The sequence below is a fragment of the Methylobacterium sp. E-016 genome (assembly GCF_022829745.1).
Taxonomy (GTDB): domain Bacteria; phylum Pseudomonadota; class Alphaproteobacteria; order Rhizobiales; family Beijerinckiaceae; genus Methylobacterium.
In genome coordinates this window covers 1-110,796 of sequence record NZ_JAKSYF010000058.1, presented here as the reverse complement: position 1 = coordinate 110,796, position 110,796 = coordinate 1, and the positions used below count along the sequence as shown (strand labels likewise).

104 protein-coding genes, 1 tRNA gene and 1 pseudogene (1 of these 106 only partly in view) are annotated in these 110,796 nt (G+C 71.0%); 48 read left to right on the top strand and 58 right to left on the bottom strand.

What is annotated here, in order from left to right; all coding sequences use genetic code 11:
* On the bottom strand, window positions 1-3,290 hold the 5' portion of the coding sequence (locus MKK68_RS05065; RefSeq protein ID WP_244029116.1) for an acyl-[ACP]--phospholipid O-acyltransferase. Its footprint begins 130 nt before the window's first position; only the first 3,290 of its 3,420 coding nucleotides appear in the window; it begins with the start codon at window positions 3,288-3,290; the stop codon falls past the left edge of the window.
* Between the two features lie 205 nt (window positions 3,291-3,495).
* Here MKK68_RS05065 and MKK68_RS05060 point away from each other — a divergent pair, with 205 nt between their 5' ends.
* The 3 genes from MKK68_RS05060 (at window position 3,496) to MKK68_RS05050 (ending at window position 7,672) form a co-directional block, all read left to right on the top strand.
* Entirely contained in the window at window positions 3,496-4,116 is a 621-nt protein-coding gene (locus tag MKK68_RS05060) for a WHG domain-containing protein (RefSeq protein WP_243935944.1), read from the top strand.
* A 60-nt stretch (window positions 4,117-4,176) separates the two neighbouring features.
* On the top strand, window positions 4,177-5,808 hold the full coding sequence (locus MKK68_RS05055) for an alpha-D-glucose phosphate-specific phosphoglucomutase (protein WP_244029114.1): 1,632 nt from the start codon (window positions 4,177-4,179) through the stop codon (window positions 5,806-5,808).
* Window positions 5,809-6,019: 211 nt separating this feature from the next.
* The gene (locus tag MKK68_RS05050) at window positions 6,020-7,672 is read left to right on the top strand and encodes an ABC transporter substrate-binding protein (protein WP_244029112.1); all 1,653 of its coding nucleotides are present in this window, start codon (window positions 6,020-6,022) and stop codon (window positions 7,670-7,672) included.
* Between the two features lie 135 nt (window positions 7,673-7,807).
* On the opposite strand, the gene MKK68_RS05045 is transcribed toward MKK68_RS05050, so the two are convergent.
* Window positions 7,808-8,746, bottom strand: coding sequence for a LysR family transcriptional regulator (locus MKK68_RS05045; protein ID WP_244029111.1), 939 nt, complete (start codon window positions 8,744-8,746; stop codon window positions 7,808-7,810).
* Window positions 8,747-8,843: 97 nt separating this feature from the next.
* Here MKK68_RS05045 and MKK68_RS05040 point away from each other — a divergent pair, with 97 nt between their 5' ends.
* Window positions 8,844-9,221, top strand: a complete 378-nt coding sequence (locus tag MKK68_RS05040; RefSeq protein ID WP_244029109.1) for a hypothetical protein — start codon at window positions 8,844-8,846, stop codon at window positions 9,219-9,221.
* Between the two features lie 70 nt (window positions 9,222-9,291).
* Here the strand turns inward: MKK68_RS05040 and MKK68_RS05035 are convergent, their stop codons facing one another.
* The gene (locus tag MKK68_RS05035; RefSeq protein ID WP_244029107.1) at window positions 9,292-10,239 is read right to left on the bottom strand and encodes a LysR family transcriptional regulator; all 948 of its coding nucleotides are present in this window, start codon (window positions 10,237-10,239) and stop codon (window positions 9,292-9,294) included.
* A gap of 137 nt (window positions 10,240-10,376) precedes the next feature.
* Here MKK68_RS05035 and MKK68_RS05030 point away from each other — a divergent pair, with 137 nt between their 5' ends.
* The 4 genes from MKK68_RS05030 to MKK68_RS05015 are packed head-to-tail and all read left to right on the top strand — an operon-like array spanning window position 10,377 to window position 12,363.
* On the top strand, window positions 10,377-10,952 hold the full coding sequence (locus MKK68_RS05030; protein WP_243935061.1) for a YceI family protein: 576 nt from the start codon (window positions 10,377-10,379) through the stop codon (window positions 10,950-10,952).
* 52 nt (window positions 10,953-11,004) lie between these two features.
* A complete protein-coding gene (locus MKK68_RS05025) occupies window positions 11,005-11,610 on the top strand; it encodes a cytochrome b (RefSeq protein ID WP_244029105.1) in 606 nt (201 codons plus the stop codon).
* Complete coding sequence (locus MKK68_RS05020) at window positions 11,607-12,173, top strand: YceI family protein (RefSeq protein WP_244029103.1); 567 nt, start codon at window positions 11,607-11,609, stop codon at window positions 12,171-12,173. Before MKK68_RS05025 ends, MKK68_RS05020 begins: the two co-directional genes overlap by 4 nt.
* 7 nt (window positions 12,174-12,180) lie before the next feature.
* Window positions 12,181-12,363 (top strand): hypothetical protein, encoded by a 183-nt coding sequence (locus MKK68_RS05015; RefSeq protein ID WP_244029101.1) that lies wholly within the window; start codon window positions 12,181-12,183, stop codon window positions 12,361-12,363.
* 6 nt (window positions 12,364-12,369) lie between these two features.
* Here the strand turns inward: MKK68_RS05015 and MKK68_RS05010 are convergent, their stop codons facing one another.
* The 15 genes from MKK68_RS05010 to MKK68_RS04940 form a co-directional block, all read right to left on the bottom strand.
* The gene (locus MKK68_RS05010; RefSeq protein ID WP_147727083.1) at window positions 12,370-12,573 is read right to left on the bottom strand and encodes a hypothetical protein; all 204 of its coding nucleotides are present in this window, start codon (window positions 12,571-12,573) and stop codon (window positions 12,370-12,372) included.
* Window positions 12,574-12,703: 130 nt separating this feature from the next.
* Window positions 12,704-12,955, bottom strand: a complete 252-nt coding sequence (locus MKK68_RS05005; protein ID WP_147727082.1) for a hypothetical protein — start codon at window positions 12,953-12,955, stop codon at window positions 12,704-12,706.
* A 25-nt stretch (window positions 12,956-12,980) separates the two neighbouring features.
* Window positions 12,981-13,142, bottom strand: a complete 162-nt coding sequence (locus tag MKK68_RS05000) for a YqaE/Pmp3 family membrane protein (protein WP_187274833.1) — start codon at window positions 13,140-13,142, stop codon at window positions 12,981-12,983.
* Between the two features lie 234 nt (window positions 13,143-13,376).
* On the bottom strand, window positions 13,377-14,405 hold the full coding sequence (locus tag MKK68_RS04995; protein WP_244029099.1) for a DUF2891 domain-containing protein: 1,029 nt from the start codon (window positions 14,403-14,405) through the stop codon (window positions 13,377-13,379).
* Between the two features lie 89 nt (window positions 14,406-14,494).
* Entirely contained in the window at window positions 14,495-14,917 is a 423-nt protein-coding gene (locus tag MKK68_RS04990) for a hypothetical protein (RefSeq protein ID WP_244029096.1), read from the bottom strand.
* A gap of 78 nt (window positions 14,918-14,995) precedes the next feature.
* Complete coding sequence (locus MKK68_RS04985) at window positions 14,996-16,099, bottom strand: M16 family metallopeptidase (RefSeq protein WP_244029094.1); 1,104 nt, start codon at window positions 16,097-16,099, stop codon at window positions 14,996-14,998.
* A 173-nt stretch (window positions 16,100-16,272) separates the two neighbouring features.
* Window positions 16,273-17,634 (bottom strand): M16 family metallopeptidase, encoded by a 1,362-nt coding sequence (locus MKK68_RS04980; RefSeq protein ID WP_244029092.1) that lies wholly within the window; start codon window positions 17,632-17,634, stop codon window positions 16,273-16,275.
* A 102-nt stretch (window positions 17,635-17,736) separates the two neighbouring features.
* Window positions 17,737-18,435 carry an energy transducer TonB gene (locus MKK68_RS04975; RefSeq protein ID WP_244029090.1) on the bottom strand — a complete coding sequence of 233 codons (699 nt, stop codon included), beginning with the start codon at window positions 18,433-18,435 and terminating at the stop codon, window positions 17,737-17,739.
* 21 nt (window positions 18,436-18,456) lie between these two features.
* Window positions 18,457-18,645, bottom strand: coding sequence for a hypothetical protein (locus MKK68_RS04970; protein ID WP_244029088.1), 189 nt, complete (start codon window positions 18,643-18,645; stop codon window positions 18,457-18,459).
* Entirely contained in the window at window positions 18,642-19,076 is a 435-nt protein-coding gene (gene exbD, locus MKK68_RS04965) for a TonB system transport protein ExbD (protein WP_244029086.1), read from the bottom strand. Before exbD ends, MKK68_RS04970 begins: the two co-directional genes overlap by 4 nt.
* 4 nt (window positions 19,077-19,080) lie before the next feature.
* Window positions 19,081-19,863 (bottom strand): tonB-system energizer ExbB, encoded by a 783-nt coding sequence (gene exbB / locus MKK68_RS04960; RefSeq protein ID WP_244029084.1) that lies wholly within the window; start codon window positions 19,861-19,863, stop codon window positions 19,081-19,083.
* A gap of 188 nt (window positions 19,864-20,051) precedes the next feature.
* Entirely contained in the window at window positions 20,052-20,795 is a 744-nt protein-coding gene (locus tag MKK68_RS04955) for a YitT family protein (RefSeq protein WP_244029082.1), read from the bottom strand.
* The gene (locus MKK68_RS04950) at window positions 20,788-21,927 is read right to left on the bottom strand and encodes a PLP-dependent cysteine synthase family protein (RefSeq protein ID WP_244029080.1); all 1,140 of its coding nucleotides are present in this window, start codon (window positions 21,925-21,927) and stop codon (window positions 20,788-20,790) included. Before MKK68_RS04950 ends, MKK68_RS04955 begins: the two co-directional genes overlap by 8 nt.
* Window positions 21,928-21,940: 13 nt before the next feature.
* Window positions 21,941-24,031 carry an ABC transporter ATP-binding protein/permease gene (locus MKK68_RS04945; RefSeq protein WP_244029078.1) on the bottom strand — a complete coding sequence of 697 codons (2,091 nt, stop codon included), beginning with the start codon at window positions 24,029-24,031 and terminating at the stop codon, window positions 21,941-21,943.
* 210 nt (window positions 24,032-24,241) lie between these two features.
* Window positions 24,242-26,677, bottom strand: a complete 2,436-nt coding sequence (locus tag MKK68_RS04940; protein ID WP_244029077.1) for a TonB-dependent siderophore receptor — start codon at window positions 26,675-26,677, stop codon at window positions 24,242-24,244.
* 221 nt (window positions 26,678-26,898) lie between these two features.
* Between MKK68_RS04940 and MKK68_RS04935 the strand changes: the two genes are divergently transcribed.
* The 3 genes from MKK68_RS04935 to MKK68_RS04925 all read left to right on the top strand — a co-directional run bounded on the left by MKK68_RS04935 (window position 26,899) and on the right by MKK68_RS04925 (window position 30,718).
* Window positions 26,899-28,002: a TlpA family protein disulfide reductase gene (locus tag MKK68_RS04935; RefSeq protein WP_244029075.1), complete on the top strand. Its 1,104-nt coding sequence runs from the start codon at window positions 26,899-26,901 to the stop codon at window positions 28,000-28,002.
* Window positions 28,003-28,391: 389 nt separating this feature from the next.
* Entirely contained in the window at window positions 28,392-29,513 is a 1,122-nt protein-coding gene (locus MKK68_RS04930; RefSeq protein WP_244029073.1) for a TlpA family protein disulfide reductase, read from the top strand.
* Between the two features lie 71 nt (window positions 29,514-29,584).
* Window positions 29,585-30,718 (top strand): TlpA family protein disulfide reductase, encoded by a 1,134-nt coding sequence (locus MKK68_RS04925; protein ID WP_244029071.1) that lies wholly within the window; start codon window positions 29,585-29,587, stop codon window positions 30,716-30,718.
* Window positions 30,719-31,023: 305 nt separating this feature from the next.
* Here MKK68_RS04925 and MKK68_RS04920 read toward each other — a convergent pair whose 3' ends face one another.
* A complete protein-coding gene (locus MKK68_RS04920) occupies window positions 31,024-31,986 on the bottom strand; it encodes a DUF4880 domain-containing protein (RefSeq protein ID WP_244029069.1) in 963 nt (320 codons plus the stop codon).
* The gene (locus MKK68_RS04915; protein WP_244029067.1) at window positions 31,983-32,495 is read right to left on the bottom strand and encodes a sigma-70 family RNA polymerase sigma factor; all 513 of its coding nucleotides are present in this window, start codon (window positions 32,493-32,495) and stop codon (window positions 31,983-31,985) included. Before MKK68_RS04915 ends, MKK68_RS04920 begins: the two co-directional genes overlap by 4 nt.
* A 1,235-nt stretch (window positions 32,496-33,730) precedes the next feature.
* On the opposite strand from MKK68_RS04915, the gene MKK68_RS04910 reads away from it, so the two are divergent.
* The 3 genes from MKK68_RS04910 (at window position 33,731) to MKK68_RS04900 (ending at window position 36,519) form a co-directional block, all read left to right on the top strand.
* The gene (locus MKK68_RS04910; RefSeq protein WP_244029065.1) at window positions 33,731-34,318 is read left to right on the top strand and encodes a TadE/TadG family type IV pilus assembly protein; all 588 of its coding nucleotides are present in this window, start codon (window positions 33,731-33,733) and stop codon (window positions 34,316-34,318) included.
* 106 nt (window positions 34,319-34,424) lie between these two features.
* On the top strand, window positions 34,425-35,096 hold the full coding sequence (locus MKK68_RS04905; RefSeq protein WP_244029063.1) for a TadE/TadG family type IV pilus assembly protein: 672 nt from the start codon (window positions 34,425-34,427) through the stop codon (window positions 35,094-35,096).
* 19 nt (window positions 35,097-35,115) lie between these two features.
* A complete protein-coding gene (locus tag MKK68_RS04900; protein WP_244029061.1) occupies window positions 35,116-36,519 on the top strand; it encodes a pilus assembly protein TadG-related protein in 1,404 nt (467 codons plus the stop codon).
* A gap of 438 nt (window positions 36,520-36,957) precedes the next feature.
* On the opposite strand, the gene MKK68_RS04895 is transcribed toward MKK68_RS04900, so the two are convergent.
* Window positions 36,958-37,034, bottom strand: a tRNA-Arg gene (locus MKK68_RS04895).
* A 473-nt stretch (window positions 37,035-37,507) separates the two neighbouring features.
* Between MKK68_RS04895 and MKK68_RS04890 the strand changes: the two genes are divergently transcribed.
* Both MKK68_RS04890 and MKK68_RS04885 read left to right on the top strand, forming a co-directional pair.
* Entirely contained in the window at window positions 37,508-39,037 is a 1,530-nt protein-coding gene (locus tag MKK68_RS04890; protein ID WP_244029059.1) for an acyltransferase family protein, read from the top strand.
* Window positions 39,038-39,180: 143 nt separating this feature from the next.
* A complete protein-coding gene (locus tag MKK68_RS04885; protein WP_244029057.1) occupies window positions 39,181-40,119 on the top strand; it encodes an acetamidase/formamidase family protein in 939 nt (312 codons plus the stop codon).
* A 40-nt stretch (window positions 40,120-40,159) separates the two neighbouring features.
* Here MKK68_RS04885 and MKK68_RS04880 read toward each other — a convergent pair whose 3' ends face one another.
* From MKK68_RS04880 to MKK68_RS04865, 4 genes are all read right to left on the bottom strand, one after another.
* The gene (locus tag MKK68_RS04880; RefSeq protein ID WP_244029055.1) at window positions 40,160-42,460 is read right to left on the bottom strand and encodes a spermidine synthase; all 2,301 of its coding nucleotides are present in this window, start codon (window positions 42,458-42,460) and stop codon (window positions 40,160-40,162) included.
* 161 nt (window positions 42,461-42,621) lie between these two features.
* On the bottom strand, window positions 42,622-44,178 hold the full coding sequence (gene guaA / locus MKK68_RS04875; protein WP_147728849.1) for a glutamine-hydrolyzing GMP synthase: 1,557 nt from the start codon (window positions 44,176-44,178) through the stop codon (window positions 42,622-42,624).
* A 137-nt stretch (window positions 44,179-44,315) separates the two neighbouring features.
* Window positions 44,316-45,314 (bottom strand): alpha/beta hydrolase, encoded by a 999-nt coding sequence (locus MKK68_RS04870; protein ID WP_147728848.1) that lies wholly within the window; start codon window positions 45,312-45,314, stop codon window positions 44,316-44,318.
* Window positions 45,315-45,378: 64 nt separating this feature from the next.
* Entirely contained in the window at window positions 45,379-46,680 is a 1,302-nt protein-coding gene (locus tag MKK68_RS04865; RefSeq protein WP_244029204.1) for an RsmB/NOP family class I SAM-dependent RNA methyltransferase, read from the bottom strand.
* Between the two features lie 202 nt (window positions 46,681-46,882).
* On the opposite strand from MKK68_RS04865, the gene MKK68_RS04860 reads away from it, so the two are divergent.
* Window positions 46,883-47,053: a hypothetical protein gene (locus tag MKK68_RS04860; protein ID WP_243933395.1), complete on the top strand. Its 171-nt coding sequence runs from the start codon at window positions 46,883-46,885 to the stop codon at window positions 47,051-47,053.
* 36 nt (window positions 47,054-47,089) lie between these two features.
* Here MKK68_RS04860 and panE read toward each other — a convergent pair whose 3' ends face one another.
* The 3 genes from panE to MKK68_RS04845 form a co-directional block, all read right to left on the bottom strand.
* Complete coding sequence (gene panE, locus MKK68_RS04855; protein WP_244029053.1) at window positions 47,090-48,037, bottom strand: 2-dehydropantoate 2-reductase; 948 nt, start codon at window positions 48,035-48,037, stop codon at window positions 47,090-47,092.
* A gap of 55 nt (window positions 48,038-48,092) precedes the next feature.
* The gene (gene guaB / locus MKK68_RS04850; protein WP_244029051.1) at window positions 48,093-49,586 is read right to left on the bottom strand and encodes an IMP dehydrogenase; all 1,494 of its coding nucleotides are present in this window, start codon (window positions 49,584-49,586) and stop codon (window positions 48,093-48,095) included.
* Window positions 49,587-49,769: 183 nt separating this feature from the next.
* Window positions 49,770-50,651 carry a DUF3313 domain-containing protein gene (locus MKK68_RS04845; RefSeq protein ID WP_244029049.1) on the bottom strand — a complete coding sequence of 294 codons (882 nt, stop codon included), beginning with the start codon at window positions 50,649-50,651 and terminating at the stop codon, window positions 49,770-49,772.
* 265 nt (window positions 50,652-50,916) lie between these two features.
* On the opposite strand from MKK68_RS04845, the gene MKK68_RS04840 reads away from it, so the two are divergent.
* Both MKK68_RS04840 and MKK68_RS04835 read left to right on the top strand, forming a co-directional pair.
* Window positions 50,917-52,338 carry an MFS transporter gene (locus MKK68_RS04840; RefSeq protein ID WP_244029047.1) on the top strand — a complete coding sequence of 474 codons (1,422 nt, stop codon included), beginning with the start codon at window positions 50,917-50,919 and terminating at the stop codon, window positions 52,336-52,338.
* A gap of 41 nt (window positions 52,339-52,379) precedes the next feature.
* A complete protein-coding gene (locus MKK68_RS04835; protein ID WP_244029045.1) occupies window positions 52,380-52,796 on the top strand; it encodes an MAPEG family protein in 417 nt (138 codons plus the stop codon).
* Window positions 52,797-52,829: 33 nt separating this feature from the next.
* On the opposite strand, the gene MKK68_RS04830 is transcribed toward MKK68_RS04835, so the two are convergent.
* Together MKK68_RS04830 and MKK68_RS04825 are read right to left on the bottom strand one after the other, a co-directional pair.
* The gene (locus MKK68_RS04830) at window positions 52,830-53,342 is read right to left on the bottom strand and encodes a DoxX family protein (RefSeq protein WP_244029043.1); all 513 of its coding nucleotides are present in this window, start codon (window positions 53,340-53,342) and stop codon (window positions 52,830-52,832) included.
* Window positions 53,343-53,420: 78 nt separating this feature from the next.
* The gene (locus tag MKK68_RS04825; RefSeq protein ID WP_243933387.1) at window positions 53,421-54,695 is read right to left on the bottom strand and encodes a multidrug effflux MFS transporter; all 1,275 of its coding nucleotides are present in this window, start codon (window positions 54,693-54,695) and stop codon (window positions 53,421-53,423) included.
* Between the two features lie 191 nt (window positions 54,696-54,886).
* Between MKK68_RS04825 and MKK68_RS04820 the strand changes: the two genes are divergently transcribed.
* Window positions 54,887-55,060, top strand: a complete 174-nt coding sequence (locus MKK68_RS04820) for a YqaE/Pmp3 family membrane protein (protein ID WP_147728777.1) — start codon at window positions 54,887-54,889, stop codon at window positions 55,058-55,060.
* A 79-nt stretch (window positions 55,061-55,139) separates the two neighbouring features.
* Here the strand turns inward: MKK68_RS04820 and MKK68_RS04815 are convergent, their stop codons facing one another.
* From MKK68_RS04815 to MKK68_RS04795, 5 genes are all read right to left on the bottom strand, one after another.
* Window positions 55,140-56,633, bottom strand: a complete 1,494-nt coding sequence (locus tag MKK68_RS04815) for a L,D-transpeptidase family protein (RefSeq protein WP_409567165.1) — start codon at window positions 56,631-56,633, stop codon at window positions 55,140-55,142.
* Between the two features lie 152 nt (window positions 56,634-56,785).
* Window positions 56,786-57,535 (bottom strand): DUF1796 family putative cysteine peptidase, encoded by a 750-nt coding sequence (locus tag MKK68_RS04810; protein ID WP_244029041.1) that lies wholly within the window; start codon window positions 57,533-57,535, stop codon window positions 56,786-56,788.
* On the bottom strand, window positions 57,532-58,485 hold the full coding sequence (locus MKK68_RS04805) for an acetyl-CoA carboxylase carboxyltransferase subunit alpha (protein WP_244029200.1): 954 nt from the start codon (window positions 58,483-58,485) through the stop codon (window positions 57,532-57,534). Before MKK68_RS04805 ends, MKK68_RS04810 begins: the two co-directional genes overlap by 4 nt.
* A gap of 189 nt (window positions 58,486-58,674) precedes the next feature.
* Window positions 58,675-60,048, bottom strand: a complete 1,374-nt coding sequence (locus MKK68_RS04800; protein WP_244029039.1) for a PleD family two-component system response regulator — start codon at window positions 60,046-60,048, stop codon at window positions 58,675-58,677.
* A gap of 61 nt (window positions 60,049-60,109) precedes the next feature.
* Entirely contained in the window at window positions 60,110-60,481 is a 372-nt protein-coding gene (locus tag MKK68_RS04795; protein WP_147728258.1) for a response regulator, read from the bottom strand.
* A gap of 78 nt (window positions 60,482-60,559) precedes the next feature.
* Here MKK68_RS04795 and MKK68_RS04790 point away from each other — a divergent pair, with 78 nt between their 5' ends.
* Window positions 60,560-60,871 (top strand): DUF3572 domain-containing protein, encoded by a 312-nt coding sequence (locus MKK68_RS04790; protein ID WP_244029037.1) that lies wholly within the window; start codon window positions 60,560-60,562, stop codon window positions 60,869-60,871.
* Between the two features lie 15 nt (window positions 60,872-60,886).
* Here MKK68_RS04790 and MKK68_RS04785 read toward each other — a convergent pair whose 3' ends face one another.
* Window positions 60,887-61,750 (bottom strand): cell envelope integrity EipB family protein, encoded by an 864-nt coding sequence (locus tag MKK68_RS04785; RefSeq protein ID WP_409567170.1) that lies wholly within the window; start codon window positions 61,748-61,750, stop codon window positions 60,887-60,889.
* Window positions 61,751-61,902: 152 nt separating this feature from the next.
* The gene (locus tag MKK68_RS04780; protein ID WP_244029033.1) at window positions 61,903-63,789 is read right to left on the bottom strand and encodes an ABC transporter ATP-binding protein; all 1,887 of its coding nucleotides are present in this window, start codon (window positions 63,787-63,789) and stop codon (window positions 61,903-61,905) included.
* 202 nt (window positions 63,790-63,991) lie between these two features.
* Between MKK68_RS04780 and MKK68_RS04775 the strand changes: the two genes are divergently transcribed.
* The 3 genes from MKK68_RS04775 to MKK68_RS04765 all read left to right on the top strand — a co-directional run bounded on the left by MKK68_RS04775 (window position 63,992) and on the right by MKK68_RS04765 (window position 65,397).
* Window positions 63,992-64,540, top strand: a complete 549-nt coding sequence (locus tag MKK68_RS04775) for a ComEA family DNA-binding protein (RefSeq protein ID WP_244029031.1) — start codon at window positions 63,992-63,994, stop codon at window positions 64,538-64,540.
* A 147-nt stretch (window positions 64,541-64,687) separates the two neighbouring features.
* Window positions 64,688-64,903 carry a hypothetical protein gene (locus MKK68_RS04770; protein WP_147728766.1) on the top strand — a complete coding sequence of 72 codons (216 nt, stop codon included), beginning with the start codon at window positions 64,688-64,690 and terminating at the stop codon, window positions 64,901-64,903.
* Window positions 64,900-65,397, top strand: a complete 498-nt coding sequence (locus MKK68_RS04765) for a DUF3016 domain-containing protein (protein ID WP_147728765.1) — start codon at window positions 64,900-64,902, stop codon at window positions 65,395-65,397. Before MKK68_RS04770 ends, MKK68_RS04765 begins: the two co-directional genes overlap by 4 nt.
* A gap of 40 nt (window positions 65,398-65,437) precedes the next feature.
* Here the strand turns inward: MKK68_RS04765 and MKK68_RS04760 are convergent, their stop codons facing one another.
* Both MKK68_RS04760 and MKK68_RS04755 read right to left on the bottom strand, forming a co-directional pair.
* Complete coding sequence (locus MKK68_RS04760; protein ID WP_244029029.1) at window positions 65,438-66,232, bottom strand: enoyl-CoA hydratase; 795 nt, start codon at window positions 66,230-66,232, stop codon at window positions 65,438-65,440.
* 64 nt (window positions 66,233-66,296) lie between these two features.
* Window positions 66,297-66,767 carry an AMP-binding protein gene (locus tag MKK68_RS04755; RefSeq protein WP_243936359.1) on the bottom strand — a complete coding sequence of 157 codons (471 nt, stop codon included), beginning with the start codon at window positions 66,765-66,767 and terminating at the stop codon, window positions 66,297-66,299.
* A gap of 350 nt (window positions 66,768-67,117) precedes the next feature.
* On the opposite strand from MKK68_RS04755, the gene MKK68_RS04750 reads away from it, so the two are divergent.
* Window positions 67,118-67,549, top strand: coding sequence for a hypothetical protein (locus MKK68_RS04750; protein WP_243936403.1), 432 nt, complete (start codon window positions 67,118-67,120; stop codon window positions 67,547-67,549).
* Between the two features lie 18 nt (window positions 67,550-67,567).
* Here the strand turns inward: MKK68_RS04750 and MKK68_RS04745 are convergent, their stop codons facing one another.
* The 3 genes from MKK68_RS04745 to MKK68_RS04735 form a co-directional block, all read right to left on the bottom strand.
* On the bottom strand, window positions 67,568-68,257 hold the full coding sequence (locus MKK68_RS04745) for a uracil-DNA glycosylase (RefSeq protein ID WP_244029027.1): 690 nt from the start codon (window positions 68,255-68,257) through the stop codon (window positions 67,568-67,570).
* A complete protein-coding gene (locus tag MKK68_RS04740) occupies window positions 68,254-69,786 on the bottom strand; it encodes a bifunctional metallophosphatase/5'-nucleotidase (RefSeq protein WP_244029025.1) in 1,533 nt (510 codons plus the stop codon). The genes MKK68_RS04745 and MKK68_RS04740 overlap by 4 nt, the downstream gene beginning before the upstream one ends.
* Window positions 69,787-69,900: 114 nt before the next feature.
* On the bottom strand, window positions 69,901-70,854 hold the full coding sequence (locus tag MKK68_RS04735) for a class I SAM-dependent methyltransferase (protein ID WP_244029023.1): 954 nt from the start codon (window positions 70,852-70,854) through the stop codon (window positions 69,901-69,903).
* A gap of 163 nt (window positions 70,855-71,017) precedes the next feature.
* Between MKK68_RS04735 and hemH the strand changes: the two genes are divergently transcribed.
* Both hemH and MKK68_RS04725 read left to right on the top strand, forming a co-directional pair.
* Window positions 71,018-72,103, top strand: coding sequence for a ferrochelatase (hemH, locus tag MKK68_RS04730; protein WP_244029198.1), 1,086 nt, complete (start codon window positions 71,018-71,020; stop codon window positions 72,101-72,103).
* Between the two features lie 98 nt (window positions 72,104-72,201).
* Complete coding sequence (locus MKK68_RS04725; RefSeq protein WP_243933375.1) at window positions 72,202-72,357, top strand: hypothetical protein; 156 nt, start codon at window positions 72,202-72,204, stop codon at window positions 72,355-72,357.
* 48 nt (window positions 72,358-72,405) lie between these two features.
* On the opposite strand, the gene MKK68_RS04720 is transcribed toward MKK68_RS04725, so the two are convergent.
* Together MKK68_RS04720 and MKK68_RS04715 are read right to left on the bottom strand one after the other, a co-directional pair.
* Entirely contained in the window at window positions 72,406-73,656 is a 1,251-nt protein-coding gene (locus MKK68_RS04720; protein WP_244029021.1) for a GGDEF domain-containing protein, read from the bottom strand.
* A 185-nt stretch (window positions 73,657-73,841) separates the two neighbouring features.
* Complete coding sequence (locus MKK68_RS04715) at window positions 73,842-74,756, bottom strand: peptidylprolyl isomerase (RefSeq protein WP_244029019.1); 915 nt, start codon at window positions 74,754-74,756, stop codon at window positions 73,842-73,844.
* Between the two features lie 280 nt (window positions 74,757-75,036).
* On the opposite strand from MKK68_RS04715, the gene MKK68_RS04710 reads away from it, so the two are divergent.
* From MKK68_RS04710 to MKK68_RS04680, 7 genes are all read left to right on the top strand, one after another.
* Window positions 75,037-75,495 (top strand): hypothetical protein, encoded by a 459-nt coding sequence (locus tag MKK68_RS04710; protein ID WP_244029017.1) that lies wholly within the window; start codon window positions 75,037-75,039, stop codon window positions 75,493-75,495.
* A gap of 205 nt (window positions 75,496-75,700) precedes the next feature.
* On the top strand, window positions 75,701-78,598 hold the full coding sequence (gene secA, locus MKK68_RS04705; protein ID WP_243983600.1) for a preprotein translocase subunit SecA: 2,898 nt from the start codon (window positions 75,701-75,703) through the stop codon (window positions 78,596-78,598).
* A gap of 201 nt (window positions 78,599-78,799) precedes the next feature.
* Window positions 78,800-79,465: a dethiobiotin synthase gene (bioD, locus tag MKK68_RS04700; RefSeq protein ID WP_244029014.1), complete on the top strand. Its 666-nt coding sequence runs from the start codon at window positions 78,800-78,802 to the stop codon at window positions 79,463-79,465.
* 181 nt (window positions 79,466-79,646) lie between these two features.
* Window positions 79,647-81,500, top strand: a complete 1,854-nt coding sequence (locus tag MKK68_RS04695) for a potassium transporter Kup (RefSeq protein WP_244029197.1) — start codon at window positions 79,647-79,649, stop codon at window positions 81,498-81,500.
* 245 nt (window positions 81,501-81,745) lie between these two features.
* Complete coding sequence (locus MKK68_RS04690) at window positions 81,746-81,958, top strand: CsbD family protein (protein WP_147727207.1); 213 nt, start codon at window positions 81,746-81,748, stop codon at window positions 81,956-81,958.
* A gap of 103 nt (window positions 81,959-82,061) precedes the next feature.
* Complete coding sequence (locus MKK68_RS04685; RefSeq protein ID WP_147727208.1) at window positions 82,062-82,445, top strand: CsbD family protein; 384 nt, start codon at window positions 82,062-82,064, stop codon at window positions 82,443-82,445.
* A gap of 162 nt (window positions 82,446-82,607) precedes the next feature.
* Window positions 82,608-83,792: a complex I NDUFA9 subunit family protein gene (locus MKK68_RS04680; RefSeq protein WP_244029012.1), complete on the top strand. Its 1,185-nt coding sequence runs from the start codon at window positions 82,608-82,610 to the stop codon at window positions 83,790-83,792.
* 4 nt (window positions 83,793-83,796) lie between these two features.
* On the opposite strand, the gene MKK68_RS04675 is transcribed toward MKK68_RS04680, so the two are convergent.
* Complete coding sequence (locus tag MKK68_RS04675; protein WP_244029010.1) at window positions 83,797-84,507, bottom strand: sulfate transporter family protein; 711 nt, start codon at window positions 84,505-84,507, stop codon at window positions 83,797-83,799.
* Window positions 84,508-84,673: 166 nt separating this feature from the next.
* On the opposite strand from MKK68_RS04675, the gene MKK68_RS04670 reads away from it, so the two are divergent.
* On the top strand, window positions 84,674-86,002 hold the full coding sequence (locus MKK68_RS04670) for a flavin monoamine oxidase family protein (RefSeq protein ID WP_244029008.1): 1,329 nt from the start codon (window positions 84,674-84,676) through the stop codon (window positions 86,000-86,002).
* 95 nt (window positions 86,003-86,097) lie between these two features.
* Window positions 86,098-86,715, top strand: coding sequence for a Crp/Fnr family transcriptional regulator (locus tag MKK68_RS04665; RefSeq protein ID WP_147727710.1), 618 nt, complete (start codon window positions 86,098-86,100; stop codon window positions 86,713-86,715).
* Window positions 86,716-86,761: 46 nt separating this feature from the next.
* Here the strand turns inward: MKK68_RS04665 and MKK68_RS04660 are convergent, their stop codons facing one another.
* Window positions 86,762-87,901, bottom strand: coding sequence for a hypothetical protein (locus MKK68_RS04660; protein WP_244029006.1), 1,140 nt, complete (start codon window positions 87,899-87,901; stop codon window positions 86,762-86,764).
* 19 nt (window positions 87,902-87,920) lie between these two features.
* Window positions 87,921-88,922 (bottom strand): 2-hydroxyacid dehydrogenase, encoded by a 1,002-nt coding sequence (locus MKK68_RS04655; RefSeq protein WP_243936346.1) that lies wholly within the window; start codon window positions 88,920-88,922, stop codon window positions 87,921-87,923.
* 240 nt (window positions 88,923-89,162) lie between these two features.
* Between MKK68_RS04655 and MKK68_RS04650 the strand changes: the two genes are divergently transcribed.
* Window positions 89,163-89,738 carry an SH3 domain-containing protein gene (locus MKK68_RS04650; RefSeq protein WP_147727712.1) on the top strand — a complete coding sequence of 192 codons (576 nt, stop codon included), beginning with the start codon at window positions 89,163-89,165 and terminating at the stop codon, window positions 89,736-89,738.
* A 60-nt stretch (window positions 89,739-89,798) separates the two neighbouring features.
* Here the strand turns inward: MKK68_RS04650 and irr are convergent, their stop codons facing one another.
* Entirely contained in the window at window positions 89,799-90,311 is a 513-nt protein-coding gene (gene irr / locus MKK68_RS04645; protein WP_147727713.1) for a Fur family transcriptional regulator Irr, read from the bottom strand.
* A gap of 264 nt (window positions 90,312-90,575) precedes the next feature.
* On the opposite strand from irr, the gene fabA reads away from it, so the two are divergent.
* The 3 genes from fabA to fabI all read left to right on the top strand — a co-directional run bounded on the left by fabA (window position 90,576) and on the right by fabI (window position 93,721).
* Window positions 90,576-91,103 carry a 3-hydroxyacyl-[acyl-carrier-protein] dehydratase FabA gene (fabA, locus tag MKK68_RS04640; RefSeq protein ID WP_147727714.1) on the top strand — a complete coding sequence of 176 codons (528 nt, stop codon included), beginning with the start codon at window positions 90,576-90,578 and terminating at the stop codon, window positions 91,101-91,103.
* A 140-nt stretch (window positions 91,104-91,243) separates the two neighbouring features.
* A complete protein-coding gene (fabB, locus tag MKK68_RS04635; RefSeq protein ID WP_147727715.1) occupies window positions 91,244-92,470 on the top strand; it encodes a beta-ketoacyl-ACP synthase I in 1,227 nt (408 codons plus the stop codon).
* 420 nt (window positions 92,471-92,890) lie between these two features.
* On the top strand, window positions 92,891-93,721 hold the full coding sequence (gene fabI, locus MKK68_RS04630; RefSeq protein ID WP_244029004.1) for an enoyl-ACP reductase FabI: 831 nt from the start codon (window positions 92,891-92,893) through the stop codon (window positions 93,719-93,721).
* A gap of 96 nt (window positions 93,722-93,817) precedes the next feature.
* Here the strand turns inward: fabI and MKK68_RS04625 are convergent, their stop codons facing one another.
* Window positions 93,818-94,066 (bottom strand): hypothetical protein, encoded by a 249-nt coding sequence (locus tag MKK68_RS04625; protein ID WP_244029002.1) that lies wholly within the window; start codon window positions 94,064-94,066, stop codon window positions 93,818-93,820.
* Window positions 94,067-94,133: 67 nt separating this feature from the next.
* On the opposite strand from MKK68_RS04625, the gene MKK68_RS04620 reads away from it, so the two are divergent.
* From MKK68_RS04620 to MKK68_RS04610, 3 genes are all read left to right on the top strand, one after another.
* Window positions 94,134-94,361, top strand: coding sequence for a hypothetical protein (locus MKK68_RS04620; RefSeq protein WP_243936341.1), 228 nt, complete (start codon window positions 94,134-94,136; stop codon window positions 94,359-94,361).
* A 77-nt stretch (window positions 94,362-94,438) separates the two neighbouring features.
* Entirely contained in the window at window positions 94,439-94,678 is a 240-nt protein-coding gene (locus MKK68_RS04615; protein WP_147726267.1) for a DUF2188 domain-containing protein, read from the top strand.
* Between the two features lie 24 nt (window positions 94,679-94,702).
* A complete protein-coding gene (locus tag MKK68_RS04610; protein WP_244029001.1) occupies window positions 94,703-96,238 on the top strand; it encodes a DUF6880 family protein in 1,536 nt (511 codons plus the stop codon).
* A 7-nt stretch (window positions 96,239-96,245) separates the two neighbouring features.
* Here MKK68_RS04610 and MKK68_RS04605 read toward each other — a convergent pair whose 3' ends face one another.
* Together MKK68_RS04605 and MKK68_RS04600 are read right to left on the bottom strand one after the other, a co-directional pair.
* Window positions 96,246-96,605, bottom strand: coding sequence for a DUF427 domain-containing protein (locus MKK68_RS04605; protein WP_147726268.1), 360 nt, complete (start codon window positions 96,603-96,605; stop codon window positions 96,246-96,248).
* The gene (locus tag MKK68_RS04600) at window positions 96,602-97,501 is read right to left on the bottom strand and encodes a methyltransferase domain-containing protein (RefSeq protein ID WP_244028998.1); all 900 of its coding nucleotides are present in this window, start codon (window positions 97,499-97,501) and stop codon (window positions 96,602-96,604) included. Before MKK68_RS04600 ends, MKK68_RS04605 begins: the two co-directional genes overlap by 4 nt.
* Before the next feature lie 166 nt (window positions 97,502-97,667).
* Here MKK68_RS04600 and MKK68_RS04595 point away from each other — a divergent pair, with 166 nt between their 5' ends.
* Together MKK68_RS04595 and MKK68_RS04590 are read left to right on the top strand one after the other, a co-directional pair.
* Window positions 97,668-97,892 (top strand): hypothetical protein, encoded by a 225-nt coding sequence (locus tag MKK68_RS04595; RefSeq protein WP_147726270.1) that lies wholly within the window; start codon window positions 97,668-97,670, stop codon window positions 97,890-97,892.
* A 111-nt stretch (window positions 97,893-98,003) separates the two neighbouring features.
* Window positions 98,004-98,735 (top strand): ComF family protein, encoded by a 732-nt coding sequence (locus MKK68_RS04590; RefSeq protein WP_244029195.1) that lies wholly within the window; start codon window positions 98,004-98,006, stop codon window positions 98,733-98,735.
* Window positions 98,736-98,753: 18 nt separating this feature from the next.
* Here MKK68_RS04590 and MKK68_RS04585 read toward each other — a convergent pair whose 3' ends face one another.
* A complete protein-coding gene (locus MKK68_RS04585) occupies window positions 98,754-99,344 on the bottom strand; it encodes a GNAT family N-acetyltransferase (protein ID WP_244028995.1) in 591 nt (196 codons plus the stop codon).
* Window positions 99,345-99,630: 286 nt separating this feature from the next.
* Here MKK68_RS04585 and zapE point away from each other — a divergent pair, with 286 nt between their 5' ends.
* Window positions 99,631-100,860 (top strand): cell division protein ZapE, encoded by a 1,230-nt coding sequence (zapE, locus tag MKK68_RS04580; RefSeq protein WP_244028993.1) that lies wholly within the window; start codon window positions 99,631-99,633, stop codon window positions 100,858-100,860.
* 189 nt (window positions 100,861-101,049) lie between these two features.
* On the top strand, window positions 101,050-103,986 hold the full coding sequence (locus MKK68_RS04575) for a response regulator (RefSeq protein ID WP_244028991.1): 2,937 nt from the start codon (window positions 101,050-101,052) through the stop codon (window positions 103,984-103,986).
* 201 nt (window positions 103,987-104,187) lie between these two features.
* Here MKK68_RS04575 and MKK68_RS04570 read toward each other — a convergent pair whose 3' ends face one another.
* From MKK68_RS04570 to lspA, 6 genes are all read right to left on the bottom strand, one after another.
* Complete coding sequence (locus MKK68_RS04570) at window positions 104,188-104,961, bottom strand: ferredoxin--NADP reductase (RefSeq protein ID WP_147726273.1); 774 nt, start codon at window positions 104,959-104,961, stop codon at window positions 104,188-104,190.
* A gap of 137 nt (window positions 104,962-105,098) precedes the next feature.
* A complete protein-coding gene (locus MKK68_RS04565; RefSeq protein WP_244028989.1) occupies window positions 105,099-106,031 on the bottom strand; it encodes a ring-cleaving dioxygenase in 933 nt (310 codons plus the stop codon).
* 104 nt (window positions 106,032-106,135) lie between these two features.
* Window positions 106,136-107,434 (bottom strand): M16 family metallopeptidase, encoded by a 1,299-nt coding sequence (locus MKK68_RS04560; protein ID WP_147726274.1) that lies wholly within the window; start codon window positions 107,432-107,434, stop codon window positions 106,136-106,138.
* Between the two features lie 60 nt (window positions 107,435-107,494).
* Entirely contained in the window at window positions 107,495-108,895 is a 1,401-nt protein-coding gene (locus MKK68_RS04555) for a M16 family metallopeptidase (protein WP_147841090.1), read from the bottom strand.
* Between the two features lie 178 nt (window positions 108,896-109,073).
* Complete coding sequence (locus MKK68_RS04550) at window positions 109,074-109,745, bottom strand: hypothetical protein (protein ID WP_313898923.1); 672 nt, start codon at window positions 109,743-109,745, stop codon at window positions 109,074-109,076.
* A gap of 158 nt (window positions 109,746-109,903) precedes the next feature.
* A complete protein-coding gene (gene lspA, locus MKK68_RS04545; protein WP_244028987.1) occupies window positions 109,904-110,404 on the bottom strand; it encodes a signal peptidase II in 501 nt (166 codons plus the stop codon).
* 190 nt (window positions 110,405-110,594) lie between these two features.
* Between lspA and MKK68_RS29865 the strand changes: the two are divergent.
* Window positions 110,595-110,796: pseudogene (locus tag MKK68_RS29865) on the top strand (MBL fold metallo-hydrolase); the annotation flags it as partial.

The following is a 110,796-nucleotide window of genomic DNA, read 5'->3' as shown; positions in this document are numbered from 1 at the left end:
TCGGGCGCGCCCCGGCCCTTGGCGAAGGTCTGGTAGGCGGCGCGCGTCGCGTCCTTGCGCTGGGTGAACAGCACCAGCCGCTCGCCCTTGCGCGCGTCCGGCACCGCGGCCACCGCGCTCGGGCTGTCCGGCCACAGGTCGGCGGCGGTCGCCTCGATGCCGGCGAGCGAGATCATCTCGCCGGCGATCTTGGCGAAGCGCTTGGCGCGGCCCTTGATCGCGACGAAGCCCTGCGCGTCGATGGCGACGATGTCGCCGGTGTCGTGCCACCCATCCACGGGAGCCTCCAGCACGCCGGGGTTCTCGGCGCGCAGGTAGCCGAGCATGATGTTGGGGCCGCGCACCACGAGGCGGCCGCCCTCCTCGATGCCGGGGACCGGGTCGAGGCGGTGCTCCATGCCCGGCACCAGGCGCCCGACGGTGCCGAAGCGGTTGAACATCGGCGTGTTGACCGCGACCACCGGTCCGCACTCGGTGACGCCGTAGCCCTCGAGGATGCGCAGGCCGAACTTCTCCGCGTAGGTCCGGCGGGTGGAATCCTTCACCGGCTCGGCGCCGGCCACGACGTAGCGCAAGCTGCGCAGGTCGTAGGCGTGCGCCACCTTGGCGTAGCCGGTCAGGAAAGTGTCGGTGCCGAACAGGACCGTGGCGTTCGAGCCGTAGACCAGCTCCGGCACGATCCGGTAGTGCAGCGGTGACGGGTAGAGGTAGACCGGCACGCCCGAGACCAGCGGCAGCACCAGCGCCGAGGTCAGCCCGAAGGCGTGGAAGATCGGCAGCACGTTGAACACCTTGTCGGATGGCCCGAAATCGATCCGGGCCGCGACCTGGGCGACGTTCGAGAGCATGCCGCGGTTGGCGACCATCACGCCCTTCGGCGTCCCCTCCGAGCCGGAGGTGAACAGGATCGCGGCCGCATCCTCTCCGGTCCGCGCCACGAGGGGCCTGCGCGCCGCCAGCAGCCCGCGGATCTTGTCGCCCGTCGTGATCGTGGCGCGCACGTCCTCCAGGTAGATCAGCTCGACCTTGTCCTTGATCGCCTCGACGAGGGGCCCGAGGCGGCCCTTCTCGATGAAGGCGCGCGAGGTGAGGATCTTCGTCACCTGCGCCGCCGTGCACGCGGAGAGGATGTTGGCCGCGCCGGCCGAGAAGTTGATCATCGCCGGCACCCGGCCGGCGGAGGCCAGCGCGAAGAACGTCACCGCGGCGCCGTTGGCGTTGGGCAGCATCAGCCCGATCGCCCGCCCCTCCCCCGCCAACGGCATCAGCTTGCGGCCGAGGATGTTGGCGCCCATCACGAGGCGCGAATAAGTGAGCTTGCCCGAGACCGGATCCTCCAGCGCCGTGCGGCGCCAGCCGAAGCGCTCGGCGGCCGCGATCAGCGCCGTCATCACGCTCCGGTCGATGTCGGTGGTGTCGAACACTAGCTCGGACATGATGCCGTAGAGCGCCGCGCCCGCCGCCTGCCGGCGCGCCTTGCCCTTCAGCTCCGGGTCGACCCCGAGCTTGACCGGCGGCATCACCGTGACGACCACCTTCGGCCACCAGCGCCGCTTCACCTGATCGCGGGACAGCCGCGAGAACACGGTCTTCTCGAGCCCCTCGATCCGCACCGGCAGGACCATCGCGCCGGACTTGTCGGCGATCAGGCCGGCGCCGTCGTAGACCTTCATCAGGCTGCCGGTGACGGTGAGGCGGCCTTCGGGGAAGATGATCAGGGTCTCGCCGCCCTTCACCGCGTTGATCAGCGAGCGGGTGGCGAGCGGCCGGGTCGGATCGAGCGGCATCGCCTTGGTGACCCGCAGGAACGGCTTCACCCACCAGCGCTGCGCGATGCCGTGGTCGACGGCGAAGACCGGCTCCTGGTCGAGCAGCGACAGGGCGAGCGGCGCGTCGAGGAACGAGACGTGGTTCAGGGCGACGATGCAGTTCGCGCCGGCCTTCTCGACGTTGTCGAGCCCGCGCACCTCGAGCCGGTAGAACGCCCGGAACAGGATCGACAGGAAGTCGCGGAACGGGCTCGTCTCCAGGGTGATGAGGACCACGACCGCGACGACGATGTTGAGCACCGCCACGAGCGCCAGCAGCGTCGCGCTCGAGAAGCCGGCGCCCTGGAGCGCGGCGAGCGCCAAGGTGCCGCCGACCATGAAGGCCGCGGTCATCACGTTGACGGCGCCGATGATGCGGGCGCGCTTGTCCTTGTCGGTCCAGGCCTGCACCGCGGCAAACGACGGCACGATGTAGAGGCCGCCGGCCATGGCCAGCCCGAGGAAGTCGATCGCCACCCGCAGGCCGGAGCCCGTGCGCAGGAAGTCGGCGGCGCCGATCATCGCGCCGGGCTCGGGCGCGTGGTGGGCGACCGTCCAGGCGAGGTCGAGGCCGAACAGGGCCATCAGCAGCGCGCCGACGGGGGTGGGCAGCAGCACGATCCGCCCGCTGCACAGCCACGAGGCCAGGCCCGAGCCCAGCGCGATGCCGACCGAGAACACCGCGAGCAGCAACGTGACCACCGTCTCCGAGCCGTTGAAGTCGTGGCGCACCAGCAGCGGCAGCAAGGACAGCACCACCACGCCGACGAGCCAGAACCAGCTGACGATGATCGAGCCGCGCCACAGGCGGCGGTCGCTCCACAGGTCGCGCAGCAGGGCCACGGTGGAGCGTGCGACGTTGCGGTCGACCTGCAGCTCGGGCGCGCCCTCGCCGGTGCGCGGGATCGCCCGCGCCGCGAGCCAGCACAGCACGGCGAAGGCCATGATCAGGCCGCCGAAGACGAGGTGCGAGCCGCCCATGGCGCTGGCGAAGCCGGCGGCGATCGTGCCGAGCAGGATCGCGAGAAAGGTCGCGGCCTCGACCAGCGCGTTGCCGGCCGGCAGCTCCTCGCGGCGCAGGTGGTCGGGGAGGATGCCGTACTTGATCGGCCCGAACAGGGCCGCGATCGTCCCGAACAGCCCGAGCGCGACGAACAGGATCGGCACCGAGGCGAGGAAGAACCCGAGCACCGCGGTGCCGGCGGCGAAGATCTCGGCGAACTTCAGCCGCTTGGCGATCACCGCCTTGTCGTAGCGGTCGGCGAGCTCGCCCCCGAGGCCCGACAGGATGAAGAACGGCCCGATGAACACGGCGCTCGCCAGCGTCACCAGGATGCCGGAATCGGAATCGCCGCCTTGCGAGACCTTGAACAGGATCAGGAAGGCGAGCGCGTTCTTCAGGAAGTTGTCGTTGAAGGCCGAGAAGAACTGGCACCAGAACAGCGGCGCGAAACGCCGGGCGGTCATCAGCGAACGGAACATGGCGGTCTCCCCGGCTGGGCCATGACTGGCTCAACCCGTGCGGTCGCGTCAAATCCCGGGCCCGGTGCGATCCAAGCTGGACGACGGCATTTGAACAACGTGCAAACTAAGCGATCGCGGGCGGTGCGCAAGCTTGTTCTTGCACGCCGTGCAATCTATCGCTGCATCCCGTGCGCGACCGCACGGGACACCGCGGATGCATAGCGTGAAGACCGTTAAGAAGCGCGCCGCCGGCCCGCGCGGCGACGTCGACCGGGCCGGCTTCCTCGCGCTGGTCTGCGAGGCCGCCGAGGGCATCGTCCGGAACCAGGGCGTGCGCGCCCTCGGGATGCGGCCGCTCGCCGCCGCGATCGGCTACGCGCCGAACTCGATCTACAATGCGGTCGGCGATCTCGACGCGGTGCTGCTGCGGGTGAACGCCCGCACCTTCGCCCGGCTGCGGGACGCGCTCGCGGCGGCCCTCGACCCGGCGGGGTCGCCGCGGGCGAACGCGGCGGCCCTGGCCTCCGCTTACCTCGCCTTCGTCGCCGCGGATCCGGCGATCTGGAGCCTCGTCTCCGACCAGGCGCCCGCGCGCGGCGCCGCGGTGCCGGACTGGTACTGGGAGGCGTTGGCCTCCGCGACCGGCCTCGTCGACGGAACGCTGCAGCCGCTGCTGCCCGACGCCGCCGAGCGCGCCCAGGCGGTGGCCGCCCTGTGGGCGTCGCTGCACGGGCTCGCCTCGCTCTCGACCTCGGGCAAGCTCGGGGCGCTGACCGACGCCGCCCCCGCGGACCTCGCGCGGATGCTCGTCGCCCGCTTCCTGGCGGCGGATCCGGCGGGCTGATTGACCGCTCCCGCGAAACCGGGTTGTTGGGCGGAAAGTCCCTGAGAGATCGAGCGAACCATGGTCCTGAAACGCGTGCCGACGACGCCGTTCTCCGATCAGAAGCCCGGCACGTCCGGCTTGCGCAAGAAGGTCGCCCACTTCCGCCGGCCGCACTACGTCGAGACCTTCGTCCAGGCGATCGTCCAGTCCGTCGCCGGCCGCGAGGGCGCGACCCTGGTGCTCGGCGGCGACGGGCGCTTCTTCAACCGCGCGGTGGTCCAGACCACGCTGAAGATCGCCGCCGCCAACGGCTTCGGCCGCGTCCTCGTCGGCCGGGGCGGCCTGCTCTCGACGCCGGCCGCGTCCTGCGTGATCCGCAAAGCCGGCGCGATCGGCGGCATCATCCTCTCGGCGAGCCATAATCCCGGCGGGCCGGACGGCGATTTCGGCATCAAGTTCAACACCGCCAACGGCGGCCCGGCGCCCGAGAGCGTCACCGAGGCGATCTATTCCGCGACGAAGACGCTGACGGACTATCGCATCGCCGACGTGCCCGACCTCGACCTCGACCAGGTCGGGGCGACGCGGATCGGCGACATGGTCGTGGAGGTGATCGATCCGGTTGCAGACTACGCCGCGCTGATGGCCGAGCTGATCGATTTCGACGCGATCCGCCGCCTGTTCGCATCCGGCTTCCGCATGCGCTTCGATGCGATGAGCGCGGTGACCGGCCCCTACGCCCACGCGATCCTCGAAGGCATGCTCGGCGCCGAGCCCGGCACGGTGGTGAACGGCGAGCCGAAGGAGGATTTCGGCGGCCACCACCCCGATCCGAACCCGGTCCACGCCCACGACCTCTACCAGCTGATGCTCGGCCCCGACGCGCCGGATTTCGGCGCGGCCTCGGACGGCGACGGCGACCGCAACATGATCGTCGCGCCGGGCCTGTTCGTGACCCCGAGCGACAGCCTCGCGATCCTGGCGGCGCACGCAAGCGTCGCGCCCGGCTACGCATCCGGGCTCGCCGGCATCGCCCGCTCGATGCCGACGAGCCGCGCGGCCGACCGCGTCGCGGCCCGCCTCGGGATCGGCGCCTACGAGACGCCGACCGGGTGGAAGTTCTTCGGCACGCTGCTCGATGCCGGCTTGATCACGCTCTGCGGCGAGGAGAGCGCCGGCACCGGCTCGAACCACGTCCGCGAGAAGGACGGGCTGTGGGCGGTGCTGCTCTGGCTCAACATCCTGGCCGCGACGGGCAAGCGCGCCGACGCGATCGTGCGCGAGCACTGGGCGGAGTACGGGCGCGACTACTACGCCCGGCACGATTACGAGGAGATCGCCTCGGACGCCGCCAACCGGCTGATGGACGGGTTGCGGGACAAGCTCGCGGAGCTGCCCGGCCGGCGGATCGGCGACGTCACGGTCTCGGCGGCGGACGATTTCCGCTACGTCGACCCGGTCGACGGCTCGGTGAGCGAGCGCCAGGGCATTCGCGTCACCTTCGCGGAGGATGCCCGCATCGTCTACCGCCTGTCCGGCACCGGCACGGCGGGCGCGACGCTGCGCGTCTACATCGAGCGCTACGAGGGGGCGCCGGACCGGCTCGAGCGGCCGGTCGCCGCGGTGCTGGCTCCGCTGGTCGCCGTCGCCCGCGAGCTGGCGGAGATCGAGGCGCTGACCGGACGGGCCGAGCCGAGCGTGGTGACGTGAGCCGGAACCGATCCCGGTAGACTACCGGTTGCGGAGGTGCCGGGCGGCGCTTGGCATATTGTGTGCCTCCCATGTCGGCACGAGCCCGCGCGGCGGAACGCAAGGAGGTCCTCCTTGCCCGTGGATCGGTGATGCCGTCCGATCGACGGAGGGCGTCGCCGTTTTCTTTCGTCGCGCGGATCGTTCCCGTTCCGCGATCGAAAAGTGCCCGATGGACAAGACTTCGCTCACGCGCCGCAACCTCATGCTCGGCAGCGTCGCCCTCGGCGCGCTCGGGGTGGGCTGGCCGCTCGCCGCGCCCGGCGCCCTCGCTCAGGGGGGCTCGGCGCCCGGCGGCAAACCCGCGGGCACCCTGACCTACGGCATCTCGATGTCGGACCTGCCGCTCACCACCGGGCAGCCGGACAAGGGCGCGGGCGGCTACCAGTTCACCGGGCTGACCCTCTACGATCCGCTGATCGCCTGGGAGCTCGACGTTGCGGACCGCCCCGGCAGGATGGTGCCCGGCCTCGCGACGTCCTGGGAGAGCGACCCGGCCGACCGCAAGAACTGGACGTTCCACCTGCGCGACGGGGTGAAGTTCCACGACGGCTCGGCCTTCGATGCGGACGCGGTGATCTGGAACTTCGACAAGGTGCTCAACAAGGAGGCGCCGCACTTCGACCAGCGCCAGGCCGCCCAGGTGAGGCCGCGCCTGCCCGGCGTGGCGTCGTATCGGAAGCTCGATGCGATGACCGTGCAGGTGACGACGAAGACCGCCGACAGCCTGTTCCCCTACCAGATGCTGTGGTTCCTGATCTCGTCGCCGGCCGGGTTCGAGGCGGCCGGGCGCGACTGGTCGAAGTTCGCGTTCCAGCCCTCCGGGACCGGGCCTTACAAGATCGGCCAGCTCCAGCCCCGCGTCCGCCTCGAGCTCGTGGCGAACGAGGCCTACTGGAACCCCAAGCGCGCCCCGAAGCTCGCCAAGCTGACGCTGGCCTGCGTGCCCGAAGACCTCGCCCGCGTGAACGCGCTCCTGTCGGGCAACGTCGACCTGATCGAATTGCCCGCGCCCGACGCCGTGCCGCGTCTGAAGGCCGCCGGCATGCGGATCGTCGGCAACGACACGCCGCATGTCTGGAACTATCACCTCTCGATGGTCGAGGGCTCGCCCTGGCGCGACATCCGCCTGCGCAAGGCCGCCAACCTCGCGATCGACCGCGACGGCGTGGTGCAGCTGATGGGCGGCCTGGCCGCCCCGGCCGTCGGGCAGGTGCAGGCGTCGAGCCCGTGGTTCGGCAAGCCGACCTTCCAGATCAAGACCGACGTCGCGGCGGCCAAGACGCTCGTGGAGGAGGCCGGCTTCTCGGTGAAGAACCCGGTCAAGGCGACGATCCTGATCCCCACCGGCGGCACCGGGCAGATGCTGTCCCTGCCGATCAACGAGTTCATCCAGCAGAGCTGGGCCGAGATCGGCATCCAGGTCGAGTTCAAGACCGTCGAGCTGGAGGTCGCCTATACCGGCTGGCGCCAGGGCGCGGCCGACCCGAGCCAGAAGGGCGTCTCGGCCGGCAACATCGCCTACGTCACCTCCGATCCGTTCTACGCGATCCTGCGCTTCTACGATTCGCGCCAGATCGCCCCGAACGGCGTGAACTGGAGCCACTGGAAGAACGCCGAGGTCGATGCGCTCTGCGACAAGGTCAAGGCCAGCCTCGACCCGGCGGAGCAGGACAAGCTGCTGGCCCGCATCCACGAGATCGTAGTCGACGAGGCGGTGCAGGTCTGGGTCGTGCACGACACCAACCCGCACGCGCTCTCGCCGAAGGTGAAGGGCTACACCCAGGCCCAGCACTGGTTCCAGGACCTGACGACGCTGGCGTGATGGGGCGGCGCGGGTTTCCTTCGCTACCGGATCGCGCAGATGCGTGACGGGTACTCCCTCCCCCGCAGAGGGGGGAGGGAAGAGCGTGGTCAGGGATGCGGGGTCGGCGATGCGCCGGCCCCCTGCCCCACCCCGTCAAAGCCGCTCGACCTCGGCCGTCGCGCCCGCCAGCCGCACCAGCACCTGCCGCAGCCAGCGGTGGGCCGGGTCGTCGTCGTAGGAGGCGTGCCACAGCATCGAGACCGAGACCGCGTCCAGCTCCACCGGCGCCGGGCTCACCGTCAGCCCGAGCGCGTCGGCGAAGTAGGTCGCGAGCCGCGCGTGCATCGTCGTGATCACCGGGGCGGCGCGCACCAGGAACGGCACCACCAGGAACCGCGGCGTCGTCAGCGCCAGCGTCCGCGCCCGCCCGAGCTTGGCCAGCGCGTCGTCCACGACACCGTGGGCGGTCTCGCGCAGGCTGGTGAGGATGTGCGGGAAGCGCAGGTAGTCGTCCAGGGAGATCGGCGGCGCGAGCCCGACCTGGCCGGCGTCGAACAGGCAGACGTAGGTGTCGCGGTAGAGCAGGCGCTGCTTGTGATGGGTCTGTCCCTCGAACCCGAAGCCGATGGCGAGGTCGACCCGGTCGGCGTCGAGCTCCTCCAGGATGTGCGTGCGGTCGACCGAGCGCAGCAGCAGGCGGATGCCCGGCGCCTCGGCGCGCAGGTAGCCGAGCAGCCGGGGCCCGAGCAGGACCTCGGTGCTGTCCGGCAGGCTGACCGTGAAGGTCCGCTCGGTCGTGGCCGGATCGAACGCCGCCTCGCGCCGGACGATCGCCTGGATCTGCCGCAGGGCCGCGCGGACGGGCTCGGCCAGCGCCAGGGCACGTGGCGTCGGCCGCATGCCGTCGGGGGCGCGGGTCAGCAGCTCGTCGTCGAACAGCCGGCGCAGGCGGGCGAGGCTCGAGCTCATCGCCGACTGGCCGATGCCGATGCGAGCCGCGGCGCGGGTCACGCTGCGCTCGGCCAGCATCGCGTCGAGGGCGACGAGCAGATTCAGGTCGATGCGGCTAAGATCGATGTGATCGATAGTCATCAGCGATACGATCGGTTTGATCCATGCTGCACTGCAGAACATATTCGTGACCAAGGCAAGGGCATCGGGCCCTTGGCAGCACGAAGGTCACACGATCATGTCCATCAAGACTCGCCGCCGCACCGTCGCCCTAGCGGCCATCGTCGCCCTCACCGCCGGCCTCGGCGGTGCAGGCGCAGCCGAGATCAAGCCGGCCGCGGCCGGCAGCGTCGACCTCGGGACCCTGTCCGGCGTCGCCTACTACACCGCCGAGCCGAAAGGGTATCGCGTCGTCGTCACCCTGGCGCCGCGCGCCGCAGCCCCCGCCGTCCGCTTCGAGACGGTCCTGGCCGACGACCAGAGCGTGACGCTCTCGACCCCGCGCCCGGCCGACTCGCCCGCCGAGACGATCGAGATCAGCCGCGTCGGCGACCGCATCCTGGTCCAGCCCTCCCGGACCAAGGCCGTCACGCTGGAAGCCGCGGCCGTCGACTGAGCGCTCCGGGCATGCCCGGCCGTGCCGACCCTCCCGGCCTCGCGACGAGGCCGGGAGCCGGCAGACGCCGTCAGGCCGGATCATGGAGCCGCCGACCGGACGACGCGCGCGCCACCTCCGCGCGGACATGCTCGCGGAACAGCCGGACCCGCGCCGGCAATTCGCGCCCCGCGAGGCTGACCGCCCGGAGCGTCCCGCCGCGGCTCGCCCAATCGGGCATCACCGGAACCAGCGTGCCGGCGCCCAGCGCCTTCGCGGCGACGAGGCTCGGGATGTGGCCGATGCCGACGCTGGCCAGCGTCAACCGCAGCACGGTGGCGAAATCCGTCGCCCGCACCACCGGGCGCACGTCGATCAGCGCCTCGCGCCCGAGCCGGTCCGACACCGCGATCTGCGAGGCGCCGACGCGCTCGCGCGAGAACACCACGTCGTGGTCGCAGAGCCCGGCGAGGTCGGCCGGAGCCGGCTTCCGAGCGAGATAGGCCGGGGCGGCGTAGAGGCCGATCGTCAGCTCGGCGAGGATCGGCGCCATGTAGCCGCTGTCCGGATGCGCGCCGCCGAGCCGCAGGGCGAGGTCGACGCGGTTGGCGGCGAGGTCCAGCCGGTTGTCGGTGATCAGCAGTTCGATGGTGATCTGCGGGTAGCGCGCGCGGAAGCTCGCCACGAGATCGGGCAGCACCTCGACGCCGAAATCGATGGAGGCGGTGACGCGCAGGTGCCCGCGCGGTTCGGTTCGGGCGCCGCGCGCCGTCTCCAAAGCCTCGTCGAGGAGCGCAAGGCTCTCCTGGGCGCGGGCGTGGAAGGCCAGCCCGTCGGCCGTCGGCGAGACCGCGCGCGAGGTTCGCGCCAGCAGCGTCACGCCGAGCACCGCCTCCAGTCGCGAGACACGGCGGCTGACGCTGCCCTTGGTCTCGCGCACGAAGGCCGCCGCCTGGGTCACGCTGCCGAGGTCGACCACCGCGCAGAAGGCACGCACGTCGTCGAGATGCCCGGTGAAGGTTTCCGGAATCGCAACCATGCGTCTCCGGTTACCGCGCTTCCGCACCGCTGGGAAGCGGCCTATCTCGGCGCTTCCGAACGGCGCATCCCGCCGTGCCAGCGAGCCCGGAGCTCTTCGTGAAGCCCTTCAGCCCCTCCGCCCTGTCGATCGCACTCATGCTCGCCGCCGCCCCGGCGCTGGCGCAGACACCGCCGACCCGCGACCCGGCCCAGATCCAGGCCGGCGCCTACGCGGTCGATGCCGGCCACACCCAGGTCGGGTTCACCGTGTCGCACATGGGCTTCTCGAACTATTCCGGCGGGTTCTCCGAGGTTTCGGGCACTCTCGACCTTCAGCCGAAGAGCCCGGCCCAGAGCAGCCTCAAGATTACGATTCCCGTCGCGTCGGTCACCACCACCAGCTCCAAGCTCACCGACGAGCTGAAGGGCGACCAGTGGCTCGACGCGACCAAGTACCCGGAGATGACCTTCGTCTCGACCAAGGTCACGCCCGAGGGCAAGGACAAGGCCAAGGTCGCCGGCAACCTGACGCTCCACGGCGTGACCAAGCCGGTGACCCTCGACGTGACCCTGGTCGGCGCCGGCGTGAACCCGCTGAGCAAGAAGTACACGGTCGGCTTCGACGCCAAGGGCACGATCAAGCGCTCGGAATTCGGCGTGAAGACCTACGTGCCGCTGATCGGCGACGAGCTGCACCTCACCATCGCCGGCGCGTTCGAGCGCACCGAATAGGCCCAAGCCGCGCACGACCGCGGGCCCCGAGATCGCGATGCCAGGAACGACCATGCTAGAGGCCGTGGCCCCTGCCCCGCTCCGGTACACCCGCGTCGCGATCGCCTTCCACTGGGCGATCGCGGCCCTGGTGCTCGCGCTCCTCGGCATCGGCCTCGCGATGACGCATGCGGACCTGGCGCCGATGCGCCGGTTCCAGCTCTACCAGTGGCACAAGTCGGTCGGCATCACCGTGCTCGTGCTGTCGCTGCTCCGGCTCGGCTGGCGCGCCTTCCACAGGCCCCCGCCCCTGCCGGCGGCGATGCCGGCCCTGGAGCGCGGCGCGGCGCATCTCGCCCACGTCGTGCTCTACGCCCTGATCATCGCGATGCCCCTGGTCGGCTGGGCGCTGGTCTCGGCCTCGCCGTTCAACATCCCGACGGTCCTGTACGGCGTCGTGCCCTGGCCGCATCTGCCGATCGTCACGGACCTCCCGAACAAGGCGGCGGTGGAGGCCGGATTGAAGCTGGTCCATGCGTCCGGCGCCTGGTTCCTGATCGCCCTTCTCGTGCTGCATGCCGGCGCCGCCCTGCGGCACCATTTCGTCCTGCGGGACGACACCCTGCGGCGGATGCTGCCGTCGCTCGGCCCAACCCGCCGCGAGGTTTCGCCCCGATGACGTATCGCCTGCTGCTCGCCGCCGCGATCCTTGCCGCACCCGCCTGCACCGAGGCCGCGGATTGGGCCGTCGATCCGGCCAAGAGCCGCCTCGGCTTCTCGGGGGTTCAGGTCGGCGTCCCGTTCAAGGGCCGCTTCAAGCGCTTCGAGGCCGAGATCGCCTTCGACCCGGCCGTCCCGGAGACCGGGCATGCGCTGGTGACCGTCGACCTCGCCAGCGCCGAGACCGGCGACGTCCAGCGCGACGAGGCCCTGCCGCAGGCCGACTGGTTCGCCACCAAGGCGACGCCTCAGGCCCGCTTCGAGGCGACGCGCTTCGTGCCCAGGGGCGGCGACGCCTACGAGGCCGTCGGCAGCCTCACGATCCGCGGCATCCGCCGCGACGCGACCCTGCCCTTCCGCCTCACCCTTGCCGGCGATGCCGCTCACGCCACCGGGCATCTCGATCTCGTGCGCACCGATTTCGGCGTCGGGCAGGGGCCGTGGGCGTCGGGCCAGTGGGTCGCCCTCGAGGTCGGCGTCGACCTCGATCTCGTGGCGCGCCGGAAGGACGCTGCGCGCTAGGATCGCGATGCTCGAAGTGCCGGCTGCCTGCGACCTCGGCCGGCCCGCGGCCGGTCGTCCTTCGCCGAGCCGGACCCACTTCCGAGCCGACGCGGCCGAGGCCGCGCCGAACGAAGCCGAAGGCGCGGATGACCGGCGGCGCAAGGGCGCAGCCGGTCGGGATCTCGGCGCGACCGCGCCCGTCGACTAACGGCGATCACCGGTCGCGAAACGTCGTCGCCCGGTCGCCCTCGAGCGGGCCCTTGGAGCCCGGGACCAGGCCGCTGTCGATCAGCCAGAGGGCCAGCGCCGCGGCTGCGATCAGCGTCGCCAGCGATCCGAGCCGCCCGATATGCCGGCGCGTTACCAGCATCACCACGAGGATGCCGAGGAAGGCCAGCAGAAGCACGGTCATCAGCATGGGCCTATCCTTCGGATGGAGGTGCACTCCGGGAGCCTGCCGGGTCCGGAGACGCCCTCATGCGGAGCGGCCCTTCGACCTCATCGCGGCGGATCCGACATCTCGCGCCTCGGTGCCGGCTGCGACCTCCTCATGGCCGCGGCGCCGCGGGTGGGGTTGCCGGCGTCGTGCCGGGCTGCGTCGGCGCCTGTGGGTTCGGAGGCGCCGGCGCCGGCTGCCCGGGCCCGGCCGGCGGAACACCAGGGCCGGTCTGCAATGTCTGGTCGGCCTTCGTCTGGATCTGATCGGCGGTCTGCTGGGTGATCAAGCCGTAGGACACGGCGACGGCCAAGGCGACGGCGAGGATCGCCCCGATGATCGTCTTCGCGAGCCTGCTCTGCATGAAAGCCTCCCCAGGTCCGACGCCCCTACGCAGCTTCCTTGCGCGTGACCACCAGGGCCCAGATCGTTGCCGGAATCCAGCCGATGACGGTGATGTGGAGGAGGATGCACAGGATGCCCTGGATCACCTTCCCGCGCAGGAACATCGCCAGCCACGGCGCCAGGAAGCAGATGATGATCATGACCATGGCGCGTCGCATCCCCAGACGATGTCGGCGGCCGCACGGCGTCGGCGATGCTGCCCCGCACACTCAGGCTGTTTCAGCCCGATTTGTTCCGACTCAGGCTCGCCCAAGCGGCGTGGGCGCGGTGAGGGAGCCTGTCGCCACGGTTGGCATGCTTTGTCGTTTGACCGACCGTTGCGGATCGGCGGTCGGCGTTCCTGGCTGCCGCTCCGGGCCGCCCCTCGTCTGGCTCGAAGGTCATCCCTCCCGGCCGCTCGCAGGTTCCGTATCCATTGCCAGCACCGCAAAGCTGGCGAGCCAGTGGGCGCCCATGTAGTGCGTCGTCAGGTGCGGGAGGCTGGCGTCGAGATGCGCCTCGGCTGCTTCCAGCATCATCGGCCGGCGGGGATCGCCCGACGGCAGCGCTCCGGCCAGCGCGCGGAAGCACCAGGCCCGGCTCAGGTTGAGACCGTCGAGATGGGCGATCTTGCCGTCGCTGCGATCCGTCGGGACGACCGGCGCGAACAGAGTTGCGGGCTGGCCGTGGGCGAGGCGCGGCAGGAAGCGATCGAGCCACGGGAGGAAGCGCGCCGACGGGAGCAGGCGTCGCATGCATTCCGCTTCGATCAGGCTGGGCGACTGGAACTCGTCGCCCCCCGGCTCGCCCCAGGCCGGGCAGTCGACATCCTCACCGTACCAGGCCTCGGCGGTGTCGGCGAGGAGCTTGGCCAGGGCCGCGTCGCCGGTTCCCTCGGCATGGTCGAAGGCCATCCGCAGGCCGAAGGCGGTGTTGGAATGGATGCCGACGCGCACCGGGTAGCCGGCGATCGGCAGGAAGTCCCGGAAGCGTTGCGCGAACAATCCGGCGAGGGGGGCGAGCGCGCGGGACCATCGCGTCTCCGGTAGGTGCCGCAGCTCGTCGGCGAGCTTCAGGAGCCAGGCCCATCCGTAGGGGCGCTCGAACCCCCGCGCGGTCGGGGCGGCGAGATAGGCGCACTCGCCGGCGATCTTCTCGTCCGTCAGCTGGCAATCGAACAGGGCGCGGATCGCGGGCGCCTCGGCGCCGTCCGGGAAGCGGCGGAGCAGGCGCGCCAGGAGCCAGTGGCCGTGGACGCACGAGTGCCAATCGTAGCTGCCGTAAAAGACCGGGTGCAGCGTCTCCGGCGTGGCCGCATCCTCCGGTCCCCGCAGCACATGGGCCAGGTGGTTCGGATATTCCCGGGTGACATGCCCGAGCGTCACGACGGCGAAGCGGGCGGCGACCTCTGGGGTCAAGCTGTGGCGCAATGCGGATCTCCCGGCGAGGCGGCGCGAAGCCGGGCCTGGGGCCGCCCGCGGCGTCCCGAGGTCCTGCTTCGCGCCCCTGGATGGGCCGCCTACCTGCCGGGTCCCACCGGCACCGGGGCGGGGGGCGGCGCCAGCACCAGCGGACCGGTGATCGGCCGCAGGGCGTCGTTCAGGGGCGCCATCGCGGTGTCGAAGGCGCGCAGGCCCGCGTTGATCGGCGTCACGATCGCGCCGACCGGGGCGGCCACGAAGGCGGCCAGGTCGGGGCCGAACGTCTTCTCGGGCCGGGCCGCCTTGCGGACCGGCGCGGGGGCCGCCGCGGCGCCGAGCTCCTTCGCCCCGCCGAGCTCCTTCGCCCCGCCCTGCAGCTGGTTGCGCATCGCCTTGGTGTCGCTGTTGTACTGCGAGTCCTGGCCGCCGAGCTCCAGGCCGGGATCGGGGCGCCTCGCCTGCGCCGCCGCCAGGCCGGGCTCGGCCAGGATCGCCGCCGCCATCACGGCCGCATGAACCATCGTCCTCATCCGCTTGCTCCCCTCGTCTCGATGCGCGCCTCGCGGGCGCCGGGCCGGCGGGATGCCGTCCCGATCCAGTCAGGCGTCGGCTGCGGCCGGCGGATCGCCGGCGATCGTCGTGAGCATCGCCCCGTCCCCGAAGAGGCGGCCGATCGCACGGGCCGCATCCTCCGTCGTGATCGCGGCGATGCGCCGGTTGCGCGCGTCGAGCCAATCGCGCCCCCGCCCCTGGACCTGCAGGGTGAGGAGCAGCTCGGCGATCGACACCGAGGTGTCGAAGTTCAGCCCGTAGGCGCCGATCATGGCGCTCTTGGCCGCCTCCAGCTCGTCCGGGCCGATCCCGTCCGAGGCGAGCCGCGCGACCTCGTCGGCGACGACGGCCAGCGTCTCGCCGACCCGCGCGTTGGCGACCGAGGTCGAGACCCTGAGCGTGCAGGCCGCCGCGGCGGCGTCCAACCCCGACCCGATCGCGTAGCACAGGCCACGCTTCTCCCGGACCTCCCGCATCAGGCGCGCGGTGAACGTGCCGCCGCCGAAGCAGTGGTTCACGACCTGCGAGGCCGTGAAGTCCGGATCGTCGAGGCGGATGCCGGGCCGTCCGAGGACGATCGCGGCGTTCGGGACGTCGAGGCGGACGACCTCGCGCTCGCCCAGGCCGGCGAGCGCGACGGGCGGCGTGGCCGCCGCCTCGCCCTCGGGCAGGTCCGCGAAGGCCTTGTCGAGCAACCCTGCCAGCGCCTCCGGGCCGATCGCCCCGACCACGGCGACGAGGAGGCCCGTTCGGGTGAGCATGCGGCGATGCAGGGCGACGACGTCGGCGCCGTCGATCGCCTCGAGGCTCGCGAGGTCGCCTGCGGCCGGGCTCGCGTAGGCGTGGCCGGCAAAGCCCCGCGCGAAGAACGCCAGATGCGCGGTCTGGCCGGCATCGGCGAGGCTCTGCCGCACGCCGGCGGTCGCCGCGGCGCGCACCCGCGCCAGGGGCGCAGGGGCGAAGTGCGGCTCGTTCACCGCGAGCCGCAGGAGCGCGAAGGCCCTGTCCACCGTGCTGGACTGGGTCCGCAAGCGCGCCCGCAGGCCGTCCCGCTCCAGGCCGAACGACAGGCGGATCGCGTCGTCGGCGAGCGCCCGGCCGAAGCCCTCGCTGTCGAGGAGGCCGGCGCCCTCCGTGAGCAGCCGGGCCATCAGCAGCGCGGTGCCCGCCTTGCCCGGCGGGTCGAGCGCGGCACCGCCCCGGAAGCCGATGCTCGCCGACAGGATCGGCAGGGCGTGGTCCTCGAAGAGCTAGGCCTCGATCCCGCCGGGGCTGCGGACCGATCGGACCCGCTCGGCGAGGGAGACGGGGGGGACGTGGATCGTCATGGGATCGCCTCTCGGGGGAGTCGGGCCGCTGCGGCGTCGTCGCGGAGGTAGCCGGACACGCCGGTGCGCCGGTCGAGCGTGAGCAGGGCGGCCCGCAGCGCCTCGGGCGTCACCGCCTCGACGCGGGACACCCAGGCGCCGATGGCCTCGAGGTCGAGCCCGCAGGCGAGGAGGGTGCCGTACCATTGGGCCAGCGACGACTGGCTGTCGCGCTCGTAGAGCGCCGCGGCCACGAGGTGACGCTTGGCCCGGACGACGTCCTCGGCCGCGAAGCCGGACTCGGCGAGCGCGCTCAGGATCTCCTCGACGGCCTCGTCGAGCGCTTCGGGCGTGGTGCCGGATGCGGGCACGCCCGAGATCGACAGCTGCGCCTGCTCCAGCATGTGCGCGCCCGAGTACCCGGCGCCGATCGCCGTCGCGCAGCGGCGCCCGACGACGAGCCGGCTGTGCAGGACGGAGGTCGGGCCGTGGCCGAGGAGGACGGCCAGCACCTCGAAGGCCTCCGCCTCGCCGGGCCGGCCCGTGCCGTAGGACGGCACGGCGAACACCCGCACCATGTGCGGCTGGCGCACCTTGGCGTCGGCGAGCGTGATCCGCCGTTGCGCGCGGACGGGCGGATCCTGCACCCGGCGGCGCTCCGGCGCGGCCCCGGCCGCCGGGATCGCCCCGTAGGCGGCCTCGGCCATGGCATGCACCCGCTCCGGCTCGGCGTTGCCGGCCACGACCAGGATGGCGTTCGACGGCGTGTAGAAGCGCTCGTAGTACGCGAGGGCGTCCGCGCGCCCGAGGCCCTCGATCTCGTGGCGCCAGCCGATCACCGGGCGGCCGTAGGGATGGGCGGGGAAGGCCGCGCTCGCGACGGCCTCGCGCAGGAGCGCGCCCGGGTCCGAGTCACAGATCATGCCGCGCTCGGCCAGGACCACGTCGCGCTCGCTCGCCACCGCCTCGTCCGTCAGGACGAGGTTGCGCATGCGGTCGGCCTCGTAGGTCATGCAGAGGGCGAGGTGCTCGGCCGGGACGCGCTGGAAGTAGCAGGTGAAGTCGTAGGCGGTGAAGGCGTTCTCCTGGCCGCCCAGCGCCGCCAGCACCTCGGTGAAGTGCCCCGCCGGATGGGTCCGGGTTCCCTTGAACATCAGGTGCTCGAGGAAGTGCGCGATGCCCGACTTGCCCGGCGGGTCGTCGGCCGCGCCGTTGCGATACCAGAGCATGTGCGTGACGATCGGGCTGCGGCGATCGGGGATCGCGACGACCTGCAGGCCGTTGGCGAGCCGGGTGCCGGTCACCGAAAGGCCCGGGGACGCGGCGCCGCCCGGATCGAGGACGGGATCGACGCGATGCGGGCCGGTCGAAGGGATCATGGGAGGGGCCTCTGCGGGAAGCCGCGGTTCGTCCGCGGCGGTCGGAGAGCGGGCGGGCGCGACCGCTCGCCCTCGAGCGGGCACGTGTCGGGCGACGGGGGCCTAGCGGCGGAACACGAGCGGCACCGTCAGGCTGGTGGTGCGGCCGCCGGGCGGCGGCGGGTAGGGGGCGGCCCGGTACATCACCGCCATGGCCTCGGCGTCGAAGGCGGCGTTGCCCGAGGAGGTGACCAGCCTGACGCCGGACGCGCTGCCGCCCGCCCCGAAGGTGACGGCGACCACCGCGACGCCCGTCTGGCCGCGCGCCTCGGACGGGAAGCGCTTGGCCCGCACCATCCTGGCCCGGACCTCGTTCTGCCAGCTCGCCCGCGAGGCCTCGCTCACCGCCGACCCGGCGGCGGCGGCCGCGGTGACGTCGGCCGTCCGCCGATCCGACCGCGGCCCGCCGCCGGCGCGCGCGGCCACGCTCGGCTTCTCCTTGCGCTCGACCGGCTTGCGCGTCTCGACCGGCTTCGGCTTGCGATCGACGGGCTTGGGCTTCTCGACCGGCTTCTTCGGCTTCTCCTTATCGACCGGCTTCTCGGCCGTCCTCGCCTCGGGCGGCTTCGGAGGCAGCACGGCCTGCGGCTTCACGTCCGGCGGGGGCGGCGGGACGTCGACGACCGGCTCGGGCGCCGGGGGCGGCGGGGCCTCCTCCACCGGCTCGGGCTCGGCCTGCGTGCGGGCGTCCGCGGGCGGCCCGGTGGTGGTGTTGTCGACCTCCGAGCGCGCGGTCACGGCGATCGGGGACAGGGTGATCATCACCGCCGCCGGCATCTCCGGCTAGGCGGGAGGCGGATCGTCCCGGCGGGTCAGGAGGAGGTAGAGTCCCGCATGCAGGCCGAGGGTGAGGCCCGCCGCCGCCGCCCAGCCGAGGATCCGCCCGGGCGACCGGGTGCGGCTCAGCGCCTCCCGGCGCAGGCGCACCGCCTCGACGGCGCGCACGAAGGCTTCCGGCGGCGGGTGGATCATGGCTGCCCCCCGCCGACGTCCTCGAGGCCCACGAGCCCGACCTTGAGGTAGCCCGCCGCCCGCAGGAGGTTCATCACCCCCATCAGCTCGCCGTAGGGCACGCCCCGGTCGGCGCGCAGAAAGACGCACTCGTCCTTGTTGCCCTTGGTCGCCGCGTCGATGGCGCCGCCCAGGGCGGCCCGATCCACCGCGTCCTCGCCGAGCGCCACGGTCAGGTCCGACCGCACGCTGACGAAGACGGGCTTGTCGGGACGGGCCTGCTGGGGCGCGCTCGCGGTCGGCAGCTCGACCGCGACGTCCACCGTCGACAGGGGGGCGGCGACCATGAAGATGATCAGCAGCACCAGGATCACGTCGATGAACGGCGTGATGTTGATCTCGGCGTTCTCGGCGAGGTCGCCGTTGGCGTGGGATCCGAGCCGGACGGCCATCGCGCTACTCCGCCGCCACGCGCAGCCGGGCGGCCTTGCCGGGCGCCGGGAAGGTGCCGGCCTCGCGCCGGTCGAGGTCGCGCGACAGGTGGCGCATGATCAGGGCCACCGCGTCGGTCGCCAGCATGCGGTAGGCGACGACGCTGCGCGCGAGCCCGTTGTAGATTACCACGGCGGGGATCGCCGCGACGAGGCCGATGCCGGTGGCGAGCAGCGCCTCGGCGATGCCGGGGGCGACCACCGCGAGGTTGGTGGTGTTGGAGTTCGCGATGCCGATGAAGCTGCGCATGATGCCCCAGACCGTCCCGAACAGGCCGACGAAGGGGCCGACCGAGCCGATCGTGGCCAGGATGGAGATGCCGACCGCCATGCGCTTGGCGGCGGCCGCCTCGATCCGCTCGAGGGCGATGGCGACGCGCTCCTTGATGCCCTCGCTCGGCAATCCCTGGGAGAGGGCGAGCTCCTCCTCGGTCTCGACGAGGAGCTGCGCCCCGAGGCCGTGCCGGACCTGACGGGCGGCGTCGTCCAGGCTCGTCGCCGCGCGGATCGCCGCGAGGCTCGCCCGCAGGCGGCGCTTGGCCAGGAGAAGGCCCAGCGCCCGGGCGAGCAGGATCGTCCAGGTCAGGACCGAGGCCGCGGCGAGCAGCACCATCACGCCCTGCACCACCGGGTCCGCGTTCAGGAACATGCCCAACGGCGAGAGGTCGCGGTGCGGCTTGGCCGCCGGGGCCGGCGATGCCCCGGCCGCCGGCGGCGCGGCGGCGGCCGCCTCGGGCTTGACCTCCACGCCGATCGTGGCCGGAAGTACCTCTACGGTCGGCGCCGCAGGCGACGCGACGGCGTCGGAGGCGGGGACAGGGCCTTGCGCCTGCACCGGCAACGACCAAAGCGCCGCCAACAGACCGAACGTGCTGGCGATCCGCCCTATCGTTGCTCTCGCCCGGCCCCCGGTGCGATGGCTCGTCAGTATGCGCATTATCTCGTCCCCCTGCAGCCAGGAACACGTCGGTCCCACCTGTTCTGACGGACGAGGCTGGAAAAGCGACAGCTCGGTGACGCAGTTTTCGAGGGTTCGTGCATGCCGGTGCGCAGCACCCGGGTGACGCCGACGTAGCGGTCCGCGCGGTGGTGGACGACGAGCACGCCGTTCATCACGATCGCGCCGAGGACCGAGAGGACGAGGTTCTGGGCCGGCAGAAGGCAGGAGCCGGCCGCGAGGATCGCGAGGTCGCAGGCCATTTGGACCCCGCCCGCGCGCAGGCCGTAGCGTGCCTGCAGGTAGACTGAGAGCATGCCGATGCCGCCGAGGCTCGTGTCGTGCCGGAACAGGCACAACAGCCCGACGCCAATCAGGGCGCCGCCCGCGACCGCTGCGAAGGTTGGATCGATGGCGGCGATCTCGAGCCAGCCGGCAGCCTCCCGCGCGACCACGGATTCGAGCGTCACGGCGAGCAGCGTGCGCAGGACGAAGGCGCGTCCGCTCGTGCGCAGGGCGAACCCGTAGAAGGGCAGGTTGAGGAGGAACAGGCCCAGCCAGAGGGGCACCGGGCTGATGAAGGCCAGCACCTGCGCGAGGCCGACGACCCCGCCCACGAGCAGCGCAGCCCGGGCGTAGAGCACCACGCCGAAACTGGCCAGGAGCGTCCCGACCAAGATCCCGAGCCCATCCTCCAGGACGCTGTGACGGCGGGCGGGTCCTGCCTCGATCGGTTCAGGCATGTGCGGAGCTCCGAGGGGGCGGCGCGAGCGTCGGCCCGACCGGCGCGACGCCCGCGAGGAAGGCGGCCATGGCGCGCATCGGCTCGCGCAGGTCGAGGCCCCGGGCCGAGACCCATGCGTCGTCGAGATGCGTGCTGCGGTAGCGCTCGCCCGAATCGCACAGCAGGGTGACGACCGAGCCGCTCTCGCCGCGCGCCGCCATCCCGTCGATCACCTGCGCGCAGGCCCAGAGATTGGCGCCCGTCGAGCCGCCGCACGAGCGCCCCAGCACCTCCGCCAGCACCCGCGCCGCACCGAGGCTCGCCGCATCCGGCACCGCGACCCAGCGGTCGATGAGAAGCTGCAGGAAGGACGGCTCCAGCCGGGCCCGGCCGATGCCCTCCACGACCGAGCACGGCCCGCGGGCGGAGGTCACCGCGGGATCGGCGAGGTGGCGGTGGAACACCGAGGCCTCGGGGTCGGCGAGGCAGAGGCGCGTCGGATGGCCCCGGTAGCGCAGGTAGCGCCCGATCGTCGCCGAGGTGCCGCCCGTCCCCGCCCCCACGACGATCCAGGCCGGCACGGGGAAGCGCTCCCGCGCCAGCTGGCCGAAGATCGATTGCGCGATGTTGTTGTTGCCCCGCCAGTCGGTCGCCCGCTCGGCATGGGTGAACTGGTCCATGAAGTGGCCGCCGGTCCCGGCCGCGATCCGCGCGGCCTCGGCGTGGACCGCGGCGGGATCGTCCACGAAGTGGCTGCGGCCGCCGAAGCGTGCGATCTGCGCCACCTTCTCGGCCGCGGTGGAGGCCGGCATGACCGCCACGAAGGGCAGCCCGAGCATCTGCGCGAAGTAGGCTTCCGAGACGGCGGTCGAGCCGCTCGACGCCTCGACGACGGTGGTGTCGCGCCCGATCCAGCCGTTGCACAGCCCGTAGAGGAACAGCGAGCGGGCGAGGCGGTGCTTCAGGCTGCCGGTCGCATGGGCGGATTCGTCCTTCACGTAGAGGTCGATCCCCCCCCGGCCGGCGAGCGGCACCCGCAGCAGGTGCGTGTCGGCGCTGCGTGCCGCTTCCGCGCCCACGGCGTCGAGGGCGTCCCGCAGCCAGCTGCGGTCCGGGGTCGGGCGGTGCCCGTCGATCGAAGGCTCCTGCATCGGGCCGCGGCGCTCAGGCGGCCTGCGCGGCGGGCGGGCAGCGGAAGCCGTCGCCGTCGCGCGGCACGTCGATCCGGCGTGCATGGTGGGCGATCAGGCTGTCGCGGTGGCCGATCGAGATCAGCGTCGTTTGCGGCAGCCGCCGTTTCAGGGTCTCGTAGACCTGGCGCTCCAGCGCCGGATCCATCGCCGAGGTCGCCTCGTCGAGCAGCAGCCAGTCGGGCGTCGCCAGCAGGGCGCGCGCGATCGCGACGCGCTGCCGCTCGCCGCCCGACAGCGTCTGCGACCAGTTCTCGTCGCGGTCGAGCGAGGCGGCGAGGTGGCCGAGGCCCGCGTCGCGGAGCGCGGCGGCCACCGCCTCGTCCGCGAAGGCGTCGGCCGGCGCCGGGTAGCTCACCGCCGCCCGCAGCGAGCCGACCGGGAGGTAGGGCGCCTGCGGCAGCACGAGGAGGCTTGCCCCCTCCGGCAGGCTCATCCGCCCGCTCCAGTGCGGCCAGATCCCGGCCAGCACCCGGAACAGCGTCGACTTGCCGGTGCCGGACGGCCCGGTGATCAGGACGTTCTCCCCGGGCACGAAGCGCAGCGACAGGCCCTCGGCCAGGGCGGTCCCGTCGGGCAGGCGGATGGCGGCCTCCGCCAGCGCGATCGCCCCGTCCCGGCCGACCTCCACGCGGCCGCCCCCCGGCGCCGCCATGCGGTCGAGGGCGTCGTCGAAGCTGGACAGGCGGTCGATGACGGCCTTCAGCGCGGCGAGGCTCGTGAACCGCGCGGAGAAGAAGGTCAGCGCGGCGGACACCGACCCGAACGCGGCGGCGGCCTGGCTGAGGTCGCCCAGCGTCACCTGATGCGTGAGGAACAGGGCGCCGAGCGCGATGTAGGGCAGATTGTGGCTCAGCAGCGTGCAGGTCACTTGGAAGAGCGAGAGGCCGGCCGTCATCACGATGATCGCGTAGGCATTGCGCTGCACGTGGCCGAACAGCCGGTCGGCGATGCCGGCTTCGGTGCGCCCGCCGGCCATCAGGGCGATCTGCTCGCCGTACTCGCGCAGGCGCGCGAGGCCGTAGCGGTAATCCGCCTCGACGTGCTGGCGGCGGAAGGAGAGCGGGATCAGCGGGCGGCCGATCGCGATCGTGACCGCCGTGATCACCACCGCGTACAGGACCGCGGCCCAGAGCAGCAGGCCGGGGATGACGATGTCCGGCCCGAACGGGCGCAGCTGGTCCGAGAGCTTCCAGAGGATCAGGGCGTAGGCCAGGAACGAGCTGAACGTCGCGATCACGCTGAAGGTGAGGTCGACGACCCCGGAGCCGCCGCCATGGCCCCCGTCGATGAAGAGCGGAACGTCCTCCTGGATGCGCTGGTCCGGGTTGTCCGTCCCGGGGCCGGCGAGCCCCATCCGGTAATGCGCGCCCGTCGCGATCCAGCGCCGGGTGTAGTCCGCGCTCATGCTCCGGCGCCAGCGCACCGCCAGGAGCGCGGTCAGGATGTGATGCAGCAGGAAGAAGCAGAGGTAGGGCAGCGTCCAGAGCGGAACCGTGACGAGGAGCGTGTGCCAGAAGGTCGGGCCGTCATAGGCCTGCAGCGCGTCCATGAAGCGCGACGAGACGAGGAGCGTCTGGATCTGGAAGACGACGACGACCTGGTTGAGGAGCACGATCACGACGACGCCGACGCGCGCGAGCACCCGGTCGGGGATCGCGAGGGGCCGGCCGAGGATGCGGATGTGCGTGCGCTCCGGCGAGGCGAAGAAGCGGTCGGCGATCGAGAGCGCCCGGCGCACGACCGGGAGGCCGGCCAGGGCGCGCAACGCCGCCACCGACAGGCAGAGCGTCATCACCACAGGCTCGGAGACGGTGAGCGCCGGCGGCCGGTCGGCGAGCAGGCCCCCGGCATCGGCGAGGACGCTGAGCGCGAGGACGGCCGCCTCGCAGCCGAACAGGGCCATCAGCACCCGGTGGAAGGCCGAGACGGGCCCCGCGCGGAAGCTCGCCGCGGCGGCGAGGACGAGGAAGCCACCCAGCAGCCGGTGGGACCCCAGGCCGAAGCCCTCGGCCGAAAGCACCGCCGCGGAGGCGGCGATGAGGATGGCACCGAGCCAGATCATGAAATTGTCCTCGACGATTGGTGCCGGCCCGCCGGGCCGGCATGAGCGACCTGCGGGTCCCGCTGCGAGAGCCGCGCGTCGCGAATCGGCCCACGGCCCACGGTCCACGGCCCGCCCGGGCCGAGGGCCCGCGCCCGGCGTCGACCCGACCGCGTCGTCGACGGGGCCGGGGCGCCTGGCGCGGCGGGGACGTGCGGTCGGTCGCGATGGTCAGAAGCGGTAGGTCGCCTGCAGCGTCACGTTGCGGCCCTGGATGGGGGCCAGGTAGCTCGTATTTACAGACGGGACGAACGCGTACTTGTTCGTGATGTTGTTGAGCTTGAGGCTGACCGTATAGTCGGGCTGCTCGTACGAGATCGCGGCGTCGAAGGTGTCGTATCCATTGATGCGGTACGCCGTCGCGCGATCGGGCGTGATCAGGAAGGTTCCAACGTAGCGCACGCCGCCCCCGAAGGTCAGGCCGGCCAAGGGGCCGTCCTGCAGCGTATATGTCCCCCACAGGCTGGCGAGATGCTTCGGCCGGCCATAGAGATCGTAGGCGCCCGCATCCTGCCCGTTCTCGAAGGTCTGGCTGGTGAGGCTGGCGATGATGTTGAGGCCGGGCAGAACCTCGCCCTGGGCCTCGATCTCCATGCCCTTGCTGTTCTGCCCCCCCACGAGGATCGACGTCAGCCCGCTCGGATCCGCCGGATCGGTGATCGAGACGTTCGAGCGCACGAGATCGTAGAACGACGTCGTCAGGTTGAGGCGCTTGTCGAACAGGGCATAGCGCGCGCCGACCTCCGCCAGATCCCGCTGTTCGGGCGGGAGCACGTTGCCGGAACTGTCGATGGCGCTGGTGGGAACAAAGCCGTTCGATCGATTGCCGTAGACGGTCATCCAGGGCGTGACGTCGAACGCCGCACCGGCGACCCAGGACAGGCCGCTGCTGCTCGCCGCCCTCGTGCGCGCGTAGTTGAAGCGTGGGATTGAGACTGTGTTCAAGGTGTCTTGGGTATCGTGCCGGACCGATCCGAGGATGTGAAGCCGATTGTCGAGCGTGTCGACCTTGTCGAGGACGTAGAGTCCTTGCGTGGTGGCTGTAAGCTTGCCAGTGTAAACGGGACTATCGTTCAGAGTTCGCCTCGGGAACTCGGGCAGCCCCGTCGCCAAGCTTGCACTGAACGGGGCGTTGTATGGGCTTTGACTCGTTCGCGCATTCAAGTAGTCGTAGCCGAACTTCAGCATCTGCTTTGCAAATTCGTTCTCGTATTTCATCGTTACATCGAAGCGGTCATTGGGGCTCACGACTTTCACGTCGACCCCAGTGCGCTCGAACGGAAACGGGTCGGCGAGGGATCGAATTCTTCCGAGAGGATCGACGTTCGGCACATGGTAAGAAGACCTGAGGTCGGACCATTCGAAGGTGTTGTTGAGCGTGACGTCCATGCCGAAGATGCGCCCAACGTCGTAGGACTGCTTCGTGGACAGGACCAAGCTGTCGTTAATGCCTCCGAAGTAATCGTTGCCGATCGGCAATCCGCGCGGCAGCCGGACGATCGGCCCTAAGGCTCCCGAAGCGAGGGTCGGGATGAACGCGAACGTCGTCGGTGCGACCCGCGTCTGGGTGTAGCGCAGGCCCGCCTCGACCATCAGGTCCTGGCCCTGCCAGCGGATTGTCGGGGCGACCAGGATCTCGTGGGGATCCTTGTATCCAGCGTAGTTCTGGTCGGCGTGGTTGCCGGACGTGACGAAGCGGTAGGTCGTGCCCTCCAGCCCTTCGACGCGGCCGCCGAGGTCGGCGGCGATGGTCTTGTAGTTGTAGGAGCCGTAGCGGACGGTGAGGTTGCGGATCGTCTCGCTGGTCGGCTGCTTCAGCGCCACGTTGACGAGGCCGCCCTCGTTGCTCGTGCCGTTGAGGATCGAGGTCGGTCCCTTCAGCACCTCGACCCGCTCGACGGCATCGATCGGGACTTGGTCGGCGGTGCCGTTGGTCATGCCGTTGACGGTATAGCCGGCCCCGGAGAAGCCGCGGATGGTGAAGGTCGGGCGGCCGATGCCGTTGGACGCCGGAGTGAGATTTACGCCGGCGATGTTCTGGACGGCGTCGGTCGCCGTGGTGATGACCTGGGATTCGAGCACCTTCTGCGTCACGGTCGAGACCGAGATCGGGATCTCGCGGGCCGGCGCGTCGCCGATGCGGATGGTTTCGCCTGCATCCCCCGGCTGGAAGCCCTGGTCCCCGTGCGAGCCGCCGGGGATGCCGCCCGCATCGGTGACGTCGATCGCGGCGAGGTCGGCACCCGCCGGCACCCCGGCCACGGGACCCGACGCCGCGCGGATGGTGAGGCTGCCGCCGGCGCCGGGCGCGACCAGCAGGCCGGTGCCCGCCAGCGCCTGGCCCAGCGCCGCCTCGACCGACTCGCGCCCGCTGATCGGCCCGGCCATGCGGCCCCGGGCGAGAGCGGCCGGGAAGACGATCGGCCTGCCGGCGGTGCGCGCGATGCGGGTGACGACCTCCGCGAGATCGCCGCGCGGCACGTCGAAGGCATAGACCGTCTGCGCCTGCGCCGGCCGGCAGCCGCCGGCCAGGGCGAGCGCCAGGGCCCCCGCCGAGACCGCGCCGCGCACGCGCCGTCCCACCGTGCCGAAAGTGTTCGCCGCCATCGTTGGCCCCCGCCTTTTCAACCCTCTTGCCGAGCCTGACGGACGAGCCCGCGAAACCGTCAGCGCGCCGCGAAATATTTTTGGGTCGAGGCGGAACCTTTTTGCGCGGCGCCGGGCGGATGGTCGCGCGGATGGCCGCTGACGCTTTGCCGATCTCGTCCGACAGGGCTTGCGGGCGCCTGCTCCCTGCGCCCCGAGATCACGACGAGAAGGACACACCCATGTCGATCGCTGAGTTGCTCGTCGGCGACGCCGCGCCGACACTCGAGCTGGCCGAGTTCCTGAAGGGCGAGCCGGTCGACGGCTTCGCGCCGGGGACGACCACCGTCGTCGAGTTCTGGGCGCCTTGGTGCGGCCCCTGCGTAAGCGGCATCCCCCACCTCTCGGCGCTCCAGGCGAGATACCCGCAGTTGGTCGTCCTCGGGGTCGCCGTGCAGCCCTGGGGGGATGTCCAGGGCTTCGTGCGCGGCCAGGGCGACGCCATGGCCTACCGGGTGGCGCTGGACTCGCCCCCCGCGGAGGGCAGGAGGACCGGCCCGACCCATCGGGCCTGGTGCGATGCGTCGTTCCAGACGGGCATCCCGGCGTCCTTCATCGTCGACGGCGGCGGGAGGGTTGCTTGGATCGGCCATCCGATGGAGCTCGACGAGCCTCTCGCGGCGATCGTCGAAGGCCGCTGGGACCTCGCTGCTGAGGCCGAGGCGTACCGGGACAGGATCGTGCGCACCAAGGTGCGCGAAACGGCCCGGATGTTCGACGAGGCGTCTCGGTGCCGTGAGGCCGAGGACCGGGCCGGCGTGGTGCGCGCCTTCGACGAGACCTTCGCCGTCCATCCGGAACTCGAGCGGAAGTACTCCACCTTCAAGCTCCGCGCGCTGTTCTCGCTCGATCAAGCCGAGGCGGTCACCTACGCGCGGCACCTGATCGCGGCGGCTCCCGGCGGCGACGAAACCCCTTTTTCGGTCGGATCCGTCCTGTGCGGCCTCGTGCAGGGCGACCTCGATGCCAAGAAGCCGGTCGATCCGGCGGTCGCCGCCTTCGCGGTCGAGGCCATGCTGCAGGCGGAGCACGCCGTCCTGACCCAGTGCGATGGCGCGGCGGAGCGGGTCTGGGTTCTGACGACCCTCGCGCAGGCGCTGCTGACCGCGGGGCAGGCCGACGCGGCGCAGGCCCGCGCCCGCGCGGCCCGCGACCTCGCCGAGACGGCGGGCCTGGAGGCGGCGCGGCTGGCGAGGATGGACGCGCTGCTGGAGCGCTGCGCCGCCGCCGCCCCGATGCCCGAGATGGTCTGCGCGGACGGCGTCTGCCGGATCGGCCCGGCCTGACCGCGGCGTCCGGCCGGCGTCCGGCCCGCCCGATCCGCGAGACCCGCGCCAGGGGGAGCCCAGATCGATGTCGAAGGTGGAAGTGTTGCTGAGCGATCCCGCTCCGGGGTTGAGCCTCCCGCCTTCGTCGCGGGCGTGCCGCCCGGCCGGGTCTCGATCGTCGCGTTCCGGTCCATTGCCGAGCCTGTCGGACGAGCCCACGAGGCCGTCGGCGCTCCGCGCGATATTTCGAGGCCGGGACGGGACCTCGATGCGCGGCGTCGGGCGAACGGTCGTGCGGATGGCCACTGACGCTTTGCCGATCTCGTCCGTCATCTCTGGCAGGTGGACAGAGGCCGCCGAACGCGGGAGCGCCCGGCTTCCGGCCGCCGAGACCGAAGGGAAGATCCATGTCGAACACCGAGTTGCTCGTCGGCGACGTTGCGCCGAAGCTCCAGTTGGGCCCATTCCTCAAGGGCGAGCCGGTCGAGGCCGCCGTGCCCGGGACGGTCGCGGTCGTCGAGTTCTGGTCGCCGACCTGCGGCCCGTGCGTGGCGAGCATTCCGCACCTCACCGCGCTCCAGGCGGCCCACCCGGAGGTCGTCGTCCTCGGCATCGCCCTAGGTCCGTCGGAGCGGGTCAAGGACTTCGTGCACGGGCAGGGCGAGGCCATGGCCTACCGGGTGGCACTGGACGCGCCGCGCGCGGACGGAGAGGCGGGCGGCTCGAGCTACCAGGCCTGGTGCGAGGCGTCGTTTCGGAAAGGCATCCCGGCATCCTTCATCGTCGACCGCGGCGGGAGGATCGCTTGGATCGGCCATCCGATGGAGCTCGACGAGCCCCTCGCGGCCGTCCTCGAGGGGCGCTGGGACCTGGCCGCCAAGGCCGAGGCGTACCGGGATATGATCGTGCGCACCAAGACGCGCGAAGCCGCGCGGCTGCAGGCCGAGATCATGCGGCACGCGCGGGCCGGGGACCGGGCCGCCATGCTGCGGACCTATGACGAACACTTCGCGGCCGATCCCGAGCTCGAGCGGGTTGAGGGCAACGCCAAGCTCAGATTGATGTTCTGGGAAGGACGGCCCGACATTCTCGACTACGCGCGGCACCTGATCGCGGCGTCTCCCGGCGACGACAAGGCCCACTTTCAGGTCGGATCCATGCTGTGCCGCTCCGTTCAGGGCGACCTCGAGGCCAAGAAGCCGGTCGATCCGTCGATCGCCGCCTTCGCGGTCGAGGCCATGCTGCAGGCGGAGCACGCCGTCCTGGCCCGGAGCGACGGCGCGGGTGAGCGGGTCGAGGCTCTGGCGACCCTCGCGCAGGCGCTCCTGACCGCGGGGCAGGCCGACGCGGCGCAGGCCCGCGCCCGCGCGGCCCGCGACCTCGCCGAGACGGCGGGCCTGGCACCAGAATGGTTGGCCGGTACCGACGCGCTGCTGGAGCGTTGCGCCACCGCGGCCTCCGTGGCCGCCGCCGCGCCGACGCCCGAGATGGTCTGCGCGGACGGCGTCTGCCGGATCGGACCGGCCTGACCGCGGCGGCCCGCGGAAGAACCGCCCGATCCGCGAGACCCGCGCAGGGGGAGCCCAGAGCGATGTCGAGGATGGAAGTGTTGCTGGGCGATCCCGCTCCGGGGTTGAGCCTCTCGGCCTTCGTCAGGGGCGAGCCCGTCGCGGGCGTGCCCCCCGGCCAGGTCTCGATCGTCGCGTTCTGGTCCCCGGCCTGCCCGGTGTCCCGGGCCAGCCTTCCCTACCTGACCGCGCTCCAGGCCGCCCATCCCCAGGTCGCCGTCCTGGCCGTCGCCCTCGGCCGGCCGGATGCCGTGCGCTGCCTCGTGCGTGCGCAGGGGAGCGCCGTCCGCTACGCGGTGGCGATCGACGCGTCGCCCGCGCCGGGGGACGTCTACGGGCCGACGTACCAGGCGTGGTTCCGGGCCTCCTACCAGTCGGGCGTGCCCAAGGCCTTCATCGTGGATCGCGACGGGCGCATCGCCTGGATCGGGCCGCCCCTGCGGCTCGCCAAGCCGCTCGCGGCCGTCGCCGCCGGGTCCTGGGACCTCGCGGCCGTGGCCGAGGCGCACCGCGACGGGCTCGCGCGGGAGAAGGTCCGCGAAACCCGGCGGATGCACGCCGCGCTGACCGCATGCGGGCGGGCGGACGATCTCGCGGGCGGCCTGCGCGTCTACGACGAGACCTTCGCCCTGCACCCCGACCTCGAGCCCCGGTGGGGGTCGGGCAGGCTCGGGCTGCTTCTCGCGATGGGCCGCACCGATGCGCTGGCCTACGCGCGCTGGCTGACCGCGTTCGACGCCGGAGACGGCGAGGTGCTGCTGCGCGTCGGCGCGGCGCTCGTCGGCGCGCTGGACTTCGCCGCGATCCGGGGCGCCCCGGCCGATGCGGCGCGCATCGCCCTGGCGCTCGACGTCCTCGACCGGGCCGAGCACGCCGCCGGGCCCGATCGCGCCGCGCGCATCGCGATGCGGATCCACGAGGCCCTCGCGACGGTCCTCCTCACCGCGGGCCGCTCGCGCGAGGCGCTGGCCCGCGCCTGTGCCGCCCGCGCGGGGGCCGAGACGGCCGGCATGCCGGCCGTCGTGCTCGGGCAGCTCGACGCCCTGGTCGAGCGCTGCCTGGACCGCCCGCGTCCGCCCCGGCCCTGCGGCTCGGCCGCGCCGGCCTCTCGACGCCGCGGCACGGGCGGACCCGAAGATCGCCCCCCGCTCACGGAGGACTCGTGAGCCAGGACTGCCCGCGCCCGCCTCGGCGGCGCACCGGCAGATATGATCGGGCGGGTATCGGCCTGTTGCGCTTCAGCGGGTCACGATGGCCACGACCGGCCGCATCGCGGCAACGCTGCGCCTGATCGGCATGCGGCGAGGTGGACCTGGGCGGCGGGCCCGATGCGCGTTCGGGGCATCCCCCTCGCCTGTCGGGACCAGGATTCGATCTGTCCGGAGCGGCACGGAGGCCGGGCGCGGCCCAAAACCCTCGGTCGAGCCTGCATCGCGGTGACGGGCGTCTCGCTCGGTCCGCGGAGCCGACGTCAGCTGTCGCGAGGCCGCAGCGTGACCCAGTATCCGGCGATGCGGTTGATCGACAGCCCGAGCGATTCGGCGAGGGCGTCGAGGGTATCGCTCGGATTGACCAGCGAGAACACGCCCGTGGCATGCAGCGACGTCACCGCGGGATCGAGCCGGATCACGCCCGGGAAATAGGGCCGGATGCCGTCGACGATCGAGCCGAGCGGCCGGTCCTTGGCGACGAGCAGCCCGTCGAGCCACGCGGTCGCGCTCTCGATGTCGAAGGCGCGCCGTCGGACGCGTCCGCCGGCAAACTCGATCTGCTCCCCCCGGCTCAGGCCGTCCCCGGCGCCGCCCCTCCCGACGCGGGCGGCGCCTTCGAGGCCCGACAGCGTCAGGACGCCCTCGCGCCTCTCGACGAGGAACGTGCCCGCCTCCGTGTTCAGGGTGACGTCCTCGACCTGGGCATGGAACGGGACGGAGCGCGCGGCGATGCGCATCAGCACCTTGCCGTCGAGGAGTCGCATGGCGCGCAGCCCCGGCTCGTACTGGAGGTCGACCGCGGTCCGAGGCGACAGCACGAGCTCGCTTCCGTCCACGAGGGTCAGGCGCTTCTGCTGCGCCGTCAGCGTGACCTGATCCGCCAGGATGTGGTTCAACGGCAGGAAGCGATCCGTCAGCGCGAGCCCGGCCGTGCCGATGCCGAAGACGCCGGCGAGGCTCGCGAGCACGGTCCGGCGTGACTGCCGCCGCTGCATGAGCCGCTTCGTCACGCTGCCGCGCACCAGACCCTGGCGAGCGGCCACGCCGCAGGGCAACAGACTTTCCTGAAGGCGGATCCAGACGCTCTCGTTGCGTTGATCCGCCTGCAGCCACGCCTCGAACTCGCGATACGCCTTCTCGGACATCTCGCCGGAATTGATCTCCACCATCCAGGCGATGGCGGCCTCGGCCCGCGGGTCGTCGAGCATCGTCGCCGCCGTCATGAGAACCGCGTCTCCCGCGCCGCGGCCGTCCCGATTCCTGCGTCGGCACACAGGGCGGCCCGGAGGCCCTGCGCCACGTACTTCCTGACCATGCTGACGGAGACTTTCAGCTCCGCGGCGATCTCGGCATAGGGCAGCCCGTCGATCTGGCTCATCAGGAACGCGGTGCGGGCCTTCGTCGACAGCCGTGCCAGCATGGCGTCGATCGCTCTCAGGGCCTGCACGACGATGAGGCGCTCCTCCGCGGAAATCTCCAAGGCTTCCGGCATCAGGGCCAGCTCCGCCTCGTAGGCGCGCTGGAGGTCGTTGCGGCGTCGCGCATCGAAGATGAGGCGACGCGCGATGGCGGTCATCATCGCGCGCGGCTCGCGCACGGAACCCGCTCCCGGCATCTGCAGCAGTGCCAGGAACACGTCGGAGGCGAGGTCCTCAGGCGGCACGACGGTCCAGCGCTGCCGGCCCAGCCACTTCATCAACCAACCGTTGTGCTGTCTGAACAGGCCGTCCATAACGGAGTTGTTTTGGCGTACAGAGGCCACACCCATAGATTCAACTCTAAGTCGACGCTGCCGAAGCACTCAGGCGACCGCAAAACTCATCGAACCGATTGTTCTACCTATATACCCGCGGTTGTACACGTGGAAAATCTTTCGCCCATGTTTCTGTGTAGCAGATCCCATGCCAGACTCGAGTCTTCCGGCTTGCCGAGGTGATCTCGTGATCCGATTTCGGCCGATCATAGCGTGATGTGTTGTGATTGGGCCGCAATCTGAACGACCGAGTCGCGAGATGGCCTCGGCGTTCGGATGGACACTGACCGAGCGGGGGACCAGCACTCGTTCGCAAGGATCGAGTCCTCGGCGTCGCCCAAGCCGTACCGCGACCGCGGCCAGGATTGCAGGACGATGATGGATAGCCGCGACAGCGTCTACCGCTCTCCTGCGCTGTCCGCGGCATCGAGACGGCCGGGTGCGACTTCCGCACCTCGAGAAACCGAGACCGTCGATCCACTCGGTAGGTCAGGCTCCGCCTCGAAAACGGGCAGCTTGCCCCGACGCCGCGCGACAGCAATTCGCCGTCCAATGCGTCGGTGCCGAAGACATCGAACGATCGATGGAAGTCTCCGGTTCTCTCGGCAGGTCGATGTTCGGCCGGCGTTGCGCGACGGCGGTGGCTGTGAGGCCGAAGGCGGACTTCATTTCGATCACGGCCTTTGCGACTATCGATCCGCGTGATCTGGCGGTGATTCAGCCTGATCCGAGCCGATCTCACGCTCGGCCGGGTCCGAGGTTCCCCCATCGGGGCGATCATCAATGCTGGAAGGCCGACTCGAAGATGATCCGGGCCCGGGTGAAGGCGCTCGGCGATTTGGACCGCCGATCGGGCTGACGCCCCGTCTTGGAGCACAGATCTTCCGGGGCAGTCGCGCATTCGTGAGCTTGCCGGCGAGGCTTCGGCAGATCCCGTTTTCCCGAAGTGATCCAGACGTCCTCCCGCCCGGCTCGGTCCGAAGGCCGCTGGCGAGGTCGGTGGAACGGCGGTGGCAACGGCGTCGTGGGACTCAAGATACTTCAGGTTATGCGATCATCGTCGCGCCGCCCAAGCTAAGATTTGCTACCTAGGTTCTTGTCCTATCGCGGTCCGTTGCTGAATTGACGGCGTGTTAAGAGCAGACGCCCCATGAATGATCTCGATCGGATGGGCCGGAATAAGCTCCGCGGCGGCCGAATGCTGAGAAGGTGCGATGTTCCGGGCGGTGATGCGGAGGTTCCGGTCCGGTGCCGCTCTCAGCGACGAGCGCGGCGCCGCTGCCGTCGAGTTCGCGATGACGGTCGTCCCGTTTCTCGGATCCGTCTTCGCGATCCTTCACGTCGCCCTGTATCATTTCGCGCTGCAATCCCTCGACGCGGCGACGCGCACCGCCTCGCGCCAAGTCATGACCGGAGCGGTGCAGTCCCAGGGGCTGACCGCCGACCAGTTTCGCACCACCCTGCTCTGTCCGGCACTGAGGATTCCGCTCAGCTGCGCCAACATCGTCGTGAGCATCACCAAGGTCTCGAGCGCCCCTGCGGCACCGAACATCGCCCCCTTCATCCGATCTAGCATTCCGGCGCTGGTTCCGGTTAATCTCGACAGCAGCAAGAGCACCTACTGTCTCGGAGTGTCCGGAGATTATCTTTTCATCGATGTATCTTATAGCTTCATCAACATAGGGGCATTCATTCAATCCGTCTTCGGCGATGTCCTGAAGAATTCGGTCGTCCTGCGATCGACGAACTTCATCTACAACGAACCCTTCCAATCCGCGACCGGAAGCTCGCAGTCGTGCTAGGGAAAGCCCGGTTCGGATCGCATCTCGGCCAGCTTTGGCGCATCGCGGGCCGCCACGACATTGCCGACCCGTCCCGGCCGGCGTCCCACGACGAGCGTGCCTTGCGATGACCATGGCCGAACGCGTGTCATCGTCGGTGCGGTGCTCGTCCCGGCGCGGCGTGTGGGCCTGCCGGAGGGGTGTCTCAGCGGTCGAGTTCGCCCTGATCGCCCCCCTTCTGATGGTGCTCTTCATGGGGGCCGTCGACATTAGCCGCGCCGTCACCGCCGCGAACAGGGCCGGCTACGTTGCCGACTCGATCGGCGAGCTCGTCTCGCAGGCGACCACGACCCTGACCGAGGCGCAGATCTCGGGGATCATCCAGAGCGCACCGCTGATCGATGCGGACATCCTGGCCTATGGTCGGCAGAACGGAAGCACCAACCTGCCCGCGCTGGTCAACCTGACGATCTCCAGCGTCAGGTTCTCGAAGACCGACGCGACCTGCGTGGCGAACTGCATCTACTTGGCATCGACCGTGTTCAGCCGTGCGCTGGCCGGCAGCGTGAGGCCGTGCGGCCTGCTTCTGACCGCGCCGGACAGCGCCGCCACCACGCCGGCGACGTTGCCCGCCTCGACCTTCGGTCCCGTCTCGCTCGTCGTCGTCGATGTCGCGGTCTTCTTCCAGCCGATCTTCCTGAAGGGCTTTCCGTTTCCCGGGACGTTCCGACGATCGTCCTATTTCCGGCCGCGGCAGGTCACGCAGGTCAATGCGGCGACCAACTGCCCCGGTTCCTGAGAGAGAAAAGTCCTTTCGCATGTCGCCTCGATCCGCCCTCTGGAGATCATGCCGTGGCGTTGGACGCGCCGTCGCGGCCTATCGCTCCGATCGGCGCGGCAACATCGCGCTTCTCTTCGGGCTGCTCCTCCTGCCGCTGATCGGCACCACGGGGCTCGCCATCGATTACGGGCAGCTGCTCACCGCCCGGACCACCTGCCAGACCGCCGCCGACGCCGCCGCCCTCTATGCCAGCGGCGTCGCCAAGGCCCTGATCCAGCAATCGGACGGCAGCGCCGCTTCGGTCGCGTCCGCCAAGACCGAGGCGCAGACCCGTGCGACGGGCCTGTTCAACGCGTACGTGGCGCGGATGACCAACGTCATCGCGACGGGCGGAACCGTGACCGTCGCCAAGGTCGGCCAGCGCATCGACGCGCTGGCGACGTTCAACGTCGCGACCAGGACATCGTTCGGCGGCATCTTCGGCGTCCGGAGCATGAATGCCTCCGGCTCCGCGAAATCCTCGGCCTCGATGCCGCTCTATACCGATCTCTACATGGCTCTGGACGTGTCGCAGTCGATGGGTCTGGCCTCGACCACGGCGGGAGCCAAGAGCCTCTTCACCCTGATCAAGACGATGGAGAGGAACGCCGGCAACTCGGGCGCCACGGGCTGCGTCTTCGGCTGTCACGTCGTGCAGACCGGCAGCAGGCTGGCGAGCAGCTATCAGTCCATCGCCGGCAGCGCCGTTCCACCGATCACCCTGCGCATCGACGTCCTGCGCAATGCCGTGAACAAGACGATCTCCACGGCCCAGAGCGACGCCCTCGCCGCCGGCACCAGCAACTACCGGATCGCGCTCTACACGACGGGCCTCTCATCCGCGAACGGAACGACCTACAGCCTCAATCAGCTGGCGGCGCTCAGCTCGAACTGGAACAGCTTGTCGGCCGCGGCGGCGAACATCGACCTGGGCCCGAACAACGGTGGCGGAACCGGCGACAGCTACCTCAAGGAGCCGCTGACCGATCTGCTGACGAAGATCCCGACGAGCGGCGACGGAACCAGCCAGGCGACGTCCCGCGCCTACGTCATCATCATCACCGACGGCCTGCGTGACGTGAAGGGTTCCTCCTGCACCTCCGGGCATTGCACCGCGGCGTTCGATCCGGCCGTCTGCCAGAGCTACAAGAACAAGAACATCACCGTCGGGGTGATCTACACCACCTACCTGCCGATCCTGGCCAATCCGACCACGGGAAGCTCGGCGCTGGATGGCAACTATCAAAGCCTGGTCCAGCCCTACGTCTCGCAGATCGCGCCGAACCTGCAGGCCTGCTCCTCGCCGGGCTGGTATGCCGAAGCCTCCGACGGGCCGTCCATCGATGCGGCGCTGGCGAAGATGTTCGGGCAGACGACCATGCAGCCGCAGATCACCAACTGATGCCGACGCGCGGCGCGGACGGGCGTGAAGCCTGCCGCCGCGACCCACGATGCTGCTTTGCGCGCGACCGCCGCGGGAACGCACCATCCGCTCATGCCGATCGGTGTCGATCATGACCAAGGGCGCCCGGCGTACAGACCGATCGACGCGATCTTTCAAGGCTGGTCGAAGAGCTTGTTTCGGGCCTCGCATCAGCGATCGAGCGGGTCGCGGACCGTCCGCTCGCGGAGATCGCACCCGAATTGTTCGCGTCGTTCGGACGGGCGATGCGTGAGAGCGCGACGGAGGGCGAGATCCCGTTGCGAAGGCGTTGCTTCAGGCGATCGTCGATTGCGTCGAGAACGCTGTCCGCATCATTGGCGATACGGCCAGCCCGGAACCTGTCATCGCCGGCGCTGGCTCACCCGCCGGGCAGATGTTCGCGGTTCGGTACGGAAGTGGCGCACCCGACACGATTCGAACGTGTGACCTTTGCCTTCGGAGGGCAACGCTCTATCCAGCTGAGCTACGGGTGCTGACCGTGCCGATTTCCTAGCCGATGCCGCTGCGCGGCGCAACGGGGCTGTCGCGGGGTCGAAGGCCGGGGGGATGACGGCGTGGGTCGCCGTTGCCGCGCTCCAACGATCGGCGAGGCGTCACGGCGCATGTCGCCGTCCGCGGCGCGCATCGCGCCATGGTGCCCCGGGCCGGCGAAGAGGGGGATCGGGGTTCTGCGATCCGAGCGAGGCTTCGTACGCCACCCGGGCAAAGTGTTCGAGCGATACCGGTATCCTCATACTGTGGCCCAAACGGCAGGCCCGGCCAAAGACGGCACGGCCATCTTGTATCGGCCATGTTTCTGATTGTTTCTGGCGGGCATCCGCGCTGCGACGCTCAGCGTGCAACACCGTTCGAAGCGCCGGCGATGCAGACTCGTCTCGACCGACATCATCCCCCCGCCCTCACGGCCCCGACGCATTCGGGGCCGGCAGGCGGCGCCCTGGCGGCCGTGAGCATCGCGCGGCCCGGCGGGGCGCTGGCGAACCTGCAGCTTCTGCGGGCGTTCGCGGCGAGCCTCGTCCTGGTGCACCACGTCGCCGTGTATGCCCAGGCGCTGCGTGGCGCCGCACGGCCGTTCGCGACCCTCGACACCCTGATGGGCGTCTGGGGCGTGGCGATCTTCTTCGCCCTGTCGGGCTTCCTGATGGCCCGGCTCGTCACCCGCGATGCGCCGCTCGTCTTCCTCGCGCATCGGGTCAGCCGCATCTTCCCGACTTACTTCGGGGTGGTGGCGCTGTCCGCCGGCCTGTTCGCGGCGCTGGGCCTGCAGTTCGGCGGCATGTCCGTGCTCGCCCTGTCCCTCGCGCCCGGAGGCGCGCGAAGCTCGCCCCTCAACGTGGAGTGGACGCTCGCCCTGGAGCTGTCGTTCTATGTCGGCCTGTTCCTCCTGGCCTCGGCCGGGCAGGCGCGGCGCCTCGTTCCCCTCGCCGCCGGCTGGCTCGTCCTGCTGGCGGTCGCCTTTCCGCTGCTGCCGCCCGACAGCCGCAGCCTAATGCCTCCGCCGCTCTACCTGGTGCCGGTCACGGCGGCCTGTGCGCCCTTCGCGGGCGGCCTGCTGCTGCCGCGGCTGATCGCGTCGGGCTGGATGCGTCCGGCGACGGCGCTCCTCGCCCTGCCCTTCCTGGTGCTCTGCGTCTTCGTCGACACGGCGGCCGCGCGCTGGCTCGGTGGCGTCGCCGCGGTGCTGATCGTGGGCGCCGCCGTCACGGCGCCGCCCGTCCGCCGGGTGGGGCCGGTGGCGCGGGGGACGATCGCGCTGGGGAATCGGAGCTACGTGCTCTACCTCGCGCATCCGCCGGTGCTGCTGCTGGCGGGCTGGGCTTGCCCGCCGGACTGGTCGGGGCCTGCCTATGCCGGCGTCTGCCTCGCGGGCTCGCTTCTGGCCGCCACGCTCCTCGGGCCCCTCGACGTCGCGTTCTATCGGCGCGTTCGCGGGCGGATCGACGCTGCGGGTCCGGTCGCGCTGAGGCGGGGCGTGACCGCCTTCCTCGTCGTGTTCACCGGTTGCGCCCTCTGGGGCAGCGCCGAGACGGCGCGGAACGACTGGGCCGAGAGCCGGGCCCGCGATGCGGTCGCCGCCCTGCCCGCCCAGGCATGGACGTCGCGGGCGGCGGCCGTGGCGGCCATCGCCGCGCGGGGCCTCGCCCTGCCCCCCACCCTGCGAACGGCCGTCGAGACGGTGGAGCGCATCTCCCCAACGGAGCTCCTGGTCGGGGCCTACGCGCTGGATCCGGACCAGCCGAGCCGAAGCCTGCATCTCGCCCTGTTCTGCGGCGGGCGCCTCGCCGCCTTGGACAAGCCGCGGCGCTTGCGCCGGGACCTCGCGGCTCGGCCTGGCTTCGAAGCGATGGGCGAGCGGCGGATCGGCTATCGTCTGCGCATCCCTGCCGATTCCTGCAGCCGGGAGAACGCGGTCGCGGCGCTCGTCGACGAGACCGGCCTGATGGCGGCGCTCGCCGTCCCGCGAGCCGGGTGGTGATCGGGATCCACGTCGGCGGCGGCGGCGGGCGATGACCGGCATGCGTCGTGGCGATGCCGGGCCCTGGTTCGTCGATTGCATCCGCGTTCCGCCGCGTCGCCGAGCGCGACGCCGCGACCTGTGATCCGAGCCGAGGAGCGCACATGCCGACGCATCACGAGATCCCGGCCACCCCCGACAAGATGGTGCTCGGCTACTTCGACGCCGCGCTGCCGCCGGTGCTCGAGATCGCGTCCGGGGACACGGTCACCCTCCATTCCTTCCCCGCCGGCGGACGCGAGTCGCTGCATCCCGATCCCGCGCGGGTCTCGGCCGAGCACCTCGCGGTGCTCGATCAATGCGTCCCCGGCCCCGGGCCGCACTTCGTCACCGGGCCGGTCCATGTCCGCGGTGCCGAGCCGGGCGACGTGCTGCAGGTCGAGATCCTGGATCAGGCGTTCCGCCAGGATTGGGGCTTCGTCTCGATCCTGCCCCTGCTCGGGACCTTGCCCGACGAGTTCACCGAGTACGAGACCATCCACCCCGACATCGACGTCGCGCGCGGCGTCTGCGTGCTGCCCTGGGGCACCGAGCTGCCGCTCGACCCGTTCTTCGGCATCCTCGGCACGGCGCCGCCCGCCGCCTGGGGCCGCGTCGGCACCGCGGTGCCGCGCGGCTTCGGCGGCAACATGGACAACAAGGAGCTGAAGGTCGGCTCGACCCTCTACCTGCCGGTCTACAACCCGGGCGCCGGCTTCTACGCCGGCGACGGGCACGGCGTGCAGGGCGACGGCGAGGTCTGCATCACGGCGCTGGAGACCGGCCTCACCGGCACCTTCCGCCTGACCGTGCGCAAGGACCTCGGCTACGAGTGGCCGTTCGCCGAGACGACCACCGACCTGATGACGATCGGCCTGCACGAGAGCCTCGACGAGGCGATGCGGCAGGCGGTGCGCGAGATGGTGCGCCACGTCTGCGCCCGCACCGGGCTGACCCGCAACCAGGCCTACATGCTGTGCTCGCTCGCCGGGAACCTGCGCATCACCCAGACGGTCGACGGCAACAAGGGCGTCCACATGCTCATGCCCAAGACCGCCCTGTGAGCTTCGCCCGGTGCGCGCCGGCGCCGATCGATAAACCCGGTCAGCGCCCGGGCGCGGGCGTGGCGTCGCCGCGCGGGCGCATCATGTCGAGGAAGGCCTCCAGCACGTTGGCGTAGTCGTCCGTCCAGGGCCGCCGCGTCATGTCGGGGAGGACGGGCGTCCAGCCGAGCCGCGCGGCCTCCCGCCGGATCGCCGCATCGCGCGTCGCGATCACCACCATCGCCGGAGCGCGGAAACGCCGTTCGATCGGCTCGACGATCGGGTCGATGCGCTGGAGAAGCGCGAGGCCCTGTTCCGCCGCGGCACGGGCGAGCGCCGGCCGCAGGTCGAAATGCTGGTTGGAGATGTGGAGCGCCAGCACCCCCTGCGCGTCGAGGCGGTCGCGGTAGAGCGCCACGGCCTCGCCGGTGAGCAGGTGCATCGGGATCGCGTCCGAGGAGAACGCGTCGACGATCAGCACGCGGGCCGGCTCGGTCGCGCGGGCCAGGGTCAGGCGTGCGTCGCCCTGGACGATGCGGGCCGACGGCGCGCAGGCGGAGAGGAAGCGGAACAGGCTCGGATCGCGCGCGATCGCGACGACCACCGGATCGATCTCGTAGAACGTCCAGGCTTCCCCGGCCCGCGCCTGGCAGGCGAGGCTGCCGGCCCCGAGCCCGACCACCGAGACCCGCGGCACCGGCCCGTAGGCGCGGCGCGCGACCTCGAGGACGTCGGCGATGGCGTTGCCGGTGGCGTAGTAGGTCGTCGGCTCCGGCGGCCCGACAACCGGGCTGCCGTCGTCCTCGCGGATGCGCATGGCGCCGTGCAGGGTCGTGCCGTGCGAGAGCAGGCGGAAGCGTCCCTGAGGATCGGTCTCGATGCGGTGGACCCCGAAGAAGCTGCGGCGGCTCTCGATGTCCTGGATCGTCAGATGCGGCATCGCCAGCACCAGCCCGCAGAACAAGGCGGCAAAGCCGAAGGCCGCCTGCGGCGCGCGCCAGTTCAGCAGCAGGACCGTCATCATCACGCCCGCTGCGGCGCGCGGCGCCGCGTCGGGAGCGTAGCGGACGAGGATGGCGAGCCCGACCAGCCCGGCAAGCGTCCCGACAAGGCGACGCATCGCCACGATGCCGACGGGGCGGGCGCGGACGAAGACGCCGGGACGGCAGGCGAGCGCCGCCACCAGCAGGATCGGATATTCGGCGATCGTCGCAAACAGCCGCGGCGCGATCAGGGCCGCGAACAGGCCACCGAGCATCCCGCCGAGCGAGGTGCAGAGATAGAACTCGGTCAGCCGGCCCGGCTCGGGGCGCAGGCAGAAGACGGCGCGGTGGGCGACGAGGCCGGCGACGAAGCAGAGGCCGAGGCTGAGCGGCAGGTCGACGGCGAAGGGCAGCCGGCCGACCACGGCCGCGCCGAGGACGATCGCGGTCCCCCAAGCCTGCGCGGCGGCCAGGGGACGGTCCGGCCAGGACGCGACCGGGCGGAAGGCGATCACGAAGGTCAGGAGGTAGAGCGCGAGCGGCAGCACCCACATCAGCGGGATGGCGGCCACATCCGTGGTGATGTGCGCGGTCACGGCGACGAGCAGGCCGGAGGGGACGGCCGACAGGCCGATCCAGGCGCCGCGCCGCGCCAGGCTCGGAGCCGCGCGCGCCGTGCCGGTCGTCCGCGCCGGCGCGACGATCCCGTGCGCGTCGCCTCGAACGACGACCGTGAGCGCGCAGGCCGCAACCGCGCCCGCGGCCAGGGCATAGCCGGCGGACCACAGCCTGGTCTGCTCGGCGAGCCCGAGGAGCGGCTCGATCGCCAGCGGATAGGCGATCAGGGCGGAGAACGAGCCGAGATTGGAGGCGCGGTAGAGGAAGTACGGATCCTGTGCCCGATCGTTGCCGGACCGGGCGAACCACGCCTGCAGCAGCGGAGCGCTCGCCGACAGGGCGAAGAACGGCGCGCCGATCGAGGCCAGGAACAGGCCGACGAGCCAGACGGCCTCGTCGCCGCCTTGCGCCGCGGCGTCCAGCGAGACCGTGATCGGCAGGAACGCCGCCCCGGCGAGAAGCACGAGGCCGTGCACCGCGACCGAGGCACGCAGCGACAGCCAGCGCGTCGTCGCATGCGCGTAGGCGTAGCCCGCGAGCAGCAGCCCCTGGAACACCACCGTCGCGACCGACCACACCGCGGGCGTGCCCCCGAGGACGGGAAGGACGCGCTTGGTGAAGATCGGCTGCAGGACGAAGAGCAGGAACGCCGCCAGGAGCAGCGTACCCGCGAACACGAGGGTCTGGACGAGGTCGCGGCCGATCGCTGCCGTCCGGCCGGCCGGGTCGACGCCGATCGGTTCGGCTTTGCTGGCGGTCATGGTTCGCAATCCCCCACCCGAGGCGGCGAGGCGCGAAGGTTAGCCGAGCGGCATTAACCGTCCCTCATCGACCGGTCACCATCTTCATGACTCAAGAGAAATAATGTGTGGGTCCGTAGCCCTGATCGGCCGTGCAGCGATGCGAGCAGCAAAAACCCGGGTCATTCCCACTCGATCGTGCCGGGCGGCTTCGAGGTGATGTCGTAGGTGACGCGGTTGATACCCTTGACCTCGTTGATGATCCGGGTCGCGACCCGGCCGAGGAAGGCCATGTCGAACGGGTAGAAGTCGGCCGTCATGCCGTCGACCGAGGTGACGGCGCGCAGCGCGCAGACGTGGTCGTAGGTGCGCCCGTCGCCCATCACGCCGACGGTCTTGACCGGCAGGATCACCGCGAAGGCCTGCCAGATCGTGTCGTAGAGGCCGGCCCGGCGGATCTCGTCGAGGTAGATCGCATCGGCCTTGCGCAGGGCCTCCAGCTTCTCCGGCGTGATCGTGCCGGGGCAGCGGATCGCGAGCCCGGGCCCCGGGAACGGATGGCGGCCGACGAAGGCGTCGGGCAGGCCGAGCTCGCGCCCGAGCACGCGGACCTCGTCCTTGAACAGCTCGCGCAGCGGCTCGACGAGCTTCATGTTCATGCGCGCCGGCAGGCCGCCGACGTTGTGGTGGCTCTTGATCGTCACCGAGGGGCCGCCGGAGAACGACACGCTCTCGATCACGTCCGGGTAGAGCGTGCCCTGGGCCAGGAACGCCGCGCCGCCGATCTTCTTCGATTCCGCGTCGAACACGTCGATGAACAGGCGGCCGATGGTCTTGCGCTTCTCCTCGGGGTCGCTGACGCCGGTGAGGGCGTCGAGGAACAGGTCCTGCGCCTGCACATGGACGAGCGGGATGTTGTAATGGTCGCGGAACAGCCGCACGACCTCCTCGGCCTCGCCCATGCGCAGCAGCCCGTGGTCGACGAAGACGCAGGTGAGCTGATCGCCGATCGCCTCGTGCAGCAGCACGGCCGCCACCGACGAATCGACGCCGCCCGAGAGGCCGCAGATCACCTTCTCGGATCCGACCTGCTCGCGGATCTTGGCGATCGCCTCGGCGCGGTAGGCGCCCATGGTCCAGTCGCCCGAGCAGCCGGCGATGTCGCGCACGAAGTTGCGGATCAGCAGGGCACCGTGCGGCGTGTGCGCCACCTCCGGGTGGAACTGCACCGCGTAGTAGTTGCGGGCTTCGTCGGCCACCGCCGCGAAGGGGGCGTTCTTCGAGATCGCCACGGTGGTGAAGCCGTCGGGCAGCTTGGTGACCCGGTCGCCGTGGCTCATCCAGACGGGGTAATGCTCGCCGACGTGCCAGACCCCCTTGAACAGGGGGCATTCCGAGATGATCTCGATCTCAGCGCGGCCGAACTCGGCATGGTGGCCGCCCTCGACCTCGCCGCCGAGCTGGGCCGCCATCGTCTGCTGGCCGTAGCAGATGCCGAAGACCGGGACGCCCGAATCGAACACCACCTGCGGGGTTCGCGGCGAGGCGTCGCTCGTCACCGATTCGGGGCCGCCCGACAGGATCACGCCCTTCGGCCGCGTCTCGGCGAAGGCCTCCGCCGCCTTGGTGAACGGCACGATCTCGCAATAGACCCCCTCCTCCCGGACGCGCCGGGCGATGAGCTGGGTCACCTGCGAGCCGAAATCGACGATCAGGATCTTGTCGTGGTCGGTGTTCATGCTTCTCGCGTTAGACGAGGCGATTGCGCCGTGCAACGCAGCCGTCGCATGCGGGCCGCGCGCGCCTGTTCACGACGCGCATGGGCACGGGATTCCCCCTGGGCGTTCGTGCGGAGGCGCGGGCGTCGCGGTGTCCATCACGTCGCCAGGAACCCGCGCACGCGAAGCCAGGCGAGGAACAGGTTCGGCCACGCCGCCACCGGCGTGCCGGGCGGCCCGAGCCCGAAACCGTGGCCGCCGCGCTCGAACAGGTGCATCTCGGCCGGTATCTTCGCCTTGCGCAGGGCGGTGAACATCAGGAGCACGTGGTCGCAGACCGCGATCGGATCGTCCATCGCCTGCGCCATGAACATCGGCGGCGTGTCGGCGCGAACCTGCACGTCGACCGAGTAGGTCCGCATCTCGACCTCGGTGACCTCGTCGCCGACGAGCACGCGGCGGGTGGAGGTGCCGTCGAACGGCGCCTTCATGGTGATGACGGGATAGAGCAGCCCGGCGAGCGCCGGGCGGTACGGCAGGGCGTCGTGCGCGTCGACCGGCGGGTAGAGGTTCTGGTTGCCGACCGCGGTCTCGCCCATCAGGTGCCCGCCGGCCGAGAAGCCCAGCACCCCGACGCGGGCGGGATCGATGCCGAGCTCGGTCGATTGCGCCCGCACCAGCCGCACCGAGCGCTGCGCGTCCTGCCGCGGCGCATCGGGGCCGTTGTCCCAGCCCTCGCCGGGCAGCCGGTAGATCAGCAGGAACACGGTGATGCCGGCCGCCGTCAGCATCTGGCCGACGGGCACGCCCTCGTTGCCGATGTCGATGAAGCGGTAGCCGCCGCCGGCCGCGACGATCATCGCCGATCCGTTCGGCTTGTCCGGCCGGATCACCAGCAGGCAGGGGCGCTCGACCTTGGTGATGACGCCGCGCGCCGTCTCGTCGAAGCGGTAGCCGTTCGGATCCGGACCCTCGCCGCCGCCCGGCGGATCGCCCGGCCAGAGATCGATGACCTGGAGCTGCGCGCCGGGTGCCGTCCGCGGCAGGGCCGGGACCAGCTCGCCCGGCGGGTTGGGCGGGGCTTGGGCATGCGCGGCGCCCTGCCCCGCCATCGCGGCCGCGGTCGCAGCCAGGAGCGTTCTCCGGTCCAGGCCCATCGGTCTCCTGCGGTGTCTTCGGAATCGCTCGGACAACGCCGGCTGGACGGAGCGGTTGCGATCCTCAGCCGGCTCGCGCCAGGGTCGCGACGTAGAACCCGTCCGTGCCGGTTCGCGCCGGGCTCATCTGCAGCCCATGCGTGGTGAAGCGCAGCGTCTCCGCCAAGCCCGGGGCATGGGCCTCGGCGACGTCGCGTGCCGGCACGACCGCGAAGGCCCCGGCGCCGCGCGCGAGGAAGCCGGCCACCGCGTCGTCGTTCTCCGCCGGCAGGAGCGAGCAGGTGACGTAGGTGATGCGGCCGCCGGGGCGCACCAGCCGGCCGGCGCGGTCGAGCACCGTCGCCTGCTCGGCGACCCGCGCGGCGAGGCTGTTCGGGCGCAGGCGCCACTTCGCGTCGGGGTTGCGGCGCCAGGTGCCGGTGCCGGTGCAGGGCGCGTCCACCAGCACGCGGTCGGCCTGTCCGTCGAGGTCGGCGAGCACGTCCGTGCGCACCCGGCCGCCGCGGGGCGTGCGCACCTCCGCGTTCGCGCCGGAGCGCCTCAGGCGCTCGTGGATCGGCGCAAGGCGGCGCGGGTCGTCGTCGGTGGCGATCAGGCGACCGCCGTTCCCGGTCAGTGCCGCCAGCGCCAGGGTCTTACCGCCGCCGCCGGCGCAAAGGTCGACGATCGTCTCAGCCTCGCCGGCGCCCGTCAGCATGGCGGCGAGCTGCGAGCCCTCGTCCTGGATCTCGTACCAGCCGTCGAGGAATTCCGGCTCGACATGCAGCGCCGGCCCGCGCCCGTCCGCGCCGATCGGGACGCGCAGGCCCATCGGCGCGTGCGGCGTCGGCGCGGCCGCATGGTGGGCGAGGCCCGGCATCGCCGCCGCCCGGTCGCCCTTGAGGGCGTTGACGCGGATGTCGAGGGGCGCACGCCGGGCGAGCGCCTTCAGCTCCGGCAGGAGATCGGCGCCGAGGATCGCCTCCAGCTGCGGCAACACCCATTCGGGGACGTCGCCCGCGACGTGTGGCGGCGCGTCGGCGAGGATTCCCTCGGCCAAGCGCCGTGCCTCGTCGTCGTTGAGCTTCTCCGGCGCGAAACCTTCGCCGCTGAACAGCGCCGCGATCGAGGGGGCGGCGAGACCCTGCTGCAGCCGCAGCGACCCGAGCAGCACCGCGCGCGGGCCGTCGTCGCCCATGATCCAGGCGGCCGAGGACCGTCGCCGCAGGGCGTCGTAGACGAGGCTGGCGATGCCGCCGCGGTCGCCCGATCCGGCGAAGCGGTGGCTCAGGCCCCAATCCTTGAGGGCGTCGGCGGCCGGTCGGCGACGACCGGCGATGTCGGCGAGCACCTCGATGGCGGCGGCGCAGCGGGCGGCTGGAGTCAGGACGGTCTCCTTTGGCGGATGAAGGCGTGTCGCGAGCGCGATAGACCCGCAGCGCCCCGCCTGTCGAAGGAAATCCGCGCGGCCACGATACGGCCACGCTTAACCCGCTCCGCGGACACGATACGGCCGAGCTTCCGGCACGATCGAGCGTCAGACCTGCAGGCTCCGACGGAACCCGCCGTCGCGAAGGCCGGAAGAACCCATGTCGCCCGTGATCCACCTCAGCCTCGCCGGCATCCTGATGCTGGCGGTCGCCGCCTGCTCCACCGCACCGGCCGCTCCCGACCTGACGCCGCCGCCGCGGCGCCCGCTCGATGCCAAGACGCAGCTCGAATACGGCAACCCGCCCCCGCCTCCCGGCCCGCGCTACTGAAGGATCTCCGGACCTCGGCCCGCGCGGGCCGAGATCTCAGGCCGCCTGTTCGCGGGCGCGGCGGCCCTCATAGGTCTTGAGGCCGGTGAAGACCCGCTCGAGATGCGGCAGCGCGGTGTCCGGCGTGGCCGAGCGCCCGCGGGCGATCAGGTCGCCGACGACATGGTCGGCCTCGATCCGGCCCCTGCCCTCGATGTCGCGCAGCATCGAGGCGGTGAGCGGCGAGCCTTCCGTGGTCAGCGTGGTCCGGGCCTGGGCCGCCACCTTCTCGCGCGGCGCGAATCCGTTCGCCGCGGCGATGGCGAGGCATTCGTCGTGCAGGCCGGCGATGAAGTCGCGGCCGCCCTCGGCCCCGACGATGTCGCCGACGGTGCCGCGCATCAGGGTGGTCGCGCCGGCCAGCGTGGCGAGGAACACCCACTTCTCCCACATCTCCAGCACGATCCTGTCGGACAGGCGCGGCTGGAACTTCACGTCCCGCATCAGCGTCTCGATCGCATCGCAGCGCTCGGATCGGAAGCCGTCGCGCTCGCCGAAGGTCAGCGTGCAGAAGTCGCTCATGTGGCGGATTGCGCCCTCAGGCCCCAGCGTCGCCGCGATGGCGCAGGAGCCGCCGAGCACGCGGGCCACGCCAAAGCGCGCGTCCAGCGCGTCGAGATGCGCCATCCCGTTGAGGATCGGCAGGATGGCGGTGCCGTCCCCCACCGCCGGCGCGAGGTCGTCGATGGCGCCGGCGAGGTCATAGGCCTTGCACGAGAGCAGGACGAGGTCGAAGCCGCCGGCCGCGGGCAACGCGGCCGCCGTGACGGTCTTGGGCGCGGCGAGATGCAGGTCGCCGAGCTTGCTTTCCACGACGAGCCCGTTCGCCGCGAGCTTGTCCGCGCGCGCCGGGCGGACGAGGAAGGTCACGTCGCGCCCGGCCTCCGCGAGCCGCGCCCCGTAATAGCCGCCGGTCGCCCCGGCCCCGACCACCAGCACCCGCATCGTCGCTCTCCGAAACACCGTTTCCCGCCGGACCCGCCCGTGACGCCGCCCCGCCTCAGGTGCGCGAGGGGTAGTTCGGGCTCTCGCGGGTGATCGTCACGTCGTGGACGTGGCTCTCGCGCAGGCCGGCATTGGTGATGCGGATGAACTGCGCGCGCTCCTTAAACTCCGGCACGCTCGGGGCGCCGACATAGCCCATGGCGGCGCGCAGGCCGCCGGCGAGCTGGTGCAGGACGGCCGCCACGGGGCCCTTGTACGGCACCTGCCCCTCGATGCCCTCGGGCACGAGCTTGTGGGTGTCGTTGACCTCGGCCTGGAAGTAGCGGTCGGCCGAGCCGCGGGCCATCGCGCCGACCGAGCCCATGCCGCGGTAGCTCTTGTAGGAGCGGCCCTGGTACAGGAACACCTCGCCGGGGGCCTCGTCCGTGCCGGCGAGCAGCGAGCCGAGCATCGCCACCGAGGCGCCGGCGGCGATCGCCTTGGCGAGGTCGCCGGAATACTTGATGCCGCCGTCGGCGATCACCGGGATGCCGGCGTCGTGGGCGGCCTCGACCGCCTCCATGATCGCGGTGAGCTGCGGAACGCCGACGCCGGCGACGATGCGGGTGGTGCAGATCGAGCCCGGCCCGATGCCGACCTTCACCGCGTCCGCGCCCGCGTCGATCAGCGCCTGCGTGCCCTCGCGGGTCGCGACGTTGCCGGCGATGACCTGCACGGCGTTGGAGAGCTGCTTCACCCGGCGCACGCTGTCGAGCACCTTGATCGAGTGGCCGTGCGCGGTGTCGACCACGATCACGTCGCAGCCGGCATCGATCAGGCGCTCGGCCCGCTCGAAGCCCTGGTCGCCGGTGGTGGTAGCCGCCGCGACCCGCAGCCGGCCCTGCTCGTCCTTGACCGCCTTCGGGTAGGTGACCTGCTTCTCGATGTCCTTGACCGTGATCAGGCCGATGCAGCGGAAGTGGTCGTCGACCACGAGCAGCTTCTCGATCCGGAACTGGTGCAGGAGGTGCTTGGCCTCGTCCTGCGTCACGCCCTCGCGCACCGTGATCAGCCGGTCGCGGGTCATCAGCTCGGAGACGGGCTGGGCCGGATGCGTCGCGAAGCGCACGTCGCGGTTGGTGAGGATGCCGACGAGCTTGCCGCGCGAGCCGTTCGGGCCGCGCTCGACCACCGGGATGCCGGAGATGCGGTTGGCCTTCATCACCTCGAAGGCGTCGGCCAGGGTCTCGTCGGGATGGATGGTGATCGGGTTGAGCACCATGCCCGACTCGTACTTCTTGACGAGGCGGACCTGCTCGGCCTGCTCCGCCGGCTCGAGGTTGCGGTGGATGACGCCGAGGCCGCCGTTCTGGGCCATGGCGATCGCCATCGGCGCCTCGGTGACGGTGTCCATCGCCGAGGCGACGATCGGCAGGTTCAGGCTGATGGTGCGCGTCAGCTGCGTCGCGACGTTGACCTCGGTCGGCATCACCGACGAGGCGGCCGGACGCAGGAGGACGTCGTCGAAGGTCAGGCCCTCGATGATCGAAGCGGAGCTGATACGGGCCATGAGCCAACGGTCCTGAAGGGCTGCCGGGCCGACGCGAGGTCGGGTTCGGCATGGAGCGGGTTGGCACGGGCCAGTATCATGCGGTGGGGTGCCCGCAAAGGCGGCAACCCAGCGCGGCACGGGATAAACCCCGCGTGGGCCGGTTGCGTCCGCCGCATGGCGTCCGCGACCGCCCTTCCCGCCTCAGCGGACGCGCGGCCCCTTGTCGGAATAGTCCGGCGGCAGGCCGATGTAGTCGGTGAGGATCCCATCGAGGCCGGGCGCCCGGCCGAACGCCTCGCAATCGGGGTCGAGGGGCGCCTCGCCGAGCGTGGTCACCCGGATGCGGTTCCAGTTCGGCAGGGTCAGCGGCGCCTTGAACGGGTCCTCGCCGGTGGCGAGGTAGAACCCGAAATCCTGGCCGAAATCGCCGGCGAGATCGTAGGCGTCGCTGATGTGCGAGTAGCGCGGCTGGCTCGTGAACGAGTTGGCCGCCCCGCCCCAGACCATCGCCGCCCGCTGCTCGTGGCGGCGGTCGAGCGCCTCGGCCTCGACGGTGAGGCTTCCGAGCCCGATCGGCACCCGCGGGATCGGGATGCGCCCGAGGCCCTCGGCGAAGCCGATGCCGACCTGGCCGGCGACGGTGACGGCGGCGGAGGTGCCGATGGTGGCGCCGGCGCCGATCAGGTCGGTCGGGTCGACGCGGGTCACTTGGGCGCGCACGGTCAGGTCGGCGTTGCGGCTCGACACCACGTCGTAGCGCAGCGACAGCTCGTAGCAGAGCGCGCGGTCGGCGTTGTTGGCGACCAGCCTGCGCTCCGCATCGCTGATGCCGACCGCACCGGAGACGTTGGCCGGGAACTGCGTCGGGATGATCCGGACGGTCCTGGTCCGGGCGAGCGCGTCGGCGTCGGCGTAGAGGCGCGCCGTGGTCGAGGCCTCGGTGCTGGCCCGGAGCCGGTCGTAGCGGCTGAGCGAGCCGACATCGTTGAGGAGCACGGTGCCACAGGCGCCGAGGACGAACATCACCGCGGACGCGGCGACGAGCCGCGGCAGCGATCGGGGCAGTGTCGACGGACGAAGCATCCTGTCACTTTCGCGGGTGTCGCAGCGTCGTCCCGGGCTCCGCCGCCGTGGAGCGGGGCGCCGCGCGGGGACACGGCATCGTTACCGTAAAGCTTAAGGCCGATCCGGCCTGCTCGGAAGGGTTGCGGCGCGGTTCAGCCATGTTCGGAAACAAAGCGTGGCCGATCCGCCACGGATCGACCGGGCGCACATCCCGTGTCAAGCGCTGCGCCGCACGCCCGGCCGACGCCACGATGCCGGGTGCCCCGAACGCTTGCCCGGCCCGATGCGCGCATCCCAGATCGTCCCCCTCGTCGTCGCCACCGCCCTGTTCATGGAGAACACCGACTCGACGGTGATCGCCACGGCGCTGCCGACCATCGCTCAGAGCCTCGGCGAGGACCCGATCGCCCTGAAGCTCGCGCTGACCGCCTACCTCGTCAGCCTGGCGATCTTCATCCCCATCAGCGGCTGGATGGCCGACCGCTACGGATCGCGCACGGTGTTCCGCGCGGCGATCGCGGTGTTCATGGCGGGCTCCGTCGCCTGCGCCGTCTCGAGCGGGCTCGCCGGCTTCGTCGCCGCCCGGTTCCTGCAGGGCTTGGGGGGCGCGATGATGGTGCCCGTCGGCCGCCTGGTGATCCTGCGCAGCGTGCCGAAGGCCGAGCTCGTCTCGGCGCTGGCCTACCTGACGATCCCGGCGCTGATCGGCCCGATCATGGGGCCGCCGCTCGGCGGCCTGATCACCACCTATCTCGACTGGCGCTGGATCTTCTTCATCAACATTCCGATCGGCATCGTCGGGATCGTGCTCGCGACCCTGTTCTTCGAGGACGTGCGCGAGCCCGAGCGCCCGCCGCTCGATCTCGTCGGCTTCGCCATGCTCGGGCCGGGGCTCGCCGCGCTGATGCTGGGGCTGGCCTCGACCGGCCGCCACCTGCTGCCGGCCTGGATGTCCTGGGCGAGCCTCGGCGGCGGCGCGGTGCTGCTCGCGCTCTACTTTCGGCACTCGCGGCGGATGGCGCATCCGATCCTGCGCCTCGACCTCATGCGTCATCCGACCTTCCGCATCGCGGTGGTCGGCGGCAGCCTGTTCCGCATCGGTACCGGCGCGATCCCGTTCCTGCTGCCGCTGATGCTCCAGGTCGGCTTCGGGCTCGATCCGCTGCAATCGGGGCTGATCACCTTCGCCGCGGCGGCCGGCGCGATGTTCGTGAAGACGATCGGCCCGCGGATCCTGCGCCGCTACGGCTTCCGTCCGGTGATGGTGGCGAACGCCGTCCTCGCCGCACTCTTCCTCGCGGTGAACGGCCTCTACACCGCCGACACCCCGCATTGGCTGATGCTCGGGATCCTGTTCCTCGGCGGCTGCCTGCGCTCGATCCAGTTCACCTGCGTGAACGCCATCGCCTACGCCGACCTCGAGAAGTCCGAGATGAGCGCGGGCACGAGCCTCGCCAGCGTCGCGCAGCAGATCTCCTTGAGCCTCGGCGTGACGCTCGGCGCCCTGGCGCTCGAAGGCGCCGCCGAATGGCATGGCCGCAGCGCGATCATGGCGGCGGATTTCGGCCCGGCCTTCTTCGCCGTCGCGCTGATCTCGGCGGTCTCGGTCTTCGCCTTCCGCCAGCTCGCGCCGGATGCCGGCGCCGAGGTCTCGGGCCGGATGATCGCGCGTGCCGCGCCCGCCGCCGCACCGGGCCGGCCATAGGTGCAGGCTCCCCTCCCACGGTCCGCTCGCGGAGGCTGCGCGTGAACGTCTCGATCCTGCAACCGCTGATCGCTCAGATCGGGCTGATCGTGGCGCTCTACGTCTGGCTGTCCGTGGCGCGCCTGCGCGCCGTGAGCCGCGGCGAGGTCGCGTACGACGCCTTCGTCCTCGGTCGCGACGAGCCGCGGCCGATCGCGCGGATCACCCGCAACCTCGCCAACCAGTTCGAGCTGCCGGTGCTGATGGTCGGCTGCGTCGCGCTTCTGGCGGCTTTCGGCGAGGTCGGGCGGTTCGACGTCGCCTGCGCCTGGCTGTTCGTCGCCGGCCGGGTCGTGCACACGGCGGTGCAGACCCTGACCGACGACGTGAAGCTGCGCGGACGCGTCTTCGGGATCAATTTCGTGGCGTTCCTCGGGATCGCCGGGCACCTCGGCCTGGTCGCCCTGGGGTCGCGGTAGGCCGCTCGGAGCGCATGCTCCGGCGCGGCCGCCTCAGGCGGCCTTGGCCCGGCGCGGCCGGTTTGCGTTGGCGCTCGCCTTCGGGGCGCCCCTGGCGGCGGGCTTCGCTGGGGGCTTCGCCGCCGGGCGGCCTGTCGCGCCGGCGCGCCAGCCCTGCCAGCTCCAGGCGCCGGGTCCGGCGAGCGCGTAGATCAGGAAGCCGCCGGCGAGCCCGAGGTCGGCGAGCAGCAGCGTGCGCTCGGCCGCGGCCGCCGGGCCGGAGAACTGCCAGAAGGCGTGGAGCAGCATCGCCGTGAGGCCGGCGAACCCGGCGAGCGCGACGCCGGTGATCCGCGGCAGCACGCCGACGATCAGCGCGAGCGGCCCGAACACCTGCACGACGACGGCGAGCGTCGCCACCGCGTTCGGGGCCGGCACGCCGGCGCCGGCCAGCGTCAGCGCGAAACCGGAGACGTTGAGGGCGCGGGCGATGCCGGTCGGCAGCAGCGCGGCCGCCAGCAGAAGGCGCGCGGCGAGAAGCAGTCCGTCCTGGGCTCGGGCGATCACGGGTGGTCTCCGGTGGTCTGAGGCGAGGACGGCATCGTCGTCCGCACCGCTGAAGACCGAGTTAAGTCGCCCCCGCGCTCAACCGGAAACCCCGCCGCGGAACAGGCGTCCGCGCTCGGTCCACGCCACCACGAGGAGCGCGGCCGCGCCGAGCCCGGCATAGCCGAAGGCGATCGGCAGGGTCGTGCCGTCGAAGCACTGGCCGATCGCGAAGCCGCAGAGCGCGCCGAGGATCGTCGTGTAGAACCCGAGGAACGAGGAGGCCGTGCCGGCGATCGCGCCGAGCGGCTGCAGGGCGAGCGCGTTGAAGTTCGGCATCGCGAAGCTGATCAGGAACTGGTTGCCGGCGAGCACCGCGAGGAACAGCGCCAGCGGCGGGTGCCCGCCATAGGCGAGCCCGATCGCGACCTGCCCGAGCGCCACCGCGACGAAGGCCGTCAGCCCCGCATGCGACAGCGCCCGCATCCCGAGGCGGCCCACCACCCGGGCGTTGACCAGGGTCGCCGCGCCCATGGCGCCCGCGACCAGCCCGAAGGCCAGGGGGAACAGCGCGCCGAGGTGGTAGAGCCCGGTGTCGAACACCTGCTGGGCCGAGCCGACATAGCCCATGATGCAGCCGGTGAGCAGGCCGAGGGCGGTGGCGTAGCCGATCGCGACGCGACAGCCGAGCGTGGTCCGCAGGGCCTGCCCCGTCGCGGCGAAGGAGAGCGGCCGGCGGTATTCCGGATGCAGCGTCTCGGGCATGCGCGCTAGGAACCAGAGCGCGAGCAGCCCCGCGAGCGCGAGCATCGAGACGAAGACGTAGGTCCAGGAGCCGAGGGCGAGCATCGCCCCGCCGATCGCCGGCGCGATCATCGGCACAATCAGGAACACCATCATGGTGAAGGACATCACGCTCGCCATCTCGCGCCCGGCGAAGCGGTCGCGCACGATCGCGGTCGAGAGCACCCGGCCGCCGGCCGCGCCGAGCCCCTGGATCACGCGGGCGGCGAGCAGCCATCCGAACGACGGCGCGACCATCGCGAGCAGGGTTCCGGCGACGTAGACCAGCAGGCTGCCGATCAGCACGGGACGTCGCCCGAGGGCGTCCGAGACCGGGCCGTATACGATCTGGGCCGAGCCGAAGCCGATCATGTAGACGTAGATCAGCCACTGCAGGTGGTTCGGGTCGACGACGCCGAAACGGGCCTGGATCGCTGGAAAGGCCGGCAGCAGGTTGTCGATCGAGATCGCGGTGACCGCCATCATCAGCGCGACGATCGCCACGAACTCGACGAAGCCCGGCCCGGTCCAGGGACGCGCGCGCGGGATCGCCTGGCCTTCGGGCGGATGGGGCCGGATCGGTGCTGTCACGGGAACGCCCTTGGCGGCGCGGGAACACCTCCGACGGGAAGGGCCGCACGGGCCGCCTCATCGGGGCGGTTCGCGGCGGGGATGTGGCCGGCGCATGCACGGGACGCCGAGGAGATCCCCCGCCGGCTGCTGGAACGGAAACGGCCTAGCTTCGTTGCATCGCCAACACTCGCTGCATACCCGGAGTTCCCGTGTCGACGCTCGTCCGCATCCTTCTCGCGATCTTCCTGCCGCCGATCGCCGTGCTCGTGACCAACGGCATCGGCCTGCAGTTCCTCCTCAACATCGTCCTGACGCTGATGTTCGGCCTGCCCGGCATGATCCACGCGCTCTGGCTGATGAACCGCGACCGCCCTCTGCTCTGAGCGGCATCGCCGAAACGAAGACAGCCGCCGGTCGCGCGACCGGCGGCTGTCTTCGTTCGACCGAGCGCGTCGCGATCGGTCAGGGCTTCTCGGGCTTGTCCGTCCGAAGCGCGGTCGTCGTCACCTTGCGCACCGGGCGCGGCGCGGCGTGAGCCACCTTGACGGTCTGCGCGGCGACCTTCACCGGCTCGGCGACGACCGCGTCCGCCGTCGGCGTCGCGGGTGTCGGCGTCGCGTCCTTGTCGAAGACCTTGCCGAGCAGCGTCCGGTAGGTGCTCGGATCGTCGTCAGCGCCGGCGACCGTGATCCGCGCCGGCTTGGCCTTCGCGGCTTCCTTGACCCCATCGTCGCTGGGGTCGGGCTGCTTGGCCATCAGCGTCCGCGTGCCGGGCTTCGCCGCATCGGGCTTGGCCGTGCCGGGCTTGCCCGCATCCGCCTTGCCGCCCTTGGCGAGGGCTGACGCCGCGGCCTTGGTCGGGATCGGCGCCTCGGGCGCGGCGGCGAGCATCACCGGACGGCCCTTGGCGTCGACCTCGATCTCGCGCGGGCCGGCAGCCAGGCTCTCCGGCCGGCTGACGTCGCCGAGGTTGTGCCGGCCGTAATCCTTGGCGCTGTAGGGCAGCTCGGTCTCGGTGCCGCCGAGGTTGGCGAAGGCGGTGGTCTGCTCGGCGCGGAACACCGGGTTGCCGCCGCCGTCGTCGTAGACCACCCGCGTCGCCGGCGTGCCCTTGGCGACGAGCTCGGCGATCTCCTGGTTGTCGTGGGTGCGCTTCTCGGCGACGAGCGGATCGACCTTCGGCGTGCACGAGCCGGCGGCGGCATCCGCGCCGCCGAATACGTACTTGGTGCCGCAGACCCCGACCTTCGGCTCGTCGCGCAGGGCTTCGAAATAGTCGGCGCCTTCCTTGAGGTTGCGCCAGAACGGGGCGTTCGGGTCGTTCCGGTACTTGGCCATGTTTTGTGCCGTCATCCGGAACGGATACGACTGGAACTGGAACGCGCGCTGGCCGCCGGCGAAGGCCTCGCGCGCGACCGCGTAGATCTCCGACATCGACGCGTCGGTCATCGCGAAGCACCCGGCCGACGAGCAGGTGCCGTGGACCATCAGGTAGTTGCCGGTGCTGCCGTTCGCCCGGTCGTAGGCGTTCGGGAAACCGGTGTCGAAGGAAAGGTAGTAGGACGAGTTCGGGTTCATCTGGCCCGGGGTGATCGTGTAGAATCCCTCCGGCGCCTGGCGATCGCCCTGCTTGCGCTTGGGCCCGAGCTGGCCCGACCAACGGCAGATCGGGTAGATCTTCAGGAGCGCGTAGTGACCGTCGGTCCCGCGCTTCCACACCTCCATCTCCGCTTCCTTCTTGTAGGCGCGGATCAGGATCGGGTCGCTCTGCTGCATCCCCTTGGTCTGCATCAGGGACAGGGTCTGGGGCGGGATCGGCGTGAGCGAGCGCGTCGAGGCGCCGTTGATCATCCCGTCCTGGCAACCGCCGAGGGACAGGGCGGCCGCGACAGCCACGGGCGCGATCAGGCGGGACGCTCTGTGGAGACTTGCAACGGCGAACCGGCGCACAGCCATGGGGGAACCTCGTCCTCGAACACACCGCGCGCGGCCCTTGTCGGCAGCCGTCGTGCGTCACTCCCCCACTCTCTAGCTTTGGTAAGCTTACGCCTCCGTTACCGCAAGGATCGGCCCCCCGCCGGCCTCGGCGCCACCGGTCCCGATGTGGATCACGGGGACGGGCGCAGGGTGTGCCGCGACTCCGCCGCGATCAGGTCGACGAGGAACGCGTCGTCGACCGGGTCGGCCAGGCGCAAACCGACTGATGCGGAAGGGGTTTCCACCGTCAGCCAGCGCAGGTCGGGGCGCGTCGGCTCGGCCGCCACGACGCGCCTCACGGGGCTGCCCGGCACGTGCTGCAGAAAGGTTAAATGGTTCCCCGATCCCCGCTGTGCCAAAACGTCACAGATGCCATAGGCGACCTCGGGCGGCGTGTGGAGGTGGGTCAACAGCCAAAATCGGTTCTCGGCAACGGGGTTCGATAGGGCGATCCGCAGGCGGCGGACCCCTTCGGCGAGGAAGCGGTAGTCGGCCTCGTCCGAGGCCGGGTCGTGGTGGTTGAAGACGCATGCGAGCCCGTAGCGCTCGCGATACAGCCGGTGGCGCCCGCGCCAGATGCCCTCGCCCTGCCGCTCGTCCAGGGGGATGGTCTCGAGCTGCGATCGATCCAGGAGCGCGGCGAAGTCGTCGGCGAGGCAGTCGCGAACCATCCCCGGCATGGTGAAGATCCAGTCGAACGGCCCCGACCAGGTACGCAACCCGAGCGTCTTCAGCACGTGCGCCATCTGGCAATGGGCGCCCAGGGAGACGTGGTTGACCGGGCCGGGCTCGCGCTCGCTGCCGAGCAGGCCGCCGAGCCTGCGTCCGAGCCCGCGCAGGAAGCCGGTGCCGTAGGGGCCGCCGGGTTCCGGCCGGCTCACAGGCGCCGGCCGATCTCGAGGAACTTGCGGGCGCGGCGGTCGCGGATCTCGTCGGGGGCCACGCCGTCGAACTCGGCCAGCGCGCCGGCCAGGGCGTCGCCCGCCGCGGCGATGGCGCCGGCGCGGTCGCGGTGGGCGCCGCCGGTCGCCTCGGGGACGATGGTGTCGATGATGCCGAGCCGCATTAGATCCTGCGCGGTGATCTTCATGGCGGTGGCGGCGTCGGGCGCACGGCCCTGGTCGCGCCACAGGATCGAGGCCGCGCCCTCGGGCGAGATCACGCCGTAGATCGCGTGCTCCATCATCAGGACGCGGTTGGCGGTGGCGAGCGCGATGGCGCCGCCCGACCCGCCCTCCCCGATCACCAGCGCGACGTTCGCCACGCCGAGGCCGAGGCAGGCCTCCGTCGAGCGGGCGATGGCCTCGGCTTGGCCGCGCTCCTCGGCCTCGATGCCGGGGAAGGCGCCGGCGGTGTCGACGAAGGCCAGAACCGGCAGCCCGAAGCGGTCGGCGAGCTCCATCAGGCGCACCGCCTTGCGGTAGCCTTCCGGGCGGGCCATCCCGAAATTGTGCCGCAGGCGCGTCTCGGTGGTCGCGCCCTTCTCCTGGCCGAGCACGCAGACCGGCCGGCCGCGGAAGCGACCCATGCCGCCGACGATCGCCGCGTCCTCGCCGAAGCCGCGGTCGCCGGCCATCAGCGTGAAATCCTCGATCAGCCCGGTGCAGTAGTCGACGAAGTGCGGCCGCTGCGGATGCCGGGCGACCTGGGTCTTCTGCCAGGGGGTGAGGTTGGCGTAGATCTCGGCCAGCGCCTGCGCCGCCTTCGCTTCCAGCCGCCCGACCTCCTCGCTGATCGCGACGGCGCCGTCGCGGGCGCCGACGGCGCGGAGTTCCTCAAGCTTCGCCTCAAGCTCGGCCACGGGCTTCTCGAAATCGAGGTAGGAGCGCATCGCCGCCATCGTCGTCACAGTACTCCCATCCGAAGGCCGGTGCGGCTGCGGCGCTGGTGCCGAAGGCCCCGGCCGCGAACGGCGCAGGGTGTTGGCGAAGCGCGGACGGGTGTCAACCGGCGGACCTTCGCCGCAGGGATGCGCGTCCGTTCCAAGCGTGCGCGCCGGATCCGGCGACGATCGGACGGGTCAGGCCGCCTGGGCCTCGACGCGGTTCCGCCCCAGCGCCTTGGCGCGGTAGAGCGCGAGGTCGGCGCGCTTCAGCATCTCGCCGGGGCCGACATCCTCGGGCTGACGGGTCGCGACGCCGATCGACACGGTGACGGGGACGCTGCGGGTGTCGCGATGGATCGAGAACGGCATGCCCTCGATCCGCTCGCGGATGCGCTCGGCGATGGCGTGGGCCTCGGCGAGGCCGGCATCGGGCAGGATGATGACCACCTCCTCGCCGCCGTAGCGGGCGACGATGTCGATGGTGCGGGTGTGCAGGCGGACGCGGTCGGCGAAGGTGCGCAGCACCTCGTCGCCGGCTTCGTGGCCGTGGGTGTCGTTGATCGCCTTGAAGTGATCGATGTCGAGGATCAGCCCGGCGACCTGGCGCTCGCGCAGCCGTGGATCGGAGAACAGGCCGGCGAGGTGGTTGTCGAGGTAGCGCCGGTTGTGCAGTCCGGTGAGCCCGTCGGTGACGGCCATCTCCATCGACGCCTGCACCGCGCTGCGCAGAACCTCGGAGAATCGCTTGCGGCGGATCTGGGTGCGAACCCGCGCGACCAGCTCGTTGCGGTCGATCGGGCGGAGCAGGTAGTCGTGGACACCGAAATCGAGGCCGCGCACGATGCGGGCGCGGTCATGCGCCTCGGCGAGCATGATCAGCGGCACCTGCCGGGTCCGCTCCAGGTTGCGCAGCTGGCTGCACAGGCGCAACCCGTCGAAGCCCTCGAGGTCGAGGCTGACCAGGACGAGGTCGAAGCCGCCCTCGGCCGCCACGTGGATCGCCGCCTGCGGATCGGTCTCGAGCGTGACCGCGTGGAACTGGCCGAGCGCCGCCGCCATCCGCTCGGCCGAGCCGCGCCGATCCTCGACCAGCAGCAGGCTGGCGTTGAGGCCGGTCTCGGCGGTGGCGAGCGCCAGCGGGTCGCCCATGCCGAACTCGCGCGAGGCGAGCGCGCGGCTGCGCAGCTCGTCGGTCACGGCCTTCAGGCGCACGAGGCTGCGGACGCGGCTGAACAGCGCGGTGTCGTCGATCGGCTTGGTCAGGAAATCGTCGGCGCCGGCGTCGAGGCCCTTCAGGCGGTCCGAGGGTTGGTCGAGGGCCGTGACCATCACCACCGGCAGGTGCGCGGTGAGAGGGTTGTTCTTGAGGATGCGGCAGACCTCGAACCCGTCCATGCCGGGCATCATCACGTCGAGGAGGATGAGGTCGCACAGGCCCTTCTCGCAGATCGCGATCGCGTCCGGGCCGTTCATGGCCGCGACGGTGTCGAAGTATTCCAGCGCGAGCTTCGTTTCGAGAAGCTTCACGTTCGGGAAGAGGTCGTCGACGATCAGGACGCGGGCCGACATCGTTCCTCGCACAAGGTTTCAGCGGGCGATCGCAGGCGCCGTCGAGGGCTCGATCCGGACCCTACTTGTCGGCAAGATACGTGCGAACCGTTGCCAAAAACTTCGCGACGGAGATCGGTTTGGACAAATATGCCTCGCAACCGCCCTCAAGAATGCGTTCCTCGTCGCCCTTCATGGCGAAGGCGGTGATGGCGACGACGGGAATGTGCTTGAGGTCGTCGTCCTCCTTGAGCCACTTGGTTACCTCGAGCCCCGAAACCTCGGGAAGCTGGATGTCCATCAGGATCAGGTCGGGATGGTGGGCACGCGCGAGCTCGATCGCCTCGATGCCGTTGGCCGTCTTGAGGGTCGCGTAACCGTGGGCCTCCAACAAGTCGTTGAAGAGCTTCATGTTCAGTTCGTTGTCCTCGACGATCAACACCGTTTTCGTCATCACGCTCGATCCCGGTGCCGCCGCGCGTCCTTTACGGGACGTTACCCGACCTCACGCCTTTGTAAGCGACAGATGTTGATGAATCGCAAATCACTTCAAGACGATGGGTCGACGCGAGCCACCGCCGCCGACCACAACCTGGCCGTCGACGTGCTCGGCTGGATGGTCGCCGACGAGGACCGCTTGTTCCCGTTCCTCAACGCGACCGGGCTGTCGCCCGAGGACGTCCGCGCGTCGCTGTCCGACCCGGCCTTCCTCGTCGGCGTGCTCGACCACGTCATGGGCGACGAGCCGGTGCTGCTCGCCTGCGCGCAGGGGCTCGACATCAAGCCCGAGCGCATCGCGGCGGCGTGGCGACGGCTCGCGCCGCAACAATCCGACGAGTTCTAAAGGGCCGCGTGCCGGCTACGGGGCGCACGGCTTGTCCGGCGCCTTGTCGAGCTCGAGGCGGGTCATGTCGCCGAGGATCGCGAAGTCGCCGTAGTCGAGCTTGAGCGCGCCGCTGACCCCGTTCTCGTAGAGGTCGAAGGTGAGGGTGTAGATCGGCGTGCGCTCGCCCTCCCCTTGCGTGAAGTAGCTCAGCGTCACCGGCCAGTGCGGCACGGCGGCCATCGCACCCTCGTGCAGCGGCTTGTCGCGGTCCGACGCGGCGGCATTCGCCGGCGCCGTTGCACGGCGGCCGATCACGGCCAGGGTGTCGTAGACCTTGCGGCCGTCGTCCGACCCGTCGAACACCTTGGCCGACATCGTGGTGTCGCCGGCCCGCGCGGCCTGGACGAGGCGGCGCATGTGCAGGCTCGGGAACAGCACCGGGCCGGCGGCGGTGAACTGGTCCTTCTTCGGCTCCTTGAGCCGGACCTTGAACGCGTCGCCGCTCGCATCCGCGGTGCCGTCGACGGCCGGGCTCGGCTGTCCGTTCAGCACCGTCACCGTGCGGAAGCGGAAATCGCGGGCCTCGCCGCCCTCGAAGGTGGTGTTGCGCAGGTCTGAGGTCCGGCTGCCGCTCTCGCCGGATTCGAGCACCGTCACCTGGCGGGTCTGCATGGTGTAGCCGCGGCAGGCGTCGCCCTTGAACTCGATCACGATGCGCCCGCGCGCGCTCTCGACCGCCCGGGTCCCGCCGGTGGAGGCGAGCGACAGGTCGTAGACCGCCTTGTGGTTGGCGAGGATCACCGGCTCGGGCTTTCCGGGCTTCGGATCCTCGGGCTTTGCCGCTTCGGGCGCCGGCTTGGCCGAGGCGTCGGGCGTGGCCGGTGCCGCATGGGCCATGCCGCCGAAGCAGGCCGCGCCGGCGAGGAACGCGGCGACGAGGGCGGTGGCGTGGCGTGGCATCGTGGAGACTCCCGAGGCGGTGACGGCCGAAGTTGAGGCGCAGGCTGCAGGTAGTGGGTGCCGGGCCCGGAGCAATGCCGGGCGCCGGATCAGCGGTAGCCGGCCGCCTGAAGCTCGAACAGCTCGGCGTAGCGTCCGCCGAGGGCGACGAGCGCGTCGTGTGTACCGGCTTCGAGCACCTTTCCGTCCTCCAGCACCAGGATGCGATCGGCCATCCGAACGGTGGAGAAGCGGTGCGAGATCAGCACCGCGGCCCGCCCGGCGCTGACGTCGCGGAAGCGGCGGAACACGTCGTACTCGGCGCGCGCGTCGAGCGCGGCCGTCGGCTCGTCTAGGATCAGGATCTCGGCGTCGCGCATGTAGGCCCGGGACAGGGCGATCTTCTGCCACTGGCCCCCGGACAGGTCGACGCCGCCGTCGAAGCGCTTGCCGAGGGGCTGGTCGTATCCGGCCGGCAGGCGCGCGATGACCGCGTCGGCGAGGCCGCGCACAGCCGCACGGCCGATGCGCTCGGCATCGTCCCGGGCCTCGATCCGCCCGACGGCGACGTTCTCGCCGGCGGTGAGGTCGAAGCGGACGAAATCCTGGAAGATCGCACCGATGCGGCCGCGGAGCGCGTCGAGGTCGTAGGCCTGCAGCGGCAGGCCGTCGAGCAGGATGCGCCCCTCGGTCGGGTCGTAGAGCCGGGTCATCAGCTTGACGATCGTGGTCTTGCCGGCCCCGTTCTCGCCGACGAGCGCCAGGGTCTCGCCCGCCGCGAGGGTGAAGCTCAGGTGCCGCACCGCCCACGCGTCGACGCCGGGATAGCGGAAGCCGACATCCTCGAAGGCGAGGCCCTGGCGGATCGTCGCCGGCAGGGGTGCCGGGGTCTCGGGCGAGCGGATCGACGGCGCGATCGCGAAGAACGAGAACAGGTCCTCGAGGTACTGCGTCTGCCCGGCGATCTGGGTGAACCCGAGCAGCAGGCCCTCGATCAGCCCGCGCAGGCGCTGGAAGGCGCCGGCAAGGAAGGCGAGATCGCCGATCGAGAAGCCGCCCGCCACGGTGCGCCAGACGATGACGGCGTAGGCGGCGTAGTAGGCCAGCGTGCCGAGCGCCGCGAAGGCGCCGCCCCAGCCGGCGCGGCGGATCGCCAGCGCGCGGTTGTCGGCCACCACCTTGTCGGCGAGGCCGGCATAGAGGTCGGTGATGTAGCCGTTCAGGCCGAACAGCTTGACCTCCTTGGCCGATTCGACGCTGGCGCCGAGGTAGCGCAGGTAGTCGATCCGCCGCCGTTCCGGGGTGCGGATCCAGGCGAGGCGGTAACCGGCTCGGGTGAAGTGCGCCTCGTTGAGGAAGGCCGGCACCAGCGCCGCCGCGATCAGCACGATCAGCCACGGGGTGTAGACCGCGACGCCCGCGGCGAACGAGAGCAAAGTCACCAGGGCCTGCCCCTGCCCGAACACCTGGGCGATCAGGCTGGTGCGCCCGGTGACCTGCCGGCGCGCCCGCTCAAGCCGGTCCTGCTGTGCGCTGTCCTCGAACTGCGCGAGGTCGAGGGCCGCCGCATGGCGCATCAGCCGGAGCGAGGCGGCGTTGGAATAGAGGTCGGCGACCAACCCGTCGACCAACGTGCTGAGGCGTCCGATCAGGTCGGAGAGGATCGCCAGGGCGAGTTCGGCCGCGACCAAGGCCGCGAGCCGCGACAGGTGCGGGTCCGAGAGCCACGCATCGACGCTCATCGGCGTCGCCCGCGGCCGGGCATGTTCCGCGACGATCGCGTCGAGGATCAGCTTCGCGAGCCACAGGGTCGCCACCGGCAGCCCGGCGCCGACGAGGCGCAGGGCGAGGCTGGCGGCGAACAGGCGCGGGCTCGCGGCGCGGACCTGCGCGAACAGGGCCGGCAGGTAGCGCAGCGATCCGAAGCGTTCGGAGATGTGTCGCCTGGCGGCGGCGAGCGGGGCGGCCAGGGCGGGGTCGAGGCGGGCGGTCGGCATCCCGGCGGGTATGGGCCGGCGCGGAGCCGGCGTCGATGCCGAAGGCCCCGCGAGCCGTCCAAAGGTCTTCCGCGCCGACGCTTGTTGACGGCCGGCCCGATCGTCTACGCCGTGCTTTGCTCCGGCAGCGCAACGTCTCTATCTTGCCAAGCGTTTGCAAAACTTGCCAAGCGTTTGCCAAACAACACGGATGGGAGGGGCGATGCTGAGCGGTTCGACGATTCTGCGGATCTCGCTTCTGCTGGTCGTCGCGGGCTGCCTCGCCGCCCTGATCCAGTATTTTCTGCCGCACGCACCGTCGCCGGCGCAGGCGCCGCCGGTCTCCGTGCCGCCGGCATCCGTCGCCCCGGCGCCGCGAAAGGTCGGGACGCCGACGCTGGTCCCGTCCCCCGCAGCGCCTCGAGCGGGCATCGCCGCGCCGCCGGTATCGCCGGATCCCGCGCCCACACCCGCTCCGGCACCCCAGCCGACCGCGGAAGCCCCGGTTCTCTCGCAATCCGTGCCGGAGCCGCAACCGACCGGTCAGGCGAAGGTGAACGAGGCCAGCGACAGCGCCGGACCGCGCGCGCTGGCGCTGGTCGACCTCAACACCGCATCGCTGGCGGAGCTGAACGGGTTGCGCGGCGGCGGCAGCATCGGGCGGGCGATCATCCAGCGCCGGCCCTACACGACGATCGACCAGTTGCTGTCGAAGCGCGTGCTCAGCCGCGCGACCTACGACAAGATCAAGGATCAGATCACGATCCGCTGAGATGCCCGCGACCGCGAAGCCGAGCTGTCCTTGTCGGGGGTCGGAGCGGTGCCGCAACTGGCGCAGCCTGCGCCGATTGCCTATTGTGGACCCTACGGACGGATCGTCTGCGCGGGCGATCCCCGATCAAGGTGCGAGGAGCTGCGCATGTTCACCCAGACCGGCAGCGCGATCCTTCGGGACGACCTCGGCGTCGAGGAGACGACCGAGACCGACAACATCGTGCGGTGGGACGGCGAGCGGCTCTACGTCGAGCACGACGTCTACCACAACGGGCAGCTGGTCCACCGCAAGTACCGCCGCAACGTGACCGAGCCGGTCGCCCGCGCGCTGCTCGCCGTGATCAACCGCGCCAAGCAATGAGGCGCGTCGTCCTGGCAGCCTTGACGGGTCTCGCGCTCGGCGGTCCCGCCGTCGCGCAGGTCGGCGTGCGCTACGTCGCGCCGGAGCGCTTCACCGACGCGGAGGACCGTTGGGCGTCCTCCGGCCGGAGCCTGCGGCTGACGCTGGCGGAGATGACGCGGATCTTCCAGGACCTCGGCAGCCGTCGCCTCGGCCCCGACGAGAGCCTCGACATCACCGTCCTCGACATCGATCTCGCCGGGTACGAGCGGCCGGGCTTCGGCACGCCGAGCGGCCTGCGGATCGTCCAGGACTTCACGCCGCCGCGGATCCGGCTCGCCTACGCACTGCGGCGTGGCAAGCGGGTGGTCGCCAGCGGCGAGGATACGGTCACCGACCCCAACTTCATGCTGACGGCCAACCCACGCTTCTCGACCGGCGGCCTGTATTACGAGCGCGCGGTGCTGCGCGACTGGTTCGCGCGCCGCTTCCCGGTTCCGGCCGGCCGCGGCTGACGGACGTTTCGCGCGCCGAACCGCGCGGCTCGACCGCGGCTCACGCCGGCCAGCGCGGCGTGCGCTTCTGAAGGAAGGCGTCGATGCCCTCGTCGGCGTCGGCGAGCATCATGTTCCGGGTCATGACCTCGGCGGCGTAGGCGTAGGCCTCCTCGAGGCCGAGCTCCGCCTGGCGGCCGAAGGCTTCCTTGCCGATCGCCACCACCCGCGCCGACTTGCCCGCGATGCGCATCGCCATCGCCTGCACCGTCGCATCGAGGTCGGCGGTCGGTACCGCACGGTTGACGAGGCCGATGCGCAACGCCTCCGCGGCGTCGATCGGCTCGCCGAGCAGCAGCATATCCATCGCCGCCTTGCGCGGCACCGCGCGGGAGAGCGCGACCATCGGGGTCGAGCAGAACAGGCCGATGTTGACGCCGGGCGTCGCGAAGCGGGCGTCGTCGGCGCAGACCGCGAGATCGCAGGTCGCGACCAGCTGGCAGCCGGCGGCGGTGGCGATGCCGTGAACCTGCGCGATCACCGGCTGCGGCAGCCGGGTGATCGCCAGCATCAGCCGGGAGCAGGCGCGGAACACCTCGGCCGCGGCCTCGCGCCCGGGATGCGCGCGCATCTCCTTGAGATCGTGACCGGCGCAGAAGGCCGGCCCGGCGCCGCGCAGCACGACGACGCGCACGGCTCGATCCTCGGCGATCGCGTCGAGCGCATCCTGCAAGGCCGCCATCAGCCCGAGGGACAGCGCGTTGCGGGCCGGACCGCGGTTCAGCGTCAGCGTGGCGATGCCTTGAGCATCCGCGCGAAGCAGCAGCGGCGCGTCGGTCTGCGCGGTCGAGGACATGCCCTGGCTCCCGTGTCGATGGCCGGTCGAGCCTATCACGGACGCGTCGGGTTTCGAGGATGGCTCAGGCCCGGCGCGCCGGCAGCGCCTGCGGGGCGAGCGGGGCGTCGTCGTACTCGGCGATCTCGAGGTCGATGCGGGCGAAGTCGGCGCCGCCGTGCCACCACACCAGCGGCTGAACCGAGACGAGGCCCTGGACGCTGCACAGCGTCTCCGCGAGGCCGGCGTCGACGAACAGGTGGCGCGGGCCGATCGCGTCGAGGCTCCGGGCAAGCGCGGTCCCGCGCAGGGTGAGGTCGAGCGGCATCACGGTGACGCCGACGGAGCCAAGGCCCTGCCAGATCGCGAGCACGTCGGGCTGGTTGCGCATCAGCAGGGCGACGACGTCGCCCTCCCCCAGCCCCTCGTGCAGGGCCCAGCGGGCGTAGCGGTTGCGGCGCTCGCCCGAGGGTGCGTCGCTCGGTTCGGCGAGGCGCAGCGACGGCGGCACGAAGGCGGGATCTGGCTCTGCGCGGTGGTCGAGGGCGAAGTGCATGCGGCGTCCAGTCCGGCTCATTGCGGAAGATGTCGGACTCCGATCTGCTCGCCACCGGTTAATAGCAGGCTTCGAACCCCCGCGTAGGGCAGGATCAAGTCGAAACAAGTTCCGCGGTTCCGCAAGGCAGACGAGGGACCGGGACGGCCAGTGACGCGGTAGAAACGCCGCTATCGATTGCAACGCAGGTAACGCTTAACCACGAACGACCTTCACCTTTGTCCTGCGTGGCCTGAGGCAATCCGTCGGGCCGCTCCCCCTGGGCGGCGTTCACCGTTCGGCGTATCTCGCCCGTCTCAACGACTCGCAAGAAGTCGTCGACGACGATGAGGAAACTTTCGCCCATGCGCATGTTCGCCACGCCGGCCGCCGCGGCCGCCCTCCTGAGCCTCGGTCTCGCCGCGCAGCCCGCCGCGGCGCAGATCCGCAACGCCCCGGCCCCGCGGGCGCTGGAATTCGCGGCCTACATCTTCGCGGCGTCGAACGTCTGCGGCTATCGGATCGGGACCGACACCTTCGAGGCGCTGCTGGTCAAGCAGGGCACCCGATCGGCCGACGTCAGCCCGCGCGGCCCGTTCGGCGGCCGGGTGCAGTCGATGTTCGCGCTGATGTCGAACGACATGGCCCAGCATCGCGAGAAGGCGTGCCTCGCCGTCGCCGGCGAATACGGCCCCGAAGGCACGGTCGCGAAGGACGTGCTGCTGCCGGCCGCAGCCGACGCGCCGCCCGCCGGCGCCGACACGCCCGCGCAACCGGCACCGGCGCCGAAGCCCGCCCAGTAACGCTACGGGACGGAGCCGTCAGGGAAGGCGCCACGCGATCGGCGCCGACCCATGCTCGGCGAGCCACGCGTTGGCCCGGCCGAAGGGGTCCGAGCCGGGGAAGTCGCGCGCCCGGTTCAGCGGCGACGGATGGCCGCATTCGAGCACGCCGTGTCGCGATCGGTCGATCAGCGCGGCCCGCGCCCGCGCCTGTGCCCCCCACAGGAGGAACACAGCGGGCTCGGCGCGCGCCGAGACGGCCGCGACCGCCTCGTCGGCGAGCCTCGCCCAGCCGAACCGAAGATGCGACCCGGCCTGGCCCGCCTCGACGGTGAGCGCGCTGTTGAGGAGCAGCACCCCCTGGTGCGCCCAGGCCGTGAGGTCGCCGCGCGTCGCCTTGCCCGGCTCGACCTCGGCCAGGATCACCTTGAGCGAGGCCGGCAGGCGCCGGGAGCCGACATAGGAGAAGGCGAGCCCGTTGGCGTCGCCCGGCGTCGGATACGGATCCTGCCCGAGGATCACGACCTTCACCGCGGGCAGCGGCGTCAGCGCCAGGGCGGCGAAGATGTTGCCGGGCGCGGGCAAGACCTGCGCGCCGGCCGCGATCCGTTCGTCGACCCGTGCCGCCACGATATCCGCCGCGCCCTCCGTGAAGAACGGCAAGGCAAGCCACGGGGATGCGCTTTGCCGGAACGCGGCGAGCGCTGCGGAGACGGTCGGTTCGGTCATCGGCCGATCAGGATGCGTTCGCCCTCGGTCACGGTGATCGGGGCGTGGCGGGCGACATAATCGATCACGGCGGTGGCGACGAGCCCGCCATCCGTCGCGCCGATCAAGGTCCGCCCCCGAGCCAGCACGCCGTAGCTGTTTCCCCCCTCGTAGAGGAAGTTGTTGGCGGCGACCCGGTAGGTCCGGGCCGGGTCCAGCGGCGCATCGCCGACGCGGACGGAGACGATCCTGTCGCCCGCCGACGCATCGGGATCGACGCGGACGGTCAGGCCCGAGACCTGCGCGAAGCGGCCGGCCGGGCGGCCGAGCTCGCGAAACCCCGCCTCCAGCAGCGCGCGGACCTGGGCGCCGGTGATCGCCACCGACACGATGGTGTTGCCGAACGGAAGCTCGGTGAGGATGTCGCGCCGCGTCAGCATCGTGCCGGCCGGGTACAGGCGGTTGCCGCGCACGCCGCCGCCGTTCATCACCGCGATGTCGGCGCCCGTCGCCTCCCGCAGCGCGTCGGCGACGAGGCTCCCGAAGCTCGCCTCGCGGGCGCGCACGGAGACGATGCGGCTGTCGAGCGGATAGGCGGTCTCGCCGACAGGCACGTCGAGCCGACGCGACAGGTCGCCCTCGAGCTTGCGGACGAGGGTCAGCGTGTCCGGATCGGGTGCGACGGTCGCCGAATCGTGGATTCGGAAGCTCGGCCGCCACGTCACGCGCCGCGTGCCGCCCGCCGTAGAGACGCTGGCGTGGATGTCGATGGCGGTGACGTAATGCGCGTCGCTGCTCGACTCCGCTAGCACGCGGCGCCCGTCGTACTGCACCACGAGGTCGTGGTCGTGCCCCGACAAAAGGATGTCGGCATGGCCCGCCGCCAGCATCGCGAGATCGGTCGCGCGCGCGGTGTGGACGATCGCCACGACGAGATCCGCGCCGTCGGCGCGCAGCGCCTCGGCCTGCGCGGCCAGCGTCTCCAGCTCGGGCCCGAAGCGCAGATCGCCGCTCTGGGATTTCTCCGGCGTCGCGGCCAACGCGATGCCGGTGACGCCGACGTGCAGGCCGCCGAGGGTGAGCATCTGCCGATCGCGCAGGCTCGGCAACGGCCGGCCGGACCCGTCCCGCAGGTTGGCGGCGAAGCACGGGAAGGCGGCGGCGGCCATGCGCTCGCGGAAGACGGCGGGCCCGAAATCGAATTCGTGGTTGCCGGGGACGAACACGTCCGGCGGGGCGAGGTTCAGCATGTCGACGATGTGGGCGCCCTTGTCGAACCCCGACATCAGCGAGGGCGACAGGGTGTCGCCGGCATGGGCGTAGAGCACCGGGACACCGCGGTCGCGCTCGGCCTTCACGATCGCATTGAGCCGCGCGAACCCGCCGCGCCCGTCGACCTCGCCCATCAGGTAGACGTCGTTGACGAGGAGCAGCGTCAGCGTCGGCTCGGGCGCCGTGGGCTCGGTCGCGTTCGCGATGGCGGGCAGGCCGGCCGAAAGGCCGGCGCCGATGCCGAGACCGAAGGTCTGGCGGCGATTGGGGCGAGGCATGGCGTTGCGTCTTGGCGGAAAAGCCCAGCCTACCCCCGCCGACGTGACGCGCGCACGACGGTCCTTGGAGCATCTTCGCGCGCGGTGAAGCCCGGCCCGCCCGCAGACGATGTCCTAGCGGGCCGAGAAGGTCTCGCGCACCGCCTTGGCGTTGCGGCGGACCATCGGCCAGATCCAGGCGCCGGAAGCGAGGTAGGCCGCGGCCGGCATCGGCTTCAGCTCCTCGGCGAGGCGCTGGGCGAGGCCGGGCGCGCGGATCGGCACCGGCGGCGCCTCGGTCTTGCGGTAGACCACCGTCGTGTCCTCGCGCCAATAATTGGTGTCGGGCACGAGGCCGGCGCGGCGTGCCGTGAGGTCGAAGGTGTCGCGCACGAAGCCGTGGACGTGGGCGAAGTGGAATCGCTCGTGCGGCGGCTTGCCGGTGGCGGCCATGTTCGGCACCGCGGCGTAGAGCACGCCGTCGGGCTTCAGCCAGCGTGCCAGCCGCTCCATCACGTCGGCCGGGTCGCGCAGGTGCTCCATGACGTGGTGCGTGGTGATCACGTCGAACGTGCCCGGTGCGAACTGGTCGTCGGCGGCGTCGTCCAGCACCTCGACGCCGTGCGTCGCGCGGGCATAGGCGGAATAGTCGCGGCCCGGCTCGACACCGATCGCCTCGCAGCCTCGAGCCCGGGCGGCGGCCAGGAACTCGCCCGATCCGGAGCCGAAATCGAGCAGGCGGGCGCCCGGCACCAGCTTCGGCGCGAGCAGTTCCGCCCGGAACGCCGCCTCGCGCGCCGAGCGCTTGAGATGGACCCGCGGCGGGCCGCCCGCGAAGGCGAGCTGGTAGTCGGCGCGGTAGGCGTGGGCGTAGTAATCTGCCAGCTCGGCCGGCGTCGGCATCGGATCGGTGCGGATCAGGCCGCATTCGGCGCAGGCGATCGACTTCAGCGTCTTCAGGCGTCGATCGGTCTCCGCCACGGTGACGCTCTCCGTGGAGCCGCACAGATTGCAGGCCGTGGGCGCCCCCGTGTAGGGGTAGCCGGTGAACGGCATGAAGTGGTTCAGGAAGTAGCGGGGAGACTGCATGTCGCGCTCTCGTCGGCCGGACCTTCGCTGGCAGGCTTCGTGCTCTAGTTAGATATCCGATCCCGCACAACAGCACCGCCGTCATGTGGGCGCGCGGCCTCACCGTCGCCGCGCGCCCGGCGGCCTAGGACAGGAAGCGGCCGCCATGGCCGAGAACCTCACCATGAACGAACGCGTCGAACCGGCGTCCCTGTCGGCCATCTCCACCGTCGAGCCGAGCCGTGCGGCCGGCGCGGGCACCCTTCCGGCCGATCACCCCACGGTCCGCTGGGGCCGTGTCGGCGTGCTGCTGATGAACCTCGGCACGCCGGAGGGCACGAGCTACTGGCCGATGCGCCGCTACCTCAAGGAGTTCCTGTCCGACCGCCGGGTGATCGAGGTGCCGCGCCTGATCTGGTGGCCGCTACTCAACCTGATCATCCTGACCAAGCGTCCCGGCCCGAAGGGCAAGGACTACGCGAGCGTGTGGAATAACGAGCGCGACGAGGGCCCGCTCAAGACCATCACCCGCGGCCAGGCCGAGCGCCTGCAGGCGATGATGGGCGACAAGGTCGTGGTCGACTGGGCGATGCGCTACGGCAAGCCCGAGGTCGCCCCGCGGATCCAGGCCCTGCTCGATCAGGGCTGCGACCGCATCCTGCTGGTGCCGCTCTACCCGCAATACGCCGCCGCGACCTCGGCCACCGCCTGCGACCAGGCGTTCAAGGCGCTGATGCAGATGCGCTGGCAGCCGACCGTGCGGGTCTCGGCGCCGTACCACGACGACCCCGTCTACATCCGTGCGATGGCCGATTCGATCCGCGAGGGGCTGGCCAAGCTCGATTTCGAGCCGGAGGTGATCCTCACCTCGTTCCACGGCGTGCCGAAGAGCTACCTGCTCAAGGGCGACCCCTATCACTGCCAGTGCGTGAAGACCGGCCGCCTGATCCGCGAAGAGCTCGGCTTCTCGACCGAGCGGATGCGGACGACCTTCCAGTCGCGCTTCGGCAACGAGGAATGGCTCAAGCCCTACACCGACGAGACCGTGCAGACGCTCGCGAAATCCGGTGTGAAGCGCATGGCGATCGTCGCGCCGGGCTTCACCGCCGACTGCCTGGAGACGCTGGAAGAGCTCGACGGCGAAAACCGGCACTACTTCGAGGACAACGGCGGCGAGCGCTTCGCCTACATCCCCTGCCTCAACGACAGCGACCTCGGCATGAAGGTGATCGAGACCGTGGTGCGGCGGGAGCTGCAGGGCTGGGTCTGATCACCCGTATCGACCCGCACGACATCTTGCGAAGCCCCGGCGCCGGGCTATCATCCAGCTCTCGATGCCGGGCGGCCCGGATCAGCAAGGGTGATGAGATGGCGTTCTTCATCGGGATCGCGTGTCCCTGGCTGGTCGTCGCGGTGCTCGACATCCTGGCATCGCGCCGGCGCACCGACGAGCTGGCTGCACTCGGGATCGTCGGCGCCGCCCGCCCGGCGACCTCCTCTTACCTGACGCCCGACGTGAAGTGAGGCCGCGCTCGGTTCGGCGTCGACCGGGGGGCCGGCGCGCGTCGCCCCCTAGGCGCGCGTGACCGAGAGACCGGCCTCGAAGCCGTGCTCGCGGTCGGTCTGCGCCTTCGGGAGCATGTCGCGAAGCTCTCGGACTTGGCTGGAGAGTTCGGCCTCGTTCGCCGGCTGGAACCAGCGATAGGTGCCCTTGCCGGCCCGCTTCGCCTCGTAGAGGGCCTGATCGGCTTCCGGCAGGAGGAGCATCGGGTCGGTGTCCGCGTCGCGCCGGGTCGCGATGCCGATGCTGAGGCCGACCCGGACGACCAATGCCGTCGGCAAGGCGTAGGGTCGTGCCACCTCGGCGATCAGGCGGGTCGCGATCGCCGCGATCGTGCGCTCGTCGTCGGCATGGACCAGGATCGCGAACTCGTCGCCGCCGAGCCGCGCGACGTCGGCGGGATCCGGCACGCAGCCGCGGATCCGTTCGCCGACGGCCGTCAGGAGCGCATCGCCCGCCGGATGCCCGTGCTGGTCGTTCACCGCCTTGAAGCCGTCGAGGTCGAGGAAGAGCACCGAAGCGTTCCGCTCGGCCGCCTTGAGGCGCGCTTTGAAGGAGTTGCGGTTCGGCAGGCCGGTCAGGCTGCAGTGAAGGGCGAGGTGGCTGCTTTCCTGCTGGGCCATCAGCATCTTGAGGTAATCGATGTGGAGTTCCCGGTTGATGCTGATCGTTCCCCATAGATAAAGCGGGGCGATGAGCGCGATCGGCCACAGCCACGGCTCCGGCCCCATCGCAGCGCCGGCCGCATAGGGCACGATGATCAGGACCATCTGCAGCTTGACCATGCGCGGCGAGCCGGGATTGCGCGCGCACATCGCCCCGACGATCCCGGTCGACAGCATGGTGCCGAACACCGCCAGGACGGGATCGCCCAAGCTCATGCAGAGGAAGGCGCCGACGCCGATCTGCGCGCACCACAGCACGCTGCCGGCGACGAAGGCATCGACGACGAGGGTGTCCCTCGGACGGCGGAGCGAGGGATCTCGGAGGATCCGCATCAACCGGCCGATGACGGCGAAACGGAACAGGACCAGGATCGTATCGACGGCCGCCCAGGCGAAGAATGCCGGGATCGGGTTCCGGTACAGCAGGATCGCGATGATGATCAGCCCGACGAGGGAGCCGGAGATCAGCGAGGACATTCGGCGGAACAACGTCCGCCGCAGCCCGTCGCTGATCTCGACGCAGACCGGGGCCGCGGTCTCGGTGAGCCAGATCATCGGTGCCAGGCGGGGCTTCAGCAGAACCTGCTCCGACGGCATCGCGATGATTTTCCTGCCGCCCCGATCATTGGGCACTCTTTCACACGATCCTTGCGCAAATGTTGATCCTTAGGCGCAAATTCCGTGCATGAGCGGTCCGTCATCGCATCTCAGACGCGGCGAGCCGCGCCGAAGCCCGCGGCTGCCACGCTTCGGCGCGAGCGAACGTCGGGCGGCCGCCGCGGTCAGGGCTTCTTCGGCTCCTCGGCGGCCGGGGCCGGCGCGGCGATCGGCTTGCCGTTCTCGTCGAAGCGCTCGACCTTGGCGTCGGCGCGGAGCTTCAGGATCAGATCCTGTTGCGCCTTGCGGATCAGCGCCTGATCGATCTGCTCCTTCAGCTCGTCGAAGGTCGGCACGGGCTTGTTGCGCTTCTCCTCGACCTTGATAACGTGCCAGCCGAACTGGGACTTGACCGGATCGGAAACCTGCCCGGGCTGCAGCTTGAAGGCGGCGTCGGCGAATTCCTTCACCATCCGGTCCTTCGAGAACCAGCCGAGGTCGCCGCCCTCGGCCTTCGAGCCGGCGTCCTTGGTGGTCTCGGCGGCGACCTTGGCGAAGTCCTCGCCGCCCTTGATCCGCGCGGCGATCTTCTTCGCCTCGGCCTCGTTCTCCACGAGGATGTGGCGGGCGTGGATCTCCTCCTCCGGCTTCATCAGCTTGGCGGACTGGTCGTAGAGCGCGTGGGCCGCCTCGGGCGTCGCCGCCTTCTTGGCCTCGCGCTCAAGGTACTCGTCGAGGAGGAGCTTGTCGCGGAAGTAGGCGAGCTTGCGCTTGAAGTCCGGCGTGTCGCCGATCTTGGCGGCGTCCGCCGCCTGCGCACCGACCTTGAGGTCGAGCATGTAGTCAACCAGCAGGCCCTTCTTCTGCGCATCGTCGACGCCCGGCAGCGACAGGGCCGGATCCTCGGCCGCCACCGCGATGTCGCCGGCGGTGACCGGGATCCCGTTCACCTTGGCGACGACGCTGTCGGGCGAGGGCAGCACCGCGGCGGCGACGGAGGGCTGCGCCGCCGGGGTCGGCGTCTGCGCGGAGGCGGTACCGCCGAGCGCGAGCGCCAGGGCGAGCGCGCTCGCGCCGCGGAGGGTCTGGGTCTTCGACATGGCGTTGGCGTTCCTGGACGGTTTCGCCCCGACCCGTCGCGGCACGGCGCCGGACGGTCTCGCACGGGGCTTCGAGGAAGCGGCATCGCAGCCGCGGGAATCGGCGAGACAGGTGGCTCGCGTCGCACGCAAAGGCAAGGCGCAAGGGATGACGGAAATGAGGTCGCAGGAGCACGGCGCAGATGAGGCAAGGATGCGCGCGCGGTCCATCGCCGTCGCGTCCGCCCTTCCTCGCCCGTCACGGGGAAAGCATTCCGTTGACTCCGTCTCTTGAACCTTCGTGAACGCGCGCCGGCACAGGCTTGCCGGATCGACGGAGGGGCGGATGCGCAGGATCTCGCAGATCGGATGGATCGTGCTCGCGGCTTCGACCGCTTTCGCGTTCGCGGCGACGCCGTCCTCCGCCGAGGCACGCGGGTTCCGCCTGCGCCTTGGAATCGGCAGCGCGTCCGCCGCGGCTCCGGTCCCGCCGCGCGCGACCGAGCGCATCGCGAGCGCTGGCGTTCCCCTGCCGGTCGCACCGCCTCGCGCAACGGAGCCGGCGTCGCCACGGACGGAGCCGTGGACGCAGGCACGGGAGACGGTGCGTGGGCTGACGCCCGTCGCCGTCGCGCCCGTCGCCGTCGCGCCGATCGCGGAGCGTGCGAAGCCGTCGCCGCATCTGGTGCGGGTCGCCGGCCCGTGGTGCCCGTCGGACCGCATCGTCGGCGCCGGCGTGGGGTTCTGCGAAGTCAACTGACGCCGCGGGCGACGGTCGCCCGCGAACGGGCCGCGCGAGGCGGCACCGATTCGGATCCGGGCCGAAGCGCCTCTGCGCAGCCCATCGCGCGCCGGCCTCTTTTAGATGCGGCCCGCGATATTTACCTCTATAAGCCCGGCCAACTCAGCCAAGGCCAGCCGTCTGCGGGAGACCGCCGACGGGCTTTCCCGTTTGCAGGTTCACGATGCTCGGTGCCCTCGCCAAGAAGATTTTCGGCTCGTCGAACGACCGGCGCGTGAAGGGCTATCGTCCCCGCGTCGCGGCGATCAACGAGCTCGAAGCCGAGATCCAGGTGCTGTCGGACGACGCCCTGCGCGCCCGCACCGACATGCTGAAGGCCGAGCTCGCGGCCGGCAAGAGCCTCGACGATATCCTCGTTCCCGCCTTCGCCACCGTGCGCGAGGCGGCCAAGCGCGTGTTCGGCCAGCGCCACTTCGACGTGCAGTTGATCGGCGGCATGGTGCTGCACGAGGGCGGCATCGCCGAGATGAAGACCGGCGAGGGCAAGACGCTGGTGGCGACGCTGCCGGTCTACCTCAACGCGCTGTCGGGCAAGGGCGTCCACGTCGTGACCGTCAACGACTACCTCGCCGCCCGCGACGCGGAGTGGATGGGGCAGGTCTACCGCTTCCTCGGGCTGACCGTCGGCACGATCGTGCACGGCCTCGACGACGAGCAGCGCAAGGAAGCCTACGCCTGCGACATCACCTACGGGACGAACAACGAGTACGGCTTCGACTACCTGCGCGACAACATGAAGTACGAGATGTCCCAGCTGGCGCAGCGGGGGCACAACTTCGCGATCGTCGACGAGGTCGACTCGATCCTGATCGACGAGGCGCGCACGCCGCTGATCATCTCCGGCCCTGTCGACGACCGCTCCGAGCTCTACGTCACCGTCGATGCGCTGATGCCGATGCTGGTGCCCTCGCACTACGACCTCGACGAGAAGCAGCGCACCGTCTCGCTGACCGAGGAGGGCAACGAGTTCATCGAGGACGCGCTGCGCGACGCCGGCATCCTCAAGGACGGCGACCTCTACGACGGCCACAACGTCACCATCGTCCACCACGTGAACCAGGCGCTGCGCGCCCACACGCTGTTCACCCGGGACAAGGACTACATCGTCAAGAACGACGAGGTGGTGATCATCGACGAGTTCACCGGCCGCATGATGCAGGGCCGGCGCTACTCGGAGGGCCTGCACCAGGCTCTCGAGGCGAAGGAGCGGGTGACGATCCAGCCCGAGAACCAGACGCTGGCTTCGATCACCTTCCAGAACTTCTTCCGCCTCTACGACAAGCTCGCGGGCATGACCGGCACGGCCTCGACCGAGGCCGACGAGTTCGCCGAGATCTACAAGCTCGAGGTCGTCGACATCCCGACCAACAAGGAGGTCGAGCGCGTCGACGAGGACGACCAGGTCTACCGCACCGTCGAGGAGAAGTACGCCGGCATCATCGAGGAGATCGAGACGGCGCATGCGCGCCACCAGCCGATCCTGGTCGGCACCGGCTCGATCGAGAAGTCCGAGCTGATCGCCGAGCTGCTCAAGAAGGCCGGCTTCACCCTGCTCGACTATTCCGATCCGAATGCACTCACCGACGTCTACGCCGCCGCGCGCGAGGGCCGCGTCACCAAGCGCTTCGCGGTGCTGAACGCCCGCTTCCACGAGCAGGAGGCCTACATCGTCGCCGAGGCCGGCGTGCCCGGCGCGATCACCATCGCCACCAACATGGCCGGTCGCGGAACCGACATCAAGCTCGGCGGCAACGTCGAGATGCGTGTCGAGAAGGAGCTCGCCGGCCTCGAGGACGGCCCCGAGCGCGACGCCAAGGTCGCCGCGATCAAGGCCGAGATCGCCGAGAACCGCACCAAGGTGCTGGCGTCGGGCGAGCCGGCCGATCCGGAAGCCGGCCGCAAGAAGGCGCTGCCGGGCGGCCTCTACATCATCGGCACCGAGCGCCACGAATCGCGCCGCATCGACAACCAGCTCCGCGGCCGCTCGGGCCGCCAGGGCGATCCCGGTCGCTCGAAGTTCTTCCTGTCGCTGCAGGACGACCTGATGCGCATCTTCGGCTCCGACCGCATGGACGGGATGCTGCAGAAGCTCGGCCTGGAGCAGGGCGAGGCGATCATCCACCCGTGGATCAACAAGGCGATCGAGAAGGCGCAGCAGAAGGTCGAGGCGCGCAACTTCGACATGCGCAAGAACGTGCTCAAGTACGACAACGTCATGAACGACCAGCGCAAGGTCGTGTTCGAGCAGCGCCGCGACTTCATGGGCCAGGACAGCGTGTCCGAGACCGTCGAGGAGATGCGCCAGGCCACGATCGACGACCTCGTCGCGACCCACATCCCCGAGAACGCCTACGCCGAGCAGTGGGACGTCGCCGGCCTCCGCGAGCGCGTGACGGAGATCCTCAACCTCGACGAGCCGATCGAGGATTGGGCCAAGGAAGAGGGCATCGCCGACGAGGAGATGCGCGAGCGCCTGAAGAAGGCCGCCGACACCGCCTACGCCGCCCGCGCCGAGAAGAACGGTGCCGAGGTGACGACCTACATCGAGAAGCAGGTGCTCCTGCAGACCCTCGATCACCTCTGGCGCGAGCACCTCGTGACGCTCGACCACCTGCGCCAGGTGATCGGCTGGCGCGGCTTCGCTCAGCGCGACCCGCTGAACGAGTACAAGTCCGAGGCCTTCGACCTGTTCAACGGCCTCGTCACGCAGCTGCGCGAGCAGGTCACCAGCCAGCTCTCGCGCGTCGAGATCATGTTCCAGGAGCCGGAAGCCCAGGCGAACCCGTTCGGGCCATCCCCCGGCCTGCCGCAGATGTTCGCCCAGCACCTCGATCCGGTCACCGGCGAGAACGAGATGGACTATGCCGGCCGCGGCACCGGGAGCGACGGCGGCGGCGGGCCGGCCTACGGCTACGCCGCCCAGGGGCTGTCGGCCGACGGGGCCGTGCTGGAGCGCGACCCCGACGACGCGACCACCTGGGGTCGCGTCGGCCGCAACGAGCCTTGCCCCTGCGGCTCTGGCAAGAAGTTCAAGCACTGCCACGGCAGCTTCACGGCCTGAGCGCCTGCTCTCGTCACGGCGCTCCCGTCCGTAGGGTTCTCGTTCAGGGGCGCTCCACCCGCCCCGTCATCCCGGGGCGCTGAAAGGCGGGCCCGGGATGACCTGGGATGGGATGTGCGGGCGACGTTTCGTTCGGCCTCGATCGATGGTCGGCGGACGGTCGCCATCGCGAGAACCGGTGCGCCGCGGGATCCATCATCCATGACGACCGTCTTCATCGCGGGCGCCGGCACCGAGATCGGCAAAACCTACGTCACCGCGGCGATCGTGCGGCGCCTGCGCGCCGACGGACGCGACGTGCGGGCGCTGAAGCCCGTCGCGAGCGGCGTGCCGCCGATGGGCGACCCGGATTTTGCCGGCAGCGATACGGCGCAGCTTCTCGCGGCCCAGGGGATCGCGGTCACGGTCGCCGCCGTCGCGGCCTGCTCGCCGTGGCGCTTCGCGGCGCCGCTCGCCCCCGACCAGGCGGCGGCTCTCGAGGGCCAAGCGCCCGTCCTCGAGGACATCGTCACGTGGTGCCTGGAGCGGATGGAGGCCGCGACGGGCACGCTGATCGTCGAGGGCGTCGGCGGCCTGATGAGCCCGGTGACCCAGGAGGCGACCGGCCTCGGCTGGCTGTGGTCGCTCGCCTGCCCGGCGATCCTCGTCTCGGGCAGCTATCTCGGGGCGATCAGCCACGCCCTGACGGCCTACGAGACCTGCCGGGCGGCCGACATCCCGGTCCTCGCCATCGTCGTCAACGAGAGCACCGGCGCGCCGACGCCGCCCGAGACGGTCGCCGAGGCGATCGCGCGCCACGCCGAGGTGCCGGTGATCGTCATCGCCCGGGATGCGCCCTGCCCGGATGCGCTCGCCGCCCTGATCTGACGTCGGGCCGACACACATTGACGCGATCGTCGGCGGCGATGCACGGTTCCGATGGACGGGCGCCGGGCGCCTGCTAGCGTCGCGCCGCGAAACGACGAGGGCGGGGCGTTCTGTGAGTGAGAGTCATGTCCGTGCGGAGGGGGGCGCCGAGCCCGCCGCCGCACGAAGGTTCCGCCCGGCCCTGCTGCTCGGTGCGCTCGGGGTCGTCTACGGCGACATCGGCACCAGCCCGCTCTACGCCTACAAGGAGGCGGTGCGGGCCGCCAGCGGCGGCGGCAACGCCGACCCCATCGCGGTGGTCGGCGCGGTCTCGCTGATCCTGTGGGCGCTGATCCTGATCGTCTCGCTGAAATACGCGGTGCTGATCCTGCGCGCCGACAATGCCGGCGAGGGCGGCATCGTCGCGATGCTGGCGCTGCTGGGCGCCCGCCATGCGAAGCCGCGCTCGTGGAAGGCGCTGCTGCTCGTCGTCGGGCTGATCGGCGCGGCGCTTCTCTACGGCGACGGCGCGATCACCCCGGCGATCTCGGTGCTCTCGGCGATCGAGGGCCTGAAGGTCGATGCGCCGGCGCTCGGCCGCTACGTCGTGCCGATTACGATCGCGATCCTCGTCGCCCTGTTCCTGGTGCAGAGCAAGGGCGTCGCCTTCATCGGGCGGATCTTCGGGCCGGTAATGCTGCTGTGGTTCGTCGTCCTCACGCTGATGGGGATCGGCGGCATCCTGCAAAAGCCGGAGATCCTGCAGGCGGCGAACCCCCTGAAGGCGGTGGAATTTCTGGTCCATGCCGGCTGGCACGTGAGCTTCGCGATGCTGGGCGCGGCCTTCCTAGCGGTCACCGGCGGCGAGGCGATGTATGCAGACCTCGGGCATTTCGGCGCCCGGCCGATCCGCGTGGCGTGGTTCGCCCTGGTGCTGCCGGCCCTGGTGATCAACTATTTCGGGCAGGGCGCGCTGCTGCTGGCCTCGCCGGACGCGATCGAGAACCCGTTCTACCGGCTCGCGCCGGGCTGGGCGCATTACCCGCTGATCGGGCTGGCGACGATGGCGACGGTGATCGCCTCGCAGGCGATCATCTCGGGTGTGTTCTCGCTGACCCAGCAATCGGTCCAGCTCGGCTTCCTGCCGCCGATGCACATCGTCCAGACCGCCTCGGAGGAGCGTGGGCAGATTTACGTGCCGGCGGTGAACTGGCTCCTCGCCGCCGCCACCATCGCCGCCGTCGTGATCTTCGAATCGTCCGACGCGCTCGCCGGCGCCTACGGCATTGCCGTGTCGCTGCTGATGGCGATCACCACGCTGCTCGCCGCGCTGATCGCCCGCCGATGGGGCTACAACCTCGTGGCGATCCTGGCGGTGAACGGCTTCTTCCTGCTGATCGACCTCGTCTTCCTTGGGGCCAACAGCGTGAAGCTGTTCGAGGGCGGCTGGTTTCCGCTGGTGCTCGCCGGCTTCGTCGCGCTGATGATGCTGACGTGGCGCAGGGGCAACCAGCTGGTCGAGGAGGCGCGGGTCGGCCTGCGCCAGCCGGAGGACGTGTTCCTGGCCTCGCTCCAGCACCAGGACCTGGTGCGGGTCCGTGGAACCGGCGTGTTCCTGTCGGCGGCGATGCACGGCATCCCGATGCACCTGTCGCGGTTCGTCGAGCGCAGCCACGCCCTGCCGGAGCGGGTGATGATCGTCTCCGCCCAGTACGAGGAGACCCCGACCGTGCCGCGCGAGGAGCGCAGCCACGTGACGATCCTCGCGCCCGACTTCTACCGGGTGACCCTGCGCTACGGCTTCATGGAGGAGGCCTCGATCCCCGATGGGCTGGCCTGCGCCGTCGAGCACCGCCGCCTGCCGCCGCAGATGCTCGACGACCTCACGGTCTTCATCGGCCACGAGACCATCATCCCAAAGAACGACGACCGCGGAATGCAGCCCTGGCGCGAGAGCCTCTACGCCTTCATGCAGCGCAACGCCGAGCGCACCGGCGCCTTCTTCGGCGTGCCGACGCGGCAGGTGGTGGAGGTGGGGACCGAGATCGAGATCTAGAAGAGGCTCCGCGCGTCGGTGCCGAAGCGTCCCGCCGGGCCGCCTCATCCCCCCGCCGGATCGAGACGTCGGGCCGCGTATCGGGCCCGACCCGAGCGTCGGGCGATCACGCTTTCGCGCGTGGCGGGGGCATTTGGAACCATCATGGGCGCTTGCCGTTCGGACATCCCGACAGCGTTCGGTCACGCTTCGCGGCGTCGTCGCGAGGCCGGGCCGGGATCGCTGAGCACACAGGGAGCGTCCCGATGAGCAGCACCACGGACAAGATCAAGGGCCTCGCCAACGAGGCGGTCGGCAACGTCAAGCAGGGTGTCGGCAACGTCACCGGCAACGAGAAGCTGCAGGCCGAGGGCAAGGCGCAGGAGCTGAAGGGCGAAGCCCAGAAGACCGTCGGCGACGCCAAGGACGGCGTGAAGGGCGCGGCCCAGAAGGCCGCCGACGCCGTCAAGAAGATCTGATCCGTCCAGCGCTCGGCACCGGGGCGGCTGCGAGCCGGCCCCGGTGCCCATCCGCGAAGACCGGCGCTGCCGGCCTTCGGATCACGATGCGAGGGACGAGATCATGAACCGGGATCGATTCGAAGGCGGCGTGCGCAACCTGCGCGGCCGCGCCAAGACCGCGATGGGTGCAGTCGGCGGGGATGCCGGACGCCAGCTCGACGGTGCCGTCGACCAGGCCGCGGGCGTTGCGCAGAACGCCTACGGCCGTGCGCGCGAGACCGCGCGGGACTGGCGTCGCGACGGCGAGCATTTCATCGACGAAGCGAGCGAGCGCGGCCGCGCCATCGCCGACGAGGCCGTGAGCCGCGGACGTCATTACCGCGGCCGGGCGGAGCACCATGGCCGCCACGTCGCGAAACGCGCCGAGGAGAACAAGGGCGCTACCCTGGCGATCGTCGCAGCCGCCGCATTCGGCCTTGGTTGGCTCCTGCGGAGCGATCGCTGATCCATTCGGGGACGGGCGGTACGCGCCTGCAGGATGCGACGTTCAAGATCGTCGTTTCGTCGCCCGCCCGGCGCGTGCGACCGGTAAAAATGGTCTAAGGAACGGCGGACCGGGGGTGGCGATGCCCCCGAGCCCGCAGGCCCCACAGACCGAGACGAGGCGATGACCGGCTCCAGCACTCCGAACACCGTCCTGCTGACCCCGTCCCTGACGCGGCCCGCTTCGCAGTTGGTCACCATCTTCGGCGGCTCGGGCTTCCTTGGCCGGCACGTGGTTCGGGCGCTGGCCAAGCGCGGCTACCGCATCCGGGTCGCCGTCCGCCGTCCCGATCTCGCCCTGTTCCTGCAGCCGCTCGGGAAGGTCGGCCAGATCGTCGCCGTGCAGGCGAACCTGCGATACCCCGACTCGGTCGTGCGGGCGGTCGAGGGTGCGGACGTGGTGATCAACCTCGTCGGCATCCTTCAGGAAACCGGCGCCCAAAGCTTCTCGCGTCTCCAGGCCGAAGGCCCCGGCTTGATCGCGCGGGCGGCGGCCAATGTCGGCGCCGCGATGATCCACGTGTCCGCGATCGGCGCCGACCCGAACTCCGAATCGCGCTATGCCCGCACCAAGGCCGAGGGCGAGGCCGCAGTGTTCGCCGCACGTCCCGACGCCGTCGTGTTCCGGCCCTCCCTGGTCTTCGGGCCGGGCGACAGCTTCTTCAACCGCTTCGCCAGCCTCGCCCGGTTCCTGCCGGTGCTGCCGCTGGCCGGGGCCGAGTCGCGCTTCCAGCCCGTCTTCGTCGGCGACGTCGCCGAGGCGATCGCGCTGGCCGCCGACGGACGCGTGCCCGGCGGCAAGGTCTACGAGCTCGGCGGACCCGAGGTCGCGACGCTGGATCACCTCGTGCGCTACATGCTCGACACGACGATGCGCAAGCGCATGGTGGTGTCGCTGCCGCTGCCGATCGCCAAGATCCAGGCCCGTGCCATGGAGATCGCCGACACCCTGACCTTCGGGCTGCTGCCGGCCGACCTCAAGCTCACCCGCGATCAGGTCGTTCTGCTGCAGAACGACAACGTCGTCTCGGAGGCCGCCAAGGCGGAGGGCCGCAGCTTCGAGGGGCTCGGCATCCAGCCGACCGCCGCCGAGGCGGTGGTGCCGGGCTATCTCTGGCGCTTCCGAGCCGCCGGGCAGTTCGCCAAGGGCCGCGGTACCGAGGAGCAGGCCGAGATACCCGACTCGATCGCGCCGACCCCGATGGGCGAGGGCTCGCAGCACCGTCCGATGCGGGCGTCCGGTCCGGCGATCGGGGCCGACGCCGGTGGCTCGCCCGGCATGGGCCGGCGCTGGGGCAGCCGGAGCTAGGCCGCTACCGGAGCCGTCCCTGCAGGGCGGGGGCCGGCAGGCGGTGCGCCAGCCGCTTGTGGACGTGGACCATCAGCGCGATGCCGAACAGCGGCGTCAGCAGGTTGAGCACCGGGACAACCATCATCCCGGCCAGCAGGCAGCCCGCCGCGATCGTCGTGCCCGAGAACGTCCGGCGCATCGCGCCGGCCTCCGCCAGCGGCCGGTAGCGGGCCGCGGCCATCTCGAAATACTCGCGCGACAGCAGGTAGGCGTTGGCGGCGAAGAAGGCCGCCAGCCCGATCACCGGCACGAAGAAGATGATCAGCGCAGCAAGGTTCACCAGCAGGGTCAGTCCGGCGAAGCGCAGGGCGTAGAGCATCGCCGCGCCCCACGGCATCGGGCGGCCGGGCGGGTCGTCGGGGAAGTCGGTGCGCTCGACGATCTCGGCGGCGTCGTCGAGGAAGAACCCTGCCACCAGGATCGAGACCGCGGGCATCAGGTAGGCCAGCGCGACGAACAGCCCGAACCCGGCCAGGAAGTAGGCGAGGCTGTCGAGGATGGGATAGGATTGCGAGATTTGGTGGCTCGCCTGGAACCACTGGATCAACCGCGTCAGCCCGAACCAGGCCAGCGCCAGGATGCCGAGCGTCAACCCGAGCGACTTCCACAGGATCGCACGGAGCGGCGGGGAGAAGGTCTGGCGCAGGGCCGCGAGCGCCGCCTGGATGAGCATGCCGTGATCCCGTCTCCCGCCGTCGATCGGCGCATCGCGGTTGTGGTGTCCCGATCCGTCCGCCGCAAGAGCACCGCTTGCGTCTCGTCGGCCTCGGGCCGGCGGGTTGGCCGAAACGCGCGACGGACCCGGAATGAGAACGACGAGAAGGATCGCGATCCGCGCAATGACCTCGATGCACGAGACGGCACCCCCGCATGCCCGGTTCCGGCCGAGCGTCGCGCCCAGGCTCGCCCCGCTGCCCGCGGACCCGGACGTGATCGTGGTCGGCGCGGGCGCTGCCGGGATCGCCGCCGCGCGGACGCTGATCGCCGCCGGCCTGTCCGTCGCGGTGCTCGAGGCGCGCGACCGCGTCGGTGGGCGCACGGTCGCGACGATGCTGCGCGGCCATGCGGTCGACCTCGGGGCGCACTGGCTTCACGCGGGCCCGATCAACCCCCTCGTCCAATTGGGCTTCGAGCGCGGCGAGCCCCTGCGCCGGGCAGCCCAGGAAGGCCACGTCTGGGTCGGGCGTCGCCCCGGGCGCCCGTCCGAGGTCGCGGCCTCCGCCCGGGCCTTCGACCGCGCCGACCGGGCGATGCATGCAGGCGCCGCCGCGGGCGGGCCGGACCGCGCGGCGGCGAGCGCCCTGCCCCGCGGCCTCGGCCTCTGGGGCGCCCGCGTCGCGCTGGTCCACGGTCTGGTGTCCGGACGGCCGCTGGAGGAGGTCTCGCTCCAGGATTTCCCGAGCATGGAATACGGCGACAACTACTTCGTCGCCGGCGGCTACGGCGGCTACCTCGGGCGGCTGGCCCAGGGGCTGCCGATCGCGCTCGACTGCCCCGTCGCCGGCATCGACTGGACGGGAGCCGGCGTTCGCGTCGCCACCGCGGACGGGCGGACGCTGAAGGCCCGCGCCGTGATCGTGACGGTGCCGATGATGGTGCTGCGCGACAGCGTCGCCTTCTCGCCGGCCCTGCCCGCGCCGATCCGTGCCGCGATCGACGGGTTCCGGGTTGGCATCTACGAGCACGCGGTGCTGCACTGGCCGTCGAGCCCGTTCCGCGGGCGGGACCGTCTCGCAAGCCTCGTCGGCGGACGCTTCAGCCCGCCGGGCCTGCTCACCCGCATCGACGGGACGCCGTTCCACTATTTCGAGCTCGACTCGGTCGGGGCCGCCGAGATCGATGCCGCCGGCGCCGGCGAGGACGGTCTGCGCCGCCGCGTGCGCGCGACGCTGGCCGATCATTTCGGCGCCCGCCGCCTCCACGACCTGTCGATCCCCGCCGTGAGCGAATGGCGCCGCGATCCCTGGTCGCGCGGCTCCTGGGCGTCGGTGCCGCCGGGCCACGCCGGCGCGCGCCGAACGCTGCACGCGGCGGTCGGCGAGCGGATCTGGTTCGCCGGCGAGGCGCTGTCGCGCGAGCAGTGGGGCACGACCGGGGGCGCCTATGCCGAGGGTGTGCGGGCGGCCGACGCCGTGGCGGAGCGTATCCGGATGGGCACAGCCGCGTGACGGGATGAGGCGGCGGCGCCGGATCGTCTTGCGGTCGAGCCTGAAACGCGATGCATCAGGGGACGGATGATCGCGATGCGGGAAGAGGCCGTCTGATGAATTGGGTCGAGGGCATCGGCTATCTCGGGACGGCGCTGACCATTTCGGCCTCGGCGATGAGCACGATGATCCCGCTGCGGATCATCTCGCTCGTGGCGAGCGCCGCGGTCATCACCTACGGCCTGCTGATCGGCAGCATGCCGGTGGTGCTGACGGAGGCGATCCAGATCCCGTTCAACGCCTGGCGGCTCTGGCAGATGGTCCGGCTGGTGCGCGACGTGGAGAAGGCCGCCGACGGCGACCTCTCCCTCGACTGGCTGAAGCCCTACGGCACCGAGCGGGCCTTCGCGGCCGGGGCATCGCTGTTCGCCAAGGGCGAGGCGGCGACGACGATGTACTACGTCGAGGCCGGCTGCTTCCGCATCCCGGAATACGGGATCGAGGTGCGGGCCGGCGGCATCGTCGGCGAGCTCGGCCTGCTCTCGCCGGGCAACAGGCGCACGGCCTCGCTGGTCTGCACCGAGGCCGGCCGGGCGCTGGAAGTGCCTTATTCAGCGGTCAAGCAGCTCTACTACCAGAACCCGGAATTCGGCTTCAGCTTCCTGAAGCTCACCAGCGAGCGGCTGTTCCAGAGCGCCGATGCGCGGGTCGCGGTGAGCGGCGACGTAGCCTGATCCGCGTCCGACCTGAGCGATCTTCGAGGATTCCGCGAAGCCGCCTCTAGGTGCGTCGTCCGAGAAGGCCTTGCAGGACCGCCCGCACGGCCGATTCCGGGGGCGGCGGGGCGGCCCAATCGGGGACCGGCCCCTCGTGAAGGTGCCAGTCGCGGGACTGGAACCGGTCGCCGGCTCCTCCAATCAGGCCGAGCCCGACGCACGGACGATGCTGCCCGGTGCCGATGCGGCCGGCGGCCCAGACGCGCTGCCACCGATCGCGGACCGTCAGGTCGGCATCGCACCAGCCGAGGCGCTCGCGGCCCATCACGGCGAAGATGCGCTCGGGCGACGCTCCCACCGGGATCCGGACCCAGGCGGAGAAAACGTAGGGTGTTGCCGGATCGAAGCGAGCGGGGTCGAGCAGCTTGGTGAAGGCGCTCAGGCCCAGTTCCCAATGAAGGCCCTTGTGCCGCGTCGTCCCACGCGGAAGCCGCATCGCATCGGCGGAGGTCGCGGGCGCGAGCCAGGCCAGCGGTACGCCGGCATGCTCGGCATAGGCGGCATCGCACAGGGCGACCCAGGATTCGAGGTCGACGTCCCAGGCCTGCTCCCCGGGCGCGAACCGCCGGACGCCGCCTTCCAGCACTCTCGGCCCGGTGCGCCTGAAAGGCGGCACCACCCCGTCGTCATCCGCCTCGTGCACACGAAGCAGCGTCGACGGCCCATGGCGCCACACAGCTTCAGCCAGCCGTGCGAAGGCGGAATCGGGCTCGCCCGGCTCGACCTTCCTCACGAGGATCTTCGCGCCGGTCGCCAGGTCGGCGAGCATCTTGGCCTTCAGGTGCGCCACCCGGCCGTATTCGCGCTCGAGCAGCGCGTCGTGATCAGTACCTTCGACCTGTCGTTGAGTGTTCGACCAGATGTTGTAGGTCTGGCTCCGGCAATAATACACGCCGGTCTCGGTCGCCTCCAGGATCAGGTCTCCGGGGGCGCCGTACCTCGAAAAATCGGTCGTCAGTGCCTCGATGAGGTCGTCGAGGGGCGTGTACGCGAAGCGCAACAGGCCCGACGGCTCGGCGCCGCCGTAGCGCTGCACGAAGCCGAACTCGCAATTGCCGCCGAGGCTGCGGAACGCGTGCATCCGACCGGCCAAAGGCGGAACCGGGGTCCCGGTCGCTTCCGTCGAGGCGCTCACCATCCCCATGCCGTGTCCCGATCCTGGCTCAGAGCATGCTGGGCAGGATCCGATCCGGCGGGCGGTGGCCGTCCATGAAGGTCTTGATGTTGATGATGACCTTCTCGCCCATGTCGATCCGGCTCTCGAACGTGGCCGAGCCCATATGCGGCAGCAGCACGACCTTGCCGGACTTGGCAAGCTTGATCAGGCGCGGGCTCACCGCGGGCTCCTGCTCGAACACGTCGAGGCCGGCCGCCGAGATCTCGCCGGCCTCGATCAGGCGGGCGAGCGCGTTCTCGTCGATCACCTCGCCGCGGGCGGTGTTCACGACGATCGCCTCGGGCTTGAGCAGCTTGAGGCGGCGGGCCGAAAGCAGATGGTAGGTGGCGGGCGTGTGCGGGCAGTTCACCGACACGATGTCGACGCGCGCCAGCATCTGGTCGAGCGATTCCCAGTAGGTCGCCTCCAGCCCGGCCTCGATCGCGGCCGGGACCCGGCGGCGGTTGTGGTAGTGGATCTGCAGGCCGAACGCCTTGGCGCGGCGGGCGAGCGCCTGCCCGATCCGGCCCATGCCGACGATGCCGAGGCGCTTGCCGGTGATGCGGCGCCCGAGCATCCAGGTCGGCGACCAGCCCGTGGTCCAGTCGTCGTCCGGAATGATGCGCGCGCCCTCGGGCACCCGCCGCGCGACGGCGAGGATCAACGCCATGGTCATGTCGGCGGTGTCCTCGGTCAGGACGCCGGGCGTGTTGGTGACGGTGATGCCGCGCTCCAGCGCCCCGCCCACGTCGATGTGGTCGACGCCGTTGCCGAAATTGGCGATCAATCGCAGGTTCGGCCCGGCCTGGGCGAGGAGGCCGGCGTCGATCTTGTCGGTGACGGTCGGGACCAGCACGTCCGCCTCGCGCATCGCGGCGGCGATCCGATCGGACGAGAGCGGGGCGTCGTCGTGGTTCAGCCGCGCATCGAACAGCTCGCGCATCCGCGTCTCGACCGCGTCCGGCAGGCGTCGCGTCACGACGACGAGCGGCTTGCGCTTCAACGACATCTTCTCTCCCATCACCGGTTCGGGCAGGCCCGACACGAACGCCTCGCGCGGCGTCGACGCATCGTGGACCGGTCCCGTTCCCGGTTTCAAGCTCCGTTAACCGAGCTCCGCCAGACAGGAGCGGACGGCTTCCGGCCTCTCTACCAGAGGCAGGCCGGAACACAATCCGAAGTGCCGCGGCGGCACCAGCCCGCGGCGCGGGCGTTCTGTCGCCGACGTGCGAAGATCAGGAGATGGACGATGCGGCTGGCTCGGCTCTTCTTCGTGGGCGCCGCCCTCCTGGCGTCGCCCACCCTCACCCTGCCGGCTTCGATCGGGACGGCATCGGCCGCAGCGAGCGGCGGTCCCGAATCCGGAATCGGGCCCGTCACCAAGTTGCCGCTGCCGCGCTATGCCAGCCTGAAGACCGATCGCGTCAACCTGCGCGAGGGGCCCTCGAAGGATCACCGCACCCTGTGGGTGTTCCAGCGCGCCGGCATGCCGGTCGAGATCGTCGCCGAGTTCGAGACCTGGCGCCGCATCCGCGATTCGGAGGGGACCGAGGGTTGGGTCCTGCACTCGCTGCTCTCCGGCCGCCGGACCGCGATCGTCACCGCGTCCAAGGGCGCCGACAAGGCCGCGATCCCGCTGCGCGCGCGTGCCGACGACGGTGCCGAGGACGAAGCCCGCCTGGAGGCGGGCGTGATCGGCAGCGTGAAGACCTGCACCGGATCGTGGTGCCGCCTCGTCGTCGCCCTGCCCTCGAAGCACGACGTGGACGGCTACATCCACCAGGACCGCCTCTGGGGCGTCTACCCGAACGAGAAGGTCGACTAGGAAAAAAGGGCCCGGTTCGCACCGGGCCCTATTCTCGAGTCTGGAAGGTTCGGCGGCTGCTCAGCTCTGGCGGCGCGTGCCGGGCCGGCGGCGCAGGCGGACGATCACCTCGACGCCGGCGATCTCCATGCCTTCGGGCGCGTCGGGCAGCGATTCGACGGTGATGCCGCAATCGGGCATGTCCAGCACCTGCCCCTCGTCCTCGAGGAAGAAGTGGTGATGCTCCGACGGGTTGGTGTCGAAGTAGGCCTTCGACCCGTCGAGGGCGAGCTGACGCAGCAGGCCCGCCTCGGTGAACTGGTGAAGGGTGTTGTAGACCGTCGCCAACGACACCGGCACCTTGGCGCGCATCGCCTCGTCGTAGAGCATTTCCGCCGTCAGGTGGCGGTCGCCGCGCCCGAACAGCAGCCAGCCGAGCGACAGGCGCTGGCGCGTCGGGCGCAGGCCGGCGCGCCGCAGGCGGTCGCGCAGGTCTGAGAGCGGACAGCCACGGCGGGCGGCACCCGATGCATCCCCCGAGAGGGCCGGGATCCGGGCGTTGAGCGCGGCCTGTAGGGACAGCAGTTCGGACATCGGAGGGACTGAACGCTCGCGAGGGATGAAGAATTTCGCTTCCGTGTATATGGGAACGGTCGCCGGCTCGCAACACGCCGCGGTCGGCCCTCCCCCGCTCCGCGTGACGGCCGCATCGTTCGCACCAGCTTGGAACCGGCTCCGCGCCTATGCTAACGAGGCCGCCGAGTGCGCGGTTCGCCCCGTGTACGGCACGCGTGCCGGCGCCGAAGCCGGCCCGGGCCCGCCGACCGAAGCTCGCGACACGAGGACCGACCCGCCTTCATGACGTCCGACACCGAACAGACCGCCCCCCGCGCCTCGCAGTATTCCTACGAGGACCTGCTCGCCTGCGGGCGCGGCGAACTCTTTGGCGCGGGCAACGCCCAGCTGCCGCTGCCGCCGATGCTGATGTTCGACCGCATCACCGAGATCGGTGCCGAGGGCGGCGCCCACGGCAAGGGCCTGGTGCGCGCCGAGTTCGACATCCGGCCCGACCTCTGGTTCTTCTCCTGCCACTTCAAGGGCGACCCGGTGATGCCGGGCTGCCTCGGGCTCGACGCCCTCTGGCAGCTTGTCGGCTTCCATCTTGGCTGGCTCGGTTCGCCCGGCCGCGGCCGGGCGCTCGGCGTCGGCGAGGTCAAGTTCACGGACCAGGTCCTGCCGACGGTCAAGCAGGTGGTCTACGGCGTCGACCTGCGTCGGGTCCGGACCGGCAAGCTCGTCCTCGGCATCGCCGACGGATGGCTGGAAGCCGACGGCAAGCGGATCTACGAGGCCAAGGATCTGCGCGTCGCGTTGTTCCAGAGCTGAGCGGCGGACCTGATTCCGACGCGTCTCGCGCAACGAGGCGCGTCCTCGCCGGTTGGAAACAGGCCGGCGGCATCCTAGCTGACGAGGAAGCGTGACGCTCGCCCCATCCGGGGGGCGTCGCCGTGGAGACGAGTTCTTTCATGCGCCGTGTCGTCGTCACCGGGATGGGCATCGTCTCATCCATCGGAAACAACACCCAGGAAGTGCTCGCCTCGCTCCGCGAAGGGCGGTCCGGGATCACGCGCGATGGGTCCCACGCCGAGCACGGCTTCCGCAGCCAGGTCTCTGGCCGGCCCGACCTCGACCCTGAGGGCATCGTCGACCGCCGCGCCATGCGCTTCCACGGCGGCGGCAGCGCCTGGAACCACGTCGCGATGGATCAGGCGATCCGCGATTCGGGTCTCGAAGCCGGCGACGTCTCGAACGAGCGCACCGGCATCATCATGGGCTCGGGCGGTCCCTCGACCCGCGTGATCGTCGAATCGGCGGCGATCGCCCGCGAGAAGGGCCCCAAGCGGGTCGGCCCGTTCGCGGTGCCGAAGGCGATGTCCTCGACCGCGTCGGCGACGCTGGCGACTTGGTTCAAGATCAAGGGCGTCAACTACTCGATCGCCTCCGCCTGCGCGACGTCGAACCATTGCATCGGCAACGCCGCCGAGATCATCCAGGGCGGCCGCCAGGACATCATCTTCGCCGGCGGCTGCGAGGATCTCGACTGGACGCTCTCCGTCCTGTTCGACGCGATGGGCGCGATGTCCTCGAAGTTCAACGCGACGCCCGAGCGGGCCTCGCGCGCCTACGACGCGAACCGCGACGGCTTCGTCATCGCGGGCGGCGCCGGCGTGCTCGTGCTCGAGGAATACGAGCACGCCAAGGCGCGCGGCGCGCGGATCTACGGCGAGATCGCCGGCTACGGCGCGACCTCGGATGGGTACGACATGGTGGCGCCGTCCGGCGAGGGCGCGGTGCGCTGCATGCGCCAGGCGATGGAAGGCCTGAAGGGCGCACGGATCGACTACATCAACCCGCACGCCACCTCGACGCCGGTGGGCGACGAGAAGGAGATCGAGGCGATCCGCGAGGTCTTCGGCCGCGGTGAGGCCTGCCCGCCGATCGCGGCGACGAAGTCCCTCACCGGCCATTCGCTCGGCGCCACCGGCGTCCAGGAAGCGATCTACGCCCTGCTGATGATGAACAACGGCTTCATCAGCGCGAGCGCGCACATCGACGAGCTCGATCCCGCCTTCGCCGACATGCCGATCCTGCGCGAGCGCCGGGACGGGGCCAAGCTCGGGCACGTGCTGTCAAACTCGTTCGGTTTCGGCGGCACCAACGCGACCCTGGTGCTGAAGAACGTCGACGCCTGACGCGTCGAGCAAGACCTGCGATCCTCCCCCGGCGGCGACCGACACGGCATTCGGGAACGATCCGCGGCGAAAGGGATCGTTAACCACCGGAACCCATGCTTCCGGTTCCGGTTTCGTCGGAAAGCCATGCCTGGGAGCGGCGCGCGCATGACCTTCGTCCTGATCGGATTCGTGCTGGCTGCGGTGATCGTCGGCTCGGCCGGCATCTACGCCAAGCAGGCGCTGATCGACGACGCCAAGGCCCAGACGCGCGGCTATTTCTAGCGCGAACGCCCTCTTCGGCCGTCATCGAGCCCCGCCGGATGGCGGGGCTTTCGTTTTTTCCTCGTTGCCGATTGGACAGCGCCGTCCCCCGCGCCTAAGCGTCGGTCCCTGTCTACTGCGCCCGGAGAGGCGCATCGCTCGGGAGTGACGGATCGGATGACGGGTTTGATGGCGGGCAAGCGCGGCTTGATCATGGGCGTGGCCAACGACCACTCGATCGGCTGGGGCATCGCCAGAACCCTGCATCAGCACGGTGCGAAGCTTGCCTTCACCTATCAGGGCGATGCCCTCGGCAAGCGCGTCACGCCGCTCGCCGCCCGGCTCGATTCCGATATCGTCCTGCCCTGCGACGTGGAAGACCTCGCCTCCGTGGACTCGACCTTCGCGGTCCTGGACGAGCGCTTCGACGGCACCCTCGATTTCGTCGTCCACGCCATCGGCTTTTCCGACAAGGCGCAGCTCAAGGGTCGCTACGTCGACGTGACCACCCGCGAGAACTTCTCGCGGACCATGACGATCTCGTGCTTCTCGTTCACCGAGATCGCGCAGCGGGCGGCCAAGCGCATGCGCGAGGGCGGCTCGCTCCTGACGCTGACCTACGGCGGCTCCACCCGCGTGATGCCGAATTACAACGTGATGGGCGTGGCCAAGGCCGCGCTCGAGGCGTCCGTGCGTTATCTCGCCACCGATCTCGGCCCGGACGGCATCCGGGTGAACGCCCTGTCGGCCGGGCCGATGCGGACGCTGGCCGGCGCCGGAATCGCGGACGCGCGGCTGATGTTCAACCACCAGAGGGCACATGCGCCGCTGCGGCGCACCGTGACGCTCGACGATGTCGGCGGCTCGGCGCTCTACCTGCTGTCCGACCTCTCCAGCGGCGTCACCGGCGAAATCCACTTCGTCGATTCCGGCTACAACATCATCTCGATGCCGCGGCCCGACGTGCTGCAGGCGCAGGACGAGGCCGGCGTCGTCGGCGACGCCTGAGACGCCTTCGTCAGCGCGTCACGGCGATCAGGCCGATCACCAGGCTCGCCAGCAGCAGGATCAGGTGGATTCCGACGCCGTCGGCGAGCCACGCGCTCATTCCGGGATACGGCCCGGGGGCAGCAACCCGGGCTCGCGCACGGGGCGGCGGACCGCGCGGCGCTCGCGCCGCTCGATGACCGCCCGCGGCGGCGGGGCGGACGGGTAGTTCGACGCGAACGGATTCGACGGGACGCCCGATCCGGTGAGCCCCAGCGCGCTTCCGGCGTAGCCCTTGCCCTGCGCCAGGGCCGGAAGCGAACCGGCCGCGAGGATCGCGGCGGCGAGCGTTGTGCGGTAGGGCATCGATATCCTTCGTCCTGTGGCTCTTGTCAGATAGGGCTGCGGCGGCGCGGGCGGGAACGGAAATGTCATGGAACCGCATCGGATCGAGCGCGACGGCACGACCTACGACGTCACCTTCGAGCGTGCGCCCGAAGGCTGGGTCGCCCGCATCCGCCGGACGAGCGACGGCGCGGTGCACGTCGTCGCCTTCGCCGACGGCGTGGGCTACGCGGCGGACGATCCACGCGGCTCGCTGATCGCCGGTTGCGAGGCGGCGATCGAACGGCTGCCGTGGGGCGTCCCGACCAGGCACTGATCGCCCGGCCGGCGGAACCTGCGCGTCGCCCCCGTGTTCGCGCTGGACAGATCCTGTTCTCAAGACCGGAGTTTTCGATGTCCGAAGTCACCTATCACGTCGTCGAGCACGATGGCGGATACGCCTACAAGGTCGGCGACGTCTTCTCGGAGACCTTTCCGAGCCGCGACGAGGCCCTCCAGGCGGCACAGGCCGCCGCGGCCGAGCAGCAGGTGCCGGGCTCGACCGAGGGCATCCGCTATCAGGACGGTGCCGGCGCGTGGCACGACGAGACCGCGCGCGGCGACGACCGCCCGACCGCGAAGGTCGCGGACTGATCGAGACCCGTCCCGCGTCGAACGATGGCACGCAAGGCGGCCTCGGTGCCGCGGAAGCCGAAGACCGAACCGGAACCGGACGTCGTGCCGGTTCTGGCGAAGCTGCCGAAGGGTGCACGCCGCACGACGCCGTCCCGTGAGACGCTCGCCGCCCTCGCCCCCGATCGGCTCATCGGCCTGATCCTCGCCGAGACCGCCCGCAACGCCGCGTTCAAGAAGCTCGTGAGCGCGGCGCTCGCCTCCCTGCAGGGGCCGGAAGCGGTCGCGGCGATCGTCGACCGGCGGCTGACCGCCCTGGAGGGCGCCCGCGGCTTCATCGACTGGCAGAAGCGCCGGGCGTTCACCACGGATCTCGGCGCGATGGTCACGGTGATCCTCACCGAGCTCGCGCCGCTCGATCGCATGGCGGCTCTCGAACGCCTGGTGCGCTTCCTCGGCGGCGCCGACGCGGTGCTTAACCGCGTGGACGACGGTTCGGGCGCGATCCAGGCGATCTACGAGCGCGCTTCGGATGCCGTGGTCGAGATTGCCGCAGAGCTCGAGCCGGACGAGGCCGGGCGGTTCGCGCTGACGCTGATCCCGCGCTTCGTCGCCGACCCCTACGGGCCGTTCGGCGTGCTGATCCGCGATCTGGTCCCGCGCCTCCCCGCTGCCGCCCTCGCCTCGCTCGATGCGAAGCTCGCCGAGGCGGCGGACACGAAGCATCGGGCCGCGGATGCACCGAACGGGCCCGCGGCCTCGCGAGCCGATCTCCGCCACGGGAACATCCTGCGCGTCCGTCAGGACATCGCCGACCGGCGCGGCGACGTCGCGGCCTACATCGCGCTCGAGCAAGCGATCATGCCCGGCCGTCCCGACGGGACCGAGATCGCAGGGCGCCTGCTCGCGGCCGGGCGGGCCGCCGAGGCGCTAAATTGGATCCGCCGCCCGAAATCATCGCGGAGCGGCGTGATCACCCGCGCGATGCTCGCGACCGGAGATGCGGCGCTCGACGGCCCGGACCGCGAGCGGATCGGGCTGGAGATCCGCATCCTCGATGCGCTCGACCGACGCGAGGAGGCTCAGGCTCTGCGCTGGCAGGGGTTCGAAGCGACGCTCGACGCCGACATGCTCCGCGCGCACATCGCCAAGCTTCCGGATTTCGAGGACGAGGAGGTGCTGGAGCGCGCCCTCGACCACGTCGCCCGGCACGACGATGCCCATCGCGCGCTGGCCTTCCTGGTGGCGTGGCCGAGCCTCGACCGCGCGGCGCGCCTCGTCTTCGATCGCCGCGCGGAGTGGCGGAGCGAGGCCTATCGCCTGCTCGGTCTGGCGGCGGAGGCGCTGGAGCCCGATCATCCGGCCGCGGCGACGCTGCTGCTGCGCCGGATGATCGACGACATCCTCCGGGACGGACGCAGCAGCGCCTACCCCTATGCCGCCCGCCACCTCGCCGCCCTCGACGGAATGGCGCCGCGCCTGGCGCCGGGATCGATCGATCCGCCGCCCGAGGCCTACCGCACCGGCCTGCGGACGGCGCATGGACGCAAGCACGGGTTCTGGTCGCTCGTGCCGGCGTGAAGCTGAATCACACCGTCTCGATCGCGTCGACGCGGTCCGGGTAGAAGGCGAGATGCCCTGCGATCTCGGCGACCGCCGGAAACGGCGCCTCGTAGCTCCAGACCGCGTCGGGACGCGATGCGTCGCCGACCGCGAGGCTGAAGTAGCTCGCATCGCCCTTGTACGGGCAGTGGCTGGTCCGCGCCGACTTCGTGAAACGCGAGAGGTCGGCATCGCTGCGCGGAATGTAGAGAACCGGAGGGTACGACGCTTCCTTGAGGGAAAGCACCCGCTCGCTCTCGGCGACGGCGACGCCGTCGAGCATCACCCGGACGCGGCCCGGATGCGGCGTGATGGTGATCGGATGGTCGGGGCCGGGTTGCTTCATCGCGGAATCCTCTCGGTCGGGTTCAACTCGATGGTGCCGAGGGCGTCGGCGAGCCGTGCCTTCGCGCTGCCGGGCTTCAGCGGGACCTGCTGACTCGCATGCGGCGCCCAGCCGGTGAGCCACAGGATCTCGAAGCTGGCGCGAAGCCGCCCGTCCGCGTCGGCGAAGCGCGACGCGTAGATGTCCGCCATCCGCATCAGCGTCGCCCGCCGCAGGGGCGTGCGGCGGCGCTCGACCAGCGCGTTGGTCAGGCCCATGGCGCGCAGGTCCCGCATCAGGGAAAACGGGTCTGCGTAGCGCACCGTCACGGTCTCGGTGTCGGCGACCGGCAGGGCGAAGCCGGCGCGCTGCAGCAGGGCGCCGGCCTCGCGCACCTCGGCGAACGGCGCGACCCGCGGGCTGACGCCGCCCTCGACCTCGCTCTCGGCCTGGGCGAAGCTCGCCCGCAGCTCGTTCAAGGTGGCGCCGCCGAGCAGGCAGCCGAGGAACAGCCCGTCGGGGCGAAGCGAACGGCGGAGCTGCACCAGCGTCCCGGGAAGATCGTTGACGCCCTGGAGCGCCAGCAGCGACACGGCGAGGTCGAAACCCTCGGGCGCGGCCGGCAGCGCCTCGGGGTCGGCGACCGCCTGCCGGACGCCGGGCACGGCCCGGTCCAGGATCGGCGCGAGGCGCAGGACCGTCGCGTCGGGGTAACGCGCCGACAGGACGCGCGCGGCCGCCGCGGTCGGCGTCGCGAGATCGAGGCTTCGGGTGAAGTCGCGCAGCACCGCGCCGAGGCGATCGTCGAGATCCTCCGCGACACGGGCGATCAGGAAATCGGCAAAGCCCGCACGCTGCGCCCGCGCCAGGCGTCGGCGGGTGAGGACGGTGTCGAACAGGGGCGAAGGCGCTGTCATCTGCCCCATCACATGGCGCTCGGATCGCTGTCTTGCCAGCGGCGCGACCGACGGGTGGCGAGGCCCGGACGACGATCACACTTCTGAGAGGGTGGAACGGGACCGGGGCGTCGCCGTTCCTGGTCAGTTCCATCGGCCGCTCGGCCGCGTACCGGAGTCCCATCCCATGATCCGCTTCCTGTCCGGGGCCGCGCTGGCCCTCTCGATCGTCGCTTTCGGCTCGGCCGCCGATGCCAAGGGTTGCATCAAGGGCGCCATCGTCGGCGGGATCGCCGGGCACTATGCCGGCCATCATGGGCTCGTCGGCGCCGCGGCCGGCTGCGCCATCGGCCGCCATCGCGCGAATGCCGAGGCCCGCCGCAACGACCAGACCGCGCCGACGACGCGCTGAGGCACGCTCCCGATCGCGTCGGTGCGGCGGACGGATCGGGCCGTGCACGCGCCTGAGACGTCGAGCATCGAGATCGGCCGTGCGACGCAGGGCGCGCGGCCTTTCGCCGTTCTGGGTCGCGCTGCCCGCGCCGTGGTCGGTCTCGTCTACCCGCCGTCCTGCGCCGGCTGCGGCGCGGCGACCGCCGATCCCGGCGCGCTCTGCCCGTCCTGCTGGGCCGGCCTGCGCTTCATCGAGGAGCCGTGCTGCGCGCGGTACGGCACCCCGTTCGCCGTCGATCTCGGAATCGGTCCCCTGCTGTCGCCGCGGGCGATCAGCGAGCCGCCGGTCTTCGCGCGGGCCCGCGCCGTGGCGCTCTACGACGACACCGCCCGCGGCCTCGTCCATCGCCTGAAGTACCAGGACCGCCTCGACCTCGCCAAGGCGATGACCGCGATGATGGCGGCGTCCGGCGCGGCGCTGATCGCGGAGGCCGACTGCGTCGTGCCGGTGCCGCTGCATCGCTGGCGCCTGTGGCGGCGGCGGTTCAACCAGGCGGCGCTGCTGGCGCGGCCGGTCGCCCAGGCCGGCAGCCTGCCGTTCCTGCCGCAGGCCCTGGCGCGGGTGAAGGCGACGCGCTCGCAGGTCGGGCTGACTCGCGCCGGGCGTGCCGAGAACCTTCAGGGCGCCTTCCGGGTGCCGGCGGCGCATCGGGCCGGCATCCAGGGACGGCGCGTCCTCCTCGTCGACGACGTCACCACCACCGGCGCGACCGCCAACGCCGCCGCCCGCGCCCTGCTGCGCGGCGGGGCGGCCTCGGTCGACCTGCTCACCTTCGCCCTGGTGGCCGACCCGATCGGTTGAGCGGGGGCGCGATCGTTCTCACGCGGGCGGCGGGTTTCGCGACTGAAGCGCCGCGATCGTCAGGTCGAACGCCTCGGCGATGCTCTCGTGCCAGAGCGAGAACGGGGTGGGCCGTTCGAGGTGCACGGCGGCCTCGGCCTCCGTCCCGCTGGCCTGCAAGTCGGCGCCGTGCCGGATCGCGAGGCGGCGCATCGGTCCGTTCATGGCCAAGCACCGCACGTGCAAATCGCCGACGCCACGATTGCGCGCCGCTTCCGTGATCCGCGCGAACAGCGCCCCGCCGATGCCGCGACGCCGGTAGGCGCGCTCCACCGCGAAGGCCGGCTCGGCCTGCCTGCCGAGGTCGAGCGGCGTCGCACCCGGGCCGGACGGTCGCAGCTCCGCGACCCCGCGCAGGGTGCCGGACACAAAGGCACCGAAGATCAATCCGTCGGCCATGACGGCGCGCTCGGCATAGGCACGGATCCCGGCCTCGCCGACGCTTCCCATGAACCGGTTCGCGCGGGTTTCGGGGTCCAAGCGCAGGAAGTAGGCGAGGATCTGCGCGCGGTCGCTCGCGCGCAGGCGTCGGATCGTGTGTCCCGCCGGTTTCGGCTCGGGCAATGCCATGTGCAGGTCTCCGGTATCGGCGCGCTGGGTGCGCGCATCCGGGCGTGCCCTCCCTCGAGGCAGGCAGGGTCTCACACCGCCAAGCCGATTGTGCAATGCAACAATTCGTCGTCGCATCGCGTCGCCAGGGCTGACATGCATGCAGGGGATGGAACCACTTCTGTTGCATCGCGGTGCGACGCGGGGTTGATCGACCCGCCCGCGCGCGGCAGACGGTTGGGACGGGTCCCGCGTTGCAGCACCGCGCGGATGCCGAGCAGGATCCCGTGGTCGTGAGCCGGAAGCCGTGAGCCCAACCTCGCCGAGCCATGCGCCCTCCGCCGATGCGCGCAGCGGTGCGCTTTCTCCCGGCCCCGTCCACGATCGCTACGAGGCGCTGATCGCCTCCGGCGCGATCGAGCGCGACCCGGCCCAGGCGCGGCTGGTGCGCGCCCTCGACCGCCTGGTCCTCGACCTCGAGCGGAGGCGTCGCGCCAAGAAGGGCAGCGCGCTCGGCTGGCTGTTCTCGCGGAAGGACAGCGTCGGGCCGCCGAAGGGCCTCTACATCTGGGGCTCGGTCGGGCGCGGCAAGACCATGCTCATGGACCTGTTCCACGAGGCCGCCCCCGGGCCGAAGCGCCGCGTCCATTTCCACGGCTTCCTCGCCGACGCGCACGAGCGCATCCACGCCTACCGCCAGGCGCTGAAGCGCGGCGAGGTGAAGGGCGACGACCCGATCGGCCCCGTCGCCGACGCGCTCGCCGACGAGGCGACGCTGCTGTGCTTCGACGAGTTCACGGTCACCGACATCGCCGACGCGATGATCCTCGGCCGGCTGTTCGGCGCGCTGTTCAGGCGCGGCGTGACGGTAGTCGCGACCTCGAACGTCGAGCCGGACCGCCTCTACGAGGGCGGCCTCAACCGCGCGCTGTTCCTGCCCTTCGTCGAGGAGCTGAAGGAGCGGGTCGAGGTGCTGCGCCTGGATTCGCGCACGGATTTCCGCCTTGAGAAGCTCGGCGGCGCATCGGTCTACCATGTGCCCGCGGACGCGGAGGCCCGAGCCGCGATCGATGCCGCGTTCAAGGGGCTGACCGGGAAGGCCAAGGGCCGGTCGGCGACGATCACCGTGCACGGCCGCGCCGTGCCGGTGCCGCAGGAGGCGGCCGGCGTCGCCCGGTTCTCCTTCGCCGACCTCTGCGCCCAGCCGCTCGGCGCCTCCGACTACATGGCGATCGCCCGGGCCTTCCACACGGTGATCGTCGAGGACATCCCGGTGATGGGCGAGCAGAACCGCAACGAGTGCAAGCGCTTCATCACCCTGATCGACACCCTGTACGACCGCCACGTGAAGCTCGTCGCCTCGGCCGCGGCGGAAGCGCAGGACCTCTACACGGTCCGCGAGGGCCGCGAGGCCTTCGAGTTCGACCGCACCGTGTCCCGCCTGATCGAGATGCGATCGACCGAATACCTCGCCCTGCCGCATGGACGGGCGGATTCGGAAGCCTCCGGCGCCACGACCGGCCTCGTCGAGACCTGATGCGGCTTCGCGGCCGCCCGAGCTTCGACGGGTAAGGCTTCGACAACCGCCCCGTCCCGTCTATGTCTGCGCAGGTCGCCTCGGCACGTCGCCGGGCCGATCCGAGGCGCCCGAGATGATCACCGATACGAAACACCCGCTCGCCGCGGGTGGTGCTGCGATGCGGGGCGGGTTCGGGATGGTCGTCGCGTGGTGAGCCCCCGATCGATCTCGTTCCTGCGTCGGTCGAACTGGCGCAGCGCACGGCCCTTCGCCGGGCTGCTCGGCTCGCCGGTCGCCTTCGGCCTCCTGATCGTCGCCCTGGTGGCGGGTGGCTGGAACTACGTCGGCGGCGAGGCGAGCCGCGCGGCGGTCGCGGCCGGAAACACCCGGATCTCGGGGCTCGAGCGGCTGCTCTCGGCGGTGAAGGACCTCGAGACCGGCGAGCGCGGCTACGTCCTCGTCGGCGGCGACGTCTACCTCGAGCCCTACCAGAAGGCGCTCGGCGCGATCGACACCGGTCTCGCCGGGCTCGGCAGCCTCGCCCAGGTGCCGCTGCGCCAGGGCGGGACGTCCCTTGCCGCTCTCATCGCGGACAAGCGCGACTTCGCGGCCCGGGTCGTCGCCGCGCGGCGGGACGTGAGCTTCGATGCGGCGACCGAGATCGTCCGCACCGGCGTCGGCAAGCAGCAGATGGACGCGATCCGCGCCGAGACCGCAGGATTGCAGGCCTCGATCGCCCGGCGGATGGAGGCCGATCGCAGCCGCGACGCCGCGCGTTCCCTGCTGCTGTCGATCCTCACGGCGGTCTGCGCGGTCGTGGCGATCGTGCTCCTCGCCCGCCTCGCCCTCGTCCGCCGCCGGGAGGCGATGCGGATGTCGGGCCTGCTCGACGGGGTGCTCGCCAATGCCCCCGTCGGCCTCGGCTTCCTCGACCGCGATCTCAAGATCCGCCACATGAACCGGGCGCTGGCGGTGATGAGCGAGCGCGGCTTCGGCGCCGATCTCGGCGCCCCGATCTGGGCGATGCTGCCGACCCTCGCCGACGCCCTGGGTCCGAAGCTCGCCGCAGCCCTCCACGAAGGGCTGGTGACGCCCGACGTGCCGGTCGCCGTCCCGACGCCCTCGGCCCCCGGCGGCGTGCGCCGCTTCTCGATGAGCTTCTATCCCCTCCGCGGCACCTCCTCTGAGGTCGAGCCGGCGATCGAGGGCGTCGGCATCGTCGTTCTCGACGAGACCCTGCGCTGGATGGTCGAGGAGCGCATGCGCCGCAGCGAGGAGCGCTTCCGCTCGCTGATCGAGGCGAGCGCGTCAATCGTCTGGACCGCGACGGCCGAGGGTACCTTGCACCCGCGGCAGGCCTCCTGGACGCGCTTCACCGGCCAGGACGACGCGGCCTATGGCGGGGAGGGCTTCCTCGACGCGATCCACGTGGACGACCGGGCGCATACGGCCGAGGCCTGGACCGTGGCGGTCTCGACGCTGCAGCCCTACGAGACCGAGCACCGCCTGCGCCGGGCCGACGGCGAGTACCGCCACATGGCGGTGCGCGCCGTGCCGATCCTCGCCGAGGACGGGCGCCTGCGGGAATGGGTCGGCACGCATACCGACATCACCGAGCGCAAGGCGGCCGAGGCCGCCGTCGAGGCGGCTCGTCAGGCGGCGGAGGACGCCAACCGCGCCAAGAGCCAGTTCCTGGCTAACATGAGCCACGAGCTGCGCACGCCGCTGTCTGCGGTGATCGGCTATTCCGAGATGCTGCAGGAGGAGCTGGAAGACCTCGGCGAGCCCTCGCTGATCGCCGACATGAAGAAGATCGAGTCGAACGCCCGCCACCTTCTCGGGCTGATCAACGACGTCCTCGACCTGTCGAAGATCGAGGCCGAGCGCGTGGAGATCTACGCCGAGGACTTCTCCGTCGCCGAGGTCGTGGCCGAGGTCGCCGCCACGGTCGAGGGTCTGATCGCCAAGAAGGAGAACGCTCTCGACCTGACGATCGCCGAGGACGTCGGCACGGCGCATACCGACGTGACCAAGCTGCGCCAGTGCCTGATCAACCTTCTGAGCAACGCGGCGAAGTTCACCGAGAACGGCCGCATCGGCCTTACCGTGACGCGCGATGCGGAGGCCAGGCTCTGCTTCGCGGTCAGCGATACGGGGATCGGCATGACCGACGAGCAGGTCGGGCGGCTGTTCGAGCGCTTCACCCAGGCCGACGCCTCCACGACCCGGCGCTTCGGCGGCACCGGGCTCGGCCTCTCGATCACCCGCGCCTTCGCCGAGCTGCTGGGCGGCACCGTCGAGGTCGCGAGCCGCGAAGGCGCAGGCAGCACCTTCACGCTGATCCTGCCGGCGCAGTTCTCCGGCCCCGACGCCGGAGCGGCACACGGGGAGGATACGGCGGTGGGAAACCGCATCCTCGTCATCGACGACGATGCGGCGACGCGCGACCTGCTCGCGCGCTTCCTCGAGAAGGAGGGCTTCGTGGTCTCCACGGCGGAGGACGGACGCCAGGGCCTGGAACGGGCCAGGGCCCTGCGCCCCCGCGCGATCCTCCTCGACGTGACCATGCCGCGGATGGACGGCTGGTCGGTGCTGCGCGCGCTCCGGGCCGACCCTGAACTCGGCGCGACGCCGATCATCATGGTGACGGTGCTCGACGAGCAGAACCTCGCCTTCTCACTCGGCGCCACCGACTACCTGCACAAGCCGATCGAGTGGGGGCACCTCAAGGCCGTCACCGACCGGTTCCGCCCCGGCAATGCCGAGGGACCGATCCTCGTCGTCGAGGACGATCCCGACGCCCGCGAGCGCGTGACGACCTTCCTGGAACGCGAGGGCTTTCCGGTGCGCTCGGCCGAGCACGGCAAAATCGCGCTGGAGGAGGTGGCGCGGGAGAAGCCCGCCCTCGTTCTCCTGGACCTGATGATGCCGGAGATGGACGGCTTCGGCTTCCTGCGCGCCCTGCGGACGCGGGCGGAGTGGCGCGACATCCCCGTGGTGGTGCTCACCGCCAAGGACATCACGGCCGAGGACCGACGCCGGCTCGCCGGGCAGGCGGACCGGGTGATCAGCAAGGGCTCGGTCAGCCTGTCGGACCTGGCTCAGGAGGTGCGGGGTCTGGTGGGGATTCCAGCGCAGGATTGAGAAGGGCGCAGCTGCCCGAAACGATCGCGCGAGCGATCACGGTGGCCATGCCCTCCCCGTCATCCCGGGGCGCCGAAGGCGAACCCGGGCTCCGGAACCGCAGGTCGTGCTCCAGCTTGCGCCCTCGGCGGTTCTGGATCCCGGGCTCCGCTGCGCCGAGCCGGGACGACGACGGTGGTTCTCGGCGGGTCCCGGAAGACCCTACTTCTCGACGAAGGCCTTCTCGATCACGTAGTGACCGGCCTCGCCGTGGTTGCCCTCCTCGTAGCCGCCGTTGGTCAGCAGCTCGCGGGTGTCGCGGATCATGTCGGGGCTGCCGCAGAGCATGAAGCGGTCGTTCTCGACCGACATGTTCGGCAGGCCGATATCCTCGAACAGCTTGCCCGAAGTCATCAGGTCGGTGATGCGGCCGCGGTTGCGGAACGGCTCGCGGGTCACGGTCGGGTAGTAGATCAGCTGCGCGCTGATCATTTCGCCGAGGAACTCGTGCTTCGGCAGGCTCTCGGTGATGGTCTCGCCGTAGGCGAGCTCCTGCACCTGCCGGCAGCCGTGGACGAGCACGACCTTCTCGAAGCGCTCGTAGGTCTCCGGGTCCTTGATGATCGACATGAAGGGCGCGAGCCCGGTGCCGGTGCCGAGGAGGTAGAGGTTCTTGCCCGGAAGCAGGTTGTCGAGCACCAGCGTGCCGGTGGGCTTCTTGCCGACGATGATCGGGTCGCCGACCTTGAGGTGCTGCAGCTTCGAGGTGAGCGGGCCGGCCTCGACCTTGATCGAGAAGAATTCCAGCTCCTCCTCGTAGTTGGCCGAGACGACGCTGTAGGCGCGCAGCAGCGGCCGGCCTTCGACCTCGATGCCGATCATCGTAAACTCGCCGTTCCGGAAGCGGAAGGCCGGATCGCGGGTCGTGCGGAAGGAGAAGAGCGTGTCGGTCCAGTGGTGGACCGACAGAACGCGCTCCTCGTAGAACTTGCTCATCGACTGAGGTGTCCCGAATCCCGATGGGTTTGGCGGTCTTTTCGCAGGTGCGGAACGCAGGTCAAGACGCGCCGACGACACACAGCCATGCAACCGCAACTGATTGGAATCGCTCTTAATACCCGCGGCGATCCGACCTAGAGCGGCTTCAGCCCGGCCTCGATCTCGGCGCGCCGCGGCTCGAGGAACGGCGGCAGGGCGAGGCCCTGACCGAGCCGGTCGAGCGGCTCGTCCGCGGTGAAGCCGGGGCCGTCGGTGGCGATCTCGAACAGGATGCCGTTCGGCTCGCGGAAATACAGGCTGCGGAAGTAGTAGCGGTCGACCGGACCGCTCGACGGCATCCGCCGCACCTTGAGCCGGTCGGCCCAGGCTGCGTAATCCGCATCGGGGATTCGGAAGGCGACGTGGTGCACCGAGCCGGCGCCCTGGCGGGCGGGGGCGGAGGCGTCGCCGACGAGCTGCACCTCGGCGGCCGACCCGCCCTCTCCCATGGCGAAGACGTGGACCGTTCCCTCAGGCGCCTCGAAGCTGCGGTCATGCCGCATCCCAAGGACGTCCACGAGCACCGAGCCGGTCCGCTCCGGCTGAGCGACGGCGAGGCGGATCGGGCCGAGCCCGCGGATCTGATGCTCGGGCATCACCGGGCTGCCGGCCCAGGGGTGCGCATCGCCCGCGCCGCCGTCGTCGACGAGGCTCAGGCGCTGGCCTTCCGGATCCTCGAAATCCAGGGTCAGGCGTCCGTCGCGCTCGACCGGCTCGGAGTGGGCCACGCCCTCCCGCGCGAGGCGCTCGCGCCAAGCGTCGATCGCCGCCGGGCCGGCGACGCGCAGGTGCGTGCGGGTGATGCTGTTCGTCCCGCGCCGCTCGGGCGGCGCCGGCCAGTCGAAGAAGGTCACGTCGGTGCCGGGCGAGGCCAGCCCGTCGGCGTAGAACAGGTGGTAGGCCGAGACGTCGTCCTGGTTCACCGTCTTCTTGACGAGCCGCAGGCCGAGCACGCGGGTGTAGAACGCGTGGTTCTCCGCGGCCCGCGCGGTGATGGCGGTGAGATGGTGGATCCCGGTGAGCTGCATCGGCGAGAGCATCTTCCGTCGAAGCGGTCGCCGGTCCGGCGAAAGAACGTGCGGCACCGCGAAAAGATGGAACAGTCCCCACGACGGGGGTCATCGAGCCTGTGTCAGAGGCCGACCGGCCGCCCGGCGGCGACGACCAGCATCCGGCCGTCGGCGAAGGTCCGCGCGCCGGCGCGGCGGATGTCGTCCTGCGTGACCGAGGACACCAGGGCGTTGCGGCGCTCGATGTAGTCCATTCCTAGGCCCTCGAACGCGATCTGCACCAGCTGGTGGGCGATCTTGGTCGAGGTGTCGAAGCCGAGCGCGTAGGAGCCGGTCAGGTAGTCCTTGGCCTTCTGCAGCTCCTCGTCGTCCGGGCCGTCGGCGATCAGGCGGTTGATCTCGTCCCCGATGACCGACAGCGCCTCGCCGACGCGCTCGTTCTTGGTGGCGGTGTAGCCCCAGGTCATCGCCGCCGAGCGATGGCTGACCAGCGAGGTCCCGACCGAGTAGGCGAGGCCGCGCTTCTCGCGGACCTCCTGGAACAGGCGCGAGGTGAAGGCGCCGCCGCCGAGAATGTGGTTGAGCACGTAGGCGGGAATGAAGTCGGGGTCGCGCCAGGCGACGCCGGCCATGCCGAAGCGAATTACCGATTGCGGCACGTCGAGATCGACGACGACGCGCTTGCCGAGGTCGCCCACCGTGGTCCGCTCGATCGCGCGCAGGCCGCCGGCCTCGGGCAGCGCACCGAAGGCGCGGTCGAGGCTCGCGGCGAGCTGTTCGGCGCCGATCGCGCCGACGGCGGCGACCTTCACCGCGCCGCGACCGAGCAGCCGGGCATGCATCGCCACGAGGTCGTCGCGGGTGATCGCCGAGACCGCCTCGATCGTGCCCGAGGACGGGCGTCCGTAGGCGTGCCCGGCGAACGCTTCGGCGAAGAAGCGGCGCGAGGCCATCACGCCCGGATCGTTCTGCTGGTAGCGCAGGCCGGCGATCACCTGGCCGCGGACCCGCTCGATCGCGTCGGCGTCGAAGCGCGGCTTCGCGAGCGCCAGGGCCAGCAGCTCGATTGCTTCGTCGGCGTGCTTGACCAGCATCTTCAGCGAGCCGCCGATCGCGTCGGGGCCGGCATGGAACGACAGCTCGATGGCGCGCGCCGCGAGCCGCTCCTGGAAGGCGTCGGAGCCGAGATCGCCCGCGCCCTCGTCGAGGAGGCGTGCCAGCATCTGGGCGCAGCCCGACTTGCCCTCGGGGTCCTGCGCCGCGCCGCCCTCGAAGGTGAAGGCCAGGGCGATCATCGGCACCACCGGCGATTCGACGTGCCACGCCTCGATGCCGGCGGCGGTCTGGATCGGCAGCGCCTTGGCCGGACTCGCCTTGGAGCGGACCGGGGTCTCGGCCAGGTCGGTGTCGGCGAAGTTCATGGACGACCTCGTTGTTCTTGATGTCTGGGTGCGGCGCCGGGCGCCGCAGGCCGAACGTCTCTACTCGGCGGCGATGGCCATCGGTGCGTCCGGGTCGCTGGACTTGACGAGGTAGCCGGTGACCGAGCGCGACGGCGTCAGCCAGCGCTCGCTCGCCTCGGCTAGGCGCTCCCGGGTGACGCCCTCGATGTCGGACGGCCAGCGCCGCACTTCCTCGATGGTCTCGCCGATGGCGAGCGCGGAACCGTAGATGCGGGCGAGCGAGGACTGGCTGTCGGAAGAGTACACCGTCTCGGCCACGAGGCGGGTCTTGGCCCGCTCGATCGCCTCGGCGTTCAGCGCATCCGACGGCACGCGCCGCAGCACGCGGTCGACCTCGGCCTCCAGCTTCTCCAGGCTGACGCCCTCGGCGGGCACCGCGTAGACGGAGAAGCGGGTGTCATCGATCGCCGAGCCCATGTACCAGGCGCCCGCGTTGACCGCGAGGCCGCTTTCCATCACCAGCTTGCGGTAGAGATAGGAGGTGGAGCCGCCGCCGAGCACCTCGGCGAGCAGCTCGAGATCGTGACAGCCGCCGTCGCGGGCGGTGATGCAGGACGGGGTGAGATAGAGCCGCTGCAGCGTCGGCTGCTCGACCTTCGGGTCCGCCACCGCGAGGCGGCGCAGCGCCTTCGGCTCCGGCTCGCGCGCACGGACGCGGATCGGGCGGGCGCCCTGCGGCGCGACGCGCCCGTAGGTCGCCTCGGCCAGGCGCCGGACCTCGTCGGGCGTCACGTCGCCGGCGACCACCAGGATCGCGTTCTCGGGGGTGTAGAAGCGCTTGTAGTAGTCGAGGGCGTGGCCGCGGTTCAGCTCCTCGATCTCGTGCATCCAGCCGATGATCGGGATGCCGTAGGGATGGTGCACGAAGAGCGAGGCGGCCATCGCCTCCGAGAGCTGGGCCGACGGGTCGGTCTCGACCCGCATGCGGCGCTCCTCGAGCACCACGTCGCGCTCCGGCGCCACCACCGCGTCGTCGAGGACGAGGCCGGTCATGCGGTCGGCCTCGAACGCCATCATGGTGTCGAGGTTGTCGCGGGCGACGCGCTGGAAATAGGCGGTGTAGTCGTAGGAGGTGAAGGCGTTCTCCTGGCCGCCGAGGCCGGAGACGGCCTTGGAGAAGGCGCCGACCGGGTGCTTCTCGGTGCCCTTGAACATCAGGTGCTCGAGGAAGTGGGCGATGCCCGACTGGCCGAGCGGATCGTCGGCCGAGCCGTTGCGATACCAGATCATGTGGGTGACGACGGGCGCGCGGTGATCGGGCACCACCACCACGTCGAGGCCGTTGTCGAGGGTGAAGGCCGACACCTCCGGCCCGCCGGCTTCCGAGCGCCCGAACGGCGCCGCCTCGGCGCGTCCCGCATTCGCGAAACGGCCGCCGGCCGGGAACAGGGTGGGCGTCGCCTTCCTGAGCAGATGCATTCCGTCTTCCCTCGTGCGGCCCCGAAGGACCGTCCGTTTCTGGTTCGATGCGGGGCTCCGAGCGCGCCGGCATCGTCTAAAATGGCACGTCCCGTATCTAAATTGGCAAGTCCCGTACCGGATTTGCCAGTCCCGGTCCCGTGCGGAACCGAGACGCGCCGTGTGTCACATCCGCACCTCAGCGCGCCCGCTGCTCACGCAGATAGACACCCGGATCGGCTTCGTCGCGCTCGCGGGTCGGGTTGTTGATCGGGTCGGTGGTGTTGCGGACGATCTTCCGCGGCGGCTGGCGATAGCCCTTGGGCGGGTCGGTGAGCACGTCGCGCGACGGCTCGGCCGCCGCCGGCTCCGTCTTCTCGTTGCCGATCCCCCGGATCAGGTCGAGCGGGTTGACCCAGGAATCTTCGCGGCTGTTCTCGCCGGGCTTGCGCTCGATCTCGCGGGTCAGGTTGGCGTCGGCGCGCCGGCCGGACCGCATCTCGTCGATCGAGAGCGTCGCGTTGTTGTCCTCGTAGCGACCCTGCGCCTGGCTGCCCTTGGGCAGACGGCGCTCGGCGGCGGCGCGCTCGCGCTCGACCACCTCGGGTTCCTTGGGCCATTGCGCCGAGGCGGCGCCGGCGCGGGGCGCCGGAAGGGACTTCCCGTCGAGCTTGGGCGGCATCACCAGCGGCGCGCGCTCGCGATACTCGATCGGCGCCTGCGGCTTCTCGAGAAGGCCGATGCCGCTCAAGGTGTTGCGCAGCAATTCGCCCGTTTCCTGGGCCTGGACCGTCGACGGCAGGGCGATCGCCGCCGCCGCCATGAGAATGAGCTCCCGATACCCGATCATGATGCCCCGCAGCTTGCCCACCGATGCCCGATCCCCGTTCCGGGGTTCTCGAAGCGGCCGCACGGTTGACGGCCTGATCCGGCGCTTCGGGTCTGGGACCGGTTTCCGGCGATCGTATGGCGCCTTGACCGCTCCCGGCCAGCCGCCGGCGACAGGTGGCTGTGGATGTGGTCTCCCGGTCACGCCGGCGGCGGCTCGCCCGGCGGGCCGGGGCGCCGCTCCGGCAGCACGCTGTCGAGGATCAGCCCGACGACGCCCGCCACGATCGCCGCGTCGGCGATGTTGAACACGTACCAGGACCAGGCCCCGGCATGCAGGTGGACGAAGTCGAACACCGCGCCGTAGGCCGCCCGGTCGATCGCGTTGCCGAGCGCGCCCCCGGCGATCAGCCCGAGCGCGGTCGCGAGCAGGCGCGAACCGGTGCGGGTCATCCACACGCTGAGGCCGAGGGCCGCCGCGAGCGACAGCGCCACCAGCAGCCAGCGGCCGATGCCGCCCTCTTGCTGGAACAGGCCGTAGGACACGCCCCTGTTCCAGACTACGACGAACTCGGCGTAGGGGCCGAAGCGCCAGGGCTGGGTCAGGACCAGGTCGGTACCGAAGTAGAGCCCCAGCTTCGAGGCCTGATCGAGGATCAGCGTCGTCAGGAGGGCGAGGAGTCCGAGGCGCCCGGGCGTCATCGGGTAGCCCCATCTTCCGTCGCGACGGCGACGGAACGCGGACGGGTCGCGAACGGGGTTTCCCCGTCATCTCGGCGCGCCGGAGGCGAGCCCGCGATCCGGAAAAGCCGGTCGTGCCCGACGCGGCGCCGTCGGCAGCCCCCGATCCCGGTCGCGGCGGCGCAGATCCGGGAAGACCGGATCGGAGCCGCTGCGGTGCGCCCCGCGCCGGCCACTCTCTCCCCCTAAACTCCCTGCTGCGTCCGCCCGGCTCCCGCTCGGAATTCCCCTCCCCGCAATGGCCGCGCCCGTGAATGGCCCGTACCGGATCGGCGCGTTCACGGTGACGCCGTTGCGCGACGGCCTCTTTCCGCTGGAGCCGAGCATGATCCCGGCCGCCGAAAGCCAGGCGG

Excerpts from the sequence above, each read along its gene's own strand:
- MKK68_RS05055 (WP_244029114.1), top strand. The coding sequence starts at position 4,177 with ATGGTCCTGAAACGCGTGCCGACGACGCCGTTCTCCGATCAGAAGCCC.
- MKK68_RS05050 (WP_244029112.1), top strand. The coding sequence starts at position 6,020 with ATGGACAAGACTTCGCTCACGCGCCGCAACCTCATGCTCGGCAGCGTC.
- MKK68_RS05045 (WP_244029111.1), bottom strand. The coding sequence starts at position 8,746 with ATGACTATCGATCACATCGATCTTAGCCGCATCGACCTGAATCTGCTC.
- MKK68_RS05040 (WP_244029109.1), top strand. The coding sequence starts at position 8,844 with ATGTCCATCAAGACTCGCCGCCGCACCGTCGCCCTAGCGGCCATCGTC.
- MKK68_RS05035 (WP_244029107.1), bottom strand. The coding sequence starts at position 10,239 with ATGGTTGCGATTCCGGAAACCTTCACCGGGCATCTCGACGACGTGCGT.
- MKK68_RS05030 (WP_243935061.1), top strand. The coding sequence starts at position 10,377 with ATGCTCGCCGCCGCCCCGGCGCTGGCGCAGACACCGCCGACCCGCGAC.
- MKK68_RS05025 (WP_244029105.1), top strand. The coding sequence starts at position 11,005 with ATGCTAGAGGCCGTGGCCCCTGCCCCGCTCCGGTACACCCGCGTCGCG.
- MKK68_RS05020 (WP_244029103.1), top strand. The coding sequence starts at position 11,607 with ATGACGTATCGCCTGCTGCTCGCCGCCGCGATCCTTGCCGCACCCGCC.
- MKK68_RS05015 (WP_244029101.1), top strand. The coding sequence starts at position 12,181 with ATGCTCGAAGTGCCGGCTGCCTGCGACCTCGGCCGGCCCGCGGCCGGT.
- MKK68_RS05010 (WP_147727083.1), bottom strand. The coding sequence starts at position 12,573 with ATGCTGATGACCGTGCTTCTGCTGGCCTTCCTCGGCATCCTCGTGGTG.
- MKK68_RS05005 (WP_147727082.1), bottom strand. The coding sequence starts at position 12,955 with ATGCAGAGCAGGCTCGCGAAGACGATCATCGGGGCGATCCTCGCCGTC.
- MKK68_RS05000 (WP_187274833.1), bottom strand. The coding sequence starts at position 13,142 with ATGGTCATGATCATCATCTGCTTCCTGGCGCCGTGGCTGGCGATGTTC.
- MKK68_RS04990 (WP_244029096.1), bottom strand. The coding sequence starts at position 14,917 with ATGGTTCATGCGGCCGTGATGGCGGCGGCGATCCTGGCCGAGCCCGGC.
- MKK68_RS04985 (WP_244029094.1), bottom strand. The coding sequence starts at position 16,099 with ATGGCCCGGCTGCTCACGGAGGGCGCCGGCCTCCTCGACAGCGAGGGC.
- MKK68_RS04980 (WP_244029092.1), bottom strand. The coding sequence starts at position 17,634 with ATGATCCCTTCGACCGGCCCGCATCGCGTCGATCCCGTCCTCGATCCG.
- MKK68_RS04975 (WP_244029090.1), bottom strand. The coding sequence starts at position 18,435 with ATGATCACCCTGTCCCCGATCGCCGTGACCGCGCGCTCGGAGGTCGAC.
- MKK68_RS04970 (WP_244029088.1), bottom strand. The coding sequence starts at position 18,645 with ATGATCCACCCGCCGCCGGAAGCCTTCGTGCGCGCCGTCGAGGCGGTG.
- exbD (WP_244029086.1), bottom strand. The coding sequence starts at position 19,076 with ATGGCCGTCCGGCTCGGATCCCACGCCAACGGCGACCTCGCCGAGAAC.
- MKK68_RS04955 (WP_244029082.1), bottom strand. The coding sequence starts at position 20,795 with ATGCCTGAACCGATCGAGGCAGGACCCGCCCGCCGTCACAGCGTCCTG.
- MKK68_RS04950 (WP_244029080.1), bottom strand. The coding sequence starts at position 21,927 with ATGCAGGAGCCTTCGATCGACGGGCACCGCCCGACCCCGGACCGCAGC.
- MKK68_RS04945 (WP_244029078.1), bottom strand. The coding sequence starts at position 24,031 with ATGATCTGGCTCGGTGCCATCCTCATCGCCGCCTCCGCGGCGGTGCTT.
- MKK68_RS04940 (WP_244029077.1), bottom strand. The coding sequence starts at position 26,677 with ATGGCGGCGAACACTTTCGGCACGGTGGGACGGCGCGTGCGCGGCGCG.
- MKK68_RS04935 (WP_244029075.1), top strand. The coding sequence starts at position 26,899 with ATGTCGATCGCTGAGTTGCTCGTCGGCGACGCCGCGCCGACACTCGAG.
- MKK68_RS04930 (WP_244029073.1), top strand. The coding sequence starts at position 28,392 with ATGTCGAACACCGAGTTGCTCGTCGGCGACGTTGCGCCGAAGCTCCAG.
- MKK68_RS04925 (WP_244029071.1), top strand. The coding sequence starts at position 29,585 with ATGGAAGTGTTGCTGGGCGATCCCGCTCCGGGGTTGAGCCTCTCGGCC.
- MKK68_RS04920 (WP_244029069.1), bottom strand. The coding sequence starts at position 31,986 with ATGACGGCGGCGACGATGCTCGACGACCCGCGGGCCGAGGCCGCCATC.
- MKK68_RS04915 (WP_244029067.1), bottom strand. The coding sequence starts at position 32,495 with ATGGACGGCCTGTTCAGACAGCACAACGGTTGGTTGATGAAGTGGCTG.
- MKK68_RS04910 (WP_244029065.1), top strand. The coding sequence starts at position 33,731 with ATGTTCCGGGCGGTGATGCGGAGGTTCCGGTCCGGTGCCGCTCTCAGC.
- MKK68_RS04905 (WP_244029063.1), top strand. The coding sequence starts at position 34,425 with ATGACCATGGCCGAACGCGTGTCATCGTCGGTGCGGTGCTCGTCCCGG.
- MKK68_RS04900 (WP_244029061.1), top strand. The coding sequence starts at position 35,116 with ATGTCGCCTCGATCCGCCCTCTGGAGATCATGCCGTGGCGTTGGACGC.
- MKK68_RS04885 (WP_244029057.1), top strand. The coding sequence starts at position 39,181 with ATGCCGACGCATCACGAGATCCCGGCCACCCCCGACAAGATGGTGCTC.
- MKK68_RS04880 (WP_244029055.1), bottom strand. The coding sequence starts at position 42,460 with ATGACCGCCAGCAAAGCCGAACCGATCGGCGTCGACCCGGCCGGCCGG.
- guaA (WP_147728849.1), bottom strand. The coding sequence starts at position 44,178 with ATGAACACCGACCACGACAAGATCCTGATCGTCGATTTCGGCTCGCAG.
- MKK68_RS04870 (WP_147728848.1), bottom strand. The coding sequence starts at position 45,314 with ATGGGCCTGGACCGGAGAACGCTCCTGGCTGCGACCGCGGCCGCGATG.
- MKK68_RS04860 (WP_243933395.1), top strand. The coding sequence starts at position 46,883 with ATGTCGCCCGTGATCCACCTCAGCCTCGCCGGCATCCTGATGCTGGCG.
- panE (WP_244029053.1), bottom strand. The coding sequence starts at position 48,037 with ATGCGGGTGCTGGTGGTCGGGGCCGGGGCGACCGGCGGCTATTACGGG.
- guaB (WP_244029051.1), bottom strand. The coding sequence starts at position 49,586 with ATGGCCCGTATCAGCTCCGCTTCGATCATCGAGGGCCTGACCTTCGAC.
- MKK68_RS04845 (WP_244029049.1), bottom strand. The coding sequence starts at position 50,651 with ATGCTTCGTCCGTCGACACTGCCCCGATCGCTGCCGCGGCTCGTCGCC.
- MKK68_RS04840 (WP_244029047.1), top strand. The coding sequence starts at position 50,917 with ATGCGCGCATCCCAGATCGTCCCCCTCGTCGTCGCCACCGCCCTGTTC.
- MKK68_RS04815 (WP_409567165.1), bottom strand. The coding sequence starts at position 56,633 with ATGGCTGTGCGCCGGTTCGCCGTTGCAAGTCTCCACAGAGCGTCCCGC.
- MKK68_RS04805 (WP_244029200.1), bottom strand. The coding sequence starts at position 58,485 with ATGCGCTCCTACCTCGATTTCGAGAAGCCCGTGGCCGAGCTTGAGGCG.
- MKK68_RS04800 (WP_244029039.1), bottom strand. The coding sequence starts at position 60,048 with ATGTCGGCCCGCGTCCTGATCGTCGACGACCTCTTCCCGAACGTGAAG.
- MKK68_RS04795 (WP_147728258.1), bottom strand. The coding sequence starts at position 60,481 with ATGACGAAAACGGTGTTGATCGTCGAGGACAACGAACTGAACATGAAG.
- MKK68_RS04790 (WP_244029037.1), top strand. The coding sequence starts at position 60,560 with ATGAATCGCAAATCACTTCAAGACGATGGGTCGACGCGAGCCACCGCC.
- MKK68_RS04785 (WP_409567170.1), bottom strand. The coding sequence starts at position 61,750 with ATGGCCCATGCGGCACCGGCCACGCCCGACGCCTCGGCCAAGCCGGCG.
- MKK68_RS04780 (WP_244029033.1), bottom strand. The coding sequence starts at position 63,789 with ATGCCGACCGCCCGCCTCGACCCCGCCCTGGCCGCCCCGCTCGCCGCC.
- MKK68_RS04775 (WP_244029031.1), top strand. The coding sequence starts at position 63,992 with ATGCTGAGCGGTTCGACGATTCTGCGGATCTCGCTTCTGCTGGTCGTC.
- MKK68_RS04770 (WP_147728766.1), top strand. The coding sequence starts at position 64,688 with ATGTTCACCCAGACCGGCAGCGCGATCCTTCGGGACGACCTCGGCGTC.
- MKK68_RS04765 (WP_147728765.1), top strand. The coding sequence starts at position 64,900 with ATGAGGCGCGTCGTCCTGGCAGCCTTGACGGGTCTCGCGCTCGGCGGT.
- MKK68_RS04760 (WP_244029029.1), bottom strand. The coding sequence starts at position 66,232 with ATGTCCTCGACCGCGCAGACCGACGCGCCGCTGCTGCTTCGCGCGGAT.
- MKK68_RS04755 (WP_243936359.1), bottom strand. The coding sequence starts at position 66,767 with ATGCACTTCGCCCTCGACCACCGCGCAGAGCCAGATCCCGCCTTCGTG.
- MKK68_RS04750 (WP_243936403.1), top strand. The coding sequence starts at position 67,118 with ATGTTCGCCACGCCGGCCGCCGCGGCCGCCCTCCTGAGCCTCGGTCTC.
- MKK68_RS04745 (WP_244029027.1), bottom strand. The coding sequence starts at position 68,257 with ATGACCGAACCGACCGTCTCCGCAGCGCTCGCCGCGTTCCGGCAAAGC.
- MKK68_RS04740 (WP_244029025.1), bottom strand. The coding sequence starts at position 69,786 with ATGCCTCGCCCCAATCGCCGCCAGACCTTCGGTCTCGGCATCGGCGCC.
- MKK68_RS04735 (WP_244029023.1), bottom strand. The coding sequence starts at position 70,854 with ATGCAGTCTCCCCGCTACTTCCTGAACCACTTCATGCCGTTCACCGGC.
- hemH (WP_244029198.1), top strand. The coding sequence starts at position 71,018 with ATGAACGAACGCGTCGAACCGGCGTCCCTGTCGGCCATCTCCACCGTC.
- MKK68_RS04725 (WP_243933375.1), top strand. The coding sequence starts at position 72,202 with ATGGCGTTCTTCATCGGGATCGCGTGTCCCTGGCTGGTCGTCGCGGTG.
- MKK68_RS04720 (WP_244029021.1), bottom strand. The coding sequence starts at position 73,656 with ATGCCGTCGGAGCAGGTTCTGCTGAAGCCCCGCCTGGCACCGATGATC.
- MKK68_RS04715 (WP_244029019.1), bottom strand. The coding sequence starts at position 74,756 with ATGTCGAAGACCCAGACCCTCCGCGGCGCGAGCGCGCTCGCCCTGGCG.
- secA (WP_243983600.1), top strand. The coding sequence starts at position 75,701 with ATGCTCGGTGCCCTCGCCAAGAAGATTTTCGGCTCGTCGAACGACCGG.
- bioD (WP_244029014.1), top strand. The coding sequence starts at position 78,800 with ATGACGACCGTCTTCATCGCGGGCGCCGGCACCGAGATCGGCAAAACC.
- MKK68_RS04690 (WP_147727207.1), top strand. The coding sequence starts at position 81,746 with ATGAGCAGCACCACGGACAAGATCAAGGGCCTCGCCAACGAGGCGGTC.
- MKK68_RS04685 (WP_147727208.1), top strand. The coding sequence starts at position 82,062 with ATGAACCGGGATCGATTCGAAGGCGGCGTGCGCAACCTGCGCGGCCGC.
- MKK68_RS04680 (WP_244029012.1), top strand. The coding sequence starts at position 82,608 with ATGACCGGCTCCAGCACTCCGAACACCGTCCTGCTGACCCCGTCCCTG.
- MKK68_RS04675 (WP_244029010.1), bottom strand. The coding sequence starts at position 84,507 with ATGCTCATCCAGGCGGCGCTCGCGGCCCTGCGCCAGACCTTCTCCCCG.
- MKK68_RS04670 (WP_244029008.1), top strand. The coding sequence starts at position 84,674 with ATGACCTCGATGCACGAGACGGCACCCCCGCATGCCCGGTTCCGGCCG.
- MKK68_RS04665 (WP_147727710.1), top strand. The coding sequence starts at position 86,098 with ATGAATTGGGTCGAGGGCATCGGCTATCTCGGGACGGCGCTGACCATT.
- MKK68_RS04660 (WP_244029006.1), bottom strand. The coding sequence starts at position 87,901 with ATGGGGATGGTGAGCGCCTCGACGGAAGCGACCGGGACCCCGGTTCCG.
- MKK68_RS04655 (WP_243936346.1), bottom strand. The coding sequence starts at position 88,922 with ATGTCGTTGAAGCGCAAGCCGCTCGTCGTCGTGACGCGACGCCTGCCG.
- MKK68_RS04650 (WP_147727712.1), top strand. The coding sequence starts at position 89,163 with ATGCGGCTGGCTCGGCTCTTCTTCGTGGGCGCCGCCCTCCTGGCGTCG.
- irr (WP_147727713.1), bottom strand. The coding sequence starts at position 90,311 with ATGTCCGAACTGCTGTCCCTACAGGCCGCGCTCAACGCCCGGATCCCG.
- fabA (WP_147727714.1), top strand. The coding sequence starts at position 90,576 with ATGACGTCCGACACCGAACAGACCGCCCCCCGCGCCTCGCAGTATTCC.
- fabB (WP_147727715.1), top strand. The coding sequence starts at position 91,244 with ATGCGCCGTGTCGTCGTCACCGGGATGGGCATCGTCTCATCCATCGGA.
- fabI (WP_244029004.1), top strand. The coding sequence starts at position 92,891 with ATGACGGGTTTGATGGCGGGCAAGCGCGGCTTGATCATGGGCGTGGCC.
- MKK68_RS04625 (WP_244029002.1), bottom strand. The coding sequence starts at position 94,066 with ATGCCCTACCGCACAACGCTCGCCGCCGCGATCCTCGCGGCCGGTTCG.
- MKK68_RS04620 (WP_243936341.1), top strand. The coding sequence starts at position 94,134 with ATGGAACCGCATCGGATCGAGCGCGACGGCACGACCTACGACGTCACC.
- MKK68_RS04615 (WP_147726267.1), top strand. The coding sequence starts at position 94,439 with ATGTCCGAAGTCACCTATCACGTCGTCGAGCACGATGGCGGATACGCC.
- MKK68_RS04610 (WP_244029001.1), top strand. The coding sequence starts at position 94,703 with ATGGCACGCAAGGCGGCCTCGGTGCCGCGGAAGCCGAAGACCGAACCG.
- MKK68_RS04605 (WP_147726268.1), bottom strand. The coding sequence starts at position 96,605 with ATGAAGCAACCCGGCCCCGACCATCCGATCACCATCACGCCGCATCCG.
- MKK68_RS04600 (WP_244028998.1), bottom strand. The coding sequence starts at position 97,501 with ATGACAGCGCCTTCGCCCCTGTTCGACACCGTCCTCACCCGCCGACGC.
- MKK68_RS04595 (WP_147726270.1), top strand. The coding sequence starts at position 97,668 with ATGATCCGCTTCCTGTCCGGGGCCGCGCTGGCCCTCTCGATCGTCGCT.
- MKK68_RS04585 (WP_244028995.1), bottom strand. The coding sequence starts at position 99,344 with ATGGCATTGCCCGAGCCGAAACCGGCGGGACACACGATCCGACGCCTG.
- MKK68_RS04570 (WP_147726273.1), bottom strand. The coding sequence starts at position 104,961 with ATGAGCAAGTTCTACGAGGAGCGCGTTCTGTCGGTCCACCACTGGACC.
- MKK68_RS04565 (WP_244028989.1), bottom strand. The coding sequence starts at position 106,031 with ATGCAGCTCACCGGGATCCACCATCTCACCGCCATCACCGCGCGGGCC.
- MKK68_RS04560 (WP_147726274.1), bottom strand. The coding sequence starts at position 107,434 with ATGAACTTCGCCGACACCGACCTGGCCGAGACCCCGGTCCGCTCCAAG.
- MKK68_RS04555 (WP_147841090.1), bottom strand. The coding sequence starts at position 108,895 with ATGCATCTGCTCAGGAAGGCGACGCCCACCCTGTTCCCGGCCGGCGGC.
- lspA (WP_244028987.1), bottom strand. The coding sequence starts at position 110,404 with ATGACGCCCGGGCGCCTCGGACTCCTCGCCCTCCTGACGACGCTGATC.